General features: G+C 74.2%; 102 protein-coding genes and 1 tRNA gene (2 of these 103 running past the window's edge). 50 read left to right on the top strand and 53 right to left on the bottom strand.

Translation table 11 applies throughout. From position 1 onward, the window contains the following. On the bottom strand, positions 1–799 hold the 5' portion of the coding sequence (locus WCD41_RS19800; protein WP_337715532.1) for a class I SAM-dependent methyltransferase. The gene continues 284 nt to the left of window position 1, outside the view; the window shows 799 of its 1,083 coding nt (coding positions 1–799); it begins with the start codon at positions 797–799; the stop codon falls past the left edge of the window. 126 nt (positions 800–925) lie between these two features. After that, positions 926–3,523: an ATP-dependent chaperone ClpB gene (clpB, locus tag WCD41_RS19805; protein WP_337715534.1), complete on the bottom strand. Its 2,598-nt coding sequence runs from the start codon at positions 3,521–3,523 to the stop codon at positions 926–928. A 336-nt stretch (positions 3,524–3,859) separates the two neighbouring features. Between clpB and WCD41_RS19810 the strand changes: the two genes are divergently transcribed. Further along, positions 3,860–5,338: an FAD-binding oxidoreductase gene (locus tag WCD41_RS19810; protein WP_337715536.1), complete on the top strand. Its 1,479-nt coding sequence runs from the start codon at positions 3,860–3,862 to the stop codon at positions 5,336–5,338. A gap of 4 nt (positions 5,339–5,342) precedes the next feature. Here WCD41_RS19810 and WCD41_RS19815 read toward each other — a convergent pair whose 3' ends face one another. From WCD41_RS19815 to WCD41_RS19865, 11 genes are all read right to left on the bottom strand, one after another. Next, entirely contained in the window at positions 5,343–5,822 is a 480-nt protein-coding gene (locus WCD41_RS19815; RefSeq protein ID WP_373695159.1) for a heat shock protein transcriptional repressor HspR, read from the bottom strand. Further along, complete coding sequence (locus WCD41_RS19820) at positions 5,819–7,075, bottom strand: DnaJ C-terminal domain-containing protein (protein ID WP_337715538.1); 1,257 nt, start codon at positions 7,073–7,075, stop codon at positions 5,819–5,821. Before WCD41_RS19820 ends, WCD41_RS19815 begins: the two co-directional genes overlap by 4 nt. Positions 7,076–7,126: 51 nt before the next feature. Then, positions 7,127–7,876: a nucleotide exchange factor GrpE gene (gene grpE, locus WCD41_RS19825; RefSeq protein ID WP_337715541.1), complete on the bottom strand. Its 750-nt coding sequence runs from the start codon at positions 7,874–7,876 to the stop codon at positions 7,127–7,129. 140 nt (positions 7,877–8,016) lie between these two features. After that, positions 8,017–9,876 carry a molecular chaperone DnaK gene (dnaK, locus tag WCD41_RS19830; protein ID WP_337715543.1) on the bottom strand — a complete coding sequence of 620 codons (1,860 nt, stop codon included), beginning with the start codon at positions 9,874–9,876 and terminating at the stop codon, positions 8,017–8,019. Positions 9,877–10,041: 165 nt separating this feature from the next. Beyond that, positions 10,042–10,962 (bottom strand): TIGR01777 family oxidoreductase, encoded by a 921-nt coding sequence (locus tag WCD41_RS19835; RefSeq protein ID WP_337715544.1) that lies wholly within the window; start codon positions 10,960–10,962, stop codon positions 10,042–10,044. Between the two features lie 33 nt (positions 10,963–10,995). Continuing rightward, entirely contained in the window at positions 10,996–12,027 is a 1,032-nt protein-coding gene (locus tag WCD41_RS19840; RefSeq protein WP_444876307.1) for a C40 family peptidase, read from the bottom strand. Positions 12,028–12,058: 31 nt separating this feature from the next. Continuing rightward, the gene (locus WCD41_RS19845; protein ID WP_337715548.1) at positions 12,059–12,652 is read right to left on the bottom strand and encodes a hypothetical protein; all 594 of its coding nucleotides are present in this window, start codon (positions 12,650–12,652) and stop codon (positions 12,059–12,061) included. Continuing rightward, positions 12,636–14,531 (bottom strand): hypothetical protein, encoded by a 1,896-nt coding sequence (locus tag WCD41_RS19850; RefSeq protein WP_337715550.1) that lies wholly within the window; start codon positions 14,529–14,531, stop codon positions 12,636–12,638. Before WCD41_RS19850 ends, WCD41_RS19845 begins: the two co-directional genes overlap by 17 nt. Before the next feature lie 173 nt (positions 14,532–14,704). Next, entirely contained in the window at positions 14,705–18,004 is a 3,300-nt protein-coding gene (locus tag WCD41_RS19855) for an ATP-binding protein (protein WP_337716086.1), read from the bottom strand. 73 nt (positions 18,005–18,077) lie between these two features. Further along, positions 18,078–19,238 (bottom strand): hypothetical protein, encoded by a 1,161-nt coding sequence (locus tag WCD41_RS19860; RefSeq protein ID WP_337715552.1) that lies wholly within the window; start codon positions 19,236–19,238, stop codon positions 18,078–18,080. A 5-nt stretch (positions 19,239–19,243) separates the two neighbouring features. Next, positions 19,244–19,510 carry a hypothetical protein gene (locus WCD41_RS19865; protein WP_337704079.1) on the bottom strand — a complete coding sequence of 89 codons (267 nt, stop codon included), beginning with the start codon at positions 19,508–19,510 and terminating at the stop codon, positions 19,244–19,246. 487 nt (positions 19,511–19,997) lie between these two features. Between WCD41_RS19865 and WCD41_RS19870 the strand changes: the two genes are divergently transcribed. The 3 genes from WCD41_RS19870 to WCD41_RS19880 all read left to right on the top strand — a co-directional run bounded on the left by WCD41_RS19870 (position 19,998) and on the right by WCD41_RS19880 (position 24,248). Continuing rightward, complete coding sequence (locus WCD41_RS19870; RefSeq protein ID WP_337715554.1) at positions 19,998–22,517, top strand: heterodisulfide reductase-related iron-sulfur binding cluster; 2,520 nt, start codon at positions 19,998–20,000, stop codon at positions 22,515–22,517. A gap of 182 nt (positions 22,518–22,699) precedes the next feature. Beyond that, positions 22,700–23,287, top strand: a complete 588-nt coding sequence (dcd, locus tag WCD41_RS19875) for a dCTP deaminase (RefSeq protein WP_337715556.1) — start codon at positions 22,700–22,702, stop codon at positions 23,285–23,287. 4 nt (positions 23,288–23,291) lie between these two features. Continuing rightward, positions 23,292–24,248, top strand: coding sequence for a PGN_0703 family putative restriction endonuclease (locus tag WCD41_RS19880; RefSeq protein ID WP_337715558.1), 957 nt, complete (start codon positions 23,292–23,294; stop codon positions 24,246–24,248). Here the strand turns inward: WCD41_RS19880 and WCD41_RS19885 are convergent. Both WCD41_RS19885 and WCD41_RS19890 read right to left on the bottom strand, forming a co-directional pair. Beyond that, positions 24,245–26,005 (bottom strand): diguanylate cyclase domain-containing protein, encoded by a 1,761-nt coding sequence (locus tag WCD41_RS19885; protein ID WP_337715560.1) that lies wholly within the window; start codon positions 26,003–26,005, stop codon positions 24,245–24,247. The two genes, WCD41_RS19880 and WCD41_RS19885, sit on opposite strands and share 4 nt — an antisense overlap. 156 nt (positions 26,006–26,161) lie before the next feature. Beyond that, positions 26,162–26,734 (bottom strand): hypothetical protein, encoded by a 573-nt coding sequence (locus WCD41_RS19890; RefSeq protein ID WP_337715562.1) that lies wholly within the window; start codon positions 26,732–26,734, stop codon positions 26,162–26,164. Between the two features lie 271 nt (positions 26,735–27,005). Here WCD41_RS19890 and WCD41_RS19895 point away from each other — a divergent pair. The 3 genes from WCD41_RS19895 (at position 27,006) to WCD41_RS19905 (ending at position 29,427) form a co-directional block, all read left to right on the top strand. Continuing rightward, positions 27,006–27,079 (top strand) — tRNA-Gly (locus WCD41_RS19895). A 303-nt stretch (positions 27,080–27,382) separates the two neighbouring features. Continuing rightward, positions 27,383–28,810, top strand: coding sequence for an HNH endonuclease signature motif containing protein (locus WCD41_RS19900; protein WP_337715563.1), 1,428 nt, complete (start codon positions 27,383–27,385; stop codon positions 28,808–28,810). A 110-nt stretch (positions 28,811–28,920) separates the two neighbouring features. Beyond that, complete coding sequence (locus WCD41_RS19905) at positions 28,921–29,427, top strand: GNAT family N-acetyltransferase (RefSeq protein WP_337715565.1); 507 nt, start codon at positions 28,921–28,923, stop codon at positions 29,425–29,427. A 22-nt stretch (positions 29,428–29,449) separates the two neighbouring features. Here WCD41_RS19905 and WCD41_RS19910 read toward each other — a convergent pair whose 3' ends face one another. The 3 genes from WCD41_RS19910 to WCD41_RS19920 are packed head-to-tail and all read right to left on the bottom strand — an operon-like array spanning position 29,450 to position 30,724. Beyond that, positions 29,450–29,845: a DUF6841 family protein gene (locus WCD41_RS19910; RefSeq protein ID WP_337715566.1), complete on the bottom strand. Its 396-nt coding sequence runs from the start codon at positions 29,843–29,845 to the stop codon at positions 29,450–29,452. A 25-nt stretch (positions 29,846–29,870) separates the two neighbouring features. Then, a complete protein-coding gene (locus WCD41_RS19915) occupies positions 29,871–30,350 on the bottom strand; it encodes an SRPBCC family protein (protein ID WP_337715568.1) in 480 nt (159 codons plus the stop codon). After that, positions 30,350–30,724: an ArsR/SmtB family transcription factor gene (locus WCD41_RS19920; RefSeq protein ID WP_337716088.1), complete on the bottom strand. Its 375-nt coding sequence runs from the start codon at positions 30,722–30,724 to the stop codon at positions 30,350–30,352. Before WCD41_RS19920 ends, WCD41_RS19915 begins: the two co-directional genes overlap by 1 nt. Positions 30,725–30,842: 118 nt before the next feature. Here WCD41_RS19920 and WCD41_RS19925 point away from each other — a divergent pair, with 118 nt between their 5' ends. The 3 genes from WCD41_RS19925 (at position 30,843) to WCD41_RS19935 (ending at position 33,871) form a co-directional block, all read left to right on the top strand. Then, positions 30,843–31,781 (top strand): alpha/beta hydrolase, encoded by a 939-nt coding sequence (locus tag WCD41_RS19925; protein ID WP_337715570.1) that lies wholly within the window; start codon positions 30,843–30,845, stop codon positions 31,779–31,781. 356 nt (positions 31,782–32,137) lie between these two features. After that, entirely contained in the window at positions 32,138–32,992 is an 855-nt protein-coding gene (locus WCD41_RS19930) for a transglycosylase SLT domain-containing protein (RefSeq protein WP_337715572.1), read from the top strand. 33 nt (positions 32,993–33,025) lie between these two features. Beyond that, positions 33,026–33,871 carry an oxidoreductase gene (locus WCD41_RS19935; RefSeq protein WP_337715573.1) on the top strand — a complete coding sequence of 282 codons (846 nt, stop codon included), beginning with the start codon at positions 33,026–33,028 and terminating at the stop codon, positions 33,869–33,871. Between the two features lie 85 nt (positions 33,872–33,956). Here the strand turns inward: WCD41_RS19935 and WCD41_RS19940 are convergent, their stop codons facing one another. Then, a complete protein-coding gene (locus WCD41_RS19940; protein ID WP_337715575.1) occupies positions 33,957–34,331 on the bottom strand; it encodes a helix-turn-helix transcriptional regulator in 375 nt (124 codons plus the stop codon). 62 nt (positions 34,332–34,393) lie between these two features. Between WCD41_RS19940 and WCD41_RS19945 the strand changes: the two genes are divergently transcribed. Beyond that, entirely contained in the window at positions 34,394–34,747 is a 354-nt protein-coding gene (locus tag WCD41_RS19945; protein WP_337715578.1) for a DUF6841 family protein, read from the top strand. On the opposite strand, the gene WCD41_RS19950 is transcribed toward WCD41_RS19945, so the two are convergent. Then, entirely contained in the window at positions 34,744–36,633 is a 1,890-nt protein-coding gene (locus tag WCD41_RS19950) for a propionyl-CoA synthetase (RefSeq protein WP_337715580.1), read from the bottom strand. The two genes, WCD41_RS19945 and WCD41_RS19950, sit on opposite strands and share 4 nt — an antisense overlap. A 92-nt stretch (positions 36,634–36,725) precedes the next feature. On the opposite strand from WCD41_RS19950, the gene WCD41_RS19955 reads away from it, so the two are divergent. Together WCD41_RS19955 and WCD41_RS19960 are read left to right on the top strand one after the other, a co-directional pair. After that, positions 36,726–37,187: a MarR family winged helix-turn-helix transcriptional regulator gene (locus WCD41_RS19955; RefSeq protein WP_337715582.1), complete on the top strand. Its 462-nt coding sequence runs from the start codon at positions 36,726–36,728 to the stop codon at positions 37,185–37,187. A gap of 51 nt (positions 37,188–37,238) precedes the next feature. After that, a complete protein-coding gene (locus tag WCD41_RS19960; protein WP_337715584.1) occupies positions 37,239–38,567 on the top strand; it encodes an MFS transporter in 1,329 nt (442 codons plus the stop codon). Positions 38,568–38,626: 59 nt separating this feature from the next. Here WCD41_RS19960 and WCD41_RS19965 read toward each other — a convergent pair whose 3' ends face one another. The 6 genes from WCD41_RS19965 to WCD41_RS19990 all read right to left on the bottom strand — a co-directional run bounded on the left by WCD41_RS19965 (position 38,627) and on the right by WCD41_RS19990 (position 42,858). After that, complete coding sequence (locus WCD41_RS19965) at positions 38,627–39,892, bottom strand: amidohydrolase family protein (protein ID WP_337716091.1); 1,266 nt, start codon at positions 39,890–39,892, stop codon at positions 38,627–38,629. Positions 39,893–39,951: 59 nt separating this feature from the next. Then, a complete protein-coding gene (locus WCD41_RS19970; protein WP_337715586.1) occupies positions 39,952–40,401 on the bottom strand; it encodes a hypothetical protein in 450 nt (149 codons plus the stop codon). 60 nt (positions 40,402–40,461) lie between these two features. Continuing rightward, positions 40,462–41,160, bottom strand: a complete 699-nt coding sequence (locus WCD41_RS19975) for an NYN domain-containing protein (RefSeq protein WP_337715587.1) — start codon at positions 41,158–41,160, stop codon at positions 40,462–40,464. A gap of 41 nt (positions 41,161–41,201) precedes the next feature. Beyond that, on the bottom strand, positions 41,202–41,966 hold the full coding sequence (trmB, locus tag WCD41_RS19980) for a tRNA (guanosine(46)-N7)-methyltransferase TrmB (RefSeq protein ID WP_337715590.1): 765 nt from the start codon (positions 41,964–41,966) through the stop codon (positions 41,202–41,204). Between the two features lie 44 nt (positions 41,967–42,010). Beyond that, positions 42,011–42,295, bottom strand: a complete 285-nt coding sequence (locus tag WCD41_RS19985; protein ID WP_337715591.1) for a hypothetical protein — start codon at positions 42,293–42,295, stop codon at positions 42,011–42,013. A 116-nt stretch (positions 42,296–42,411) separates the two neighbouring features. Then, a complete protein-coding gene (locus WCD41_RS19990; protein ID WP_337715593.1) occupies positions 42,412–42,858 on the bottom strand; it encodes a hypothetical protein in 447 nt (148 codons plus the stop codon). A 179-nt stretch (positions 42,859–43,037) separates the two neighbouring features. Between WCD41_RS19990 and WCD41_RS19995 the strand changes: the two genes are divergently transcribed. The 10 genes from WCD41_RS19995 (at position 43,038) to WCD41_RS20040 (ending at position 55,774) form a co-directional block, all read left to right on the top strand. Then, positions 43,038–44,423: a dynamin family protein gene (locus WCD41_RS19995; protein WP_337715595.1), complete on the top strand. Its 1,386-nt coding sequence runs from the start codon at positions 43,038–43,040 to the stop codon at positions 44,421–44,423. Between the two features lie 13 nt (positions 44,424–44,436). Next, positions 44,437–46,113, top strand: coding sequence for a hypothetical protein (locus tag WCD41_RS20000; protein ID WP_337715598.1), 1,677 nt, complete (start codon positions 44,437–44,439; stop codon positions 46,111–46,113). A gap of 10 nt (positions 46,114–46,123) precedes the next feature. Next, positions 46,124–46,465, top strand: coding sequence for a DUF6802 family protein (locus WCD41_RS20005; RefSeq protein WP_337715600.1), 342 nt, complete (start codon positions 46,124–46,126; stop codon positions 46,463–46,465). 50 nt (positions 46,466–46,515) lie between these two features. Continuing rightward, a complete protein-coding gene (locus WCD41_RS20010) occupies positions 46,516–48,033 on the top strand; it encodes a TldD/PmbA family protein (RefSeq protein WP_337715602.1) in 1,518 nt (505 codons plus the stop codon). Continuing rightward, a complete protein-coding gene (locus tag WCD41_RS20015; protein ID WP_337715605.1) occupies positions 48,030–49,448 on the top strand; it encodes a metallopeptidase TldD-related protein in 1,419 nt (472 codons plus the stop codon). Before WCD41_RS20010 ends, WCD41_RS20015 begins: the two co-directional genes overlap by 4 nt. An 82-nt stretch (positions 49,449–49,530) precedes the next feature. Beyond that, on the top strand, positions 49,531–50,415 hold the full coding sequence (locus tag WCD41_RS20020; RefSeq protein ID WP_337716093.1) for an NAD-dependent protein deacetylase: 885 nt from the start codon (positions 49,531–49,533) through the stop codon (positions 50,413–50,415). Positions 50,416–50,620: 205 nt separating this feature from the next. Further along, positions 50,621–52,450, top strand: a complete 1,830-nt coding sequence (locus WCD41_RS20025; RefSeq protein ID WP_337715607.1) for a phosphoenolpyruvate carboxykinase (GTP) — start codon at positions 50,621–50,623, stop codon at positions 52,448–52,450. 203 nt (positions 52,451–52,653) lie between these two features. Continuing rightward, the gene (locus WCD41_RS20030; RefSeq protein ID WP_337715608.1) at positions 52,654–52,935 is read left to right on the top strand and encodes a DUF3311 domain-containing protein; all 282 of its coding nucleotides are present in this window, start codon (positions 52,654–52,656) and stop codon (positions 52,933–52,935) included. Further along, complete coding sequence (gene mctP, locus WCD41_RS20035; RefSeq protein ID WP_373695160.1) at positions 52,932–54,593, top strand: monocarboxylate uptake permease MctP; 1,662 nt, start codon at positions 52,932–52,934, stop codon at positions 54,591–54,593. Before WCD41_RS20030 ends, mctP begins: the two co-directional genes overlap by 4 nt. An 11-nt stretch (positions 54,594–54,604) precedes the next feature. Beyond that, positions 54,605–55,774 (top strand): alkaline phosphatase family protein, encoded by a 1,170-nt coding sequence (locus WCD41_RS20040; protein ID WP_337715610.1) that lies wholly within the window; start codon positions 54,605–54,607, stop codon positions 55,772–55,774. A 32-nt stretch (positions 55,775–55,806) separates the two neighbouring features. On the opposite strand, the gene WCD41_RS20045 is transcribed toward WCD41_RS20040, so the two are convergent. Beyond that, positions 55,807–57,675, bottom strand: a complete 1,869-nt coding sequence (locus WCD41_RS20045) for a sensor histidine kinase (protein WP_337715612.1) — start codon at positions 57,673–57,675, stop codon at positions 55,807–55,809. Next, a complete protein-coding gene (locus tag WCD41_RS20050; protein WP_337715614.1) occupies positions 57,672–58,307 on the bottom strand; it encodes a response regulator in 636 nt (211 codons plus the stop codon). The genes WCD41_RS20045 and WCD41_RS20050 overlap by 4 nt, the downstream gene beginning before the upstream one ends. 167 nt (positions 58,308–58,474) lie before the next feature. Between WCD41_RS20050 and WCD41_RS20055 the strand changes: the two genes are divergently transcribed. Together WCD41_RS20055 and WCD41_RS20060 are read left to right on the top strand one after the other, a co-directional pair. Then, a complete protein-coding gene (locus tag WCD41_RS20055; RefSeq protein ID WP_337715616.1) occupies positions 58,475–58,852 on the top strand; it encodes a hypothetical protein in 378 nt (125 codons plus the stop codon). A gap of 83 nt (positions 58,853–58,935) precedes the next feature. After that, positions 58,936–59,328 carry an ankyrin repeat domain-containing protein gene (locus tag WCD41_RS20060; RefSeq protein WP_337715617.1) on the top strand — a complete coding sequence of 131 codons (393 nt, stop codon included), beginning with the start codon at positions 58,936–58,938 and terminating at the stop codon, positions 59,326–59,328. Here the strand turns inward: WCD41_RS20060 and pntB are convergent. Both pntB and WCD41_RS20070 read right to left on the bottom strand, forming a co-directional pair. Further along, complete coding sequence (gene pntB / locus WCD41_RS20065) at positions 59,315–60,736, bottom strand: Re/Si-specific NAD(P)(+) transhydrogenase subunit beta (protein ID WP_337715619.1); 1,422 nt, start codon at positions 60,734–60,736, stop codon at positions 59,315–59,317. The two genes, WCD41_RS20060 and pntB, sit on opposite strands and share 14 nt — an antisense overlap. Then, the gene (locus WCD41_RS20070; protein ID WP_337715621.1) at positions 60,733–62,268 is read right to left on the bottom strand and encodes a Re/Si-specific NAD(P)(+) transhydrogenase subunit alpha; all 1,536 of its coding nucleotides are present in this window, start codon (positions 62,266–62,268) and stop codon (positions 60,733–60,735) included. Before WCD41_RS20070 ends, pntB begins: the two co-directional genes overlap by 4 nt. Before the next feature lie 216 nt (positions 62,269–62,484). Between WCD41_RS20070 and WCD41_RS20075 the strand changes: the two genes are divergently transcribed. The 6 genes from WCD41_RS20075 (at position 62,485) to WCD41_RS20100 (ending at position 69,772) form a co-directional block, all read left to right on the top strand. Then, positions 62,485–63,534 carry an LLM class flavin-dependent oxidoreductase gene (locus WCD41_RS20075; protein WP_337715623.1) on the top strand — a complete coding sequence of 350 codons (1,050 nt, stop codon included), beginning with the start codon at positions 62,485–62,487 and terminating at the stop codon, positions 63,532–63,534. Positions 63,535–63,649: 115 nt separating this feature from the next. Beyond that, a complete protein-coding gene (locus tag WCD41_RS20080; protein WP_337715625.1) occupies positions 63,650–65,791 on the top strand; it encodes a molybdopterin oxidoreductase family protein in 2,142 nt (713 codons plus the stop codon). Continuing rightward, the gene (locus WCD41_RS20085) at positions 65,791–66,135 is read left to right on the top strand and encodes a molybdopterin oxidoreductase (RefSeq protein ID WP_337715627.1); all 345 of its coding nucleotides are present in this window, start codon (positions 65,791–65,793) and stop codon (positions 66,133–66,135) included. Before WCD41_RS20080 ends, WCD41_RS20085 begins: the two co-directional genes overlap by 1 nt. After that, positions 66,136–68,685 (top strand): nitrite reductase large subunit NirB, encoded by a 2,550-nt coding sequence (gene nirB, locus WCD41_RS20090; protein WP_337715629.1) that lies wholly within the window; start codon positions 66,136–66,138, stop codon positions 68,683–68,685. It abuts the gene before it with no gap. Next, positions 68,682–68,993 (top strand): Rieske (2Fe-2S) protein, encoded by a 312-nt coding sequence (locus WCD41_RS20095; RefSeq protein ID WP_337715632.1) that lies wholly within the window; start codon positions 68,682–68,684, stop codon positions 68,991–68,993. The genes nirB and WCD41_RS20095 overlap by 4 nt, the downstream gene beginning before the upstream one ends. Before the next feature lie 14 nt (positions 68,994–69,007). Beyond that, the gene (locus WCD41_RS20100) at positions 69,008–69,772 is read left to right on the top strand and encodes a maleylpyruvate isomerase family mycothiol-dependent enzyme (protein WP_337715634.1); all 765 of its coding nucleotides are present in this window, start codon (positions 69,008–69,010) and stop codon (positions 69,770–69,772) included. Here the strand turns inward: WCD41_RS20100 and WCD41_RS20105 are convergent, their stop codons facing one another. Both WCD41_RS20105 and WCD41_RS20110 read right to left on the bottom strand, forming a co-directional pair. Further along, on the bottom strand, positions 69,773–70,669 hold the full coding sequence (locus tag WCD41_RS20105; RefSeq protein ID WP_337715635.1) for a hypothetical protein: 897 nt from the start codon (positions 70,667–70,669) through the stop codon (positions 69,773–69,775). It abuts the gene before it with no gap. A gap of 199 nt (positions 70,670–70,868) precedes the next feature. Next, entirely contained in the window at positions 70,869–71,828 is a 960-nt protein-coding gene (locus WCD41_RS20110) for an NADP-dependent oxidoreductase (RefSeq protein WP_337715637.1), read from the bottom strand. Positions 71,829–71,910: 82 nt separating this feature from the next. On the opposite strand from WCD41_RS20110, the gene valS reads away from it, so the two are divergent. Then, positions 71,911–74,478, top strand: coding sequence for a valine--tRNA ligase (gene valS / locus WCD41_RS20115; protein ID WP_337715639.1), 2,568 nt, complete (start codon positions 71,911–71,913; stop codon positions 74,476–74,478). Positions 74,479–74,488: 10 nt separating this feature from the next. After that, positions 74,489–75,472: a DUF6925 family protein gene (locus WCD41_RS20120; protein ID WP_337715641.1), complete on the top strand. Its 984-nt coding sequence runs from the start codon at positions 74,489–74,491 to the stop codon at positions 75,470–75,472. 22 nt (positions 75,473–75,494) lie between these two features. Here WCD41_RS20120 and WCD41_RS20125 read toward each other — a convergent pair whose 3' ends face one another. Next, positions 75,495–75,812: an adhesin gene (locus WCD41_RS20125; protein ID WP_133827011.1), complete on the bottom strand. Its 318-nt coding sequence runs from the start codon at positions 75,810–75,812 to the stop codon at positions 75,495–75,497. A 234-nt stretch (positions 75,813–76,046) separates the two neighbouring features. Here WCD41_RS20125 and WCD41_RS20130 point away from each other — a divergent pair, with 234 nt between their 5' ends. Then, complete coding sequence (locus WCD41_RS20130; RefSeq protein WP_337715644.1) at positions 76,047–77,069, top strand: hypothetical protein; 1,023 nt, start codon at positions 76,047–76,049, stop codon at positions 77,067–77,069. A 73-nt stretch (positions 77,070–77,142) separates the two neighbouring features. Further along, entirely contained in the window at positions 77,143–77,652 is a 510-nt protein-coding gene (locus WCD41_RS20135) for a hemerythrin domain-containing protein (RefSeq protein WP_337715646.1), read from the top strand. A 20-nt stretch (positions 77,653–77,672) separates the two neighbouring features. On the opposite strand, the gene WCD41_RS20140 is transcribed toward WCD41_RS20135, so the two are convergent. Further along, positions 77,673–78,785, bottom strand: a complete 1,113-nt coding sequence (locus WCD41_RS20140; RefSeq protein WP_337715649.1) for a hypothetical protein — start codon at positions 78,783–78,785, stop codon at positions 77,673–77,675. Positions 78,786–79,051: 266 nt separating this feature from the next. On the opposite strand from WCD41_RS20140, the gene macS reads away from it, so the two are divergent. The 3 genes from macS to WCD41_RS20155 are packed head-to-tail and all read left to right on the top strand — an operon-like array spanning position 79,052 to position 81,608. Next, positions 79,052–80,233 (top strand): MacS family sensor histidine kinase, encoded by a 1,182-nt coding sequence (gene macS / locus WCD41_RS20145; RefSeq protein WP_337715651.1) that lies wholly within the window; start codon positions 79,052–79,054, stop codon positions 80,231–80,233. Beyond that, positions 80,233–80,859: a response regulator gene (locus WCD41_RS20150; RefSeq protein WP_337716097.1), complete on the top strand. Its 627-nt coding sequence runs from the start codon at positions 80,233–80,235 to the stop codon at positions 80,857–80,859. Before macS ends, WCD41_RS20150 begins: the two co-directional genes overlap by 1 nt. Positions 80,860–80,906: 47 nt before the next feature. Next, positions 80,907–81,608 (top strand): VC0807 family protein, encoded by a 702-nt coding sequence (locus tag WCD41_RS20155; protein WP_337715653.1) that lies wholly within the window; start codon positions 80,907–80,909, stop codon positions 81,606–81,608. Here the strand turns inward: WCD41_RS20155 and WCD41_RS20160 are convergent. Then, positions 81,605–82,150 (bottom strand): PadR family transcriptional regulator, encoded by a 546-nt coding sequence (locus WCD41_RS20160; protein ID WP_337715654.1) that lies wholly within the window; start codon positions 82,148–82,150, stop codon positions 81,605–81,607. The genes WCD41_RS20155 and WCD41_RS20160 overlap by 4 nt on opposite strands. Before the next feature lie 73 nt (positions 82,151–82,223). Between WCD41_RS20160 and WCD41_RS20165 the strand changes: the two genes are divergently transcribed. Further along, positions 82,224–83,597, top strand: coding sequence for a carotenoid oxygenase family protein (locus tag WCD41_RS20165; RefSeq protein ID WP_337715656.1), 1,374 nt, complete (start codon positions 82,224–82,226; stop codon positions 83,595–83,597). A gap of 40 nt (positions 83,598–83,637) precedes the next feature. Here the strand turns inward: WCD41_RS20165 and WCD41_RS20170 are convergent, their stop codons facing one another. From WCD41_RS20170 to WCD41_RS20185, 4 genes are all read right to left on the bottom strand, one after another. Next, on the bottom strand, positions 83,638–84,441 hold the full coding sequence (locus WCD41_RS20170) for a transglutaminase family protein (RefSeq protein ID WP_337715658.1): 804 nt from the start codon (positions 84,439–84,441) through the stop codon (positions 83,638–83,640). Between the two features lie 41 nt (positions 84,442–84,482). Next, positions 84,483–86,009, bottom strand: a complete 1,527-nt coding sequence (locus WCD41_RS20175) for an N-acetylmuramoyl-L-alanine amidase (RefSeq protein WP_337715659.1) — start codon at positions 86,007–86,009, stop codon at positions 84,483–84,485. A 235-nt stretch (positions 86,010–86,244) separates the two neighbouring features. After that, complete coding sequence (locus tag WCD41_RS20180; protein WP_337715661.1) at positions 86,245–86,847, bottom strand: hypothetical protein; 603 nt, start codon at positions 86,845–86,847, stop codon at positions 86,245–86,247. A gap of 33 nt (positions 86,848–86,880) precedes the next feature. Then, on the bottom strand, positions 86,881–87,528 hold the full coding sequence (locus WCD41_RS20185; RefSeq protein ID WP_337715663.1) for a hypothetical protein: 648 nt from the start codon (positions 87,526–87,528) through the stop codon (positions 86,881–86,883). 229 nt (positions 87,529–87,757) lie between these two features. On the opposite strand from WCD41_RS20185, the gene WCD41_RS20190 reads away from it, so the two are divergent. From WCD41_RS20190 to WCD41_RS20200, 3 genes are all read left to right on the top strand, one after another. Further along, on the top strand, positions 87,758–89,269 hold the full coding sequence (locus WCD41_RS20190; RefSeq protein ID WP_337715665.1) for a carboxylesterase/lipase family protein: 1,512 nt from the start codon (positions 87,758–87,760) through the stop codon (positions 89,267–89,269). Positions 89,270–89,397: 128 nt separating this feature from the next. Continuing rightward, entirely contained in the window at positions 89,398–91,062 is a 1,665-nt protein-coding gene (locus tag WCD41_RS20195) for a WXG100 family type VII secretion target (RefSeq protein ID WP_337715667.1), read from the top strand. After that, the gene (locus tag WCD41_RS20200) at positions 91,059–91,700 is read left to right on the top strand and encodes a hypothetical protein (RefSeq protein ID WP_337715670.1); all 642 of its coding nucleotides are present in this window, start codon (positions 91,059–91,061) and stop codon (positions 91,698–91,700) included. The genes WCD41_RS20195 and WCD41_RS20200 overlap by 4 nt, the downstream gene beginning before the upstream one ends. Positions 91,701–91,748: 48 nt before the next feature. Here the strand turns inward: WCD41_RS20200 and WCD41_RS20205 are convergent, their stop codons facing one another. The 11 genes from WCD41_RS20205 to WCD41_RS20255 all read right to left on the bottom strand — a co-directional run bounded on the left by WCD41_RS20205 (position 91,749) and on the right by WCD41_RS20255 (position 105,936). Then, entirely contained in the window at positions 91,749–92,012 is a 264-nt protein-coding gene (locus tag WCD41_RS20205) for a hypothetical protein (protein ID WP_337715672.1), read from the bottom strand. 38 nt (positions 92,013–92,050) lie between these two features. Next, entirely contained in the window at positions 92,051–93,322 is a 1,272-nt protein-coding gene (locus WCD41_RS20210; RefSeq protein ID WP_337715674.1) for an SLC13 family permease, read from the bottom strand. An 88-nt stretch (positions 93,323–93,410) separates the two neighbouring features. Continuing rightward, positions 93,411–95,252, bottom strand: a complete 1,842-nt coding sequence (gene recD, locus WCD41_RS20215) for an exodeoxyribonuclease V subunit alpha (protein ID WP_337715675.1) — start codon at positions 95,250–95,252, stop codon at positions 93,411–93,413. Then, positions 95,249–98,638 (bottom strand): UvrD-helicase domain-containing protein, encoded by a 3,390-nt coding sequence (locus WCD41_RS20220; protein WP_337715677.1) that lies wholly within the window; start codon positions 98,636–98,638, stop codon positions 95,249–95,251. Before WCD41_RS20220 ends, recD begins: the two co-directional genes overlap by 4 nt. Beyond that, positions 98,635–101,859 carry an exodeoxyribonuclease V subunit gamma gene (recC, locus tag WCD41_RS20225; RefSeq protein WP_337715679.1) on the bottom strand — a complete coding sequence of 1,075 codons (3,225 nt, stop codon included), beginning with the start codon at positions 101,857–101,859 and terminating at the stop codon, positions 98,635–98,637. Before recC ends, WCD41_RS20220 begins: the two co-directional genes overlap by 4 nt. Positions 101,860–102,050: 191 nt before the next feature. Beyond that, positions 102,051–102,617, bottom strand: a complete 567-nt coding sequence (locus WCD41_RS20230; protein WP_337715681.1) for a DUF3558 family protein — start codon at positions 102,615–102,617, stop codon at positions 102,051–102,053. Further along, positions 102,614–102,955, bottom strand: coding sequence for a hypothetical protein (locus WCD41_RS20235; protein ID WP_337715683.1), 342 nt, complete (start codon positions 102,953–102,955; stop codon positions 102,614–102,616). The genes WCD41_RS20230 and WCD41_RS20235 overlap by 4 nt, the downstream gene beginning before the upstream one ends. Before the next feature lie 208 nt (positions 102,956–103,163). Then, entirely contained in the window at positions 103,164–103,718 is a 555-nt protein-coding gene (locus WCD41_RS20240) for a DUF3558 domain-containing protein (RefSeq protein ID WP_337715685.1), read from the bottom strand. After that, positions 103,715–104,056 (bottom strand): hypothetical protein, encoded by a 342-nt coding sequence (locus tag WCD41_RS20245; RefSeq protein ID WP_337715687.1) that lies wholly within the window; start codon positions 104,054–104,056, stop codon positions 103,715–103,717. The genes WCD41_RS20240 and WCD41_RS20245 overlap by 4 nt, the downstream gene beginning before the upstream one ends. Positions 104,057–104,146: 90 nt before the next feature. Continuing rightward, positions 104,147–104,797: a response regulator gene (locus WCD41_RS20250; RefSeq protein ID WP_373695161.1), complete on the bottom strand. Its 651-nt coding sequence runs from the start codon at positions 104,795–104,797 to the stop codon at positions 104,147–104,149. Continuing rightward, complete coding sequence (locus WCD41_RS20255) at positions 104,794–105,936, bottom strand: sensor histidine kinase (RefSeq protein ID WP_337715691.1); 1,143 nt, start codon at positions 105,934–105,936, stop codon at positions 104,794–104,796. Before WCD41_RS20255 ends, WCD41_RS20250 begins: the two co-directional genes overlap by 4 nt. 131 nt (positions 105,937–106,067) lie before the next feature. Between WCD41_RS20255 and WCD41_RS20260 the strand changes: the two genes are divergently transcribed. Next, a complete protein-coding gene (locus tag WCD41_RS20260; RefSeq protein ID WP_337715693.1) occupies positions 106,068–106,745 on the top strand; it encodes a VC0807 family protein in 678 nt (225 codons plus the stop codon). Here the strand turns inward: WCD41_RS20260 and WCD41_RS20265 are convergent. Genes WCD41_RS20265 through WCD41_RS20275 form a run of 3 tightly spaced genes read right to left on the bottom strand, consistent with a single transcriptional unit; the run spans position 106,657 to position 109,220 of the window. Next, on the bottom strand, positions 106,657–107,442 hold the full coding sequence (locus WCD41_RS20265) for a MerR family transcriptional regulator (protein ID WP_337715695.1): 786 nt from the start codon (positions 107,440–107,442) through the stop codon (positions 106,657–106,659). The genes WCD41_RS20260 and WCD41_RS20265 overlap by 89 nt on opposite strands. A gap of 51 nt (positions 107,443–107,493) precedes the next feature. After that, positions 107,494–108,525: an S-adenosylmethionine:tRNA ribosyltransferase-isomerase gene (locus WCD41_RS20270; RefSeq protein WP_337715697.1), complete on the bottom strand. Its 1,032-nt coding sequence runs from the start codon at positions 108,523–108,525 to the stop codon at positions 107,494–107,496. Next, on the bottom strand, positions 108,522–109,220 hold the full coding sequence (locus tag WCD41_RS20275; RefSeq protein WP_337715699.1) for an SDR family NAD(P)-dependent oxidoreductase: 699 nt from the start codon (positions 109,218–109,220) through the stop codon (positions 108,522–108,524). The genes WCD41_RS20270 and WCD41_RS20275 overlap by 4 nt, the downstream gene beginning before the upstream one ends. 93 nt (positions 109,221–109,313) lie before the next feature. Here WCD41_RS20275 and WCD41_RS20280 point away from each other — a divergent pair, with 93 nt between their 5' ends. The 7 genes from WCD41_RS20280 to WCD41_RS20310 all read left to right on the top strand — a co-directional run. After that, positions 109,314–109,811, top strand: a complete 498-nt coding sequence (locus tag WCD41_RS20280) for a hypothetical protein (RefSeq protein ID WP_337715701.1) — start codon at positions 109,314–109,316, stop codon at positions 109,809–109,811. A 53-nt stretch (positions 109,812–109,864) separates the two neighbouring features. Continuing rightward, positions 109,865–110,755 carry a LysR family transcriptional regulator gene (locus WCD41_RS20285; RefSeq protein ID WP_337715702.1) on the top strand — a complete coding sequence of 297 codons (891 nt, stop codon included), beginning with the start codon at positions 109,865–109,867 and terminating at the stop codon, positions 110,753–110,755. A gap of 60 nt (positions 110,756–110,815) precedes the next feature. Then, a complete protein-coding gene (locus tag WCD41_RS20290) occupies positions 110,816–111,907 on the top strand; it encodes a hypothetical protein (protein ID WP_337715705.1) in 1,092 nt (363 codons plus the stop codon). Positions 111,908–111,918: 11 nt separating this feature from the next. Next, on the top strand, positions 111,919–112,815 hold the full coding sequence (locus WCD41_RS20295; protein WP_337715707.1) for a fumarylacetoacetate hydrolase family protein: 897 nt from the start codon (positions 111,919–111,921) through the stop codon (positions 112,813–112,815). Then, positions 112,815–113,756 carry an MBL fold metallo-hydrolase gene (locus WCD41_RS20300; protein WP_337715709.1) on the top strand — a complete coding sequence of 314 codons (942 nt, stop codon included), beginning with the start codon at positions 112,815–112,817 and terminating at the stop codon, positions 113,754–113,756. The genes WCD41_RS20295 and WCD41_RS20300 overlap by 1 nt, the downstream gene beginning before the upstream one ends. A gap of 90 nt (positions 113,757–113,846) precedes the next feature. Beyond that, entirely contained in the window at positions 113,847–114,914 is a 1,068-nt protein-coding gene (locus WCD41_RS20305; RefSeq protein WP_337715711.1) for a glycosyltransferase, read from the top strand. A gap of 10 nt (positions 114,915–114,924) precedes the next feature. Continuing rightward, positions 114,925–115,343, top strand: partial view of a Uma2 family endonuclease gene (locus WCD41_RS20310; RefSeq protein ID WP_337715714.1) — the 5' portion only. 133 nt of this gene lie beyond the right edge of the window; 419 of the gene's 552 nt are visible here — the first part of the coding sequence; the start codon lies at positions 114,925–114,927; its stop codon lies beyond the right edge, outside the window.

A 115,343-nucleotide genomic window follows, 5' to 3' on the forward strand; every position in this document is an offset into this window, starting at 1 on the left:
CCAGCACCGCCACCGGGTCGGGCATGTCGTGCACGCACTCGAAGGCGCAGACGAGGTCGTAGGCGCCGGCCGCGGCCGTCTCGATCCCGGCGTGGTGGACGGTCACGCGGTCCGCGACGCCGTCTTCCGCCGCGTGCCGGCGCGCGGCGTCCACCGAGGCGGCGTCGACGTCGAACCCGTCGACGGTCGCCGCCAGGTAGGCCCGCGCGATGCCGATCGCGGACCAGCCCTCCCCGAGACCGACGTCGGCGACCCGGCCGCCGGCCCGGAGGGCGGCGTCGACGTCGCCGAGCAGCGGCAGCTGGTCGCGGCACAGCGCGTCGCGCAGCAGCGGACGGTTCTGCGCCGCCTGGCCCTCCCGCGCGTCGTCGCCGAACGTCTCCCAGCTGACCCCGCCGCCGGTGCGGTAGGCCTCGAGGAGGTCGTCGACGCGGCGCAGGGTCGCGACGAGGATGCGCGCGAACGGCGTCAGGACGGCCTCGCTGTCGAGGTCCGCGAGCACCGGGACGTGCTCGGCGGGCATCGCGAAGCGGCGGGCGTCGGGCGCGGCGGCCGGGTCGTCGACGGTGAGCATGCCGCTCACGGCCTGGTGCTCCAGCCACTCCCGCGCGTACCGGGCCGCGGTCCCGGTGCGCGCGGCGAGCTCCGGCGCCGTCGCCGACCCCTCCTCGGCGAGCGACCGGTACCAGCCGAGCCGGTCGCCGAGGTAGAGCGCGGCGGTCTGTTCCATCCCGAGGATCCAGCCGAAGACGGTCTCGGCGCAGGCGTCGGTGGTCCGAGGGTTCTCGATCGTCGTCATGCCGGGAACCGTCGCGCCGGAGCCTGTCGGCCCGCTGCCGTCCCGCTGTCACCGCGACCGAGCGAAGGGCCCCCTCGGTCGATCTATCCGATCGAAGGGGCCCTTCGCTCAGTACCGGGTGTGACGTCAGGCCGCGCGCGACACCACCAGCGCGCCGGTGCCCGCGTCGCCCTGCTCGTCGAGGTCGACCGCGACCGTGTCGCCCTCGCGGACGTCGCCGGCGAGCAGGGCCTTGGCGAGCTGGTCGCCGATCGCCGACTGCACGAGCCGGCGCAGGGGCCGGGCACCGAAGATCGGGTCGAAGCCCTGCAGCGCCAGCCACTCGCGGGCGGCGTCACTGACCGCCAGCGTCAGGCGCCGGGCCGCCAGGCGGGCACCGAGGCGCTCGAGCTGGATGTCGACGATCGAGGTCAGCTCCTCGGTCGACAGCGCGTGGAACACCACGACGTCGTCGAGCCGGTTGAGGAACTCCGGCTTGAACGAGCGCCGCACGACCTCCATGACCTTGTCCCGGCGGCCGTCGTCGTCGAGCGAGGTGTCGACGAGCGCGGCGGAGCCGAGGTTCGAGGTCAGCACGAGGATCGTGTTGCGGAAGTCGACCGTGCGGCCCTGGCCGTCGGTGAGGCGCCCGTCGTCGAGGACCTGCAGGAGCACGTCGAAGACGTCCGGGTGGGCCTTCTCGACCTCGTCGAGCAGCACCACCGAGTACGGGCGGCGCCGGACGGCCTCGGTGAGCTGGCCGCCCTGGTCGTAGCCGACGTAGCCGGGCGGGGCGCCGACGAGGCGGGCGACGGAGTGCTTCTCGCCGTACTCGCTCATGTCGATGCGGATCATCGCCCGCTCGTCGTCGAACAGGAACGCGGCCAGCGCCTTGGCCAGCTCCGTCTTGCCGACGCCCGTCGGGCCGAGGAACAGGAACGACCCGGTCGGCCGGTCCTCCTCCGCGATCCCGGCGCGGGCACGGCGCACGGCGTCCGACACGGCCCGGACGGCCTCGGCCTGGCCGACGACCCGGCGGCCGAGCTCGTCCTCCATGCGCAGGAGCTTCGCGGTCTCGCCCTCGAGCAGGCGCCCGGCGGGGATGCCGGTCCAGGCCGACACGACGTCGGCGACGTCGTCGGGGCCGACCTCCTCCTTGAGCATGACCGCGCCGGCCTCCGCGGTGGCCGCCTCGGCCGCGGCGAGCTCCTTCTCGAGCGCGGGGATGCGGCCGTACCGCAGCTCCGCGGCCCGGCCGAGGTCGCCGTCGCGCTCGGCGCGCTCGGACTCGCCGCGCAGGGTCTCGAGCTGCTCCTTGAGCGCCCGCGACGAGTCGATCGAGTCCTTCTCGCCCTGCCACCGCGCGGTGAGGGCGGCGAGCTCCTCGCGGCGCTCGGCGAGCTCGGCGCGCAGCGCGGACAGGCGCTCGCGGGAGGCCGGGTCGGACTCCTTGTCCAGCGCCATCTCCTCGATCTCGAGGCGGCGCACGGCGCGCTCCACCTCGTCGATCTCCACCGGCCGCGAGTCGATCTCCATGCGCAGCCGCGAGCTGGCCTCGTCGACGAGGTCGATCGCCTTGTCGGGCAGGAACCGCGCGGTGATGTAGCGGTCGGAGAGCGTGGCCGCGGCGACGAGCGCGGCGTCGGTGATCCGCACGCCGTGGTGGACCTCGTAGCGCTCCTTGAGCCCGCGCAGGATGCCGACCGTGTCGTCGACGGTCGGCTCGCCGACCAGCACCTGCTGGAAGCGGCGCTCCAGCGCCGGGTCGGACTCGATGTGCTTGCGGTACTCGTCGAGCGTCGTCGCGCCGACCATGCGCAGCTCGCCGCGGGCGAGCATCGGCTTGATCATGTTGCCGGCGTCCATCGCCGACTCGCCGGTGGCACCGGCCCCGACGATCGTGTGCAGCTCGTCGATGAACGTGATGACCTGGCCCGCGGAGTCGGTGATCTCCTGCAGGACGGCCTTGAGCCGCTCCTCGAACTCGCCGCGGTACTTGGCACCCGCGACCATCGAACCGAGGTCCAGGGCGACGACGCGCTTGCCGCGCAGCGACTCCGGGACGTCACCCGCGACGATGCGCTGGGCGAGCCCCTCGACGATCGCGGTCTTGCCGACGCCGGGCTCGCCGATGAGCACGGGGTTGTTCTTGGTGCGCCGGGAGAGGACCTGGACGACGCGGCGGATCTCGGCGTCGCGGCCGACCACCGGGTCGAGGTCGCCCGAGCGCGCGCGCTCGGTGAGGTCCTGGCCGTACTTCTCCAGGGCCTGGAAGGTGCCCTCCGGGTCGGCGGACGTGACGCGCCCCGAGCCGCGGACCTTGGTGAAGGCCTCCTTGAGGGCCTCGGGCGTGGCGCCGTGCCGGGTCAGCACGTCGCCCGTGCGCCCGCCGGCCGCGGCGAGCCCGACCAGCAGGTGCTCGGTGGAGACGTACTCGTCGCCCATGTCGGCGGCGAGCTGCTGGGCGTGCTGGAGCACCCGCGCCATCTCGCGGTCGAACTGCGGCGCCGCGACGCTCGAGCCGCTCGCGCTCGGCAGGCCCGCGAGGACCTTCCCGACGTCCTGGCGGACGGCCGACGGATCCGCCCCGACCGCGCGCAGCAGCGGCTCGGTGAGCCCGTCGGTCTGGTCGAGCAGCGCCGAGGCGAGGTGGGCCGGCGAGACCTGCGGGTGCCCGTCGACGGTGGCCGCGCGCACGGCGTTCGACACCGCCTGCTGGGTGCGGGTGGTGGGGGTGAAGTCCATCGGGTGTGTCCTCCTGCATCGACGAGGTGGTGACGGGCGGCCCACCAAGCCGCTCGCCGTAACTTGAGTCTGCCTAGCTCAACTCTGTCGCAGCGTCATTTCTTCCCCTCACCTCGTCCCGGTGACCGGTCACCCAGTGCAACGACGGGGAAGCGCGGCAAATCGGACCGTCGTCGCTGCTCAGCGTGTGTCCAACCACCGTCCGGCGCACGTGCCGGGCCGAACGACGAGGCCCCGTTGGGGACCCTGCGTGACGACTCGCTGCGGGCTGTCATGATGACCGTGACGCGCGGGTACCTGGTTCCCGCGCCGGGGGGTCGAGGAGGAACGCCGTCCATGTCCGCGGAGCCGCTGTCCGGAGACGGTCCGGCCGACCCGGACCCGGTCTCCACGGGCCGGGTGGCTCCGGCGCGGCGCGGTGCGAGCGGACCGAGACGCCTCGCCCCGGTCCGCACCGTCCCGCCGCCGCCCACGACGCCGATCGTCCGGCCGGGACGGCACGTGGCCCGGGACGGCACCCCGAACGGGTCGGCCCCCGAGCCGCAGCGCGAGCCACAGCCGGAACCGCAGCCCGAGCCACAGCCGGAAGCCCCGGCGCCGGGTTCCCTGTTCGAGCCGCACGTCCCCGCGACGCCGCCCGCCCCCGCCGAGAGCCCGGCCCCCGCGGCACCCGTGGCACCCGCTCTACCCGAGACCCCGGAGCAGCACGCCGCCCGCCGGGTCCGGCAGACGTGGACCGAGGTCGAGCCACGGGCCGACGAGCTGGCCGACTGGTTCGCGGCGCTGCTGTTCAGCCTCGCGCCGGAGGTCCGCGCGCTGTTCCCTGCGCGCGTCACCGACCCCGCCCGCCGCCTGCTGCGCTCGCTCGTGCTGCCGATGAGCACCGTCGACCGTCCCGGTGAGCTCGACGCGATGCTCGCGTCGCTGGTGCGGGAACACCGCGCACTGGGCCTGCGGGCCGAGCAGTACGAGGCGCTGGGTGTCGCGCTGATCGGGGCGATGCGCCGGTTCGGCCGCTCCTGGGACGAGGCCACCGAGCACGCGTGGGTCCACGCGTTCTCGCTGGCGGCGGGGCCGATGGAGCAGGCGGTCCGGGCCGCGAACGCCCACGAGACGCCGGCCGTCACCGGGGGCACGGTGGTGGGCCACCGGCGGCTGGGCCGGGACCTGGCGGTCGTGCACGTCGCGCCCGACAGCCCCGTGCCGCACCGCGCGGGCCAGTACCTCACCGTCGAGATCCCGCAGCGACCGCGGATGTGGCGCCCGCTGAGCCCGGCGACCGCGCCGCGTCCCGACGGGCTGCTCGAGTTCCACGTCCGCGCGGTCGAGGGCGGCTGGGTCAGCCGGGCGATGGTGGCGCACGCGGGCGAGGGCGACCGGTGGCGGCTCGGTCCCCCCGCCGGGCGGCTGGGCCTCGACCCGCGCAGCACCCGCGAGGTGCTCATGGTCGCCGGCGGCACGGGCGGCGCGCCCGTGCTCGCGCTGTGCGAGGACATGGCCCGGTGGGCCCGGCCGCGCCCGTGCACGGTGTTCCTCGGGGGGCGGGTGCCGCAGGACCTCACGGTGCTCGACCGGCTGACCGAGCTGGCCGACCGGCACCCGTGGCTCGCGGTGGCCGCCGTGTGCGAGGACGACCCGCTCGACGAGCGGACGCTGCCGGGCGTGCTGCCCGAGGCGGTCGTGCGCAGCGGGGACTGGTCGGAGCACGACGTGCTGCTCTCCGGTTCGCCGCGGATGATCCGCGCGACGGCTGCGGCGCTGCTCGTCGACGGCGTCGGGCTCGACCGCATCACGTACGACCCGTTCACCGAGTAGCGGGTCAGTCGCGCCGGCGCGGGCCGGGCTGCCAGACGACCACCGACTGGGTGCGACGCGCGGGCAGGCGGTCGCTGCCGCCGTCGGCGCTGTTGCGGGCGGCCTGCTCGGCGGCGGCGCGCCAGCGGGAGAGCTCCTCGGTGACCTCGGCGAGCCGGTCGGTGAGGGCACCGACCTCACGCTCGAGCTCGATGATGCGCTTGATGCCCGCGAGGTTGACCCCGTCCTCCTGCGAGAGCCGCTGGACCTCGCGGAGCACGGCGATGTCGCGCACCGAGTAGCGCCGGCCGCCGCCGCTCGCGCGGCCCGGGGTCACGAGCCCGATGCGGTCGTAGGACCGCAGCGTCTGGGCGTGCATCCCGGCGATCTGGGCGGCCACGGAGATCACGAAGACCGGGGTGTCCTCGTCGGCCCACGCCGGCAGGGGCGGCAGGGCGGCAGCGCCGAGCGGGGCCGGCCACGGCCCGCGCTCGTTCCCGCTCACGACGCCGTCTCCCTCCGTGCGGCGGCCTCGGCGCGCCGGGTGAGCTCGGCGCGGGGGTCGTGGTCGGCGGTGGCCCGGACGTAGGCGTCGAGCGCCTCGCGCGCCTCGCCGCTCAGCCGCTGCGGGACCGAGAGCTCGACGGTGACCAGCAGGTCGCCGGTGCGGCCGTCCTTGCGGCGCACGCCGCGCCCGCGGACCCGCAGGGTGCGTCCGCTCTGGCTGCCCGCGGGCACCTTGAGCGAGACCTTGCCGTCCATCGTCGGCACGGTGATCGTCGTGCCGTCGACCAGCTCGGGGAACGTCACGGGGACGGTGAGCGTGAGGTCGTCGGCGTTGCGCTCGGAGCGGCCGAAGAGGTCGTCGGGGTTGACGTGGACGACCACGAACAGGTCGCCGGCCGGTCCGCCGCGGCTGCCGGGCTGGCCCTGGCCGGCGAGGCGGATGCGCTGCCCGTCGTCGACACCGGCGGGGATGCGCACGGTGAGGGTGCGCGACCGGGTGCTGACGCCGTCGCCGCCGCACTCGGGGCACGGGTCGTCGACGATCGCGCCGGTGCCCGAGCAGTCGCGGCACGGCTCGCTGAACGCGAACGCCCCCTGGCTGCGCGACACCACGCCGGCGCCGCCGCAGGTCAGGCAGGTACGGGGGCTGGTGCCCGGCTTGGCGCCGTTGCCGCCGCAGTTGGTGCAGCGCGTCGGCGACGCCAGGCGCAGCGGCAGCGTCGTGCCGCCGACGGCCTCGGAGAAGTCGATGCGCACGTCGGTCTCGACGTCCGCGCCGCGCTGCTCGCGGGGGCGGGTGCCGCCCATCCCCGGCGTCGGGCCGCCGGGCGGGGCGCCCGCCCCGCCGCCGAACAGCCCGCCGAGCAGGTCACCGAGGCCCCCGGCCCCGGGCTGGCCCCCGCGCCCGGCCCCGCCGCCGAAGAGGTCGCCGACGTCGAAGCCGCCGGAGAACCCGGTGCCGCCGGCGCCCGCCCCGGCGCCCCGGCCCCCACCGAAGCCACCGAAGCGGCCGCCGGAGAACAGGGTCCGGGCCTCGTCGTACTGCTGGCGCTTCTCGGTGTCGGAGAGCACCCCGTACGCCTCGCCGGCGGACTTGAACCGGGCCTCGGCCTTGGCGTCGCCGGGCTTGGCGTCGGGGTGGTTCTCCCGGGCGATCTTGCGATACGCCTTCTTGATGTCGTCCGCGGAGGCGTCCTTGGCCACGCCCAGCTCGCGGTAGTAGTCCTTCTCGACCCAGTCACGGGCGCTCATGGCCGGACTGCTCCTTCCGCGGTGTGGGGGGTGTGGTGGTCAGGATCGCCCTCAGGAGGTGCCGGCGTCAGCCGGTTGGGACGAGGTGTCCGCCGGGGCGGAACCGTCGGAGTCGGTGACCCCGACCATGGCGGCGCGCAGCACCCGGTCGCCGAAGCGGTAGCCGCGCCGCATCACCGTGGTGACGGTCGGCCCCGAGACCTCCGACGACGTCTCGTGCGCGACGGCCTCGTGGACCGACGGGTCGAACGCGTCGCCCTCGGTCCCGAACGGCTCGAGCCCGGCACGCTGCAGGGTCTCGGTGAGCCGGTCGGCGACGACCTTGAACGGGCCGGTCAGGTCGCCGTGGTTCTGCGCGCGCTCGACGTCGTCGAGGACGGTGAGCAGCTCGTTCGCCACGGAGGCCTTGGCGCCCGCCACGGTGGACTCGCGCTCGCGCTCGGTGCGGCGGCGGTAGTTGGTGAACTCGGCCGAGACCCGCTGGAGGTCCGCGGTGCGCTCGGCGAGCTCGCCGCGGACCCGCTCCAGCTCGGGGTCGCCCGCACCGTCACCCGCACCGCCGTCGGCGGCCGCGGCCGACGCTGCCGCCGCGGACTCCGCCGCGCGGGCCTCGCCGGCGATGGTCGCCGCGCCCTCGGGCGCCGCGGTGTCACCGCCGTCGGTGGCGCCGTCCGGCTGGGCGGTGCCGCCCGCGTCCCGACCGGAGGTGGGGACCCCGCCGACGCTGGAGTCGGTGGCGACGTCGGCCGGGGGGACATCGGTGGCGTCGGCGCCGTTCTGGCCGACGACCGGATCCTGCACTGTGACCTCCTCGAGAGGCTCCGCCCCGGCGTCGCGGGGTCGGTGACGGTGATCAGGGCTGTGTGGTCGTTCTCCGACGAGCGGACGGACCCGCACCGGCGGGGCCGCGGCGGCCCGCGCCGCGACCCCGCCGGACGGTGTCAGTCCTTCTTGTCCTTCTCGTCGTCGACGATCTCGGCGTCGACGACGTCGTCGGCCTGGGCCGAGCCCGTCGCGCCCTCGGCGCCGGCCGCACCGGCGGCGTCGCCGCCCTCGGACTGCTGCTGGGCGTAGAGGGCCTGGCCGAGCTGCTGGGACTCGGTGGCGACCTTCTCCGAGGCGGCCTTGATCGCCTCGGTGTCCTCGCCCTCGAGCGCGGTCTTCAGCTCCGCGACCGAGGCCTGGACCTTCTCCTTGACGTCCGACGGGAGCTTCTCGTCGTTGTCGGTGATGAACTTCTCGGTCTGGTAGACCAGCGTCTCGGCCTGGTTGCGGACCTCGGCGGCCTCGCGGCGCTTGCGGTCCTCGTCGGCGTGGGCCTCGGCGTCGGCAACCATCCGGTCGATCTCGTCCTTCGAGAGGGCGGAGCCGCCGGTGATGGTCATCTGCTGGGACTTGCCGGTGCCCTTGTCGACCGCCGAGACGTTGACGATGCCGTTGGCGTCGATGTCGAAGCTGACCTCGATCTGCGGCACGCCCTGCGGGGCGGGCGGCAGGTCGGTGAGCTCGAACATGCCGAGCTTCTTGTTGTAGGCCGCGATCTCGCGCTCGCCCTGGAAGACCTGGATCTGGACCGACGGCTGGTTGTTCTCCGCCGTCGTGAAGACCTCGGACTTCTTGGTCGGGATCGTCGTGTTCTTCTCGATGAGCTTGGTCATCACGCCGCCCTTGGTCTCGATGCCGAGGGACAGCGGGGTGACGTCGAGCAGCAGGACGTCCTTGACGTCACCGCGCAGCACGCCGGCCTGCAGCGTGGCGCCGACGGCGACGACCTCGTCGGGGTTGACGCCCTTGTTCGGCTCCTTGCCGCCGGTCAGCTCCTTGACCAGGTCGTGCACCGCGGGCATGCGGGTGGAGCCGCCGACGAGCACCACGTGGTTGATCTGGCCGACCGAGATGCCGGCGTCCTTGATCACCTGGTTGAACGGCTTGCGGCACCGGTCGAGCAGGTCGGAGGTGATCCGCTGGAACTCGGCGCGCGAGAGCGTCTCGTCGAGGAACAGCGGGTTCTTCTCGGCGTCGACGGTGATGTAGGGCAGGTTGATGCCCGCGGACGAGGAGCTGGAGAGCTCGATCTTGGCCTTCTCCGCCGCCTCGCGCAGACGCTGCATCGCCATCTTGTCCTTGGACAGGTCGATGCCCTGCGAGTTCTTGAACTTGTCGACGAGCCAGCTGATGATCCGCTCGTCCCAGTCGTCACCACCGAGGTGGTTCTCGCCGTTGGTGGCCTTCACCTCGACCACGCCGTCGCCGATCTCGAGCAGCGAGACGTCGAAGGTGCCGCCACCGAGGTCGAAGACCAGGATGGTCTGCTCGGTCTCGCCCTTCTCCAGGCCGTACGCCAGCGCCGCCGCGGTGGGCTCGTTGACGATGCGCAGCACGTTGAGGCCCGCGATCTGGCCGGCCTCCTTGGTGGCCTGGCGCTGCGCGTCCTCGAAGTAGGCCGGGACGGTGATCACCGCGTCGGTGACCTCCTCGCCCAGGTAGGCCTCCGCGTCGCGCTTGAGCTTCTGCAGCGTGCGGGCGCTGATCTCCTGCGGGCTGTACTTCTTGTCGTCGATCTCGACCGACCAGTCGGTGCCCATGTGCCGCTTGACCGACCGGATGGTGCGGTCGATGTTGGTGACGGCCTGGTTCTTGGCCGACTGGCCCACCAGGACGTCACCGTTGCGGGCGAAGGCCACCACCGACGGGGTGGTGCGGCTGCCCTCCGAGTTCGCGATGACCGTCGGCTCGCCGCCCTCCAGGACGGCGACCACGGAGTTGGTCGTGCCGAGGTCGATGCCGACCGCTCGCGCCATGCTCGTGTCTCCTCTCGAGACCCGTGGATTCCGGGGTGTCGTTGAGTGCTGCTCGCTCAAGTGTCTGCCCTGCGAGGCCATCCTCGCAAACCTGACCTGAGTCTCTCGCGCTCAAGTGTGTCATCCCGACCAACGGAGCATCTCACCGACTTGTTCCCGGTGGGCTCAACTTCCTCGGATCGGCGGCGCGAGTTCGGCCACGGCGGCGCCCAGATCGGGTGCGTGGAAGCGGTAGCCCAGCTCCAGGGCCCGGCGCGGCACCATGCGCTGACTCGTCACGATCATCTCCGCCGCCGGGCCCAGGCGGTCGCGGACCGCGTCGGCGGCCTCGGGGACGCCGCACACGGCGCCGGTGGACACGGCCAGCTCGGCCGCCAGCTCGTTGTGCCGGACGGGCGTCGGGGCGACGACGTTGAGGACCCCGGCGCAGCGGTCGTCCCCGAGGGCCGCGACCAGCAGCCCCACGACGTCGTCCACGTGCACCCACGGGACCCACTGCGTCCCGGCGCCCAGGACGCAGCCGCGCCCTTCGGCGAACGGGCGGCGGAAGAACTCGAAGGCGCCGTGCGCGGGACCGAGCACGACCCCGATGCGGGCGACGACCACGCGGACGGTCGGCGGGGCTCCGCGCGCCGCCTCCTCCCAGTCCGCGTACACGTCGCCCAGGACGAGATCGCGTGACGCCGGGACGTCGTCCGGCAGCTCGGTGTCCCCCGCGTCCCCGCAGACGGTGAAGCCGCTGCCGCTGACGAGCACGCCCGGCCCGTCGCGGCGGGCCAGCGCCCGCACGACGCGTCGCGTGACGTCGACCCGGCTGCGCCGCATCACCTCGACGTACTCCGGTGTCCAGCGCTGCTCGAACACGTTCCGGCCGGCGAGGTTCACCACCGCCCCCGCGGCCGTCACGGCCTCGTCGAGATCGTCGCCCGTGCCGACCCACGACCAGCCCGGGTGGGCGTCGGCGGCCACGGCGGGCTCACGGGACACGCCGGTCACCGTGTGCCCGGCCGCGTGCAGGGCGGCGGCCACCCGGGCGCCGATCCAGCCGTTCGCGCCCGTGACGACCACCGGGGTCGGGTCGGTCACGCAGTCAGCGTAGGAGCGGGAGCGGCGTGCGGGTCAGGCCCGATCAGACCCTGTTCCGGGGCGGGTGGCCAGCGGCAGCAGCTCCCCCTCGTCGAACTCCACCGCCCGGGTGCCCAGCGGGACACCCGTCTGCTGGGCCTCCATCATCTGTCCGTTCCCGAGGTACATGGCGACGTGGTGGATGGTGTCCGGGTCGGACTCGTCGTACGCCCAGAACAGCAGGTCCCCCGGCTGCGCCTGCTCCACCGGCACGTGCGCGCCCGCGTGGTACTGGTCCCGCGAGACGCGCGGCAGGACGATGCCGGCCCGCTGGTAGGCGCGCAGCATCAGCCCGGAGCAGTCGTAGCTGCTCGGGCCGGTGGCGCCCCAGACGTAGGGCTTGCCGGTCTCGGCCGTCGCGAACTCGATGGCCGTGCGGGCGACGCCCGGCGGCAGGGCGGCCGCCGGTCCGGGGCCGGCCTCCGCGGCGGGCACGCACTCCTGGATCGCGCCGGCCACGCCCGCGAGGTCGGTGACCAGGCTGTTCGCCAGCGACTCCCACTTCGCGTAGGCGTTGGGGAACGCCGAGCGCTGCACGATCTGGGCGGCCTGTGTGACGGGCATCGTGTCCCAGCCGGGGACCGTGAGCAGGCGCTCGAGGAAGGTCCGGGTCGCGTAGACCGGATCGCGGACCTGCGCGGGCGTGCCCCAGCCCTGGCTCGGGCGCTGCTGGAAGACCCCGAGCGAGTCGTGGTCCACCGCGACGTCCATGCCGACGGTGCCCATCTGCGACTCCTGCATGGCCGTCGCCAGCGCCACCACCCACCCGCGCGGCGGCACGGCCATGCCCTTGGCGACGCCGATGATCGTCGCCGCCGTCTGGCGCTGCACCTCGTCGAGCTCGGCCGAGGTCTGCGGGGCGTCACTCGACGGCCCCGTGCCCGTGCCGGCCTCGCAGGTGGTGCTGTCGGCGTCCTCCCCGCCGCCCGGCACGAACTGGCCGACGACGAGCAGCCCGGCCGCGAGCACGACGACGAGGAACGCCGCGAGGGCGGCGACCGGTAGCAGCAGGCGCAGGATGCGCAGGCGGGGAGGCAACCGCGGCGGCGTGATCACGTCAGGACGCCCGGTCGTAGCCGGAGACCCGCCAGTCGCCCGGGCCCACCTGCACCAGCAGGAGCTCGAGGCGCACCGCGTCGGTGGGGACCTGCACGCGGACGGCCTCCGGGCGCACGTCGACGGCCTGCGGCGGCCCCGTGACGGCGCTCCCGGGCACGTTCGCCGGGTCGACCGAGGACAGCACCGCGAGGTACTCGTCGGTGGTGTACGGGGCGAGCCCGGCGCTCCACTGCTGCGGGGTGGTGCCCGGCGGATGCGTGGCCCACGCCCGCGTCCACCGGTCGGCGACGGCGAGCGCCACCGGCGGCGCCGCGGTCAGCGGCAGGCTCTGCGGGCGCAGCTCGGTCACCGGCGCCGGCCCCGGCGCGGCGGTGGCGGTCGCGGACGACGGGCTCGTCGCGGACGGGGCCGGGCCGAGCGCCCGCCCCGAGCCGGCTCCGGAGCCCCCGAGCGAGCCGCCGAGGTAGGAGAGCCCGACGGCGAGGGCGATGAGCACGACCACGACGAGGAACAGGCGCGCCGGGGAGTGCAGCGGCCACTCCCACAGCGCGCGGTAGGCCGCCGCGCGCCCGCGCCTAGTCCGGATCGGCACCTGCGCCTCCCTCGCCGGAGGTCCGCGAGGGGGTCGAGCGCCCCGACCGGCCCGAGGAGCCCGACCCGATGGGACGGCTCGGCCGGTAGATCCGGTAGACCGGCGCGCCGTCGACGAGCTCGGCCTGCACCGGGCGCCGTGGACCGCCGGCTCCCCCGGCGTCGCCGGTCCGCGTGGCGACGCTGCGGTAGAGGCTGCGGTCCGCGTCGCTGATCTGGGCGCGGGCCGGGGTGGCGTCACGGTCGCCGCGCGGCGGGCCGCCGGGGACGACCCCGGCCCCGCGGGGCAGGGCGCGCTGGGCCGCGGTCCGGGAGGCGAGCGCCGCGGCGGGGTCGGCGTCGTGGCCCGTCCCGCCCCCGCGCGCCGCGACCCGCTCGCTGTCGACCCGCACCGGGCCGGGCGCGGTCGTCGCGGCCGCCGTGGACGCCGTGGCCGCAGCAGCCGTCACGTCGGGACGGGAGGGGGCGCTGCTCTCCGGGCGCCAGCCGTCGCCGTCCCCGCCGCCCGTGCCGCGCCGCTCGGTCCACCAGTCGTCCTGGCGCGACGGCGAGCGCGGCATGAAGCGCGACAGCATCCCGCCGCTGCCGCCCGCGGGCGGGAGGAACCCGCTCATCTGGTCGCGGGTCAGCGACACCATCGCCGCGAGCCGCCGGAACGGGCGCGCCAGCGCCCAGAGCACGATCGTCACGACCCCGGTGACCAGCAGCGCGAGCCAGGTGTCCACCCCGGCCCCGGGCCGGAACAGCGCGATGACCATGAGCGAGTGCAGGCCCGCCATCGCGCCCACCAGCAGCGTGTTGACCAGGGCCGCGCCGCCGACGCGCAGGGTCGCCGGGAGCACCTCGGGCTTGAGCAGCGCCAGGACCGCGAGCGCCGGGGCGATCATCACGAGCAGCCGGATGATCAGCATCGACACGAGCACGAGCAGCTTGCTCATCAGCTGGAAGAGCCCGATGCACACGGCCTGGATCAGCGCGAGCATCCCCGCGCCGGTCCGCGAGCCCTGCCGGCCCTGGAAGTAGCTGTACCGGTCGCCCGCCCGGTCGGCGACGCTCGTGTATGCCTGCTTCTTCGCCTCCGCCGTGGCCTCGGTGTCCTGGCCGTCGGCGATCTCCTGCTTGGTGAACGCCTGCGCCCGCAGCAGCTCGCGGCCCATGTCGCGGGCCTGCGGCACGTCGGCGGAGCCGAACTCCCCGCGCAGCCAGTTGTTGTAGACGATCTGGTCGGTCAGCACCGTCGGCAACGTGTTCGCGTCCCCGACCCCGACCTGCGAGAGGAACCCGCGCTGCATCGCGGTGACGCCGTCGAGCAGGACCCCGTCCAGCATGCTCGACCAGCGCACCGGCGCCGCGTACGCACCGGCGGCGACCGCGAGGGCGATCACCGCGATCCCGGCCCGCTGGGCCTGGCGCGAGAGGTCGCCGCGCATGGCGAGCACCAGCAGGATCGCCGCGAGCACGATCAGCGCGAGCCCGACCCACGTCGTGAACACCGCGTTGTACATCGCCTGCGTGCCGGCCTGCACGATGCCGTCGAGCGGCTGGAGCAGCCCCGAGCCGCGCTCGATGAGGTAGTGCGACCAGTTCACGCCGCCGACCACGAGCTTGGCGAGGTTGAAGAACTGGTTGCCCAGCCACGTGTCGGTCGCCGCCGCCGGGTCGCGGGCGCCGCCCGGCCCGCAGCCGAGGTCGTAGGTCCACCAGATCTGCCCGGCGTAGCCGACCTCGTGGTAGACGCTCCCCGGCGCGCCGACCCCGAGCGGGGCCGGGTCGAGCGAGCCCACGAGCCCCGTGCCGGGCCGGTCGGGGTCGGGCGGGGCCTTGCAGTCCAGCGGCGCCGCCGACGCCGGCAGCGCGACGAGCACCATCCCGGTGAGCATCGTGACGACGACGGTGACGGCGCGCCGCCGCCCGCGCCGCGCGGCGCGAGGGACTCCTCGAGTGCGTGGGACGCAGCGAAGGGCTCCCTCGTTCCTGGGCCCGGCGCCGCGCGCGCGACGAGAACGCCGCCACCCCACGACGAGGGCGGCGGCGAGGATCGCGACGACGAGCGTCACCCGGGCGTCCCGGGAGCGCGCCGGCCGGCGCCCACCCACCGACCGGGGTCGTGCACCTCGCTGCCCTCGCGCCAGCCCGGGTTGCGGTCGGCGGGGGTGGTGACGGTGGCCCGGTCGGCGTCGTCGGCCAGCTCGCCGACCGCGTCGCCCGTCGCGCCGTGTTCACCCATGGCCTCGTCCATCACCCAGGCCTCGGCCCAGTCGTCGTCGCCGCCGGACGCGGGCGCCGGCAGGGCGCCCAGGTCGTCGTCGAGGTCGGGCGCGAGGTCGTCGAGGCGCTCGTCGAAGCGCTCGCGGTCCGGCCGCGACGCGATCGCCGCCGCGTCGGGCCGCTCGTCGAGCACCGTGCCCTCGACGACCGTGCGCTCGGCGAGCGGGTCGCGCGACGGCGTCACCGGCGAGACGCGCGCCGTGCCCGGCGGCGGGGGCGGGGCACTGCGGGCGGGGGTCGAGCGCGGCGCGGCCGAGTGGGGAGCGGCCGAGTGGGGAGGGGCCGACCGCGCCGGGCCCGGCGGCACGTCGGGGGCGGTGGGCAGGGGCCCGCTCGGCGGGCCCGCCGCCGCGCCGACCGGCGGCACGATCGGCACCGGCCCGGTGCGCTCGGCGTCCGTCTCCGGCGGGACCGCACGGGGCGCGGACGCCGCCGGCAGCGGGCGCACCCGGCGCGCGTCGGGGTTGGTGTCGAGCGTGTCGCGCAGGTGCTCGAGGTGCGGCCCCTCGAGGTCGATCCGGATCTTCTCGACGCCCCCGTGCCCGTCGGCGAACACGAACTGACGGGGGGTGTCGTCGGGGCGGTCGTCGTGGCGCGGGCGCGGCGAGAGGGTGCCGAGCATCTCCTCGTAGCCGACGTCGGTGGGCACCCGCAGCAGGCGCAGCGCCTCGGCCTGCGCCTCCTCGTCGTCGGTGCGGCCGACGAACACCGCGTTGACCAGCGACGCGAACCCGGGCACGCGCAGCAGGTCGCCCGCGAGCTGGGAGGCGAACAGCGCGCGGACGTTGAACTTGCGCGAGTCGCGGGCGAGCCGGTCGATGAGCACCTTGCCGGTGGGGATCTGCGACAGGAAGTGGGTCTCGTCGAGCGCGACGCCCTTCCGCAGGTTCCGGTCGGCGGTGTAGATCGTGCGCTGGGTCAGCCAGGACGCCAGGTTGAGCAGCTCGACCGCGAGGGACTCGCCGTCGGTCCACTCCTCGCGCGGGCTGCCCGGGCGCGGCAGGGACATCCCCTGCATCGTCAGCACCGTGAGGCGGTAGTCCTCCTCGCCCTGCCACGGGTCGTGGCGGGGGTCGGTGTTCGCGTCGGGGAACAGCAGCGCGGCCTGGGGCAGCTCGCGGCGCTCCTCGAGGAAGTCCGCGACGACGTCGGCGTGCTCCTCGCCCTCGCGTGCGTGGCGGCGCAGCACCGCGATGACCTGCCCGGGATCGCGGTCCGGCGCGCCCCCGACCTCGCGGACCGCGCGCAGCAGCACGATCCGGGTGTGGGGCATGCGCGCCACGTCGAAGGGCAGCAGGCCGGTGAGGACGTCGAGCACGAGACGGCGCCGGGTCGCGGCGGCGAGCGAACGCTCCCGGCGCCACGCCTTGTCCGGGTCGTCCTCGTCGAGGAAGTGGTCGCGCCGCGGCTCGGCCACCACCCGGTACGGGTTGAGGATTCCGGGGTCGGCGCCGAGCAGGTGGATGTGCCGGGAGAACGGGGCGAGCTCGGGGAGCTTCGTCAGCTCCGCGAGGGGCCCCGACGGGTCGAGCACCGTCCACCGGGCGCCGGCCCGCAGCGTCTTGTAGACGAGCAGCCCGGTGAGGAACGACTTGCCGGAGCCGAGACCACCCACGATCGCGGTGAGGCCCGAGGCCCGCCGGACCTCCTGCGCCATCCACGGGTCCCAGGCGACGGGACGGCGGGTGGCCGTGCAGGTCTCGCCGAGCATGATGCCGCGCCGGTCGCCCACCGACGCCGACGCCGCCGGCACCCCCGCCGCCATCCAGGTCACCGAGCCGCGACGGCGGTAGGCCGTGGACGCCAGCGGCTCGCCCGGGATGAACTCGCGCGCGTAGGCGTACTGCGCCTCGGGGTGCTCCATCGCGACGCGCGGGCGGTAGAGGTCGAGCACCTGCTGCGCGCGGGTCAGCGCCTCACCCTCGTCGCGCCCCGAGACGGCGACGCGCCACCACCCGTAGACCCGGGTGTTGAGCTGCGTGAGCCCACCGGAGAGCTCGTCCTCGATCTGCAGCACCCGGTCGGCCTGGCGCGCGAGCGACATCGGCGGGTCGAGGTCGTGGTCGTGGGTGTAGTGCCGGATCTGGCTGCGCACCTTGCCCATCTGGCGCTGCAGCTCGCCCGCCACCTCCTCGGGCTTGCGGACGTAGATGCGCGCCGACCACTCGACGGGGAACGGCAGCCGGTCGCTGCGCTGCATCCACGGGTCGTCGGCCTCCGGGATGCGCAGCCCGTCCATGAGCCCCACCGACAGCACCGCGACGTGCCGCTGCACCGGCTGGGTCCCGAACCGCCCGAGCACCTGCACGGTCGGCGCGTACGGCTCCTGGTGCAGCGCGACGCCGTCGGTGAACGCCGCGAGGTCCTCGGTCTCCCAGTGCTCGCCCGAGGCCGGGGTGACCGTGCGCGGGGCCGGCAGCCCCAGCGAGCACGAGCGGTGCATCAGCCAGGCCATGTCCTCGGCCGTCGCGGGCACCGCGTCGAGCCCTGCGCGCGAGACCAGCGCCTCGACGTGCGCGATCTCGGACTCCAGCGCGGCGAGCTCCGCGGTCGCCGCCGACGGCACCAGACGCCCGAGGATCGGCGCGGCGCCCTCCAGCCAGCGGTCGACCACCGAGCGGCCCGACACCTCGACCCCGAGGAAGACCTCCTTGTCGGACATCGACAGGCCCATGAGGTGGCGCTGCTCGCCCTCGAGGAAGCTCTCCCAGCTCAGCGCGCCGGACACGTCCGGGAGGCGACCGGGGGCGTTGTGGTCGAAGGTCTCCGCCCACAGCGCCACGGGATAGGGCCGGGACGTGACGCGGACGTGCAGCCAGCGGCCCTGGAGCTCGCCGAGCTGCGTCGCGATCTGGCGGATGAGGGTCTCGCGCTGGGAGTCGCTGCGGAAGCTCCACGGCTGCGGGGCGAGGCGGTACCAGGCGGTGACCGACGACGCTGTGCGCGCGAGGTTGCCGTCGATGGCCCGCAGCGCGATCGACGACCGATAGCCCGCCGCGGGCGACTCCCCGACGAGCGAGCGGCCGCGTCGCCCACCGCGCTGCTGGCCGGCGCCGTGCTGGCCCGTGGTGCGGGCCGGGCGCAGGCCGCCCCCGCGGTCACCGGCCTCGATCGCCTCGAGCGGGGCGTCCGCGCCACCGCGGTCGGGGGCGCGCCGCCTACCGCGGCGCAGCACCGGGATCACCTCGCCGGGACCGCTGCTCGCTGCCGGGCTCGCCGTCCCGGGGCCGCGTGCCGGGACCGAACGGCGCGACGGGTGCCGCCGGGGGCTCGTTCGACGCGGGCTCGTTCGACCCGGGTTCGTTCGACATGGGCCAGCCGGGACGCCGCCGCGGGCGGGCCGGGCGGCGCTGGGTGCTGTCGGGGTCGGCCGCGGCACGACGGGCGGGGACGGCCTCGCGGGGCGCGCTCGCCCGCGGACGGGTCCACGCCGCCATCACCGCGTCGGCGGACCGGGTGTCCGCGGCGGGCGGCAGCTCGGGCGTCCCGTCCACCGGCGGCGCGCCGATGTCGGCGCTCGACGGCGGCCCGAAGTCGCCCTCGACGGCGCGCGGGCGGGTCCGGCCGGAGGCCTTCTTCCGGGCGGCCGCCGCCGACGTGCGGCGACGGTCGTCGGTGCGGGCCGGACGCGACCGCGGGGCGTCGGCGTCGGCGGCGTCGGCGCCGTCGCCCGTGCCGCGGCGGGTCGCCCGCGCGTGCGACGGCCCGGCGTCGGCCAGGCTCGGGGTGAGGTGGTCGCCCGCGGGCTCGGCGCGCGGCGCGGGGACGGCCGGCGCGTCGCCGGCGTCGCTGCCGTCCGCCCGCGGGGGTGGGCCCCAGGTGGCGTCGTCGGTGGCGTCGTCAGCGGGGACGTCGGTGGCAACATCGGCGGGGTCGGCCCGGACGCGCGCCGGGAGCGCGGTCTCCGCGCGATCGCTCCCCCGGGGGAGCGCCACGGCCGTCGGGGCGCCGGCGAGGCGGGGCCGGTCGCGGCGCACCGTGACGTGTCCGGTGGTCAGCGCCCCGCCGGTGACGCGCTGGTGAGCGCGGGGGCCGCGCAGCTCGTGGACGAAGAGCGTCAGCCACTCCAGCAGCGGCCGCTCGTCGTTGATGCGCCGGGACACGAACCGGGTGATCGCGACGGTGATGAGCAGGGCCCAGGCCACCGAGAAGAAGCCGAGGTCGATGCCGAGGCGACGCTGCAGGAACATCACCAGGAGCATCACGAGGAGCCCGACCCCGTAGGCCGAGTAGCGCGCACGCCACGGGAACGTCGCCCGCGGCGGGCCGAGCCAGACGGCGTCGACGCGGTACACCTCGTCGTCGGTGCGGATGTGCACCCGCGTCACCCGGTGATGAGCTGGGCGAAGAACGCGCCGACGCGCGCGCCCGCGCCGGGCGTGAGCGCGATGCCGAGGGCCACGAGACCGATGATCAGCCCGATGCTGCGGCGGGCCACGCCGGCGTTGTCGCCGCGACCGCCGATCCACAGCATGATGATCGCGATGCCCAGGAGGATCAGCGGGACGATGTTGTCCTGGATCCAGCCCTGCAGACCACCGGTCCCCGGGGCCTGCGCGACCAGGTCGGCGCCGAGGAACGTGACGGTCATGGCGGTCCTCCTGCGGACGTGCTGGTCGTGGTAGCGGGACCCGTTCTCGACCGGTCGAGTAAACACGGCGTCTGCAGGGAATCCAACACCTTCCGCGACCGGCCCGTCACACCCGTGGGAGCCCTGTGGGCACACGGGTCGCACGCCCTCCCCCACAGGCGTGCCCACATCGTCGACCCTCCGCAACGGGCGGGTGGCACCCACCCGCTCTCCTGGTCCGGACGAGCCTATCGTGATCTCCACGGCACGGGCGGTCATCACGCTCCGGCGTGGCGCGCCCGGGTTTCCTTTCGCAAAGCATCGCTCGACCGTGTCGGCGAACGGAGCACCCGTCGTCGGGAACCGGACGAACGACGCGGTTACCGGTGAGTAGGCTCCGTCACCTCTCGCAGCGCCGAGGTCCGTACCGGCCGTTACAGTGCCGCCGACGCAGTCGTTGTCTCACCGGGTCCTCCACCACGGACCCGGCCCACGGGGAGGTCCCGTCGTGATCGTCCGTTTGGTCCTGGGGCTCGCCCTGACCCTGGTCGTGGCGGTCGTGGCCGCGCGCCGGGCATGGTGGCTCTACACCCTGATCGCCTCCGGTCAGCCCGACGCTAAGCGTGCCGACGGCCTCGGCGCGCGCGTGCGCGCCCAGTTCGTGGAGGTGTTCGGGCAGCGCAAACTGCTGCGCTGGTCGATCCCGGGGCTCGCCCACCTCTTCACGATGTGGGGCTTCATCATCCTGCTGACGGTCTACATCGAGGCCTACGGCGCCCTGTTCGTCGAGGACTTCCACATCCCGCTGATCGGGCGCTGGTCGGTCCTCGGCTTCCTGCAGGACTTCATCGCGATCATGGTGCTGATCTCGATCATCGCCTTCGCGATCATGCGCGTGCAGCAGGCCCCGGAGCGCCGTGCCCGCACCTCGCGCTTCTACGGCAGCCACACCGGTGGCGCCTGGCTGATCCTCTTCCTGATCTTCAACGTCGTGTGGACGCTGTTCGCCTTCCGCGGCGCGTCGTCGGCGCTGGGCTACTTCCCCTACGACTCGGGCGCCTGGGCCTCGATCGGGGTCGGCGCGCTGTTCTCCGGCATCCCGGTCGGTGTGCTCGAGGTCCTCGAGTCGGTCTTCCTGCTGCTGCACATCGCGGTCGCGCTGATCTTCCTCGTGGTCGTGCTCTACTCGAAGCACCTCCACATCTTCATCGCGCCGATCAACGTCTCGGCGAAGCGCCTGCCCAAGGCGCTGGGCCCGGTGCCGCCGATCGAGCACGACGGCAAGCCGATCGACTTCGAGGATCCGCCGGAGGAGGCCTCGTTCGGTCGCGGCAAGATCGAGGACTTCACGTGGAAGGGCATGCTCGACTTCGCGACCTGCACCGAGTGCGGTCGCTGCCAGAGCCAGTGCCCGGCGTGGAACACCGGCAAGCCGCTGTCGCCGAAGCTGCTGATCATGGACCTGCGCGACCACATGTTCGCGAAGGCGCCGTACATGATCGGCGGCAAGGACATGCCGGAGGAGGGCGCCGCCACCCAGGCCGGCGCGAACAACCCCGGCGAGCCCGTGCACGACGGGCACGGCGTGCCCGAGTCCGGCTACGAGCGCTACCGCAAGAGCGACGACATCCAGGCCTCGCGGCCGCTCGTCGGCACCGCCGAGGCGCTCGGCGTCATCGACCCCGAGGTCCTGTGGTCGTGCACCACCTGCGGCGCCTGCGTCGAGCAGTGCCCGGTGGACATCGAGCACGTCGACCACATCATCGACATGCGCCGCAACCAGGTCATGATCGAGTCGGAGTTCCCGGCCGAGCTCGGGGTGCTGTTCCGCAACCTCGAGAACAAGGGCAACCCCTGGGGCCAGAACAACTCGTCGCGCATGGACTGGGCGAAGGACCTGCCCTTCGACGTGCCCGAGTTCGACGGCGAGCTCGCCCCGGAGACCGAGTACCTCTTCTTCATCGGCTGCGCCGGCGCGTTCGACGACAACGCGAAGAAGACGGTGCGCGCGGTCGCCGAGCTCCTGCACATCGCGGACGTGGACTACGTCGTGCTGGGCAAGGAGGAGAGCTGCACCGGTGACCCGGCGCGGCGCTCGGGCAACGAGTTCCTCTTCCAGATGATGGCCATGCAGACCAAGGAGATGCTCGACGCCGTCTTCGAGGGCCGCGAGCCGGGGACGCGCAAGATCGTCACCACCTGCCCGCACTGCATGAACACCCTCGGGCGCGAGTACCCGCAGCTCGACGGCCACTACGAGGTCGTCCACCACACCCAGCTGCTCAACCAGCTCGTCCGCGAGAAGAAGCTGGTGCCGGTGGCGCCGGAGTCCTCGCCGGTGCCCACCGCGAAGATCGACATCAACCCGGCGACCGGCCTGCAGTACCACGGCCCCCACTCCGACGGCACCGAGCGCGGCCTCATCGCCGCCAACGGCCACGGCACGCCGGGCCACGACGGCGACCAGGCCGCCCCGGCCGCCGTCGCCCTCGCGGAGAAGGAGTCGACCAACGGGCACGCGGGGTCGAACGGGAACGGGCACGGTGGGTCGAACGGTGGGGCGCGCAAGACCGTGACCTACCACGACCCGTGCTACCTGGGCCGGCACAACGAGGTCTACAGCCCGCCGCGCGAGCTGGTCGAGGCCGCGGGCGCCGAGCTCAAGGAGATGCCCCGGCACGCCGACCGCGCGCTGTGCTGCGGCGCCGGGGGTGCGCGGATGTGGATGGAGGAGCACATCGGCAAGCGCATCAACATGGAGCGCGTCGACGAGGCCATCCAGACCGAGACCGACACGATCGCCACCGGCTGCCCGTTCTGCCGCGTGATGCTCACCGACGGGCTCACCGAACGGCAGAGCGAGTCGAAGGCCGTCGGCACCGAGGTCATGGACGTCTCGCAGATGCTGCTCGCGGCCGTCAAGCGCGGTCAGCCCGAGGCGACCACGGAGACCGACCACGAGGGCGACTCCGACCCCGACACCGCGGCCACCTCGGCCAACGTGCAGCACCCGTCCGGCGAGAGCTGACCCCCGCCAGACGAACGAACGGCGCCTTCGCTGCTATCGAGGCAGCGAAGGCGCCGTTCGTGTCTCCGGGGCCGGCCTGTTCGGCGCCGGCCTGTTCGGCGCCGGCCTGTTCGCAGCGAACGGGTATCTCGCTGCTTCTATGCGCACGAAGTCCCCGTTCGCACGCTCGATAGGGTCCGTTCGTGCTGCTCTCCGACGGCGACATCCGCGCCGAGATCGCGGCCGGGCGCGTCGGGCTCGACCCGTTCGACGCGACGCTGCTGCAGCCCTCCAGCGTCGACCTGCGCCTCGACCGGCACTTCCGCACGTTCAACAACCACGCCTACACGCACATCGACCCCGCTCTGCAGCAGGACGACCTGACGCGGATGGTCGAGCCGGCGCGCGACGAGGCGTTCGTGCTGCACCCCGGCGAGTTCGTGCTCGGCTCGACCTACGAGGTCATCACGCTGCCGGATGACGTCGCGGGCCGGCTCGAGGGGAAGAGCAGTCTGGGCCGTCTGGGCCTGTTGACCCACTCCACCGCCGGGTTCATCGACCCCGGCTTCTCGGGCCACGTGACGCTCGAGCTCTCGAACGTCGCGAACCTGCCGATCCGGCTCTGGCCCGGCATGAAGGTCGGGCAGCTGTGCCTGTTCCGGCTCTCGTCGCCCGCCGAGCACCCGTACGGCTCGCCGGTCTACGGCTCCCGCTACCAGGACCAGCGGGGTCCGACGCCGTCGCGCTCGTACGTCAACTTCCGTCGCGGGCTGCCGACGGACGAGGGCTGAGCCCGTGGTCACGAAGCGCCACTACGAGCAGCTGCAGTCCCGGTGGCGGCAGGAGGTCCTCCGTCTGCCGGCCGGGCCGCCCACCCACCCCACGAGCCGCCTGCCGACCGTCGAGTACTGCCTTCCACGGGAGTTCCACGGATCGACGCCCGTCGAGGGAGGCTGGAACTTCGTCTCGGGCGCGGCACACGACTACGCGCTGGGCCGCAGCGCCGGATTCAACGTGTTCGACGACCGGCTCTGGCGCAACATGCTCTCGAGCCAACCGCTGGCCTTCAACATCGCGGGCGGGCTCCGGGAGCACCTCGCGTCCGCCGCCGACGCCTTCGCCGAGCTCACGGAGTGGCCGGTGATCGGGTTCGACCGGCTCGGGGAGTCGGTCACGGACCGCCACGCCCTCGACGGCCTGCACGCCGAGTGGGCACCACCCCGCTCCCGACACACCGGGGACGGGTCCAGCTTCGACATCGCCGCACCCCTGCGCCTCGGCGGCCACCGGCGGGTGTTCCTCAGCATCGAGGTCAAGTACACGGACGACTTCTCGTCCGGTGTCGCCGCGCGCGACCTCGCCACCAAGCTCGAGCAGTACCGACCGCATCTCGACGCACTCGGGATCGGGGACGCGCGCCGCGAGCCGCTCCTGCGCGGGCGCACCTTCCAGTTCCTGCGATCGGTCATGCTCACCGACTCGGTGGTGCGGCGAGGTCTGCGCGGCGACGATCGTCTCGACGGCGGCCTGGCCACCGTCGTCGCCCCGGCCGCTGACGCCGTCGCGAGGGAAGCGGTCGCCACCGTGTCGGCCGCGCTCGGGACGACGCGGACACAGGTGGCCTTCTGGTCGCTGGACGACCTGCTCGACGGGTGTGCGGACCAGGCCCCGTTGCAGGTCTGGGCCGACACCATGCGACGGCGCTACCTCACCGGACCGGTGGTCGTCGAGAACAGCCGATCGGGCGCCTAGTCCACCAGCCCACCGGCACGGTGGACGCGGTTGCGGCCGGCGTTCTTCGCCGAGTACAGCGCCCGGTCCGCCTCGCTGAGCAGGGCCTCGCCGTCGCCCGCGTGCTCGGGCAGCCCGGCGACGCCGAACGACGCCGTGACCAGCTGCTTGTCGCCGCGCCGGAAGTCCTCCTCGACGCGCGTGCGCAGGCGCTCGGCGAGCTTCGCGGCGTCGTCGGGCCCGCCGCGGGTGACGAGGACGGCGAACTCCTCCCCGCCGTACCGGTAGGCCGTCTCCCCGTCGCGCATCGCGGTCCGCAACGTCGAGGCGACCTCCTGGAGCACGACGTCGCCCTGCTGGTGGCCGTAGCGGTCGTTGAGCTCCTTGAAGTGGTCGAGGTCGAGCATGATCACCGACATCGGCGAGGAGTGCCGCTTCGCGTTGGCCACCGCGGAGTCGAGGTCCGCCCCGAGCCGGCGGCGGTTGGCGAGCTGGGTGAGCGGGTCGAACTGCGAGAGGCGCTCGGTGGCGGCGTGCAGGCGGCTGGCCTCGATCGCCGACCCGGACAGCGTCGCCAGCATCTCGACCGCCGAGAGGCGCTGGCCGTCGACCTCCCCGTCGGGCGAGTCGTAGCACTCGAGGATGCCGATCACCCGTGCACCGACGACGAGCGGGACGGCCACGGCGGCGTCCTCGCCGGTGTCGGGGTCGCCCCGCGAGATCTGGCCGTAGCGCGCCGACCGGCCGACGACGCCGACCCCGAGGTTGCAGTGGGTCTCCATCGGGGCCACGGCGCCGCGGTCGGAGTCGTAGGCGAGCTCGAGGCCGTTGCCGTCCTCCTCGAGCAGCCAGAGCAGCACGCGCCCGTCGGTCACGGCGACGGCGGCCTGGACCGTCGAGTCGATGACGTAGCGGGTGTTCAGACTGCCCGCGATCTCGCGGGTCATGATCAGGATGGTGCGCAGGCGATCGGTCTGGGCCTGCAGCCGCTCGGCCTGGGCCGCCGCCTCCTCTCGCTGCCGGCGCAGCGCGACGGTCATGTCGGCCAGGCCGTCCCGCAGGGCGACGAGCTCCGCCGACCCCGTCACCGGCTCCGGCGGCGTCAGCCGGCCCTCGCCGATGCCGCGCACGGAGGCGAGCAGGCCGTCGACGGGGGTGACGACGTGGCGCTGCAGCCGCTGCCGCCCGCGGAGGGCGACGACGAGCGTGCCGGCGCCGACCAGCGCGATGAGGACGCCGACGACCCACTGGGTGGCGATGGCCGCGGCGTCGCCGGTCTCGATCGCGTCGAGGACGTCGACCCGGGTGGCGTCCTTGCGGGCCCGGTAGTCGTCGAACAGCGCCGTGCCCTGCTTGAGGAAGGTCTCCGCGCCCCCGGGCGGCGGCAGCTGGCGGGCCTGGTCGGCCCACTCGGTGCGCCAGCGCTGCTGGGCGAGCAGGAGGGCCAGCACGTCCTGACGGAGCTGCGGCTCCTCGAGGAGGTTGACCATCTGGCTGTCGGCGGCCGCGAGACGCGGCGAGGCCTGGGTGGCGCTGTCGGCGAAGAACTGGTCACCGGTCGCCAGGTAGCCCCGCAGCGAAGCGTCCATGTCGAGCATCGCCTGGTGCGAGTCCTCGAGCGCGAGGAGCCCGTCCTGCAGTCGCTGGTCCGCCGGCGCCGTCACGGCGACCGACCAGACGAGCCGGAACACGACGAGCACCACGATGAGGAGGGCAGCAATCGACACCGCGAGGCCCAGGCGCTGGACCTCGTGGATCAGCCTCGGTGCTCGCCTCACCGACCCCCGCCCTCCTGATGCGCCGCCTGTCCACCAGGTCCATCAGGCTTGCGGGGCATGACGTTAGCCGGGACTGGGTAATTGCCTCTACTTTTCGTGGCCCCCTCATCACTGAGTGATGATGACGGCCCTGCTCGTCGCTGACGGTGACCTTCGTCAGGCGGACAGGCCGCGATGCGCGGAGAGACGCACCACCCGGGAGCCGGACCCGGGCTCCGGGCGCTCGCGCACCAGGCGGTGGGCAGCGGCAGCGGCGCGTACGAGCTCGGGCTCGACCTCCCGCGCCTCCTGCGACGCCACGAGCCCGGCGATGGCGGCCTGGTTGGCCGTGTCGACCGCGACAGTCCCCGTGACGGGCACGGCCACGACCGGCACGCCGCGCCACACGGCGGCCTGGGTCGCCGCGAGCGCCGTGGCCGAGCCGCCGCGGACGAGCACGACGGCCGGCACGTCGTCGGCGACGAGGGCGTCGAGCCGCGGCAGGAGCGCCACGAGCTCGGTGACTGGCCCCTCCTCCGGGGTCTCCACGAGCAGGACCCGCCCGGCGAGGGCACCGAGGTCGTCGAGCACCTCGTCGACGGCCATCGGGTCGGGCCCCGTGGCGACGAGGACGGGGCTCACCTCGTGGTCGCGCCCGGCGAGGGGAGCGAGGGCGTGGGCGTCCTCCGCGGACGCGACGATGACGAACAGCTCCGGGAGGGAACGCTCCTGCTGCTCACGCGCAGTCATGGCGGCTTCCTCCCCACAGGTCTCCGGTCCCATCTCGCTGACCAGCCAACACGACGGAGAGCCCCAGCAGGAGTGCCTCCTGCCGGATCTACCCCGTCGACCTAACGGGTGGTGACGCTGCGTGCGACCAAACCGCGCCCGGGTCGTGATCCGCCCGTGATCGAGCGGTGAACCACACGCCTGTGATTGCGCTGGGCGGCGGATCATGGGACTCCGGACCAGGCCCTGGGCCGCGCGGGTGAGGCTCCGTGTAGGCTTCCGGGAGCACCGCGCGAGTGTAGTTCAATGGTAGAACATCAGCTTCCCAAGCTGAATACGCGGGTTCGATTCCCGTCACTCGCTCCACATAGGTTCTTGCAGGTCACAGGCCCGCTCACCGATCACTCGGGAGCGGGCCTTCGCCGTTGCGGGACGCCGTGGCACCCGCCGGAGCATCCGCGACCCGTCGTGGCGGCAACCCCGGCGAACCCTCGACCACACCGCCGGCGATCACTCGCCCGATCCGTACCCGGTCCGAGCTCGAGCGCCCGGCGTGCCGTTCGTGACCCGAGGGCCGCTCCCGAGCAGAACACTCCATGGCAGTCCAGGGGGCGACGTGGTTGTCGTTGCTTGTCGCGGATGTCGCCGATGTGGAGTAGACTCGAACACATGAGCGAACCGGTCGGCGCGGTCGAGCGGGCACTGCTCGCCCGCACCCGCGCCCGGTTCGCGGCCCGGGGGGTGGAGCACTATCGGCTGCTCGAGGATGTGGCCGAGCTCGACCGGGCCGGGGTGGCCGAGCGGACCGGGGACCGGCTGGTCGAGCGGCTGGTGGAGAACCTCGCCCGCTGCGACCGCCGGGAGGCGATCCGGCTGGTGGAGGAGGCCCGCGACCTGATCCCGCGGGTCGCGGTCAGCGGGGAGGCGCTGCCGCCGCGGCTGCCGCACACCGCGGCCGCCCTGGCCGACGGCGCGGTCGGCGAGGCCCACATCGCCATCATCCGCCGGACCATGACCCGCATCGCCGCCCTCGAACACCTGACCCCGAAGGTGGTCGCCGAGGCCGAGCAGACCCTCGCGGAGAAGGCGCGGGCGCTGTCCCCGGCCGGGCTGACCCGGGCCGCGCAGCGGCTGCTGGCCCACCTCGACCCCGACGGCGCCGCCCCCACCCCGGGCGAGGACGGCCCGGACACCGTGCAGCTGCTGCGCCACCACAACGGCACCCTGGACCTGCGCGCCCGCCTCAGCGACGTCATCGCCGCCACGATGATCGACCACGGGTTCGACGTCCTCTCCGGGCCCGCCGGCCCCGACGACCACCGCGACGTGGCCGTGCGCCGCGCCGAAGCGCTCAAAGAGCTCTTCGCCCACGCCTTCGGCCCCGGCGGGCTGATCACCGACACCCGCCACGAACCCAGACCCGACCAGCCCGCCACCGACCAGTCAGCCGCCGAGCCGACCGAGCCGACCGAGCCCACCGACGAGCCGGCCGAGCCGACCGAGCCGACCGAGCCGACCGACGGTCAGGACGCGCTGATCCCGGAACCCCGGCGCCCCGAACCCGAGAAGACATCAACCGCGGCCGCCACTGCGCCCGCAGGTAGCGCGGGGCGGGCGCTGATCACGGTCACCATCGACCACGACTGGCTGCGCCGCGCCGTCGGGCACGGCGTGCTCGACAACCAGCACCTCGTCGACGCCGCCACTCTGCGGCGGCTGGCCTGCGACGCCGACATCATCCCCGTCGTGCTCGGCACCCGCTCCGAACCCCTCGACATCGGCCGACGCTCCCGCACCGTCCCCGACGCCCTGCGCCGCGCCCTCACCGTCCGCGACCAAGGCTGCGCGTTCCCCGGCTGCACCCGCCGACCGCGGCGCTGCCACGCCCACCACATCAGATTCTGGAGCCACGGCGGCCCGACCGAGATCGACAACCTGGTGCTGCTCTGCACCCACCACCACCAGCAGATCCACCACGCCGGCTGGCACGTCGAGATGATCGACCACCGGCCCTGGTTCACCCCACCACCCTGGATCGACCCCACCCGCCAACCACGCCCCGGCGGCCCCGCACCACCCCTGCCGACCGCGGCGTAGGCCGTTCCCTCGTGTCCTGAGACGCGAGGCCTCCTTCCTGGTCTCCCGGGCGCGAACGTGGGTTGACGAGTTCCGTTGCGGCGTGTCGCACCCGCGACCAGGCTGCCCGCGTGATCGTGCGACGCGAGCGTCCCGAGGACGTCCCGGCAATCCGCGCCGTGGTGGCGGCCGCCTTCGACGCCGGGGACGGCACCGAGCCGGTCGAGGTCGGCCTGCTCGACCGCCTGAGAGACGACTCGGGCTGGATCCCGCGGTTCTCGCTCGTGGCCGAGGACGGGAACGCTGTCGTGGGGCACGTCGTCGCGACCCGCGGCGACACCGGTGGACGGCCCGCGCTCGGGATCGGGCCGGTCGCCGTGGAGCCCGCCCACCAGGGCGGCGGCGTCGGCACGGCCCTCGTGCACACCCTGCTCGGGGCCGCCGAGGCGTGCGACGAGGAGCTCGTCGTCCTGCTCGGCAAGCCCGCGTACTACGGGCGCTTCGGGTTCGTGCCCGCCGCGGAGCTCGGAGTGGACGCCCCCGACCCGGCGTGGGACAGGCACTTCCAGGCGCGGGCGTTCACCCCGTCCGCCCCGCGCGGCCCGTTCCGCTACGCCGCGCCGTTCGCGCAGCTGTGAGCGAGCGGCGCGGAGCCGGACCTCAGCCCCCGACCACCAGCGCGGCGATCCGGGGTCCGTCGGGGCCGTCGGCGATGAGGTAGCTCCCCCGGAAGTCCGCGATCACCGTGGCGTCCGCGGTGAGGCGGATGAAGCGGCCCTCGTGGCGCGCGCAGCTGTCGTTGAGCAGCACGGTGGAGGCGTCCTCGACGACGGTGCGGTCGAACGCCGCGTAGCGCAGGCCCTCGACCTGCCCGCGGATCACGCCGATCACCTGGTCGGTCTCGTGCAGCCAGCCGCTCGCCCCCGGGGCGCTGAGCAGCATCGGCACGCCGTAGAAGTCGAGGATCGCCTCGACGTCGTCGCGGTCGCCGCGGCCGAGGGCGACGAAGAGGTCGAGGTAGGCGTCGAACCACGTGGTGACGTCACTGGTGTCCACGCGTCCGCATCCTGCCGGGCGCGGTTCACTCCGCCAGCAGCTCGTCCAGCTTCTCGTAGCCCTCGTTGACGCCGATCTCCATCCCGCTCGCGATCATGCCGTCGCGGGCCTCGATCGACTCGAACAGCGACGTGCCCTCGAGGCGGGTCCGCCCGTCGCCGAGGTCGATGAAGGTCATCGTCTCGAGGGTCACCGAGTCGGCGAAGCCCTCGTAGGTGAACGTCTGCACGATCCGTTCCGCGGGCCTGACCTCGTGGAACGAGCCGAAGAACGTGTAGTCGCCGTCCTTGTCGCGGTGGGTGTAGCGGTACGAGCCGCCGGTCCGGGCGTCGTAGGTGTCGATCTCCATCGTCAGGTCGCGCGGCCCCAGCCAGCGCTTCACGAGCTCCGGCTCGACGTGGGCGCGGAAGACGTTCTCGCGGGGGGCGTCGAACTCGCGGGTGATCAGGACCGTGGGCGCGTCGGGGGCGGCGGTGATGGTCGTCTCGCGGGTCGTGGTGCTCATCAGGATGCTCCTCGTTCTCGGGGTCGACGGGGTTCGGTGGGGGCGGCCGAGTCGGTGTCCATCTCGGCGAGGACGTCGTCGAGACGGCGGTAGCGCTCCTCCGCCTGGCGCCGGTAGCGCTCGATCCACTTGGTCATCAGGTCGAAGACCTCCGCCTCCAGGTGGACCGGCCGGCGTTGCGCTTCCCGCGTGCGGGTGACGAGCCCGGCGTCCTCCAGCACCTTGAGGTGCTTGGACACCGCCTGGACGCTGACGTCGTACGGCTCGGCGAGCTCGTTGACGCCCGCGTCGGCGACGGCCAGGCGGGCCACCATGTCGCGTCGGGTGGGATCGGCGAGGGCCGAGAACACCCGGGAGAGCTGGTCGTCCACGATCGTCTCCTTGCTCAACCTTGCGGTTGAACAAACGATAGCGCCGACGCGCTCCATGCTCAACCCTTCAGTTGAATGAGCGGAGCTGCGAGCGCGGGCCCGACGGCCCAGGATGCCGACCATGACCGCAGGCCGGATCGACCCCGAGCTCGCCACCGCGATCGCCCGGCTCGAGGGCGACGGGTGGCTGCCGTTGTGGCGCGACGACGTCGCCGACGCGCGCCGGAACTACCGCGAGCTGGCGCTGATCCGTCGCGGCGAGGCCGCCGAGGTCGGCACGGTGCACGACGACGTGGTGAGCGGCCCGGACGCCGACGTGGCCGTCCGCGTCTACGAGCCCGCCGGTGAGCGGCGTGGCGTCACCGTGGTGTGGCTGCACGGCGGCGGCTGGGTGCTCGGCGACCTGGACACCGCCGACGGCGCCGCCCGGCGCGTGTGCACGCACCTCGAGGCCACGGTGGTCTCGGTCGACTACCGGCTCGCGCCCGAGCACCCCCATCCCGCGCCCGTCACCGACGCCCACACCGCGCTGCGCTGGGCGGCGACCCTGCGCCCGTCGGACCGCCTCGTCGTCGGCGGCGACAGCGCGGGCGGCGGGCTCGCGGCCGGGGCCGCCCTGCTGGCCCGTGACTGGGGGCCGCGCGTCGACGCGCAGCTGCTGCTCTACCCCGGGCTCGACCCCGCGCGCGGCTTCCCGTCGATCGTCGAGAACGCCGCGGGACCGTTCCTGACCCGCGCGGACGTCGACTGGTTCTGGGACCGCTACGTGCCCGAGCCCGCGCTGCGCGACGACCCGGCGGTCGCCCCGCTCCGCGCGGCCGGCGAGCCCGGCGGCCTCGCCGACGTCGCGCCGGCGGTCGTCGCCACCGCCGAGCTCGACCCCTTCCGCGACGAGACCCGGGCCTACGCGGAGGCGCTCGACGCCGCCGGCGTCCCGGTCCGGCTGCTGACGGGCCCGACCCTCGTCCACGGGTACTTCGGGCTCGCGGCGGCCTCCGCGGCGGCGCGGGCCGAGGGCGATCGCGCCCTCGACGCGCTGGCCGAGCTGCTCGCGACCTGAGGAGCCGACACGCGCGGACCGACGGGCGACGCTCCCGTGCGGTGAAGGGTCCGGTACTCCGAACGGCCGCCGGGGCGGGTCGACGAGGTGACCGTCCGTCGTCCGGGAGACCGTTCACCGTGCCCGGGTGCCCGCCCGCGGGCATGCACGGGAACGCATCGGCAACCTCCGGCCGCCCGCCGGACCTCTCGCCGCCACGAACACGCGAATCGCCCCGATCGAGGGGCTCCAGGACGGGGAGGGGCGTGCCGCGAGATCCGGGGACCTCGCTATGTTTCGACCCGTCCGATCACGGATTGGTCACGGCGACGGCTCCCCCTCGTTCCGCCGGACCTTTTCCCGACGACGAGGAGGTGATGGTGAGCCGTCACGGAGTAGGTGACCCCGACACCGTCCCGTTCTCCCTCAGCGGTACCCCGACCGGCCGGCGTGCAACCCGGCTGTCCTCCCGGTCCTCGACGACGGGATCGATCCTCGTCGCCGCGGTCGCGGCCGGTGCGGTCCTCCCGGCCATCCAGACGCTCGACACGCACGTCGCCGACGCCGAGGCCCCTGCGGCACCCGACGCCGCGACGGCGTCGCTCGCGCTCGCGTCCCAGCACCGCCAGACCCAGCCCGCCGTGCACCACGCCGCGGGTGGTGTCGCGACGGTCAGCCCGATCGCGATGCCCGCCTCGACGGTCTCGACCGCGGCCTCCTCGTCGTCCGACGACGAACCCAGCGCGGGCGACGAGAACGACGTCACCTCGCTGATCAAGTCCATGAGCGTCACGCGGGAGAACGGTCCGCTGGAGTTCGGCACGCCGTACTCGGCCGGCAACGAGCGCACGCTCGACGGCCAGATCGCCAAGGCGCTCGGGCTCATGGGCCTGCCGCAGCGCCTGGCCCCCGGCGTCAAGAAGATCATCATGCGGGAGTCCACGGGCAACGCGGACGCCGTCAACGACTGGGACTCGAACGCCTCGGCCGGCACGCCGTCGAAGGGGCTCATGCAGCTCATCGACACGACGTTCCGCAACGCCGTGCTCCCCGAGCTCGCGGACCGCGGCATCTTCGACCCGGTCGCCAACATCACGGCCGGCGTCCGCACGATGATCGCGAACCACAGCATCGACGACGTCGAGGCCGGTGGCCTGCGGAACTCGGCGGGCAACTACATCGGCTACGGCGGCGCGGCGATCCCCGACGACGGCCTCGGCCGGGCCGACTGAGCACGCCCGCTCCGGCGCGGGTAAGCCGGTGACATGAGCGAACGAACCTGGCTGGTCACCGGCGCGTCCCGGGGACTCGGTCGCGCCCTCGTCGAGGCCGTGCTCGCCGCGGGCGACCGCGTCGTCGCCACCGCGCGCGACGCCGGCACCCTCGAGGACCTGGCCGCGCAGCACGGCGACCGGCTGCTGACCCGCGACCTCGACGTCACCGATCGGGACGCCGTGTTCGCGGTGACCAACCAGGTCGCCGCCGAGACGGGCCGCATCGACGTGCTCGTGGCCAACGCGGGCTACGGCCTCGCGGGCGGGGTCGAGGAGGTCTCCGAGGACGAGGCCCGCCGGCAGGTCGAGGTGAACCTGTTCGGCGCGCTGTGGTCGATGCAGGCCGTGCTCCCCACGATGCGCGCCCAGCGCCGCGGCCACATCCTGCCGATCTCGAGCATCGGCGGGGTCGGCGCCTTCCCGAACACCGGGTTGTACCACGCGACGAAGTGGGGCCTCGAGGGCATGGCCGAGTCGCTGGCGCAGGAGGTGGCGCCGTTCGACGTCAAGGTCACCATCGTCGAGCCGGGCCCGTTCCGCACCGACTGGAACGGCGGCAGCATGGTCCGCGCGACGCCCATGCACGCCTACGACGACGTCCTCGGCCCGCGGCGGCAGGCGATGGACGGCTCGCAGGCGTTCACCCAGCCCGGCGACCCGTACCGCGCCGGCGAGGCGATGGTCCGCGTCGTCGACGCCGACGACCCGCCCCGGCGGCTGCTGCTGGGCGAGATGGCCGCCGACCTCGCGCCGAAGCTGTGGCAGGGCCGCATCGACGAGGCCGCGCGGTGGCGCGAGGTCTCCGCCGGCGCGGACTTCCCGACCGGCGAGCGCTGAGCCGCGCCCCTGGTGCGCAGCGAACGTCCTATCGGCGTGCTCAATGGGACGTTCGCTGCTTCTACGCGCGCGAACGACGCGGTGATCACCCGGCGAGGGCGTCGGCGACCTTCCGCATCGCCGCCGACGCGCTCGGGGTGACGGTCGGGCCGAGGACCGCGAGGCTCGACAGGATCGCCGCGGCCTCGGGCAGGTCGAGGTGCACCGGGGCGGGGGCGGCCACGCGGACGAGGCGCACGCCGCCCCCGCGCCCCGGGTGCGAGGTGATCGGGACCCCGCTGTCGCGGAGACGCTCGACGTCGCGGGCCAGGGTGCGGGACGAGACGCCGAGGTCGCGGGCGAGGTCGGCGATCCGCAGCCGGGCCCCGTGGGCGGCGTAGAGCCGCTCGATCACCGCCTGTTGACGCTCGACCCGGCGCAGCGCGAGGTGGCCGTCACGCGACGCGGCGGCGAGGTCCACGTCCGGAGACTACGACGAAACACGTCACCGGCGTGTCCTGTTCTCTCCCCACGATGGTCACCATGACCGTCGAGGCCTTCTTCGCCCGCTACGCCGCCGCCCTGCTCGCCCGCGACGAGCACGCCGTCGCCGACCTGTACGCCGTCCCCGCGCTCGTCCTCTTCCCCGGCACGTCGATCGCCGTCAGCGACGCCGCCCAGACCGCGGCGTTCTTCGCCGCGTCGTGGTCGCAGTACGAGGGGATCGACGTCGCCGCCCCCTCGATCACGATCATGGGCGAGGGGCCGGTCGGCGTCTGGGCGGACGTCACCTGGGACCACGGCCACGGGCCGGCGGAGCGGTTCTGCTACCAGCTCGTGGCGGGTGAGGACGGCTACCGGATCGCCGTCCTCACCCTCCTCGACCGGCCCGTCTAGACGTCCGGGCCCCTCTGCAGCACCGGGCGCAGGGTGTCGAGCACGCTCGCGTCGTCGATCGTCGACGGCACGGCCTCGTCCTTGCCGTCGGCGATGCCGCGCATGGTCTTGCGCAGCACCTTGCCCGAGCGGGTCTTGGGCAGGGCGGGGACGACGGCGACGTTCTTGAACGACGCCACGGCGCCGACCTCGTCGCGCACCATCTTGACGAGCTCGGCGGAGAGCTCGGCCTCGTCGCGCTCGACCCCGGCCTTGAGCACGACGAACCCGCGCGGGACCTGCCCCTTCATCGCGTCGTGCACACCGATGACGGCGCACTCGGCGACGTCCTTGTGGCCGGAGAGCACCTCCTCCATCGACCCGGTCGACAGGCGGTGGCCGGCGACGTTGATGACGTCGTCGGTGCGGCCCATGACGTAGAGGTAGCCGTCCTCGTCGAGGTAGCCGCCGTCGCCGGTGAGGTAGTAGCCCTCGTAGCGCGACATGTACGACTCGCGGAAGCGCTCGTCGTCCTGCCACAGCGTCTGCAGGCAGCCGGGGGGCAGCGGGAGCTTGATCGTGATCGCCCCCTCCTCGCCGTGCGGGAGCACGCTGCCGTCGACGTCGAGGATCTCCACCTGGTACCCAGGCACGACCACCGACGGCGAGCCGGCCTTGAGCTCCATCGGCTCGAGCCCGCGCAGGTTGGCGGCGATCGGCCAGCCCGTCTCGGTCTGCCACCAGTGGTCGACCACCGGCACGCCGAGCTTCTCCGACGCCCACGTCCACGTCTCGGGGTCGAGGCGCTCGCCGGCGAGGAAGAGGGTCTCGAGCGAGGAGATGTCGTAGTCGCGCAGCAGGACCGCCTCCGGGTCCTCCTTCTTGATGCCGCGGAACGCCGTCGGGGCGGTGAAGATCGCCTTGACGCCGTGCTCCTGGATCACGCGCCAGAACTGACCCGCGTCGGGCGTGCCGATCGGCTTGCCCTCGTAGAGCACGGTCGTCGCCCCGGTGAGCAGGGGCGCGTAGACGATGTAGGAGTGCCCGACGACCCAGCCGACGTCAGAGGCGGTGAACATGACCTCGCCGGGCCCGACGTCGTAGATGTTCTCCATCGACCAGCGCAGGGCGACGGCGTGACCGCCGTTGTCGCGCTGGACGCCCTTGGGCTTGCCGGTGGTGCCCGAGGTGTACAGGACGTAGAGCGGGTCGGTGGCCGCGACGGACACGCACCCGGCGGGCTCGGCGTCCTTCACGGCCTCCGCCCAGTCGACGTCGCGCGCCCCCATCTCGGCGGCGTACTGCGGACGCTGGAAGACGATCGACGGACCTGGGTCGTGCGAGGCCAGCTCGATCGCCTTGTCGAGCAGCGGCTTGTACTCGATGACCCGCTTGCCCTCGATGCCACAGGACGCGCTGACGATCGCCGAGGGCTTGGCGTCGTCGATGCGCACGGCGAGCTCGCGCGCGGCGAACCCGCCGAAGACCACGGAGTGGATGGCGCCGAGCCGCGCGCAGGCCAGCATCGCAACGGCTGCCTCGGGGATCATCGGCATGTAGATGATCACCCGGTCGCCCTTGCCGACGCCCTGGGCCCGCAGCAGCCCCGCGAACGCGGCGACGCGGTCGCGCAGCTCGCGGTAGGTGAAGCGCTGGCGGTCGTCGGTGACCGGCGAGTCGTGGATCAGCGCGACCTGGTCGCCGCGGCCGGCGTCGACGTGGCGGTCGAGGGCGTTGTGGCAGGTGTTGAGCTCGCCGCCGACGAACCACTGCGAGAACGGCAGCTGCGACGCGTCGACGATCGTCTCGGGCTCGCGGTACCAGTCGATCAGGCCGGCGGCCTCGCGCCAGAAGCCGTCGGGGTCGTTCATGCTGCGGTCGTACGCCTGCCGGTACTCGCCACTCATGGCCCGGACACTAACCACGCCCCCGGACCCCGCGCACTGCCCGATCGGCCACGCTGATCGTCCCGTTGTGGAAAGTTCCGTAGGCTGACGACATGGCGCGCGTGACCCCGGACCTGAGCTTCCTCCTCGACAAGACGAGCGAGTCCCTCGCCGCCCGGATGACCACCGCGCTCGCCGACCTCGGCCTCACCGCGCGGCAGTACTGCGTGCTCGACAAGGCGTCGGCCGGCGACCGCACCCAGGGCCAGATCGCCGAGGCGGCCCTGCTCGACAAGACCACGATGGTCACGACGCTCGACGGGCTCGAGCGCGCGGGCCTCGCGCGGCGCGTCCCGTCCCCGACCGACCGGCGCGCCCGGCTCATCGAGACCACCGCCGAGGGCGAGGCGCTGGTCGAGAAGGCGGCGACCGTGATCCAGGCGCTCTACGACGAGGTGCTCGGCGTGCTCGGCGCCGACCGCGCGGCCGTGGTGGACGGGCTGACCCGGCTGGTCGAGGGCCCGCTGGCTGGCGACGTCCACGACGCCCGCCCACGCCGGTCGTCCCGGACGTGATGAGTCGTATCGGGATAGTTCTGAAATAGACGTTCTGATACGGTCGGAGCCATGCTGCTCGCCGACCGCACCCGCGCCGCGAACCCCTGGGTCGCGCTCGCGCTGCTCAGCACGTCCATGCTCATGATCATCTTGGACGGGACGATCGTCAGCGTCGCCCTGCCCGCGCTCCGCGACGACCTGGGCTTCACGGCCACCGGACTGTCCTGGACCGTCAACGCCTACCTCGTCCCGCTGGGCGGGCTCCTCCTGCTCGCCGGGCGCCTCGGCGACCTCGTCGGACGCCGCCGGATGCTCGTCGCGGGGCTCGTCCTGTTCACGCTCGCGTCGCTGGCGTGCGGCCTCGCGACCGGTCCGGCGATGCTCGTCGCCGCCCGCGCCGTGCAGGGCGTCGCCGCGGCACTCGCGTCATCGGTGGTGCTCGGGATGGTGGTGTCGCTGTTCTCCGAGGACACCGACCGGGCACGGGCGCTCGGGGCCTACGCCTTCGTGGGCGCCGCGGGCGCGTCGCTCGGCCTGCTGCTGGGCGGGGTGCTCACCGAGGCCGTCGGCTGGCGCGCGATCTTCCTCGTCAACGTGCCGATCGGCGTCGTGGCCGTCGTCCTCGCCCTGCGGGTGCTGGCCCCCGACCCGACCCGTGTCCCCGGGACACGGCCCGACCTGCTCGGTGCGGTGCTGGTGACGCTCGGGCTCGCGTCGCTGGTGTTCGCGATCGTGGAGGTGCACCCGATCGCGGGGCTCCTCGCCGTCCTGCTGCTCGGCGGGTTCGCGCTGCGCCAGGTCCGGGCCGCGGCACCGCTGGTCCCGCCCGCCGTCCTGCGGTCGCGGTCGGTGTCGTTCGGCAACCTCGCGCAGGTGCTGACCGTGGCCGCGATGATGGGCTTCCAGTTCGCCACCGCACTCTTCCTCCAGCAGGTGCTCGGCTACTCGCCCGGCGAGACGGGGCTGGCGATGCTGCCGGTGGCCGCGGTGATCGGGGTCGTCGCGCTGCGGTGCGCGGGGCCGGTGATCGCCCGGTTCTCCGCGCGCCGGGTCCTGCTCGCCGGGCTGGGGCTGCTGCTGGCGGGCTTCGCGGTGCTGGTCGGCGCGCCGGGCGACGACTACGTCACCCAGCTCCTGCCGGCGCTGCTGCTCCTGGGCCTCGGCGCCGGGCTGGTCATGCCCTCGGTGACGTCGGTGGTCATGAGCGACGCCGACGCCGACACGGCAGGCCTGACCTCGGGGCTCGCGAATACCGGCCAGCAGGTCGGCGGGGCGATCGGCATCGCGGTGCTGGCCGCGGTCGCCGCCGCCGAGGGGTTCCGCGCCGCCTACGGGGTGGCCGGCGCCCTCGTCCTCGCCTCCGCCCTCGTCGTCACCCTCGCCCTCCCACGTGAGTGAACTTGGGGCCTATAGCCCCGAAGTTCGCTCACATACTCCGTACGGCGCACGTGCGTGGGTCAGGCCCGCACCTTGGCGGCCACGCGCCGGGCCCCGGCGAGCACCTCGCCGGGGTCGACGCGCGCGAGCGTGCCGTCGTTGAGCACCGGCTCGCCGGCCACCCACACGTCGCGCACCCCCCGGGACCCGCTGGCCCACACGAGGTTCGAGATCAGCTGGTCGTCGTCGTCCGGGTCGACGAACGCGGGGTCGTCGACCCGGACGTGCACCATGTCGGCCCACGCCTCCGGCGCGAGGACCCCGAGGTCGTCGCGGCCCAGCGCCCGCGCGCCCTCGCGGGTCGCCATGGCCAGCGCGCCGGCGGCGGTCAGGGCCGTGGCGTCGGCGCCGCGCTGGCGGGCGAACAGCGAGGCGAGTCGCTGTTCCTCCCACAGGTCGAGGTCGTCGTTGGACGCCGGGGAGTCGGTGCCCAGGCCCGTCCGGATCCCGGCCGCGCGCAGGTCGGCGAGCCGGGCCACGCCCGCCGCGAGCTTCGCGTTCGACCCCGGGCAGTGGGCCACGGCGACGTCGTGGCGGGCGAGGATCGCGACGTCGTCGTCGGAGAGCTGGATGGCGTGCGCGGCGAGCACCCGCCCGCCCAGCGAGCCCGTCGCCTCCAGCATCGCGGGCACCGAGCCGAACTCGGCGCGCACCGCGTCGTCCTCGCCCGCGGCCTCGGCCACGTGCAGGTGCATCAGCGCCCCGCGCTCCTTCGCCAGCGCGGCCGTGCTCACGATCGCCTCGGTGGGCAGCGTGTACGCCGAGTGCGGGCCGTAGCCCAGCTCGACGCGCTCGCCCGGCCCGAACCGCAGCCCGTCGGCGTCGATCCAGCGCGTGATCGCGTCGCGCATCTGCTGCCAGGTGCCGAGGCGCTCCATCCCGGGCGCGGTGATGATCCCCGGCGTCAGGACCACCCGGGACCCGATCGCCAGCACGGCCTCGACGACGTTCTCGCTCTGGAAGTACATCTCCGCCGACGTCGTGACCCCGCCGCGCAGCATCTCCGCGGTGCCCGCGAGCATCCCGTCGCGCACGTCGGCGGGCCCGAGCTTCGCCTCGGCGGGCCAGACGATCTCGGTGAGCCAGCGCATCAGCGGCAGGTCGCCGCCCTTGCCGCGCAGCACCGTCAGCGGCGTGTGGGCGTGGGTGTTGACCAGGCCCGGCATGAGCAGGCCGGTGACCCGGACGACCGGCGCGTCCGTCGGGGGAGCCGACGCCGCCGGCCCCACGAAGGCGATCCGCCCGTCGTCGTCGACGTCCACCACCGCGTCGCGCAGGACGGTCATCGGCGCGTCGCAGGGCAGGACGATCGGGGCGTGGAACCGGTGCACGCGCCCAGCCTGCCCTACCGCGCCGCGAGGGCCGCGAGGGTCCTGAGCTGGCGGCGCATCATCACGAGGTCGCCCCACGCGAGCAGGCGGCGCAGGAGCCCGCCGCGACGGGAGCCGTCGACGGTCACCGTCGCGACGAGCCGGGACCCGCGCGGGTCGGGCGTGACCGCGTAGGTGATCGCGAACTCCTCGACCGGTCCGCGGCCCCGGCGGGCGCGGCGCAGCGTGAGGTGCTCGCCGGGGACGACCGTGTCGACGACGAAGAGCACCAGCAGGCGCTGACCCACCCGGACGTCGTCCGCGCCCGGCGTGAGAGTGCGAGGGCTGCGCCGGCCGAGGTTGTCGACCAGGTCGTAGCTGTACGGCGCGACGGTCAGCTGGCAGACCCAGCGCCACAGCACGTCCGGCGACGCCGACGACGTGACCGCGCGCGTCCAGCGTGCCCGCGGCGCGGGGACGAGCACGTCGGCCGGGGTGTGCCGCGCCCGTTCCCCGGGCGTCGTCCCCCAGTGCTCGGCGCGGACTCAGCGCTCCAGCAGCGAGCGCAGCGACCGCAGGGGCGGCAGCCAGGCGCCGGCGTCGGGCAGCGTGTCGAGGCTGACGCGCGGTAGCGGCTCGCGGAACACGCCCTCGATGTCCTCGAGGTCGAGGAAGTCGACGATCTCGGAGGCCACGGCGAACGCCGCGTACTCGCGGAAGCCGATCACCGTCACGGTGATGCCCTGCGCGACGAGGTCCTCGAGCGGCTCGCGGAACGCCCGCCCGTCGCCGGAGGCCACGACGACGTGGGCGAGGCCGCCCTCGACGCGGCGCGCCTCGATGTGGGCGAGCATGTCGTCGTCCACGTCGGAGTCGTCGGCGACCTTGGGCTTGGCGAACACCGCGAAGCCGACGTTGCGCAGCGCCTCGACCCACGGGCGCACGATCTCGGTGGAGCCGGGGACCACGTTGGTGAACACCGTCGCCTCGGCGAGCCCGTCCTGGCCGGCCTCGGAGAGCAGCCACCGGCCGACGGCGTCGAAGCGGGGCCGGAACGCCGAGGTCGGGCGGGTGCCGAGCAGCGAGCCGAGGCTCATGTCGATGTTCGGGGCGTCCCAGACGAGCAGCGTGCGGCTCGGCGGGGCGTCGGCCGTCTCCTGCCCGGCGCCGGTCTCCTCGACCGCACCGCCGGTCAGCGCGGCGGGCGGGGTGGCCAGGTCGGCGGGTGAGGGGGACGGCGACACGGGCCCGACTCTAACCGCCCGCCGGCGGATGCGACGGGTGCTCAGGGTCGGCTCCCCTCCGCGGTGGCACGCACCAGCAGGAGATCGCGGCTGGGGCGTCCCTCCTGCTCGGCGCGTGCCTCGAACTTGGTGCGCGGCCGCCAGTCGGGCCGGGGCGCGAAGCCGCCGTGGGGGTTGTCCAGCAGCGGCTCGGCGTCGGTCACCTCGAGCATCCACTCGGCGTAGTCGGCGACGTCGGTGGCGAGGTGCAGCGTCGCCCCGGGCGCGAGGCGCGACGCCATGAGGGCGACGGTGGCGGGCTGGATCAGCCGGCGCTTGTGGTGGCGGCGCTTGGGCCACGGGTCCGGGTAGTAGACGCGCAGGCCGGCCAGCGAGTCGGGCGCGACGAGCTCGGCGAGGACGACGACGGCGTCGCCGCGCAGGAGCCGGAGGTTCCCGAGGCCGCGCTCCTCGATGCGCAGGAGCAGCTGGCCCAGGCCCGGCGGGTAGACCTCGACCGCGACATGGTCGGTGCCGGGCTCGGCGGCGGCGAGCGCCGCGGTGGTCTCCCCCATCCCGGAGCCGATCTCGAGGCGCAGCGGGGCCTCGCGCCCGAACCACGCCGGCGCGTCGAGCCGGCCGTCGGTCACGGGCGGACCCTCGCCGTCGAAGCCGGGAGCCATCGCACCGTACCGCGACCAGAGGCGGTCCCAGGCGCGCTGCTGGCCGGCGGTCGTGCGGCCGCCGCGGTCGGTGAAGCTGACCACCGAGCGCCGCGGGACGTCACCTCCGGACGTCGGCAGCGTGTCGTGCTCGGGCCCCGGCATCCCCCGATCTTCACACGGGATCCGGGTGGGGACCGGCGGTGGGCTCAGGAGCGGCGCACCGAGGTCAGGGTGGCGCGGTCGGGGGTGATCCGGATACGGACGGCGGCGCTGGGGATGCCGAGGGCGGCGCCGACGAGCCGGCGGGCCGCGGCGTGGGCGTCGGCGAGACGGTCGACTACCACGTGCTGCCCGGAGGGGCCGAAGCGCAGCGTCCACCCGGTGGAGCCGAACGTCGCCGTCACCGCGTGCACGACGTCGGCGAGGCGCGGCATCGGCGTGGTCAGCGGCTCGGCCGCCCGGGACGCGACGGGCACCGCACGGCGAGTCAAGGGGACGAGGGTCACACTCGCTCATCGCTGCGGTCGCGGACCGGGTTAGCGCGGCGGCGGAGGATGACCCGGTCGGGGGATCGGACGTGCTCGGACGGCCCTGCTCGGCCGACGGGTCAGTGCGACGCTCCGCCGGACGGGGGGCCGCCCTCGATCACCTGCTGACGCGGGCTCTGCCGGGCGCGCCGCGACTGCTCGTACTGCGCGGTCATCTCCGACTCGAGCGTCTCGCTGCGCCGGCGGCTGCGGACGCGGGCGAGCAGCAGCAGCGTCAGGCCGTGGAGCACGCCCAGCACGAGCATGACGCCGCCGAGCTGGGTCACGACGATCTGCACCGTGCCCTGCACGTCGAACGGGCGGTAGGTGGAGATGAGGGCGAGGAACCCCAGCGCGACGAGGTGGAACAGCACCCCGAGGAGCCGGTTCGTCGAGACCGCGACCTCCTCGGAGTCGAAGACGTCACGGAGGAACCCGATCCCCGAGCGCATGAGGATCTGGCCCACCACGAGGGTCAGGATCGCGCCGACGACCACGATGAAGATGTACGTGCCGGTGTCGAGCACGGGGCGGTTCCCTCCCGGGTGACGGTTCGTGAGCAGTCTCCCCCGACGGGCGATCACGCGAAACCCTCCGCGACGTGTGCGAACGTGCCCTGTGTGACGGGTGGGGCGCCTACTCTGCGACGACTGTGGGCCCCCTGCGCAGCGCCGTCGTCGCGACATGCCGTGCGCTGGCGCCCCGGGTGTCGCTGCCCACGGCCGATGCGATCGAGGCGATCGCCGACCGGATGCTCGCCACGCCGTCCCTCGTCGTCGCCGGTCCGGTCTCGTCGGGCAAGTCGACGCTGGTCAACGCCCTGGTCGGGCGGCGGGTCGCGCCGACCGGCGCCGGTGAGTGCACCGCGATGACCGCCCACTACGTCCGCGGGGCCGCCGACCGGCTCGACGTCGTCCTCACCGACGGCACGCGCCGGCCGCTGCCGCTGGCCGCGGGCGGGCGCGTGCCGGCGGCGGTGGGCGACCGGCTCGGGGTGCGCCCCGAGGACGTCGACCACCTCGTGGTCACCCTCACGAGCGCGGCCCTCGACGGCCTGACGGTCATCGACACCCCCGGCACCGGCTCGGCGCGGCGGCCGGCGGGACACACCGGCGGCGCCCACGCCGACGCGGCGCTGGTCGTGCTGCCCGCGACGGCCCACGCCGGCGACCTCGACGTGCTGCCCGGCCCGGCCACCCACGGCCCGGCCGGGGTCGTGGCCGTCCTGGGCCGCGCGGACACGGTCGGCCCCGACGACGGGCGCGAGCTCGCGGTCGACCTCGGGCGCCGCCTCGGCGACCGGGTGGGTCCCGTGACACCGGTGATCGGGCTGCTCGCGGAGACCGCCGTGACCGGGGCGCTGCGCAGCGAGGACATCGGCGCCCTGCGGCTGCTCGCCGGCGCCGACCCCGCCGTGCTCGAGGTCGCGCTGCTCGACGCGGAGCTGTTCACCGCCGCCGAGCTGCCGCTGCCGACCGAGGCGCGGGTGCGGCTGCTCGAGCTGCTCGACCTGCGCGGGCTGGCGCTCGGCCTGGCGCTGTTGCGCGCCGACGCGTCCGCGGGGGTCGGCGAGCTCTGCGAGGCCCTGCTCGGCGCGTCCGGGCTCGCGACGCTCGTCGGCAGGCTGCACGACGAGGTGCGCGTCCGCACCGACCTGCTCGGCGCGTCCGCCGGGGTGCGCGACCTCGCCGCGCTCGGGCAGCGCCGGTCCCGGTCGGAGGCCGCCGACACGGCCTCGCCCGGGGAGGCCACCCGCATCGCCGACGCCGCCGGCTCGCTGGGCCGCCGCGCGGCGTTCGCCGACCGGGCCCTGCTCGAGGTGCGCGCCCGGCTGCGGGCCGGCGCGCTCGGCCTGCCCGCGGAGCTCCTCGACGAGGTCGACCGGCTCGCCGCCCCCGGTCCACCCGACGTGCGACTGGGACGCGCCGGCGTGCACCCCGTCGAGCTGGCGGGCCACGCCGCCCGCCGCGCCGCCTGGTGGCAGGCGTACGGGTCGTGGGGCTCGCCCCGGCGCATCGCCGACCTCGCCCACGTCGTGCACCGCACCTACGTGCGGGTGTGGCGCGAGCTCACCGCGGGCCCCGCCCGATGAAGGAGAGAAGGGCGTGAAGGAGATCCCGGCCGAGGTCGCGCGGACCCGCGAGGCGCTGGACGCCCTGCTCGCCCGCCTCGACCCGGACGCCGCCGCCCGCGCCGCCGCGCCACCGCCCCCGCGACGACCGACGGTGGCGCTCGTCGGCGCTCCCGGCCGCGGCCGCGCGGAGCTGCTGGCCGCACTGCTCGGGCTCGACGCCGCGCCCGACCGGGACGCGGACGGCGCCCGGCGCGCCACCCGCGAGTCGGTGGGTCCGGTGCCCCTGCTCGACGAGCTCGACCTGGTCGTGCCCCCACGCGCCGCCGACCCGGGCACCTGGCCGGTCGACGGGGCCACCGCCGCGCTGGTGCTCGCCGACGCCGCCGCCCCGCTGGGCACCGAGGAGCTCGACGCCCTCGCCCGCGCGGCCGCCCGCGTCGACACGGTCGTCCTCGCCCTGACCCGGACCGAGGCCCACCGCGGCTGGCGCACCGTCCTCGAGGCCGACCGCGCGCTCGTCGCGGGCCACGTGCCGCGGCTGGCCGACGCCCCGTGGTTCCCCGTCTCCGCGGCGCTGGCCCGCCGGGCGGCCGAGGCGTCCCCGGAGGCGGCGGCCGCCCTGCGCCGGCGCTCCGGCCTCGCCGCCCTGCAGCGCGAGCTGCACCGCCTGGTCGCCCGGCGGCGGCGGATGCTCGCGGAGGCGAACGCGCTGCGCCTGCTCGCCGGGGAACTGGACGGGGTGGCCGCGCGCGCCGAGGCGACCCGGACGGCGCTGCGCGCACCGGCCGGCGAGGACCTGTCCCGGCGGCGCGACGAGCTGCTCGCGGCGCGGTCCGCGTTGCGCCGCGACCACCACACGCGCTGGCGTGCCGATCTCGCGACGGCCCGGGTCGCGGCCGCCGACGACCTCGCCGCCCGGGTGCGGGCGCTCGGCGTCGCCGTGCGCGCGCGGATCGAGGACGCCGACCGCGCGGGGCTCGCCGCGGTCCCGCGCGAGCTCGCCGGTGAGGTCGAGGCGCTCGCCGCCGACGTCGTCGGCGGGCTCGGGGCGCGGCTGCGGGCGCTGGTCGCGACGACGCTCGCCGAGCTCGTGCCGGCCGGCGAGCTGCCGGCGCTGCGTGTCCCGGACCTGGGCGAACCTGCCCTCGTGCCGGCCCCGCGGACCCGGCCGGCGGAGGACCGGCTGCTCGTCGTCGCGGGCGCGTCGGGCGGGCTCGGCCTGTCCCGGCTCGCGCTGCTGCCGCTGCTCGCCGTGCCGATCGCGCCGGCCGCGCTCGGGGCGGCGCTCGTCCCGGTGTCGGTCGGGCTCGGGCTGGGCGCGGCCGGGTGGGTGGCGCGGGCCCGGCGCCTGGCCGCCGACCGGGCGCACCTGCGGCAGTGGTCGGTCGAGGCGCTCGCGGAGGTGCGCGGCGACCTCGAGCGGGTGCTCGCCGACGCGCTGATCACCACGGAGCGGGAGGTCACGCTCGCGCTCGACGCCGCCCTCGAGGACCGGGCGCGCGACCTGGACGACGCACTGGCCGCCGTGCGGCACGCCGGCGCCGACCGCGCCGAGGCGGACCGCACCGCGGCGCGCACGGCCGCCGAGGCGCGCGAGGGCCGCGACCGGGCGGAGGCGCTGCTGCGGCGGCTCGCGGCGTGGCGGGACCGGGTGGACGTTCCCGTCGATATGGCCGAACCGCACCCGCGCGGAGCGGCGGCCACCTAGCCTCCGGGACATGGTCGATGTCCCCGAGGTCCACCCCGAGGTGTCCGTCGATCCCGCCACGCCCGCGGAACTGTTCCTCGACGGCGTCCACGTCCTGGGCGCCGCGACGGTCGACAGCGACGCCGACGGCCGCCCCGACACCGCCGTGGTGGGCGAGCCCGACGCGCTGGTGCTGGGCACCGACCTCGACGGCGACGCCCGGGTCGACGTGATCACCCGCCTGCACGACGACGGGAGCGCCACGACGGAGGAGACGCCCGAGCAGGTGCCGGACGCCCCGTGGGACGAGGGCCCCGTGCCGCCGGCGCCCGTCATCGACCCGGTCACCGGCCGGTGGGTGCGCGGCGGCTGACGCACGTCGTTGCGCCGTCCGGACCGGCGCGTCCCGTAGGTTCGGTGCCCGTGAACAGCACCGTGACGCACGCGGTGGACGCGGACTTCCTCGCCCTGCCCCACGCGGCGCTCGCCGACGCCGCCCTCGACGCCGCCCGGCGCGGCGGGGCGCAGCACGCCGACCTGCGCGTCCACCGCCTGCGCAGCCAGCACCTCGAGCTGCGCGACGGGCGCGTCGTCGTGGCCGCCGACCAGGAGACCGTCGGCCTGGCGGTGCGGGTGCTGCGCGACGGGGTGTGGGGGTTCGCCGCGCACGTCGACCTCACCCCCGAGACGGCCGCGGCGACCGCGCGCCGCGCCCTCGAGGTGTCCGGCACGCTCGCCGCGCTCGCGACCGAGCGCGTGACGCTGGCCGCCGAGCCCGTGCACGCCGGCGTCACCTGGGTCTCGCCCTACGACGTCGACCCGTGGGCCGTCGACGTCGCCGACAAGATCGGCCTGCTGACGGAGCGGTCGACCGGCCTGCTCGCCGCGCCCGGCGTCGACCACGTCGCCGCGAGCTGCATGCAGGTCAAGGAGCAGACCTTCTACGCTGACACCGCGGGCACCACGACGACGCAGCAGCGCGTGCGCGTCGACCCGGACGTCACCATCACCACCGTCGACCGGGCCGGCGGCGGCTTCGAGACGCTGCGCACCCTCGCCCCGCCGACCGGGCGCGGCTGGGAGTACCTCACCGGCACGGGGTGGGACTGGGACGGCGAGCTCGCGGCGCTGCCCGAGCTGCTCGCGGAGAAGGTGGCAGCCCCGAGCGTCGAGGCCGGGCCGACCGACCTCGTCATCGACCCGACCAACCTGTGGCTCGTCATCCACGAGTCGATCGGGCACGCCACCGAGTACGACCGGGCGATCGGCTATGAGGCCGCCTACGCGGGCACGAGCTTCGCCACCCCGGACAAGCTCGGCACCCTGCGCTACGGCAGCGACGTCCTCACCGTCACCGGCGACCGCACCGTCCCGCACGGTCTCGCGAGCGTCGGGTACGACGACGACGGCGTCGCGGCCCAGGACTTCGACCTCGTCCGCGACGGGGTGCTCGTCGGCTACCAGGTCGACCGGTCGTTCGCGCCGCGTCTGGGACTCGAGCGCTCCAACGGCTGCGCGTACGCCGACTCCGCTGAGCACGTGCCGCTGCAGCGGATGGCGAACGTGTCGCTGCGCGCCGACCCGGACACCGACCGGTCCACCGCGGCGCTCATCGACGGCGTCGAGGACGGCCTCTACATCGTCGGCGACCGCTCCTGGTCGATCGACATGCAGCGCTACAACTTCCAGTTCACCGGCCAGCAGTTCCACCGCATCCGCGGCGGCAAGCTGGTCGGCCAGGTGCGCGACGTCGCCTACCAGGCGACGACCACGGACTTCTGGGGCTCGCTGGAGGCCGTCGGGGGGCGCTCGACGTGGCGGCTCGGCGGGGCGTTCAACTGCGGCAAGGCCCAGCCCGGACAGGTCGCGCCGGTCAGCCACGGGTGCCCCTCGGCGCTCCTGCGGCAGGTCACCGTCCTCAACACCGGGAGCGGGTCGTGAGCGCGCCCGGGTCCGCGCTCGTGGAGCGCACGCTCGCGATCGCCGCGACGCAGGTGCCCGACGCGGGGGCCGTCGCGATGGTCCGCGAGGTGTCCGAGGCCGTCGTGCGCTGGGCGAACTCGACGCTGACCACCAACGGTCAGACCGTCGAGCGGCGGCTCTCGGTGATCATGCTCGTGCCGCTGGAGGGCGGGACGGGCGCCGGCGTCGCGACCGTCCCGGCGCCCACCGCGCTCGCGGCGGGCCCGGAGGGCGACGCCGTGATCGCCGAGGCCGTGGGCGGCGCCGTGCAGGCCGCCCGCCGGGCCGGTCCCGCCCGCGACGCCGCTCCGCTCCCGTCGTCCACGGACGGCGGTCCGGGCGACTGGGACGAGGAGGCCGGCGCCACCTCGATGGCCGTGTTCGGGCGCCTGGCCGAGGAGCTCGGCGCCTCGTTCCGCCCCGACGAGGCGTCCTACGGGTTCGCCGACCACCGCGTCACGACGACCTGGCTCGCCACGTCCGCCGGGGTACGCCGCCGTTGGGTCGAGCCCGGCGGGTCGGTGGAGCTCAACCTCAAGGACCCCGCCACCGGCACGTCGGTGTGGGGCGGCGAGGGCGCCACCGACGTCGGGACCGTGGACGTCACCGCGCTGGTCGGGCGCCTGCGCGACCGGCTGCCGTGGGGCCGGCGGTGGATCGACCTGCCCGCGGGACGCTACGAGACGATCCTGCCGCCGTCGGCGGTGTCCGACCTGATGATCTACCTGGCCTGGTCGATGGGTGGGCGGCCGGCGCAGGAGGGCCGTTCGGCGTTCTCGCGGGCCGGCGGCACGCGCGTCGGCGAACGTCTCGGTCCGCTGCCGCTGACGCTCGCCGGCGACCCGTCCGCGCCCGGCTACCCGGACCTCGCCTACACCCCGGTGCTCGCGACGACGTACTCCGGGGACGAGGTGTCGGTGTTCGACAACGGGGCGACCACCGGGCGGGTCGAGTGGGTGCGTGACGGCGAGGTGGCGACGCTCGCCTACTCGCGGGCCGCCGCCACCGAGTACGACGCCCCGTTCGCCGCACCCACCGACAACCTCGTGCTCACCGGCGGGGAGGAGGCGACGCTCGAGGAGATGGTGGCCACCACCGAGCGCGGCCTGCTGCTGACCTGCCTCTGGTACATCCGCGAGGTCGACCCGTCGACGCTGCTGCTCACGGGCCTGACGCGCGACGGCGTCTACCTCGTCGAGCGGGGCGAGATCGTCGGCGAGGTCAACAACTTCCGCTTCAACGAGTCGCCGCTCGACCTCCTGCGCCGGGCCACCGAGGCCGGCACCACCGAGCGGACCCTGCCGCGGGAGTGGAAGGACTGGTTCACCCGCGCCGCCATGCCCCCGCTGCGCGTCCCCGACTTCCACATGACCTCGGTGTCGCCGGGCCGCTGAGGTATGTGAGCGGACTTCGGGGCTATAGCACCGAAGTTCACTCACATAGGAGCGCACACTGGAGGGCGTGGTCAGGTCGTTGATGCGGTACTCCGCGCCGCAGGAGGCGTGGGAGGCCGACGTCCCCGTCCGCGGCGACGTCCCCGCGCTCGCGACGCTGATCGCCGAGGGCGGGGCGCTCGTGCTGTCCGGCGCGGGCATCTCCACCGACTCCGGCATCCCCGACTACCGCGGCCCGACGAGCGCCGCGCGGCGCCACGCCCCCATGACCTACGAGGCCTTCGTCGGCGACCCCGTCGCCCGGCACCGGTACTGGGCGCGCAGCCACGTCGGCTGGGCGCAGATGGCCGGCGCACGCCCCAACGACGGTCACCGCGCCGTCGCGGCGCTCCAGCGCGCGGGCCTGGTCAGCGGCGTGATCACCCAGAACGTGGACGGGCTGCACCAGGCCGCGGGCGCCCGCGACGTCGTCGAGCTGCACGGGGCGCTCGACCGCGTCGTGTGCCTCGGGTGCCGCGCGACGCCGGCGCGCACGGAGATCCAGCGGCGCCTCGAGGCGCTGAACCCCGGCTTCGACGCGCGGGCCGTCGCGATCAACCCCGACGGCGACGCCGAGCTCCCCGACGCCGAGCTCGACCGCTTCACGATGACGGCCTGCCCGGCGTGCGGTGACGGTCCGTTGAAGCCGGACGTGGTCTTCTTCGGTGAGTCGGTGCCCCGCCCGCGTGTCGACCACTGCTTCTCACTCGTGGACCGGGCACGATCACTGGTGGTCCTCGGCTCGTCGCTGACGGTGATGTCCGGGCTCCGCTTCGTCCACGCGGCGTCGCGGCGCGGGCTGCCCGTGGCCGTCGTGACCAGCGGTCCGAGCCGTGCGGACGGTGTGGCGGACATCCGGCTGACCGAGGCGCTCGGGGACGTCCTGCCAGGGGTGCTGGACACCCTGCGTTTGCTCGATCGGGCCTGAATCGTTCAGCTTGATCGTGGAAGTGAGGCCCCCGACAGCGCTCGGCGGTGTCGTTCTCACGAAGTCTCGTTAACGTCGAGTACCACCGACGGAGTATTCGACCGGGCACGGCGCCGTGCCCGGCGATGACTCCTTTCCCGAGGCGACCGGGGCCGCTTCGCGGTCCGCGGCGTTCCGGCGAGCGAGCCAGCGACCGAGGAGACGCATGACTGCTGTTCCGACCATCCGAGGACTCGAGAACCCGCCGATCCGCCGCCGCGAGGTGATCGACTGGGTGGCCGAGGTCGCCGAGCTCACCACGCCGGACCAGGTCGTGTGGTGCGACGGGTCCCAGGACGAGTGGGACCGGCTGACCAAGGAGCTCGTCGCCGCCGGCACGTACACGCAGCTCGACCCGGAGAAGAAGCCGAACTCGTTCTACGCCGCCTCCGACCCCGACGACGTCGCGCGGGTCGAGGAGCGCACCTTCATCTGCTCGGTCGACGAGGCCGACGCGGGGGTCACCAACAACTGGATGGACCCGGCCGAGATGAAGGCCGTCATGACCGAGCTGTACCGCGGGTGCATGGCCGGTCGCACGATGTACGTGATCCCGTTCTGCATGGGCCCGGTGAACGCCGAGCACCCCAAGCTGGGCGTCGAGATCTCCGACTCGGCCTACGTCGTCACCTCGATGCACATCATGACCCGCATGGGCCCCGAGGTGACGAAGCGCCTCGACGAGGGCGACACCGAGTGGGTCCCGGCGCTGCACTCGGTCGGCGCGCCTCTCGAGCCCGGCCAGCAGGACGTGAAGTGGCCGTGCAACGAGACGAAGTACATCAGCCACTTCCCCGACACCCGTGAGATCTGGAGCTTCGGGTCCGGGTACGGCGGCAACGCGCTGCTGGGCAAGAAGTGCTACTCGCTGCGCATCGCCTCGGCGATGGCCCGCGACGAGGGCTGGCTCGCCGAGCACATGCTCATCCTCAAGCTGATCAGCCCGGAGGAGAAGGCGTACTACATCGCGGCCGCCTTCCCGTCGGCCTGCGGCAAGACCAACCTCGCGATGCTCCAGCCCACGATCCCGGGCTGGCGCGCCGAGACCGTCGGTGACGACATCGCCTGGATGCGCTTCGGCGCCGACGGCCGGCTCTACGCGGTCAACCCCGAGTTCGGGTTCTTCGGCGTGGCGCCCGGGACGAACTGGAAGACCAACCCGAACGCGATGCGCACCATCGAGCAGGGCAACGCCCTGTTCACCAACGTCGCGCTCACCGACGACGGCGATGTCTGGTGGGAGGGGCTGGAGGGCGACCCCGAGCACCTCACCGCCTGGACGGGCGACGACTGGACGCCCGGGTCGGCGAAGCCGGCCGCGCACCCGAACTCGCGCTACACCGTGCCGATCTCGCAGTGCCCCGTCGTCGCGCCCGAGTGGGACGACCCGCAGGGCGTGCCGATCTCGGCGATCCTGTTCGGCGGCCGCCGCAAGACGACGATCCCGCTGGTCACCGAGTCGTTCGACTGGCAGCACGGCACCTTCATGGGCGCCACGATGTCGAGCGAGATGACGGCCGCGGCCAAGGGCGGCAAGGGCCAGGTCCGCCGCGACCCGATGGCGATGCTGCCCTTCCTCGGCTACACCGTCGCCGACTACTTCCAGCACTGGGTGGACACCGGCAAGAACGCCGACGCCACGAAGCTGCCGCGGATCTTCTACGTCAACTGGTTCCGCCGCGGCGAGGACAACCGCTTCCTGTGGCCCGGGTTCGGCGAGAACAGCCGCGTCCTCAAGTGGATCATCGAGCGGATCGAGGGCAAGGCCGCCGCCACCGAGACGCCGATCGGCCACGTGCCGGGCGCCGACCAGATCGACGTCGACGGCCTGTCCGAGCCGATCGAGGACATCGAAGCGTCGCTGCGCTTCGACGCCGACGAGTGGCGCGAGGAGCTGCCGCTCATCGAGGAGTGGTTCGCCAAGATCGGCGAGAAGCTGCCGACCTCGATGCGCGACGAGCTCGAGGCGCTCAAGCAGCGCCTCGACGCCGGCTGACCGACCCCACGACGAACGAACGGCGCCGTCGCTGCTCCCGAAGCAGCGAAGGCGCCGTTCGTGTTTCCGGGGTCGGCGCACCGAGGCGCGCCCGGGAGGGCCAACTCACTCGCCTGTCCGTCGCAAGCGCTTCACCGGGACGTCACGCCGGGCTTACCATCGCTCGGCTCTGCGTGAGGAGCTGTCGACGAGGAGGTCAGACGATGACGACGTCCGCCCCACCCCCGGGGGAGCCCGCGAACGCGCCGGACGAGACGTCGCCACCGCCGACCGGCTGGACCGACGTCCGGTTCCGGTGGATCAACCTGCTGCTGCTGATCCCGCTCGTCTCGATCCTGCCGTTCCTGTTCAACACCGAGGAGCCGACGCTCGGCGGGCTGCCGTTCTTCTACTGGTTCCAGCTGCTCGTCATCCCGATCGGCATCCTCTGCACGCTCGCGGTCCACCGCCTGACCCGCCACGTCGACGAGGAGGGCGACCGGTGAACGGCACGCAGACGACCGAGCTGGTCATCTTCACGCTGCTCTTCCTCGCCGTGGCGGTCATGGGCTTCATGGCGAGCCGGTGGCGCCGGGCGGCCGACCTCGAGCACCTCGACGAGTGGGGCCTCGGCGGGCGCAAGTTCGGCTCCTGGGTGACGTGGTTCCTGCTGGGCGGGGACCTCTACACCGCGTACACGTTCGTCGCGATCCCCGCGCTGCTGTTCTCCTCGGGCGCGCTGGGCTTCTACGCGGTGCCCTACACCATCATCGCGTTCCCGCTGGTCATGCTGCCGCTGCTGCGCCTGTGGTCGGTCTCGCGGGTGCACGGCTACGTGACGCCCGCCGACTTCGTGCGCGGCCGGTACGACTCGCCGATCCTCGCGCTGCTCATCGCCCTGACCGGGATCGTCGCGACGATGCCCTACATCGCGCTGCAGCTCGCGGGCCTCGAGGCCGTGCTGCGCACCATCGGGCTCAACGGCTCCGGGTTCTGGGGGCACGCCCCGCTGTTCGTCGCGTTCGTCGTCCTCGCCGCCTACACCTACCAGTCGGGGCTGCGGGCGCCGGCGCTGATCGCGGTGGTCAAGGACCTGCTGATCTACATCGTCATCCTCGTCGCGATCATCTACCTGCCGCTCAAGCTCGGCGGCTGGTCGGCGATCTTCGACGCGGGCCAGGCGAAGCTCTCGCAGCCGTCGCCCAGCACCGGGCAGCCGGCGGGCTCGACGCTGCTGACCGCGAACAACCAGCTCCAGTACGCCACGCTCGCCCTGGGCAGCGCGCTGGCGCTGTTCCTCTATCCGCACTCGGTGACCGGCGTGCTCTCCAGCCAGAGCCGCGGCACCATCCGACGGAACATGGCGGCACTGCCGGCGTACTCGTTCCTGCTCGCCCTGCTGGCGCTGCTCGGCTACGTGGCGATCGCGGCCGGCGTGAAGCCGATCGTCAACGGCTCCACCGGGCGGGCGGACTCGAACACGATCGTCCCGGTGCTGTTCGACAACCAGTTCCCGGCGTGGTTCGCGGGCATCGCCTTCGCCGCGATCGGCATCGGCGCGCTCGTCCCAGCGGCGATCATGTCGATCGCCGCGGCGAACCTGTGGACCCGCAACATCTACAAGGAGTTCCTGCGCCGCGACGCCACGCCGCGCGAGGAGGCCCGTCAGGCGAAGCTCGCGTCGCTGGTGGTCAAGGTCGGCGCCGTGCTGTTCATCGTGCTGATCGACCCGCAGTTCTCGGTCGACCTCCAGCTGATCGGCGGCGTGATCATCCTGATGACCCTGCCCGCCGTCGCCATCGCGCTCTACACCCGCTGGTTCCACCGCTGGGCGCTGGTCGCCGGCTGGGTGGCCGGCATGGCCTGGGGGATGTACCTGCTCTACCAGATCCCCAACCCTTCCAACGGCAAGCAGCACTTCGGCGGCTCCGCGCTCGCCCTGGACAAGCTGTCGTTCTTCGGCTGGGCGCCCTGGGACGGCTCGCGGGTGCAGATCTACGTCGGGTTCGTCGCGCTGATCCTCAACCTCGTCGTCGCGGTCGTCGCCACGCTGGTGCTGCGGGCGACGGGCGTGGCCGAGGGCCGCGACCACACCCGCGTCTCGGACTACCACGCGACACGCGTCTCCGAGGAGACGAAGCCGGAGGCCGTGGCGAGCACGTAATACTCCTGCGCATGACCCCCGCGGGCACCCTCGCCGACGTCTCGCCCTCGCTGGCCGCCGCCCTGCGTGTCGGCGGGTTCGACGACACCCTGGGCGTCGGCGAGGCCCGCGGGGTGGCGCTGCTGCTGGTCGACGGGCTCGGCGCCGAGCTGCTCGACGCCCACGCCGACCGGGCGCCGGCGCTGGCCGAGCTCGCGGCGCGGGGACGCACGCTGACCGCCGGCTTCCCGGCGACGACGGCGGTCAGCATCGCGAGCCTCGGCACCGGCCTGCCCTCGGGCGAGCACGGGATCGTCGGCTACAGCATGGGCGTGCCGCCGCTCGACGACCCCGACGCGCCCGCCGACCTCGTCCTCAACACGCTGCGCTGGTGCGCGCACGGCGCCACCGACCCCGTCGACCTGCGCCGCGAGCTCCCGCCCGAGCAGGTCCAGGCCGCGCCGACGGTGCTGGAGCGCGTGGCGCGGGCCGGCGTCGCGGTCACGACCGTCGCGCCGGAGATCCAGCGCCGCTCGGGGCTGACCCGGGCGGCGCTGCGCGGCGGGCGGTTCCACGGGGTGTCGGCGCTGGGCGACCTCGGCGCGGAGGTCCTCGACGCCCTGACCACGGACTCCGCCGAGGAACGCACCTTCTGCTACGCCTACCACGGCGACCTCGACATGATCGGGCACCAGCACGGCCCGGGGAGCCGGCCCTGGCGCCTCCAGCTCGCCGTGGTCGACCGGCTCGTCGCCGCGATCGCCGAGGACCTGCCGTCCGACACCGTCCTCGCCGTCGTCGCCGACCACGGCATGATCGGCACCGACGCCGGCTGGCGCATCGACATCGACACCACCCCGGCCCTGCTCGGCGGCGTGCGCCGACTGGCCGGCGAGGCCCGCGTGCGGCACGTGTTCGTCGCCGACGGCGCCCTCGACGACGTCGCCGCGGCGTGGCGCGAGGAGCTGGGCGACGCCGCCTGGGTACGCACCCGCGACGAGGCGATCGCGCAGGGATGGTTCGGGAGCGGGGTCACCGACGCCGCGCGCGGGCGGATCGGCGACGTCGTCGCGGCCGCGACGGGCAGCTGGACGCTGGTGCGCTCGCGAATCGAGCCGATGGAGACCGGGCTCGTCGGGCACCACGGCTCGCTCACCGACGCCGAGCAGCACGTGCCCTTCGCGCTCGCCCGCGGTACGTGAGCACTTTCCGGGCCCATGGGCCCGGAAAGTGCTCACATGGGGGTCGCCAGCGGCAGGTGCGCGAGCACGCGGCCGCCGTCGGGCGTCGCACCGGCCTCGAGCGTGCCGCCGAGCTGGGCGAGCCGCTCGCGCATCGAGGTCAGGCCGACGCCGGGGGTCCACGCCGCGCCGGAGCACCCGTCGTCGGTGACGAGGAGCTCGAGGGTCCCGTCCTCGCGGCGGACCGCCACCCGCGCCCGGCTCGCCCCGGCGTGGCGCACGACGTTGAGCACGGCCTCGGACACCACCCGGTAGGCCGCGACCTCCACGGCGGCGGGCAGCGCGCCGACCGCGTCCGCCTCGACCGTCACCGTCGGTCCGGCCGCGTCCTGGGTGACCCGGTCGGCCTGCTGCCGTACGGCGGCGACGAGCCCGAGCTGGTCGAGCACCGGGGGCCGCAGGTCGTGCACCAGGCGGCGCACCTCGGCGATCGCGCCGCCGACGTCCTCGCGCAGCGCGACCAGCAGCTCGGCGGTCCGCTCCGGGCGGGCGTCGAGCACGTTGCGCGCCGCGTCCGCGGTGTAGCCGACGCCCGCGAGCACCGGACCCAGGCCGTCGTGCAGGTCGCGGCGCAGGCGGCGGCGTTCCTCCTCCGCGGCGAGGACGACGAGGCGGCGCGACTCCTGCAGCTCGTCGGCGAGCCGGGCGCTCTGCAGCGCGCGGGCCAGCGGTCCGGCCACGAGGCGCAGCACCTCGCCGGTGGCGCGCGGCAGCTCGCGGTGGTGCTCGGGCAGCCCGACGAGAAGGTCACCGATGTGCTCGTCGCCCGCGTGCAGCGCGATCGTCGTGGTCGGGCCGCCCGGGTGTCCCGAGGTCACGACGACCTCGTCCTCGTGACGCACGGCCACCCAGGGCAGATCGACCGAGGCACGCAGGGCGTCCAGCCACTGCTGGGGCCCGCCGCCGCGGCGGAACTCGTCGCCCAGCGACGACACCACGCCGACCGGGTCGGGGCGGCCGCCGAACAGGACCTGGTCGAGGGTCTCGCGCACGCGCACCAGCGCGGGGTGGAAGACCGCCGCGACGACGACACACACGACCGACGCCACGCTGCGCGAGGGCGGGCGCCCGGTGAGCGCCTCCAGGGTCGCCAGCGTGCCGGCGAAGACCCCCAGCGCGAGGTCGACCATCACGATGACGACCGCGACGCCGGAGATCGCGCGCCGGACGTCGGTGACCCGGGGCGCCACCAGCGCGACCACCAGGCCCACCGGTACGCCGAGCCCGCACAGCAGGACGCCCGTGAGCAGCGCAGTCTCGACGGGCGATCCGACGAACTGCTCGGCGGCGAAGATCAGGTGGCCGCCGACGACCACGGCACTCCCGGCGCCCAGGAGCACCCAGAGGATCCGCTCGCGGTCGAGGTCGCGGGACCGCTCGAAGCGCGCCCACACCGCGCCGGCGGCGACGGTGCACAGCAGCACCCCGGCCGGGAGGGCGACGGACTGGACGGGGGCGACCACGATCGCGAGCCCACCCGCCCCGATCACCGCGGCCGCGACGTGGTCGGTGAGGTGCTCGAGCCGCCCGGTCGGAAAGGTGATCACCAGCCCGGGCACGAGCAGCGGGAGCACGGCGGCGAGCACCCGCAGCTCGACGCCGACCAGCCCGGGGTCGCGGTCGACGGCGGCCTCCGCCAGCGCCAGGACGAGCAGCGCCGCGCCGGTCACGGTCATCCAGGCCGCCGGGCCCCGGGCCCCGCCGCGCCGGCGCACCACCGCGGCGCCCGCCAGCCCGGCCGCACCGAGCACCAGCGCGCCGACCGTCCAGGCCGCGCCCGTGCCCGTCACCGGCGGGCGGACCACCGCCGCCGCGGCGGTCCCCAGCACCGCCGCGCCGGCGGCGAGCTCGCCGGCCCTCATCCCAGCCCGCCCCGGCGGGCGGCGGCCACCGCCTCGGCGCGGGTCCCGACGCCGAGCTTCACGAGGATCGCCGACACGTGGTTGCCGACGGTCTTGGCGGCGAGCCCGAGCTCGGCGGCGATCGCCCCGTTGCGCCGGCCCTGCGCCATCGCCGCGAGGACGTCGCGCTCGCGGGGGGTGAGGTCGGGGAACGGCACCGAGGGCGTCGTGAGCCGCGCGAGCACGTGCCGGGCCGCCCCCGGTGCCACGATCATCTCGCCCGCGACGACGGCGTGGACCGCCCGCCGGATCTCCTCCTGGTCGGCCCCTTTGAGAAGGTAGCCGCGCGCCCCCGCCTGCAGGGCGGCGACCACCGTCTCGTCGTCGTCGTGCATGGTCAGGACGAGCACCGCGACGCCCGGGGTCGCCGCCGCGATCCGCCTGCTCGCCTCGACCCCGTCGAGGTCGGGCATCCGGATGTCCATCAGCACGACGTCCGGGGCGAGCAGCTGGGCCTCCCGGACCGCCTCACGCCCCGTTGCGGCCTGCCCGACGACCTCGACGCCGTCGACCGACTCGAGCAGCGCTGCGAGCCCCCGCCGCACGACGGGGTGGTCGTCGGCGAGCACCACGCGGATCGACGGGCTGGTCACGCGCCTGATCGTGACACTTCGTGGTCACGGTGTCCCCGTTCTCCGGCGCCCGGTTCACCCGGGAAGACGCCCGGTCGCGCCGGGACAGCGACCGTTGTGACCGGGCGTGCCGGCGCGCACGCTCGTCACGTCACGCCGTCGGGCACCTCGGATCACGGAGCACCGCCATGAGCACCCTCACCACCCGCGCCAAGGTCGGATTCTGGCTGGCGGTCGTCCTCGCCGTCCTCGACGTCATCGCGCTGCTCACGCCGTCACCGCCCGACGGCCAGGGCCCGCCCCTCGAGGTGCTGGTCTTCAGCACGGTGATGGGAGTGGCGACGCTGGCCGGCGCCGGATGGTTCGCGCGCACGGGCCGGCGTGCCGCCCTCCGGATCATGGCCGCGTCGCGGATCCTCTCGGGCCTCACGGCTCTCCCGGCGTTCTTCGTGCCCGACGTCCCGCCGCTGTTCGTGGCCTGGGGAGCGGCCACCGTGGTGCTGACGATCGTTGCCGTCGTGCTGCTGATGAGCCGCGCGCGCTCCCAGGTGCCCGCGGACGCCTGACCCCGCACGGATCGAGGGACGCCCTCGCTGCCTCCGACGCAGCGAAGGCGTCCCTCGCTGCGCGTCCCTAGACTCCGCGGTCGATGAGCGACCAGCCCGACGACGCCGTGCGCGACCTCGCGAGCAGGGTGTTCGACCTCGCCCGCGACGGCGACGCGGCATCGCTGGCCGAGTACGTCGACGCCGGCGTCCCGGTGAACCTGACCAACGAGAAGGGCGACACCCTCCTCATGCTCGCCGCCTACCACGGGCACGTCGACGCGGTGACCGCGCTGATCGCCCGCGGCGCCGACGTCGACCGGCTCAACGACCGCGGTCAGGCACCCGTCGCCGGGGCGGTGTTCAAGGGCGAGGACGCCGTGGTGCGCGCCCTGGTCGCGGCCGGCGCCGACCCGCACGCCGGGCATCCGACCGCCGTCGACACGGCGCGGATGTTCGAGCGCGAGGATCTCCTGGCGATCCTCACAGCGCCTTGATGATGTCCTCCACGCGCACCCGTGCGTCGCCGAAGATCATCGAGGTGTTCTCGCGGAAGAACAGCGGGTTCTGCACGCCCGCGTAGCCCACGGCCATCGAGCGCTTGAACACCACGACGTCCTTGGACTCCCACACCCGCAGCACCGGCATGCCGGCGATCGGGCTGGCCGGGTCCTCCATCGCCGCCGGGTTGACGGTGTCGTTGGCGCCGATGACGAGCACGACGCTGGTCGAGGCCAGGTCGTCGTTGATCTCGTCCATCTCGAGCACGATGTCGTAGGGCACCTTGGCCTCGGCGAGCAGCACGTTCATGTGCCCGGGCAGGCGCCCCGCCACCGGGTGGATGCCGAAGCGGACCTCGACCCCGCGCTCCTGGAGGCGCCGGGTGAGGTCGGCGACCGGGTACTGCGCCTGCGCGACCGCCATGCCGTAGCCGGGCACGATCACGACCGAGGAGGCGTCGCCGAGCATCGCGGCGACCTCGTCGGCGGTGACCTCGCGGTGCTCGCCCTCCACCGCCGCCGCCGTCCCCGACTCGACGCCGAACCCGCCCGCGATGACCGAGAGGAACGAGCGGTTCATCGCCTGGCACATGACGTAGGACAGGTACGCACCGGACGAGCCGACCAGCGCGCCCGTGACGATCAGCAGGGTGTTGTCGAGCAGGAAGCCCGACGCCGCGGCCGCCCAGCCCGAGTAGCTGTTGAGCATCGACACGACGACGGGCATGTCGCCGCCGCCGATCGAGGCGACCAGGTGCCAGCCCAGCGCCAGCGCGACCGCGGTGATCGCGATCATGAGGCCGAGCGAGGGCGCGACGGTGAACCCGACGGTCAGCGCCGCGAAGGCGACCAGCGCGCCGAGGTTGAGGGCGTTCTTGCCCGGCAGGGTCAACGGGCGGGACTTCATCCGCCCCGAGAGCTTCCCGTAGGCGACGATCGAGCCGGTGAAGGTCACGGCGCCGATGAACACGCCGATGCCGACCTCGACGGAGTGGATGCCGAGCAGTTCGGGGGCCACCGTCGTCTGGGTCGGGCCAGCCTGGAACTCCCCTTGGCCGGCCTCGACCTCGAGGTAGCCGTTCCACCCGACCAGCACCGCGGCGAGGCCGACGAAGCTGTGCAGCAGCGCGATGAGCTCGGGCATGCCGGTCATCTCGACGACCCGGGCGCGCCACAGGCCGATGCCGCCGCCGACGACCATGGCGACGGCGAGCAGCGCGACCGCGCCGGCGCTGACGGAGTCGGCCACCATCACCACGGTCGCGACCAGCGCGACGGCCATGCCGGCGATGCCGTAGGCGACGCCGGAGCGCGCGGTCTCGTGACGCGAGAGCCCGGCGAGGCTCATGACGGTGAGCAGGGCGGCGACGATGTACGCGGCGGTGGCCGCGGCCTGGACGCTCACTGCGCGGGCCCCTTCGTGAACATGGCCAGCATGCGGCGCGTCACCGCGAAGCCGCCGACGATGTTGATGCTGGCCAGCAGCACCGCGACGAACGCGAGCACCGAGACCACGACGCCGTGCTGCCCGAACTGCAGCAGCGCCCCGACGACCACGACGCCGGAGATCGCGTTGGTGACCGACATCAGCGGCGTGTGCAGGGCGTGGTGGACCTTGCCGATCACGTAGTAGCCGATGACGACGGCGAGCACGAACACCGTGAGGTTGGTGGCGAGCTCCGCGGGCGCGAAGGCCGTCGCGACGAACAGCAGCGCGAACGCGGCCGCGACGAGCCCGTAGCGCCGGGCCGGCGACACCGGTCGCTTCGGCTCGACGACGGGCGTCGACGCGACCGGCTCCACGGGCACGGCCGGCGCCGCCGACACCGGGATCGGCGGGGGCGGCCAGAGCACGTCGCCGTGGTGGGTCACCGTCATCGACCGGATGACGACGTCCTCGAGGTCGAGGACCAGCTCGCCGTCCTTGCCGGGCACCAGCAGCTTCATGAGGTTGAGCAGGTTGGTGCCGTAGAGCTGGGAGGCCTGGGCGGGCAGGCGGGCGGCGAGGTCGGTGTCGCCGACGATGGTCACGCCGTTCTCGGTGACGACGACCTCGTCGGCGACCGAGCCCTCGACGTTGCCGCCCTGCCCGGCGGCCATGTCCACGATCACGCTGCCGGGCTTCATGCTCGCGACGTCGGTGGCCGAGAGCAGGCGCGGCGCCGGCCGGCCCGGGATGAGGGCGGTGGTGACGACGACGTCGACGTCGACGGCCTGCTCGGTGTAGATCTCCGCCGCGCGGGCGTCGTAGGCCTCGGAGGTGGCGCGGGCGTAGCCGTCGGTGCTCGCCTCCTGCTCGACCTCGACCGCGAGGAACTCCCCGCCCAGCGAGCGGACCTGCTCGGCGACTTCGGGGCGGGGATCGGTGGCCCGCACGACCGCGCCGAGGCTCGACGCGGCGCCGATCGCGGCGAGGCCGGCGACGCCCGCCCCGGCGACGAGCACCGTCGCCGGCGGGACCTTGCCCGCGGCCGTGACCTGGCCGGTGAAGAAGCGCCCGAAGCGGTGGGCGGCCTCGAGGACCGCACGGTAGCCCGCGATGTTCGCCATCGAGCTGAGCACGTCGAGCGACTGGGCACGGGAGATGCGCGGCACGGCGTCGGTGGCGAGCACCGTCAGCCCGCGCGCGGCGAGGTCCTCGAGCACCGCGGGGTTGCGGGCCGGCCCGACCATCGCGACGAGCGTCGTCCCCGCCGCCATGCGGTCGAGGCGTCCGGCGTCGGGGGTCCGGAGCGCGAACACCACGTCGGCCGACCACGGGTCGCCGAGCTCGGCACCCGCCGCGACATAGTCCGCGTCGGGGAAGCTCGCGTGCTCCCCCGCTCCCGGCTCGACGACGACCGTCGCCCCCAGGTTGATCAGACCCACCACGGTGGCCGGGGTCGCGGCCACCCGGGTCTCGTGCTCCCCGGCCTCCCGGGGCACACCGATGCGCACGGTCGTGCTCCCTACTTCCCCGCCACCGGCGCCGTCGCCGGATGTTCACCGGATCATCGCGTCCGCGACCCCCCGGCAGTGGTGACCTTAGTCTCCTCTGAGGAAACAGCCGGGTCCGGGCTCTCACATCGAGACGCTCGGGTTCCATCGCCGACGTCCGTCACTCCGCGGACATCCCCCGGAACACGCGCGCGCCGCGACGACGTTGCACCGGACATGCGCGATCTCGAGCTCTCGGTCCTGGACCTCTCGCCGGTCCCCTCCGGCTCGCCCACGTCGGCGGCCCTGCACGAGACCGTCGAGCTCGCCCGCACCGTCGAGCGCGCCGGCTACCGCCGCATGTGGCTGGCCGAGCACCACGGCATCCCCAGCGTCGCGAGCTCCAGCCCGGAGATCCTGATCCAGGCGGTCGCCGACGCCACGAGCACGCTCCGCGTCGGCTCCGGCGGGATCATGCTGCCCAACCACTCGCCGCTGAAGGTCGCCGAGACGTTCCGGGCGCTGGCGGGCTTCCACCCCGGCCGCATCGACCTCGGCCTCGGGCGCGCCCCGGGCACCGACCCGCGGACGGCGATCGCGCTGCGCCGCAGCCGCGAGGCCCTCACGGCCGACGACTTCCCCGAGCAGTTCGCCGAGCTGCGCGGCTACGTCGACGGGCTGCCCGCCGACCACCCGTTCTCCGGCATCGTCGCCATGCCCGACGACGTCCCGCTGCCGCCCGTCTGGATCCTCGCCTCGAGCTACTACGGCGGTCAGGCCGCGGCGGCGTTCGGCACCGGCTTCGCCTACGCCGGGCACTTCGGCGGCGCCGACCCGGGCGAGGCGACGCGCATCTACCGCCAGCAGTTCCGCCCCAGCGAGGCCGCCGGCGCCCAGGACCCGCACGTCGTCCTCGCCGCCGCGGTGATGTGCAGCGAGGACCCCGAGCGCGCCCGGGCGATGGGCCGCGCGCACGCCCTGTCGATGGCGCGCCTGCGCACCGGCAACCCGGGGCCGCTGCCGAGCCCCGAGGAGGCCGTCGCCCACGACTGGAGCCCCGTCGAGCTGCAGGTCGAGCAGGGCATGGCGTCGAAGATGACCGCCGGCACGCCCGACGAGGTCCGCGCCGACCTCGAGCGCCGCGCCGAGGAGGCGGACGCCGACGAGATCATGATCGTGAGCCCGATCCACGACGTCGCCGAGCGCCGCCGGTCCTACGAGCTGATCGCCGAGGTCTTCGGGGTGGCGGGCCGGGACGTCGCGGCGCCCTCCCTGGCGCAGGTGTAGCCCGGACGACACCGCCGATCGGCGGGGTGGCGACGTGACGTCCCCGACGCCCTGCCCCGGGCCGATGTAGCGCCGGTGTAACCGCGAGGAAACGCCCCGCACGCAGCGTGGGGCCATGGCCGGGCCCCACCTGCCGATCACCGCATCGGCGCCCGGGCAGGGCGTCACGACGCACTGCCCCTACTGCTCGCTGCAGTGCGCGATGACGCTGACGCCCCGCGAGCACGGCGCGGGACCGGAGCTCGAGGTGGCGGGCGCCGCGTTCCCCACCAACCGCGGCGGCCTGTGCGAGAAGGGCCTGTCGTCGGCGGAGCTGCTCGCCCACCCCGACCGCCTGACCACCCCACTGGTGCGGGACGCGCGGAACGCACCGTTCCGGGCGGCGAGCTGGGACGAGGCGCTGCAGCGGATCGCGGACGGTCTGACCGTCGCCCAGGAGCGCTACGGCCGGGACGCCGCCGGCCTGTTCGGCGGCGGCGGGGTGACCAACGAGAAGGCCTACCAGGCCGGCAAGTTCGTGCGGGTCGCCCTGCGCAGCTCCTCGATCGACTACAACGGCCGCTTCTGCATGTCGTCGGCCGCCGCGGCCGCGACCAGGGCCTTCGGGATCGACCGCGGGATGCCGTTCCCGCTCGCCGACATCGCCCGCGCCGACACCGTCCTGCTCGTCGGCTCCAACCCCGCCGACGTCATGCCCCCGGCCATGCGGTGGTTCGCCGCCGGCCGCGAGCGCGGCGCGCAGCACCTCGTCGTCGACCCCCGCTACACGGCCACCGCCGCCGCGTCCGACGTGCACCTGCAGCCCGTGCCCGGCACCGACCTCGCGCTGGCCAACGGCCTGCTGCACCTCGCCGTCAAGCACCGGCTCGTCGACACCGCCTACATCGCCGAGCGCACCACCGGCTGGCCCGCGCTCAAGCGCGCCCTCCGGCAGTACTGGCCCGACCGCGTCGAGCGCATCACGGGCGTCCCGGTGCGCGTGATGGAGCGCGCGGTCCGTGTCCTCGCGGAGTCCCGCGCGACGATCATCCTGTCCGGCCGCGGTGCCGAGCAGCACGCCAAGGGCTCGGACACCGCGCTGGCGTGGATCAACCTCGCGCTCGCCCTCGGCCTGCCGGGCCGCCCGTACAGCGGCTGGGCCACCATGACCGGGCAGGGCAACGGGCAGGGCGGCCGCGAGCACGGGCAGAAGGCCGACCAGCTGCCCGGCTACCGGATGCTCGCCGACCCCGCGGCCCGCGCCCACGTCGCCGGCGTCTGGGGCGTCGATCCCGACGAGCTCCCGCAGCCCGGTGTCTCGGCCTACGAGATGCTCGACCGTCTCGGCGCCGACGGCGGCGTGCGTGCGCTGATGGTCATGGCGTCGAACGTCGCGGTGTCCGCCCCGCGCGCCGCCCACGTCCGCGAGCGGCTGCGGAGCCTCGACTTCCTCGCGGTCTCCGACATCTTCCTGTCCGAGACCGCCGCGCTGGCCGACGTCGTCCTGCCCACCACCCAGTGGGCCGAGGAGGACGGGACGATGACCAACGTCGAGGGCCGCGTGCTGCGCCGCCGGCGCGCCGTCGACGCACCGGACGGTGTCCGCAGCGACCTCGCGGTCCTCGCCGATCTCGCCGCCCGGCTCGGGCGGGGCGAGCTCTTCGACGACGACCCGCGCACCGTCTTCGACGAGCTCCGCCGCGCCAGCGCCGGCGGGAAGGCCGACTACGCCGGCATCACCTGGGAGCGGATCGAGGCCGAGCGCGGGGTGTTCTGGCCGTGTCCGTCGGGGGACCACGCGGGCACGCCGCGCCTGTTCCGGCAGGGCTTCCCCACCCCCGACGGACGGGCGCGCTTCCACGTCGTCCACCACCGCGACGCCGCCGAGGTGCCCGACGACGAGTACCCCTACCGCCTCACCACCGGGCGCAGCCGCGCGCACTACCAGTCCGGCACCCAGACCCGGCGCACGAAGGCCCTGCTCGACGCCGAGCCCGAGCCGGCCGTCGAGGTCCACCCCGACCTCGCCGCACGCCTCGGCGTGGCCGACGGCGGCGACCTCCTGCTGCGCACCCGCCGCGGCAGCGCCCGGATGCGCGTGCGCCTGACCAGCACGATCCGGCCCGACACCGTGTTCGCCCCGTTCCACTGGGCCGGCGAACAGACGATCAACGACCTCACCAACCCGGCGCTCGACCCCGCGTCACGGATGCCGGAGTTCAAGGTCTGTGCGGTCGAGCTCACGGCCGTCCCCACCACCACCCGGGAGGACGCATGATGACCACGCCACGGTTCCTGCAGGGCGCGTTCGCGTTCGAGGGGCAGGGCCTGGACAAGCCGGCCCCCCTGCACCCGACGCTGACCTACACCGTCCCCGAGGGCGTCACCGGTCAGGTGCTCTACGTCCGCGCCGGCAACTCCTCCGACGAGCTCGCCTCGGTGGTGCTGGTGTTCGACGGCGCCCCCGCGCGGTGGCTCCCGGTGGGCGCGAAGGCGGACATGCACGTCTCGCTGCGCGTCGTCGAGGACCTCCTCGCCGGCACCACCGTCGAGGTGCACTACGCGGCACCGGCCGGGACCGCCGGCACCCTCGTCGTCGACTGCGGTCTGGTGGAGGTCTGAATGACGCAGACCGCGGAACGCCCCGGGGCGACCGACACCGTGCCCACGAAGGCCCGCCTCGTCGTCGTCGGCAACGGCATGTCCGGCGCCCGCGCCCTCGAGGAGATCCTCGCCCGGGGCGGCGGTGACCAGTTCGCGATCACCGTCTTCGGCGACGAGCCCTACGGCAACTACAACCGCATCCTGCTCTCCGAGGTGCTGGCCAACGCCGCGGGAGAGGTCGTCGACAACGAGGACGCCGACGACGACCTCTACCTCAACCCGCTGGACTGGTACGCCGAGAACGACATCACCCTGCACGCCGGGGTGCGGATCGTGCGCATCGACCGGCACGCCAAGGTCGTCCTCGGCGACGACGGGTCGGTGACGCCGTACGACACGCTCGTGCTGGCCACCGGCAGCCGCTCGTTCTTCCCGCCGATGGAGGGCATGTGGGCGTCGCGGACGGCGCTCACGCGGGGTGTCTTCGGCTTCCGGTCGCTGGACGACGCGACGGGGATGCTCGCTCACGTCCGCGAGCACCGGACGGCCGTCGTGATCGGCGGTGGCCTGCTCGGGCTCGAGGCCGCCGCGGGCCTGCAGGCGCACGGCGTCGCGGTGCACGTCGTGCACCCCACCGAGGTGCTGATGAACCAGCAGCTCGAGGCCGAGGCGTCGAAGGTGCTGCGCTCGAAGCTCCAGGACATGGGCATGCACATGCACCTCGGGGTGAAGACCTCGGAGATCCTGGTGACCGACGGGTCGGTCTCCGGGGTGCGGTTCACCGACGACTCGACGCTGGACTGCGACATGGTCGTCGTGACCGCCGGCATCCGGCCCAACATCGGGCTCGCGATGGTGTCCGGGCTCGAGACGCAGCGCGCCATCGTCGTCGACGACAAGATGCGCTCGGTCGACGACGACGACATCTACGTGGTCGGCGAGTGCGCGCAGCACCGCGGCGAGGTCTACGGGGTCGTCGGCCCGCTGTGGGAGCAGGCCGCCGTGCTCGCCGACGTGGTCACGGGCGCGGACCCGGACGCCGAGTACCACGGCTCGCGGCTCGCCACCAAGCTCAAGGTCGCGGGCGTCGACGTCGCGCAGATGGGCGTCAAGACCCCCGAGCGGTCGTCGGACGAGTTCGTGCAGTTCTCCGAGACCGGCCGCGGCGTCTACCAGACCGTCGTCATCCGCGACGGCACGCTGATCGGCGCGACGCTCGTCGGCGACGTCAGCAAGGTCGCGGCGCTGACCCAGGCGTTCGACAGCCGCTCGGCGCTGCCCGAGGAGCGGATCAAGCTGCTCTTCGACCTCGGGAGCGCCGACGACACGTCCGCCGCCGTCGACCTGCCCGACGACACGCAGGTCTGCAACTGCAACGGCGTCTCCAAGGGCGACCTCGTCGCGTGTGTCGAGCACGGGGCCGAGTCGGTGTCGGCGTGCATGGCGCAGACCCGCGCCGGCAAGGGCTGCGGGTCGTGCAAGGGGCTCGTGAAGGAGGTCGTCGAGGCGGCGCTGGGCGGCGCCGGCGCCGAGGACCCCGCGGACTCGTACTACGTGCCGGGCATCCCGCTCGACAAGCCGACACTGATGCGGGAGATCCGGTCGCGGGGGCTCACGAGCGTGTCGGCCGTGTTCGACGCGCTGGCTCCCGAGGGGCGCGACCACGTGGGCTCGAAGATGGGGCTGACCGCGCTGCTGCGGATGATGTGGCCGGACGACGTCGTCGACGAGCGCGACGGCCGGTTCATCAACGACCGGGTGCACGCGAACATCCAGCGCGACGGGACGTTCTCCGTCGTCCCGCGGATGTCCGGCGGCGTGACGTCGCCGGAGCAGCTGCGCCGGATCGCCGACGTCGCCGAGAAGCACGCGATCCCGATGGTGAAGCTGACCGGCGGGCAGCGCATCGACCTGCTCGGCGTCCCGAAGGAGAAGCTGCAGGAGGTGTGGGCCGACCTCGACATGCCGTCGGGCTGGGCCTACGGCAAGAGCTTCCGCACCGTGAAGACCTGCGTCGGCACCGACTTCTGCCGCTTCGGGCTGGGCGACTCCACGCAGCTCGGGATCGACCTCGAGGAGCGCTACAAGGGCATCGAGGGGCCCGCGAAGATGAAGCTCGCGGTCTCCGGTTGCCCTCGCAACTGCGCGGAGTCGATGGTCAAGGACGTGGGGCTGGTCGCCGTCGAGGGCGGTCAGTGGCAGATCTACGTCGGCGGCGCGGCCGGGGCGACGATCCGCAAGGGCGACATCCTGGCCACCGTCGACACCCACGACGAGGCGATCCGGATCACCGGGCGGTTCCTCCAGTACTACCGCGAGAACGCCAACTGGCTGGAGCGCACGTACGACTTCGTGCCGCGGATGGGCCTCGACTTCCTCATCGGCGTGATCGTCGACGACACCGAGGGCATCGCCGCCGAGCTCGACGCCCGCATGCAGGAGTCGGTGGACCGCTACGAGGACCCGTGGGCGACCGACCAGCAGGAACGCACGCCCGGCCAGTTCCACGACGCGTTGCCGCTGGTGCCGCTGCCCCAGGTGCCCGTCCGAGAGGGCTCGAGCCGATGAGCGGGGTCGAGGTGCGTCTGGGCCCGGTCGAGCAGATCCCCTTGGGCGAGGGGCGCGCGTTCCTCGTCGGCGACGAGCCGGTGGCCGTGTTCCGGCCCCGCGCCGGAGGGCTCCACGCGCTGCGTGCCATCTGCCCGCACCGCGGCGGCCCGCTCGCCGACGGGCTGACCGACGCCGGGACGGTGATGTGCCCGCTGCACAACCACCAGTTCGCGCTCGCCGACGGGACCTGCCGCACGGGCGCCGACGACGTCGCGGCCTACGCCGCGAGCGAGGAGGACGGCGAGCTGGTGGTGCGGCTCGGGTGAGCGAAGATGCTCCTGTGCCCACCACGGAGCGCTTCCTCGACGAGATCGTCCTGCACACCACCGCCTTCGCGAACGCCGTGCACGCGGCCGGCCAGGACGCCCCGGTGCCGTCGTGCCCGGACTGGACCGTGCGCGACCTCGCCGACCACCTCGGCGGCGTGCACCGCTGGTGCGCCGGCACGGTGTCGCGGCCCGGCGAGAAGCTCGTGCGCCGCGGGCCGACCGACCCGCCGATGCCGGAGTCCGACGACGACGTCTCGACCTGGCTCCTCGAAGGTGCTGCGACGGTGACGCAGGCGATCCGCGGCGTGGGTGACGACACGCTGGTCGGCGGCTTCGGGGCGATGGTGCCGGTGTCGTTCTGGGCGCGGCGGCAGTGCCACGAGACGCTCGTGCACCGCGCCGACGCCGAGCTCGCCGCCGGCCGGCCGCTGCTCGCCGACCTCGATCCCGTGATCGCGGCGGACGCCGTCGACGAGCACCTCGCGATGGTCGCGCTCAGCGCGAAGCGGCGGACGGGCCTGGGCGCCGACGGCGCCACGCTGCACCTGCACGCCACCGACGAGGGGCTGGGGGACGCCGGCGAGTGGGTCGTCACCCTCGGCGCCGAGGGCCCGACGATCGAGCACGCGCACCGCAAGAGCGACACCGCCGTGCGCGGACCCGCCCGGGGCCTGCTCGCCGTGCTCACCAGCCGCGAGAGCCCCGAGGCCGCCGGTGTCGACGTCCTCGGGGCTCCGGACCTGCTCACGCGCTGGCGCGAGCACGGCGGGGTGTGACTACAGGTCGCCGGTGAAGACCGCGGCCTCGTGGTCGAACGACGGGGTGACGTCGACCTGGGCCTCGCCGCTGTTCGTGGTGGTGGAGAACGCGACCTCGTAGGTCATGCTCCGGCCGGGCTGCAGCTGGTTCTGCGGCGGCGTGCCCGTCTCGGCGTCGAAGATCTGGGAGGCCGGCGCCCCACCCGTCGACATCGCGGTCTGCAGCAGCACCGGGTCGAACGCGGTGCCGGTGTTGTTGGTGACGCGGACGGTGACGCTGTAGGCGTAGGGGTTGGTGTTCCCGGCGGCGTAGCTCGAGGGCTCGTAGGACGTCGGCTCGCTGACGGTGACGGCGAGACCGTCGGCGTAGGTGAACGTCTGGCCGAACGCGACCGCCGTCGTGGCCGGCGCCGGCGCGGCGACCGGAGGCGTGCCGGCGCCCACCGCGGAGAGGTCCTCGTTCAGCTGCGTGAACGCGTTCGCGACGATGACCATGCCGGTGATGCCCAGGGCGACCGCGAGGACGCAGGCGACGACGCCCGTGACGGCCGTCTTGGTGTTGGTGGCGGCGCCGCGGCGGGCGCGGGTGACGCCGACCAGGCCCAGCACCAGCCCGACGATCCCGAGCAGGAGCGCGCCCATCCCGAACAGCGGGATCAGGCCGACCACCAGGCCGGACAGGCCGAGCACCAGCCCGGCGATGCCGAGGCCGTTGCGCGGGGCGGACATCGGAGCCATCGGGGCCATCGGTGCCGCCGGAGCCATCCCGGCCGGCGGCGCCATCGGCGTCATCGGCACCGGCGCCTGCTGCGGCCGCATGTGGGCGGCGTCGAGCGCGGCGCGCGGGATCGGCATCGTCGGCGGCTCGAGCGAGGCGTCGGCGGCGCGGTGACGAGGCGGCTGGACAACGGTCATGGCTGGCGATCCCCCGACGAGATGCATGGTGTCCGCCGGTCGGCGGACTTGCTGCACATGTCGTCGGCCGACGCCGATCGTTAGCGGTCGTCACCGCAACGGGTGACTGCGCCGACGCGGCTCACCCGAGGGTTACTGGCTGGTATCTCTCGCCAGGCGAGAGATACCAGCCAGTGACCGCTCCCATCGGGACCGCGCCTCAGACCGTGAGCACCAGCTTGCCGAACGTCGAGCCCTTCTCCAGCTCGCGGTGGGCGGACGCCGCGTCCTCGAGGGGGAAGGTGCCGGCGATCCGGACGGTCAGCGCGCCCTCGGCGATCAGGCGCGCGATGCCGGTGAGGGCGACCCCGTCGGGCTCGACGAGGAAGTCGGTGACCCGCTTGCCCTCGGCGTGTGCCTGCTCGGTGAGACCTTCGGGCACGCCGGACGGCACGCAGACCAGCAGGCCGCCGGGACGCATCACGGCGAGCGACGACGGCCCGTTGACCTCGGTGAGGTCGACCGCGACGTCGATGTCCCCGGTCGCCCGCGCGACGTCCTGGGTGTGGTGGTCGACCGCCTCGTCGAGCCCGAGCGCGGCGAGGTCGGCGTGCTTGGCCGCCGAGGCCGTCCCGACGACGTACGCCCCGCGCGTCTTCGCGATCTGCACGGCGAGGTGGCCGACGCCGCCGCCCGCGGCGTGCACGAGGACGCGCTGGTCCCGCTGCACGTCGGCGGCGTCGACGACGATCTGCCAGGCGGTCAGGGCCGCGAGCGGGGTGGCGGCGGCGGTGACGTCGTCGACGCCGTCGGGGATGTGCGCGAAGTGGCGCGACGGCGCGGTGACGTACTCGCCGTAGCCGCCGGCCTCGCGCGGGAACCACGGCATCCCGAAGACACGGTCGCCCACGGCGAAGCGCGTCACGCCCATCCCGACGGCGTCGACGACCCCGGCGACGTCCCAGCCGACCGTGAACGGGGGCGCGGTCATGTCCCCGCCGGCCGCGGCGAGCCCGGCACCGCCCGCGCGGACCTTGGTGTCCACGGGATTGACGCCCGCGGCGGTCACCCGCACCCGGATCTCGGTCGGGATCGGCTCGGGGACCGGGGCGTCGACGACGTGCAGGACCTCGGGTCCGCCGGGGCTGTCCTGGGTGATCCTGCGCATGCTGGTGGGCATGGGCAGGGCGTGCCCCGGGACCGCCGCACGCACACCCTGAGCAGGGCGGAAGTGGCCCGGACCCCACCAGTAAACTGGAGCAATGGTGCAGTCCGACCCCGGCACACGCGTGCCCGAGAAGCCGACCCTCGATGGCCTCGAGGACCGGTGGGCGGACGTATGGGAGAACGAGGGCACCTACGCGTTCGACCGCTCCGCGACGCGCGAGCAGGTGTTCTCCGTCGACACCCCGCCGCCGACGGTGTCCGGGTCGCTGCACGTCGGGCACGTGTTCAGCTACACGCACACCGACATCGTCGCCCGCTTCCAGCGCATGCGCGGCAAGCACGTCTTCTACCCCATGGGCTGGGACGACAACGGGCTGCCGACCGAGCGCCGCGTGCAGAACTTCTACGGCGTGCGCTGCGAGCCGAGCCTGCCCTACGACCCGGACTTCACCCCGCCGGAGAAGCCCGGCAAGCAGCAGATCCCGATCTCGCGCAGGAACTTCGTCGAGCTCTGCGAGACGCTGACCGCTGACGACGAGAAGGCCTTCGAGGCGCTGTGGCGCCGCAACGGGCTGTCGGTCGACTGGTCGCACGGCTACCAGACCATCGACGCCCGGGCCCGCGCGATCAGCCAGCGCGCCTTCCTGCGCAACGTCGAGCGCGGCCAGGCCTACGTGTCGATGGCCCCGACGCTGTGGGACGTCACCTTCCGCACGGCGGTCGCCCAGGCCGAGCTGGAGGACCGGGAGCACACCGGCGCGTGGCACCGGATCGCCTATCACGGCGCCGACGAGGACATCGCGATCGAGACCACGCGACCCGAGCTCATCCCGGCCTGCGTCGCCCTGGTCGCGCACCCCGACGACGAGCGCTACCAGGCGCTCTTCGGCACGACGGTGCGCTCGCCGCTGTTCGACGTCGAGGTCCCGGTGCTCGCGCACCCCGCCGCCGAGATGGAGCGCGGCGCGGGCATCGCGATGTGCTGCACGTTCGGCGACCTCACCGACGTGCAGTGGTGGCGCGAGCTCGACCTGCCGAACCGCACGGTGATCAACCGCGACGGGCGCCTGCTGCGCGACACCCCGGACTGGATCACCTCGGAGCAGGGTCGCGAGCGCTGGGCCGAGATCGCCGGCGCGACGGTGTTCACCGCCAAGGAGCGGATCGTCGCGATGCTGCAGGAGACCGGCGAGCTGGAGGGCGACATCCGCCCCGTGACCCGCCCGGTGAAGTTCTACGAGAAGGGCGACAAGCCGCTCGAGATCGTCTCCAGCCGCCAGTGGTACATCCGCAACGGCGGGCGCGAGGCCGACGTCCGCGAGGAGATGCTCGCGCGCGGTCGCGAGCTGGCGTGGCACCCGGAGTACATGCGGCACCGCTACGAGGACTGGGTGCGCGGCCTCAACGGCGACTGGCTGGTCAGCCGCCAGCGCTTCTTCGGCGTGCCGGTGCCCGTCTGGTACCCGCTCGACGGCGAGGGCGAGGTCGTCCCCGACAAGCCGCTTGTGCCGGCCGACGAGGCCCTGCCGATCGACCCGACCACCGACGTCCCGCCCGGCTACACCGCCGACCAGCGCGACGTCCCGGGCGGCTTCACCGGCGACCCGGACGTCCTGGACACCTGGGCGACCTCGTCGCTGACGCCGCAGATCGCGGGCCTGTGGAGCGTCGACGACGACCTGTTCTCGCGGGTCTTCCCGATGGATCTGCGCCCGCAGGGCCACGACATCATCCGCACCTGGCTGTTCTCGACGGTCCTGCGCAGCCACCTCGAGCACGACAGCCTGCCCTGGGCGCACGCCGCGCTGTCGGGCTGGATCCTCGACCCGGACCGCAAGAAGATGTCGAAGTCCAAGGGCAACGTCGTGACGCCCATGGACCTGCTCGTCGAGTTCGGCTCCGACGCGGTGCGCTACTGGGCCGCGGGCGGGCGCCCGGGCGTCGACACGGCGTTCGACCGCGGGCAGATGAAGGTCGGCCGGCGGCTCGCGATGAAGCTGCTCAACGCGTCGAAGTTCATCCTCGGCGTCGGGGTGCCGCCCGGCGAGCCCGACGTGTCGGCGGTGTCGACGCCGCTCGACCGCGCCCTGCTCGCCCGTCTCACCGAGGTCGTGCAGAAGGCCACGGCGGCGCTCGAGAACTACGACTACGCGGTCGCCCTCGAGGTCACCGAGCAGTTCTTCTGGTTCTTCTGCGACGACTACCTCGAGCTGGTCAAGTCCCGGGCCTACGGCGAGTTCGACGAGGCCGGACGCGACTCGGCGCGGGCCACCCTCGCGGCCGCGCTGCGGGTGCTGCAGCGCCTGTTCGCGCCGGTGCTGCCGTTCGTGGCCGAGGAGGTCTGGTCGTGGTGGCAGGAGGGCTCGGTCCACCGCGCCGCCTGGCCCGACATCCACGAGCTCGCGACGTCCGCCGAGGTCGACCCGCAGGTCCTGACCATCGCCTCGGACGTCATCGGCGGCATCCGCCGGGCCAAGTCCGAGCAGAAGCTCTCGATCCGCACCGAGGTCGAGAGCCTCTCGGTCCAGGCCGCGCCGGCCGCGCTCGAGGCGCTGCGGGAGGCGCTGTCGGACGTCCGCGCGGCAGGTCGGGTGCGTGACGTCGAGCTGGTCGTCTCCCCGGACGGCGAGCTCGTCACCACCGTCGGCGGCCCGACCGGCTGAGTCCGTCGGGATGGACGACCTCCTCGCCTGGATCGACGACCCGGACGCGGGCTGGAGCGTCGGGACCTTCGGCGCGCTGGCCGAGTTCCTGCGCGCACCCGACGAGCCCGCGGACGTCTCCCGCGGCGCGGGCCGGGCCACCGTCGTCACCGCGCGGGGCGGCATGGACGTCCGCGTCGACGGCGACGTCGTGCCGCGGGCCTGGGAGCGGCGCGCCGGGGACAGCTGGAGCCAGGCCGTCGCCCTGTGCGTGCCCGCCGACGGCGGCGGTCGGTCGGTGGTCACCGAGCTCGGACCCGACGCCGACGCCCTGCGGGCGCAGGACCGCGACGACGTGCTCGTCGACCTCGGCGTCAGCGCCGGGCACCTCGCGGCGTGCGTGCGGACCGGCGACCCCGCGCTGCTGGCGGCGCTGCGGGAGGTGGAGGGGCGGCCGCTCGCCGAGGCCGGCGCGGTGGCGGGGCTGCTCGTCGAGGCGGGCCCGCACCGGGTGTTCCGAACGGCGGTCGCGCGCCTGGAGGTGTTCACGCCGATCCCGCCGCCCGACGGGACGAGCCCGGACGGGCCGCACACCCACCTGCTGCCGCGCCTGCTCGCCCGCGGGCGGACACACGCGGCCACGGACCCGATCCCGGAGGGACGGGCGCCCGGAGCCACGCTGCACCTGCCGCACCCGACGCGGACCGTCGAGGGCCGGCCGACGACACCGCGGCCGGAACGTCACCGGCAGGCGCAGGACGTCCTCGCCCGCTTCGGCGAGCCCGGGGCGACCGCGGTCAGGACGGCGGTGACCGAGGCGCTGGCGACGTCGGCCGAGCCGCCGTCGTGGGCGCTCGCCGGCGAGTACCGGGCGGCGGTGGAGCTGGCGCTACGGCAGGGCGAGGAGCTGGAGCCCGACCATCCCCACCTCGGGGGGTGGCGGCACCGGTTCCCGCGCGAGCGGGCGGAGAGCGGCGCGGACGCGCCGCTGACCCACGACCCGGCGCAGGGATGACGCGCCGGGCGGGGGCGTCGTGTCAGTCCTGGAGCTCGGACTGCGGCGTGATCGCGAAGCGGAACTCGTCGCCCTCGCCACGCTCGGCGTCCGGCACCCGCTCGACGTCGAGGACCTTGTCGTCGAGGGCCGACGCGGCCTGCGGCTCGAGGAAGATGACGGCGCCGCCGCCCTCGAGCACGGTGTCGTCCGCGGCGGGCGTGGGGGCCACCGAGAGCTCGAGGCCCTCCTCCGCCATGTTCGGGGTGGCCGCGATGCGCAGACCCGACCCCTCGGGCATCTCGTTGGACTCGAGGATGGACGAGATGGCCTCGGCCGCCGTCTCCGTCAGTGCCAGCATGCCTCGTTACCATACGGGTCACGGATTGGTCACGCACGCGGATGCGCGAGCCGTCACGCGACGGAAATCCCCAGCTCAGGCCGAAACCACCGCCCGAACACGGAGGGGAACGACAGGATGGCCCTCCCGGTGAGTCATGACCCCACCGATCGGCGTGCCGCCGTGCTCCGAATGCTCGAGGCGTCACCGGACGGGTTGAGCGACGGCGTCCTCGCGCGGCAACTCGGTGATGATGTGCGCCCCCAGACCGTCAACCAGCTCTGCCGGCGCCTCGTCGCCGAGGGCGCGGTCGAGCGGGTCGGCACCCGCCCCATCCTCAACCGGCTCCCCGCCCCCACGCCGCGTCGCGGACGGAAGACGGCGGCCGGGAAGAAGGCGCGGGTCGAGGCCGCTCCCGAGGCGTCTCTCGAAGCGCCTCCCGAAGCGACTCCCGAAGTCACCGAGCCGGTCCTCGTCGAGCAGGACGCTCCGGACACCGGAGCCCCACCGACACCCGCGCCGAAGCCCCGCCGCACGCGGAAGAAGGCCGAGGCGGCCGTCGCCGTCGAGGAGCCGGCGCCCGAAGTGCGCTCCGAGCCCGCCCCCGCTGAGCAGGACGCTCCGGAAGTCGAAGCATCGCCGACGCCCGACCCGCCGGCGGCGACGAAACCCCGCCGCACGCGCAAGAAGGCGGGGGCGGCCGTCGCGGTCGAGGAACCCCCCGCGCCGGAGGCCGACCGGGACGGGACCGCGGAGACGAACGGTGCCGGCCCGACGGTCGACCGGGACGCGGCGGACGTCCCGGCCGCAGCGGTCGAGGAGGAACCGGCCGCCGAGGTCGAGGAGGCGCCGGCCACCTACGACCCGCCCCCCTACGACGCCCTGCAGGCCTGGTCGCGGGTGGTCAACGTGCAGTCGCTGGTGGCGGGCTGGCTCGTGCGCCGCGGTGCGACGCTGCGGTGGGCGTCGGCCGACGTCACCGGCCCCGCCCTCGACCTCGTCGCCTCCCTGGATGGCGACGACGTCCACGTCGAGGTCACCGGCTGGCCGTCCGACGGCGCCCGGACGCACCCGACCACCATCGCCGGTGACTGGTTCAGCGCGGCCGAGCACGCGGCGACCGAGCGGCGCCGTGCCCACCCGCGGGCGCGGATCGTCATCGCCCTGCCCGACACCCGGCGCTATCGCAGCCTCACCGAGGCGCGGGCGGCGTCGCTGGACGGTGCCCGGGCCGAGGTGTGGTTCGTCGACGCGGCGGGGGCCGTCCACGCGAGGTGAGGCTGGCCTTCCGGTTCTCGTCCGCGCACTCGGGGTAGCTCCGGGACGCCACCACGCGAAACGGAAGGTCTCCATGTCCGCCGACATCACCGAGATGATCCTCGACGACCACGACTGGTTCCGCCGCCAGTTCCTGCACCTCGCCGACCTGCGGGAGCAGCCGGACGAGGCCGAGAAGGTGTGGAACTCGCTGGCGATCCAGCTCGAGATCCACGCGTCCGCCGAGGAGCAGCACTTCTACCCGTCGATGGCCCGGCGCATCGACGACGAGGACGCGTCGGCGACCGAGGACGCCGTCGGCGACCACGACGAGATCCGCGAGGGCACCGAGAAGGCGCGTCAGGCGACCGTCGGCAGCCAGGAGTGGTGGGACGCGATCGACGAGACCGATCAGGCGAACAACCACCACATGGCCGAGGAGGAGCGCGACGACCTCGCGCCCTTCCGCAAGGGCACCTCGCTCGCGTTCCGCCAGGAGCTGGGCGCGAAGTTCGAGCAGTTCAAGGTCGAGCACGCCGAGGGCCGTGGGCTGTCGTTCGAGGAGAAGGACCCCGAGAAGTACGTCGAGGCCGTCACCTCCTGACCGTCTCCCCCCGAGGCGTGTCAGCGGCCGGGGTCCCCGAGGCGGTCGAAGCCGACGGGGACCACCGGTGAGGTGGCGCCCGTCCCGGCGGCCGGGTCGGGCGAGGTGGCCAGCACCGTCGCCGCCCCGGCGAGGCTCAGCACGAGCAGGCCCGCCAGGGCGGGAACCGCCCAGATCGGGGGACGACCGCGGGCCACGGTCTCCCGGGGCAGCGGGACGATCGCGGTGGCCCGGAGACGGCCGGGCAGCGGGATGCCATCCGTGGGCGTCGGGTCCTCGACGGCGTGCGGCCGGGGGAGGACCAGCGCGGCGGCGCCGTCGGGTGCCGATTCCGGACGCGCCACGAGCAGCGACGCGCCCGCGGCCGCGGCCAGGTGCTCGGCGATCGGCGTGCGCTCGTGGGCCACGACGATCGTGTGGGTCGCGGGGCCGGCGGCGGTCGCGGTGGTGTCGTGACGGGCGTGGTCGACGAGGTCGGTGAACTCCTCGCGGGTCACGTAGACCTCGGCGTCGCCTGCGGTGACGACGAGCTCGTCGCCGTCGGTCGCGGACAGGAGCCGCCGTGCCTCGCGCAGCTCGTTGCTCAGGTGGGCGGCGTCGCGGCGACCGACGGGGTCGGTGCGCCGGCGCAGCGCTTCGGCGATCCCGGGCGCGACGACGGCGAGCTTGGCGTGCACGACCCCGGTGAGCAGCGCGTCCAGCCGCGCACCGAGGTCACGGGCACCGCCCTCGCCGACCTCCACCCCGTCGTCGGCGGTCCGGACCGGCCACACGACGAGGTCGTCGCCGCGGGCGTCGATGACCGTCACGGGAAGACCCGAGCTCCAGCCCGCGAGGCGTGTCCCGGCGCACGCCACGGCGTCGGGCAGCCACGACGGCTCGGGGAGCCCGGCGAACCGGACCGCCGCGCCGAGGTCGGCGAAACGCTGCCCGTCGATGTCACCGGGGACGACGAGCACGACGTACGCGGGCCGGCTCCCCGCGGCGTGGAGCACGGCGGCGAGGGAGTCGTTCAGGACCGTGATGTCGCCGTCGGCGAGGTCCACGTCGATCGTGCGGTGCGCGTCCTCGTCGACGCGCACGGCGCGCAGCGACCCCGGCACCGCTTCCAGCACCAACGTCCACCGGTCCACGCTGTCCACCTCCAGCACCAGGAGTACTCCGAGCGGGCGTACTCACACTGAGCTGTTCGGCGCAGCGTTGCCCCATGTTAGCCCGGTCCGGGATCTTGAGCCACGATCGATACCTCGCGGTAGACCATTCGCCGATCGGTGGTGACGGGCAAGGACGTCGGCCGTGGGTGCCGTTCCGAGTAGTTGCCCCCATCCGTCCCGGTCCGGCTCGCGCCAGGGTGTCGGTCGTGCCCGCTACGCTCGCGCCGCCCTGGCAGGGAGGTGCCGTGACGACCGCCGACGTCTCCCCGCGCGCCCGGGCGCACCCCCATCTGGTCCCGCTCTGGCGCGGGCTCGTGGTCTACCGCGTCGTGGCCCTCGTCGCGGCCGTGGTGAACCTCGTCCGCTTCGGCGGCGGGTGGGAGCGGCCCCTGCTCGGGCTCGTCGTGGTCGCCGCGATGGCGGTGTGGACCCTCGTCTCGTCCCTGCGCTACCTGCGCTTCGGTGATCCGGCGACGGCGTGCGCCGATCTCGTGGTGACGGCACTGGCCACGGCGTCGACGCTGCTGGTCGACAGCCCGGAGCACATCGCACAGGGCGGGCCGGTGATCACCACCGTGTGGTCGGCGGGTCCGGTGCTGGCGCTCGCGGTGGCCCTCGGGTGGCGGGGCGGGCTCGTGGGGTCGGTCGTCACCGTCGCGGTGCTGTTCGGCGTGCGCCGGATCGTCGACGGCGACCTCCTCTTCGACGCCCAGCTCCTGGTCGTCGCCGGTCTCGCGGTGGGGTTGGCGGCGGACACGATGCGCCGCTCGGTCGAGCAGCTGCGCGCCGCCGCCGCCCTCGAGGCGGCCACCGCGGAGCGCGAGCGCCTCGCCCGCGACATCCACGACGGCGTGCTGCAGGTGCTGGCCCTGGTGCGCCGGCGCGGCGACGAGCTGGCGCGCACCGACGGGACGGCCCCCGCCGTCGAGCTCGCCCGCCTCGCCGGCGAGCAGGAGGTCGCGCTGCGGCGCCTGATCACCTCGGCCCCGGTGCCGGGCCCCGACGGCACGGTCGACCTGTCGTCGCGGCTCGCCGGGGTCGTGCCCGCCCACGCCTCCCTCGCCGTGCCCGCCGAGCCGGTGCTGCTGCCCGCCGCGGTCGTCGACGAGCTCGCCGCCGTCGTGCGCGAAGGTGCCGGCAACGCCGCCGCCCACGCCGGGCCGGGCGCCGGGTTGTGGGTGCTCGTCGAGGACGACCCGCAGGGCGTCACCGTCAGCCTGCGCGACGACGGCGTCGGCATCCCGGACGGACGGCTGGAGCAGGCGGCGTCGGAGGGACACCTGGGGGTGGCCGGGTCGATGCGCGGCCGCGTGGACGCCCTCGGCGGCACGATCACGTTGCACACCGCGCCCGGGGAGGGCACCGAGTGGGAGATCGTCGTTCCCCGGGCGGGCACGAGGAGCAGGAGGCGCACGTGGTCCGCGTGATGGTCGTCGACGACCACCCCATCTGGCGCGAGGGCGTCGCCCGTGACCTCGCCGAGCGCGGTGTCGACGTCGTCGCGACCGCCCCCGACGGCGCGGCGGCCGTGCGGATCGCCCGGGCCGTGCGCCCGGACGTCGTCCTCATGGACCTGCAGCTCCCCGAGCTCTCCGGTGCGGAGGCGACGGCGCAGGTCCGCGCGGCGCTGCCCGACACCCAGGTGCTGGTGCTCTCGGCGAGCACCGAGCACGGTGACGTCCTCGGCGCCGTGCGGGCGGGGGCGACGGGCTACCTCACCAAGTCCGCCGCGATGGGCGAGCTGGTCGACGCCGTCATGCGCACGGCCGAGGGGCAGGCCGTGTTCTCCCCCGGCCTGGCCGGCCTGGTGCTCGGGGAGTACCGGCGGCGTGAGACCGAGGCCCCCGACGAGCCACAGCTGACGCCGCGCGAGACCGAGGTCCTGCGTCTCGTGGCCAAGGGGCTCACGGCCCGGGCGATCGCGGCCCGGCTGACGCTCTCGCACCGCACCGTCGAGAACCACGTGCAGAACTCCCTGCGCAAGCTCCAGCTGACCAACCGCGTGGAGCTGACGCGGTACGCCATCGAGCGCGGGTTGGACGCCGACGAGTGACATGTCTGAGTTGACATGTCGTTGCGGACAGGTGGAAGCTGGCCCGCATGGAGCGCGACGCACCCGACACCACCCGGCCGGACGACGAGTCGCCCGCGTACGGCCTCCGGCAGTTCTCGGGCCTGTTCTTCGACGTCGGCGCCCCGCTCGTCGCCTACTACGCGCTGCGCCTGCTCGGCGCGACCGAGTGGGTGGCACTGCTCGTGGCCACGGTCGTCGCCGGCGTGCGGATCACGTGGGTGGCGGTGCGCACGCGGCAGGTGACGTGGTTCGCCGGGGTGATGCTGGCGGTGTTCGGCGTCGGTCTCGCGCTCTCCTTCGTCGACGGTGACCCGCGGTTCCTCCTGGTGACGGACTCCTTCACCACGGCGATGGTCGGCCTGGTGTTCCTGGCGAGCCTGCTGACCGGCAAGCCGCTGACGCTCTCGGCGTTCCAGACCTCGCAGCCGCAGAAGGCCCGCGAGATGGAGGAGTTCTACCGGACGATCCCGCCGGTCCGGCGGACCTTCCGGGTGTCCGCGGTGGTGTGGGGCGTCGGCCTGCTGCTCCTGGCGATCGTGCGCATCCCGCTGATCTACCTGCTCCCGCTCGACGTCATGGTCGGGCTCTCGACCGGCCTGCTCGTCGCCGTCATCGTCGGCCTGTCGATCTGGAACGGCTGGTACGGCGCGCGCACCGGGCCCAGGGCCCAGGCCTGGGCCGAGGCGAACCTCGGCGAGAGCACGGAGGGACGTCCCGCCGTCGCCTAGGGGCGACCGGCGGGCTCCGCGGCACCGAGACGCTCGAGGCTCCACAGCGCCCATCCGTGCACGGCCTCGTACTGCCGCAGCCCGTACTCGCCGGCGAGGCGGCCGAACGGCAGGGGGTCGCCCGGGCGGTGCTCCGCGTCCTCGGACTCCATCACCGGCCGGAGCTTCTCGATCTCGCCGGCACAGTGGGCGGCGATGCCCTCGAGCAGCTTGCGCGCGTCGTCGGGCTCGAGCGTCTGCACGAGGAACATCCGCAGGACGGTCTCGTCGCGCACCGTCGACTGCTCCGGCCAGTGCAGCATCCAGCGCCGCAGCTCGGTGCGGCCGTCGTCGGTGAGCGCGTAGCTCTTGCGCCCCCGCGGGCCGGTCTCGTCGACCACCACCTGCCCGGCCTCGGTCATCTTGGCCAGCTCGGGGTAGATGCGGCTGTGGCCCGCCTGCCAGGCGTAGCGGCCGATGCTGCCGTCGAACGCGCGGGTGAGGTCGTACCCGCTGGCCGGACCGTGGGCGAGGAGCCCCAGGAGGGCGTGGCGCAGCGACATGCCGCGGACGCTACCAGTCCGTTCAGACATGTCCGTGTTGACAGGTCGCGGGGCGGGCAGCGACGCTCTGGGGGTGACCACCACCCCCACGCCGCTCGGGCGTCGCCAGGAGCTCCAGGGACGGTTCACGCCGGTGCCCGACGAGATCGACGCCGTCGACCTGCCCGTCGAGGGCGCCCTGCCCCCCGAGCTCACGGGCCGCTACCTGCGCAACGGCCCGAACCCGCTGCCCGGCGAGGAGGCCGCGCACCTGTTCACCGGGCACGGGATGCTCCACGGTGTGCGCCTGCGCGAGGGGCGCGCGGAGTGGTACCGCAACCGCTGGGTGCGCACCGGGGCGCTCGAGGGCCGGCCGTTCATCTCGGAGTCCGGGGTGGACCTCACGGCGGTCCCCGCGAACACCCACGTGATCGAGCACGGTGGCCGGCTGTTCGCGCTGGTCGAGAACGGCCTGCCCTACGAGGTCGACGGCGACCTGGGCACCATCGGGCCCTGCGACTTCGGCGGGCGCCTGACCACGGCGATGACCGCGCACCCCAAGACCGATCCGGTGACGGGCGACCTGCACTTCTTCGGCTACTCGCCGTTCCCGCCGTTCGTGACCTACCACCGGCTCTCCGCCGACGGCCACGACCTCGTCAGCCGCGAGGTCGCCGTCGCCGAGCCGACGATGATGCACGACTTCGCGATCACTGCCGAGCACGTCGTGTGGCTCGACCTGCCTCTGACGTTCCAGTGGGAGCGGCTGGAGTCGGGTGTGCCGTTCGGGTGGGACGACGCGTACGGCGCGCGGCTCGGCGTGATGCGCCAGGACGACCCGACGTGCGCGGTGACGTGGTTCGACGTCGACCCCTGCTACGTCTTCCACGTCGGGGGCGCCTGCACCGACGAGCAGGGCCGCGTGGTCGTCGACGGGGCGCGCTACGCCCCGGCGGACGTGGCGCTCATGTGGGACACGCCGGTGCCCACCGACCCGGCGGCGGCCGCCGCGGCGACGGGCCGGGCCCGGATGCACCGCTGGGTGCTCGACCCACGGGACGGCTCGGTCGCGGAGACGTCGCTGGAGGACCGGGGCGTCGAGTTCCCGACCATCGACGAGTCGCTGGTGGGCCGTCCCTCGCGCTGGCGCTACGCCGTCGCCGACCGGGGCGTGGGCGGCGAGAAGGCGGGGGCGATCGTCAAGGTCGACGCCGACGGCACCCTCACGCCGCACGAGCTCGGGCCGGACGTCGCGGCGGGCGAGGCGGTGTTCGTGCCGTCGGAGGCCCCCGACCGTGCCGAGGACGACGGCTGGCTGATCACGATCACCACGCGGCGCGACGGCACCGCGTCACAGCTGCTGGTGCTCGACGCGACCGACGTCGCCGGGGCACCCGTCGCCGCCGTCACCCTCCCCCGCGGCGTCCCCTCGGGCTTCCACGGTTCCTGGATCCCCGACGGTATGTGAGCGAACTTCGGGGCTATAGCACCGAAGTTCGCTCACATGGCTAGTTGAGGTGCGCCCGCCAGCTACGGGCGTGGCGGCGGAGGGCGTCGGCGTCGTCGGGGAGATGCTCGGCCCACTCCTCGAGCAGGTCGGCGGCCTCGCGGAACGCCGCGCGCCGGCCGCGCACCTCGGCGAGCTCGGCGACCTCGACCGCCGAGACCCCGGGCAGGCCGAGCCGCATCCGCAGCACCCACCCCAGCTCGGCGAGGTCGCCGCGGGAGCGGTGGATGCCGCGCAGGTTGTTCAGCATGCGCACGAGCACGGCGTCGGTGCCGATCGGCGCGAGCAGGGCGTCGTCGAACGGGACGTCGGCCCCGAGCCCCGTGGCCTCGCGGAACCGGCGGATGCACTGCTCGCGGTCGAGCATCTCGCCGGTGAACGGGTCGAGGTGCTGCAGCGCGCCCGGCGGGTGGACGAGGAAGTGGCCCGGCATGCCGACCGGCTCGAGGCCCAGCCCGGCCCGCCGTCCGACCTCGATGCACACCACGGCGAGGGTGATCGGGATGCCGGCGCGTCGTCCGAGGACCTCGGTGAGCGAGGAGTTGCGCGGGTCGTAGTAGTCCTCGCGGTCCCCGTGGAAGCCCTCCTCGACGTAGAGGCGCCGCACGAGGTCGTCGAGGTCGACGAGCCCGGAGGCGAGCCGGTCCAGCTCGGCGCGGGCGGCGTCGACGTCGGCGTCCGGGTCGGCCGCGCGGGCGATCTCGAGGGCACCCTCGAGCAGGTCCGGCCGGCCGTCCCGCACGAGGGCCAGGAACCGGCCCACGGCGTCGTCGACGGCCGCGCGCCGTGCCGCGTCGTCGTCCACGCCGCGCATCCTGCCGTGCGTGGCCGCACGGCGCCGGGTGGTCAGACCGGCCCGCGCACCGCTCCGGTCGCGCTGTCCCAGGTCAGGGCCCCGTGCTGGAAGGCCTGCTGCCGCCCGCCGGGCACGTCGCGCTCGGCGCCCGTCGGGTAGCCCAGCGCCGAGCCCTCCGCCCCGGCCCGCTGCCAGTGGTCGGCGATCGCCCCAGTCACCGTCCACGCGCCGGTACCCGGCGACCAGATCACCGTGCCGTGCTCGAAGACGGTGTAGCGCCCGGTCCCGTCGACCGTCGGGGACTCGACGCGAGTGGGCTCGCCGAGCGAGCCGCGCTGCGCCGACCACGCCGTGCGGACGTCGCCGGCGGATCCCTCGATGAGCGCCTTCACCTTCGCGCGCAGCGGCCCCATCTGGGCGTAGCCGACGTCCCCGGGGCACGAGGTGTTGCCGACGTCGCGGTGGGCGAACAGCGCCGGCACCGACGTCGACTGTCCCTTCGGGAACCGCGACGTGCCGCCGCCCGCCGAGGTGAGCCGCACCTGCTCGTCCGGGTCGCGGTAGAGCCCGCCGAGCTTCCACGCCGCGAGCGCCGCCACCGAGTTCAGCGTGGCCGCGCTGGGAGGCAGCGTCGAGTAGTTGCCCATCATCGCGATGCCCCACGTCTCGCGGTTGAACCCGCCCGCGTGGGCCGCCACGACGGCCTTGTCCATGCCCCCGGCACGGCCCTCGAAGATCGTTCCGTACTTGTCGACGAGGGCGTTGTAGCCGATGTCGCCCCAGCCCTGCTTCTGCGTGTGGTACGCGAAGATCGCGCGGACGATCCCCGCCGACTCGGCCGGCGTGTAGTCGTTGGACTCGCTGGTGTGGTGGATCGTCACCGCGCGCACGGTCGGCGTGGTCTCCGGTCCCCAGGTCGCCTTCGACTCGTCGGCGCCCCACTGCGACCGGGTGACGTACTTCGGTGCGGCCGGACCCCGGGCGGAGCCCAACGCCCCGATCGCCTCGTCGTTGCTCCCGACGCCGGGGTCGATGCGCACGACCTGCACGTCGTCGGTCACCGGCCGGCCGGCCCGCACCGCGCGGACCTGCACGGCGGTGCGGTCGCCCACCCAGATCGGGTCGGTGCCGCCGGCCGCGGGTGCCGCGCCGGGGGCGGCGTCGGGCGCCGCGTCCCGCTCGCTGCCGGCCGGGTCGAGGTCGGTCCAGGTGCCCCACTGCCCGGCGGCGTCGGTGGAGCGCACGGCCACCGAGTCCGGCGCCGGGCCGGTCCAGGTCACGGCGACGAGGCGCAGCGGCTGGTCCGCCCGGACCTCGCGCGCGCCCGTCGCGTCCCGGGCTCCCGGGGTGTAGGTCATCGACGCGACGCCCGACGTCACGGGCGACGCGGGCGGCAGCGACGCCGGGGGCATCACGGCGTGCGCCGGGTCGAGCTGGCGCACCCCGGCGGGTGCCGCCGCGTCGAGCGCCGGCGCGTCGAGCGCGGTCGGGGTCGCCGGCACGGCGGGCACCGCCGGGTCCCCCGGCCCGCTCGGGCCCGCCGGCTGCGCCACCGCGGGGGTCGGCAGCAGGAGCACCGCGGCCGTGGTCAGCGCGACCGTGCCCCACCGCGCCCGTGCCCCACGACGCCCACGCCCCCTCGGAGCCCCGGACCCGGCCATCACGCACGCACCTCCCGCTGGATCAGCGGCATCTCATGATCCGCCGGGGCCCACCATGACCCCCACACGAGCACCATCCACCACACCACGCCTCAAAGACGCCCGGTCAGGTGACTTTGAGTGACAATCTGAGCGCGCTGCGTCAGACAGGTCACAGGTGTGCCTGGGCGAAGGTCGCGATCGTCCGCATGGCCATCGCGTCCGCGCCCGCGCCGATCGGGCCGGCGACGACGGGGATGAGCTTGGTGACGTTGAGGGCGCCGCGGCGGGTGAAGCGGGAGGTGAGCCGGAAGCCGATCCGCGTGTCGAGCTGCGCGCGCACCTCGGGCGGCAGGCGACGCAGCCCGTGCAGGAGCGAGGCGTTCACGAGGTCCAGCCCGGTGCGCTCGGCGAGCTCGACGCCGTCGCCACCGAGGACGCAGACGAGCGCGGCGGTGCGGACCACGGGATCGGCGAGGTCGCGCCCGCGCAGGTGCGCCACGCCGGCCGAGAGCCGGGTGCCGAGCAGGTAGAGCCCCGTGGTGCCCGCCGGTGCGGTGACCAGCAGGGTGGCGGCGCCCCCGAGGCTCGTCAGCAGCCCCGAGCTCGCGGCCAGCCGCACGTGGGTGCCGACGACCCGGCGGACCGCGGCCTCGACGTCGTCCTCGGTGGCGACCAGGGCGTCGTCGGCCACGCCCGCCGCGCCCGCGAACGGGCCGATCCCGCCGACCGCACGGCGCCACAGCTCGTCGACCAGGGTGTCGGGGAGAGGCACGCCCCCAGTGTCACGCGCCGGCGGTCGCCCGGTTCACCCGGCGAGGTCGCACGCCGCGGTGAGCGTGCCGACCCACGGCCGGCCGCGGTCGCGGTCGCGCGCCCGCTCGAGCCGAGCGCGCCGGTCGTCCGCCCGTGCCCAGGCGAGCACCTCCGGCGCGACGCGGGCGCCGTAGAACGCGTCCACGACGAGCTCGGCGAGGTGGTGGTCCGCGCTCGCGATCTCCTTGTAGTCCCAGATCGCGAGGAGCCGGTCCGGCGGATCCCCCAGCGCACCGATGCTGTCGAGCATCGCCACCGCCGTCGCGCCCTCCGGGTCGTCGGGGTGGGTGTCGAGCAGCGCCGACCACACGGCGTCGACGACGTCGCGCACCGCGTTGCGCTCGAGCTCGGACCAGCCCTCCCAGTTCTCGGCGACGCGGGTGAGCACGGTGCGCAGGTCGACGCGGTCGTCCGTCAGCGCCCGGCGCAGCAGCCACGGCGTGAGCGCGCGCAGGTCCTCGGGCGTCCCGAGCGTGTTGCCCAGGGCGAGCGCGAGCGTCAGGGGGTCGGCGTTCGCGACCCACACCTCGCCGTGACAGTGGGGGCACCCGGCCAGCAGCTCCGGGGCCGGGTGCGCCACGAAGGCGGCCTCCAGGCCCCACAGCGCGGCGTCGACCCCCGCATCCGTCTTCACGTCCATCGGGAGCAATCCTCGGCACTCGCAATGCGACACGCTGGGCCGATAGGGCGAATATCAATCTGTTGTGTGACCGTGCGTGGCATCTCGTACCGCCGAGCGTGGCTGCACGTCCACTCGTCCTGTCGTCGAGGGGGCGGGTGAGCAGCGGCGACACGCCCGGGACGGGTGATGACCGGCTCCTCGATCACATCGGCGGGCGCTCGCGGCGGACGTCCCACAAACTCGGGGTATGCGTTCGCGGCACCAGCACGTCGTCCCGGGCCCGGAGGTCAAGACCACCGGCGGCATCGTCCGCGGCATCACGACCCACGGCGTCCACACCTGGCGTGGTGTCCCCTACGCGGCACCGCCCGTCGACGAGCTCCGGTTCCGCGCCCCGCAGCCCGTGGAGCCGCGGGAGGGCGTCCGCGACGGGTCGCGGTTCGGTCCCGTGCCCATCCAGGAGCGCATCGGCGAGTTCATCGGCGCCGGCAAGGACACCCCGATGGGCGAGGACTGCCTGACGCTCAACGTCACCGCACCCACCACGGCGTCCGACGAGCCCCGCCCGGTCATGGTCTGGTTCTACGGCGGCGCGTTCGTGGTCGGCGCGTCCTCGGCCCCGACCTACCGCGGCTACGACTTCGCGCGCCGCGGCGACGTCGTCTACGTCAGCGTCAACTACCGCCTCGGCGCGCTGGGCTACCTCGACTTCTCCGCGTACGGCACGCCCGAGCGGCCGATCGAGTCGAACCTGGGGCTGCGCGACCAGATCGCCGCGCTCGAGTGGGTGCGCGACAACATCGCGGCGTTCGGCGGCGACCCCGACCAGGTCACGATCTTCGGCGAGTCGGCCGGGGCGATCTCGGTGACGACGCTGATGGCGACGCCGGCCGCGCGCGGCCTGTTCCACCGCGCGATCGCCGAGAGCTCGGCGCCCGGGATGGTGTTCGGGCAGCAGCGGGCGCGCGCCTGGGCCGCGGGCTTCGTCACCGCGCTAGGTGCCGACGACGACCCCCTCACCGGGCTCACGAGCGCGACGTCCCGCCAGCTGCTGGGCGCCGCCCAGGTGCTGCGCGACCACCTCGGCGACCAGCCCGGCACCATCCCGACCGCGCCCGTCGTCGACGGCGACCTCCTGCCCGAGTCCCCGCTCGACGCCTTCGAGGCCGGCCGCGCCGCCGACGTGCCGCTGATCATCGGCACGAACGACACCGAGGGACGGCTCTTCGAGCTGCCCCGGATGCGCCTCGACGTGCTCGTCAGCGAAGAACGCGCGCACAGGATGTTCGCGCTGACCCAGCCCGAGCTGCGCGACCAGGTGCTCGCCGCCTACGAGGACCAGCCGTTCCGCAAGGACCTCGGCGGCGACTACATGTTCTGGTACCCCTCGGTGCGGATCATGCAGGCGCACCGCGGACCGGTGTGGGCCTACCGCTACGACCTCACCACGCCGGTGCTGAACCTCATGGGCGTGCGCGCCACACACGGCATGGAGCTCTACCCGGTCTTCGGGCTCGCGGACTCGAACGCCGGTAGGTGGCTCACCGCCCTCGGCGGCCGTCGATCCCTGCGCGCGATGCAGGAGCGGGTCCAGGCCGACTGGATCCGGTTCGCCCGCGAGGGCGCACCGGCGTCGTACTGGCCGGAGTACGAGACCGGGTCCCGCCTCACGAAGATCCTCGACCGGGTCGACCGCATCGAGTCCGACCCCCGCCGCGAGCGCCGTCTCGCGTGGGAGGGGTTCCGCGGCTACGACTAGGCAGGCGCGCCGGGAGGTCGAGACTCCGGGGCCGATCCGTGTCCCGGGGACACGGGTCGGGGGTCCTCGGCCGGGCGGACCTGCCGGAACGGCACCCGCGTCGCGACGGCTCCTGGCACGCTCGAGGCATGGCCGAGCTCGTGGTGACGGCGGGCGCGCTCCCGTCGACCGCCGCGGCTCTGCGCCGTCAGGTCGACGATCTCGGGCGGGCCGTCGACGACGCCGACCGGTACGTCAGCGCGGTGCGCACCGCGTGGGACGGCGCGGCGTCCGACACCTTCGCCGGGGCGTGGACCGACTGGCGCGACGCGTCCGTGGCCGTCCGCGCCGGGCTGGAGCAGCTGCGCACGCTGCTCGAGACCACGGACACGAACCACCGGATCGCGCAGGACGCGTCGGTCCGCGCATGGTCCCCGACGGCCGGGGGTGCCGGTCCGCCGGCCGTCCTCGCCATGTCCGCCGGCCCGGGCCTCGCGCCGGAGGCGCCGCCGTGGGTCACGCTCTCGACGCCCGAGATCGTGCGCGCGGCGCTGGTGACCGCCGAGGTCCAGTACGCGGTCGGGGGAGCCGCCGGACGCGGTGTGCTCGAGGCGTCCGCGGGATTCGCCGGCGACGACGCGGCCCTCGGGGCGTGGCGCGGGCGGTACGACGCGCTCGCCCGGCGCACCTGGTCCGCCCTCGGCGCCGGTGTGGCGATCTTCGGCGGCATGGCGGTCGGTCTCACCGACACGGCGAACGCGTGGGTCGAGGCCGACGAGACGGCCGTGCCGGGCGGCCGGCCCGGCGAGCGGCTCCCGGCGCCGGCCGTCCTGCCCGGGCTCGCCGGTGCGGGGCCGGCACCCTCGACCGGGCCGGGCCCGGTCGGTCCGGTGCCTGACGTGGTGGCCGCGTACGTGCCGGACGTGGACGCGGCGCGCGTGGAGGAGGTGGGCGAGGCCTGGCGCGCGATCGGCGACGCCGTGGCGCGCGGGGTCGTCGAGGTGGATGGCGCGCTGCGGGCGGTCCACGCTGCCAACGCCGGTCCGGTGTTCGACGCGATCGACCGCTACTGGCGAGGAGTGCAGGGGGCCGGCTCGGAGACGGTGCTCGAGCTCGCCACCCGCGTGCCCGGCGTCCTCGCGACCAGTGTCGCCGGTCTCGCCGACATCGTGCGGGAGACCCAGCGCGAGATCCTCGACGCGATCCACCACCACCCCATCGGCGACGACGAGCAGGAGACCTACTACCTGCTCCAGGGCGCGAAGATCGGGGCGAGCTTCCTGCTCGGCGGGGTCGGGCGGGTCGGCACCCGGTTGATCGACGCGGCCGAGACCGGCCTGCGGATCCATCTCGCCCGCGGGCGGTACGAGGACCGTGTGGCGGAGCTGGCGCGCCAGCTCGACCAGCAGCTCATCTCCCGGCTCGTCGACGCGACCCGCGAGCCGCGCACCGTCGAGTCGGTGGCACCGCAGTTCGCGCCGCCGCCGACCATCGTCGGCGATATCCCGCTCCCTCCGCTCCGCTTCGACCGCGTTCAGTTGGAGGAGAAGTTCCGGGAGCACTATCGGGACTTCGGCCTCTCGGACACGAGTACGCGCAATCGGCAGCTCTACCAGGACGCAGCTGCGCAGATCGCGACCGATGCCGGGAACGTGCACATCCACGGAACCTACCGCGGCACGATCGAGGTGATCTTCCACGTCGATCCGCGCACCGGACTGATGGTGATGCAGCGCGAGAACGGTTCGTTCCTCAGCGCCTACGGCCTGCAGCCCGACCAACTGAGGAACGTCTTGGAGCGGCAGCGGCTGTGAACGAGAACATCTCGGAGCGGAGCACGCCAAGAGCCGCTGACCTGCTGTCCGTGCTCGACATTGTACGGAACGGGGCTCTCCCCGACAGTGACGTCGCGGCACTCAAGGATCGGTACGCCCAACTCAGACTCGCCACCGACGGCGACTGGCCGCCCCGCTTGTCGTACTTCCTCAACGAGCTCTTCTACGTCATGGAAGAGCATTCGCGAGACCCTCGTCTGCGGGCCAATGACGGTGGCCTCGACGACGACGGTCTCCGCGAGGCGATGAGGTCCCTCGCCCCGGTCCTCGGCGAGGAGTACGAGCGCATGCGAGCTGCAGAAGACGGCCGTGCTGCACCGCCCGTCGTCACGACGTCGTCAGCGCACGACGCGTCGTCGGGTCTCCTCGACAGCGTTCGCGCCTTCCTTGCGGGCGATGCGGACGCCAGCGCGTTCACGAGAGCGGTACAGCGACGAACAGGAGTCGAGAGTCTTCCTGCTGCCGTCCAGGCGCACGCCGGGATCATCCACCGCGCGCTCGCGGCATGGGTGCCCGAAGGTCGGCGGCGCCTCTACGAACTCGACGAGGACGGACTCCGAGTGCGCATCGCGGACGTCGAGCCGCGCCTCGCCGAGGCGGTCGCCGAACTCTCGTGAGAACGCTTCGAATTTCGAAGCGTTCTCCTCAGAGAGTCCGGCCTCCCGTCAGGTCGCGCGGGCCTTCCGCTTGCGCTGTGCCGCGTACAGCGTGATCGCGCCCGCGACGACGGCGACGACCACGAAGACGATCCCGAGCACGACGCTGTGCTCCACCAGGAAGAAGATCAGGGCCACGCCGATCGAGAGGATCGTGCCGATCGTCCCGATCCCGACGTTGAGCTTGAGCTCGCTCTGCTTCTCCGGGGCGTGGTCCGGGTCGGCGGCGGGGTTGCGGGCCCGGCGGGCCGCGGAGTCGCTGTCCTGGCTCATGGAGCAGGGCTACCCGACCGGGCCGGGCGAACGAACCCCTACAGCCAACCGGGCAGGACCAGCAGCGCCCAGGCGAGCAGCGGGCCCGCGACCACCACGATCCCGCTGTAGACGAGCATCCGCCGGTAGAAGGCCTCGCGGTCGACGTCCTCGGGGGTCGAGGCGAGGACGAGCGCGCCGTTGGTCGAGAACGGGCTGACGTCGACGATCGTGCTCGCCACCGCGAGTGCCGCGACCATCCCGATCGCGCTCACCGCGCCCTGCTGGAGGAACGGCAGGGCCAGCGGGATCGCGACGCCGAGGATGCCCGCCGACGACGCGAACGCCGACAGCACCCCGCCGAGGTAGCAGAGCAGCAGCGCCGCGATCAACGGGACGCCGAGGGCGACGATCCCGTTCCCGACGACGTCGACCGTGCCGGCCTCCTGCAGCACACCGACGTAGGTGATCACGCCGCAGACGAGCAGGACCGTGGACCACGCGATCCCCTTCGCCGCCTCACGGTGCCCCGCCGGGCAGAGGATCCCGAGGAGCACGGCGATCGCGAGCGACAGCACCCCGACGTCGAGGCCGAACGCCACCGTGCCCACCGCGAGCACGAGGATGCCGATCAGCGTCAGCACCTGCTCGCGGCCCACCACCACCGGCTCGTCGTCGCGCGCGTCCTCCTCCGCGGCGATGTCCGAGGAGGCCCCCGGCGTCACCCGCACCCCGGCCAGCGACCGGCCGCCGAGCACCACGAACACCACCCCGGCGACCACGACGTTGATCACGAGCGGGGCGAGGAAGAGCGTCGTCGAGCTGAACGGGATGCCGGTCGGGCCGACGACGCCGGCCACGAACGTCCCGTAGACGCTGATCGGGGAGAACGCCCCGGCCAGCGAGCCGTGGACGACCATCATGCCCATGAGCAGCAGGTCCACCCCGTAGCGGCGGGCGAACGGCATCGCCAGCGGCGCCACGATCGCCACGGCGAACAGCGCCCCGATCGCCGAGAACACGGCGGACAGGGTGAAGAAGATCCAGGGCGCCGCGACGAGGTGACCGCGCACGAGGCGCATCGACCACTGCACCAGCAGGTCGACCGTGCCGTTGTGGTGCGCGACCGCGAAGAGGTAGGTCAGGCCGACCAGGATGAGGAACAGGTCGCCCGGGAACTCGGCGAGGACGTCGTCGAGGCTCATCCCCGCCAGCAGCACGCCGACGCCGGCGGCCGCGACGAAGCCGAGCGCGCCGAGGTTCACCGGCAGCAGGGTCGCGATGACGAACATCGCCACCAGCACCACGATCGAGACGATCACGGCCGTCATGCGCGGTCCTCCCGCCGGGCGGGCCACGCCGCCCGCGAGGAGGATGATTCGCCCATACGGGTGGCGCCGCGTCAAACCGACACGGAGGTCAGAGGCGTCGGCGCAGCCCCGACGCGCGGCCGATGGGACGGGCGATCGCGGCCCGCACGGCCTCCTCGCTGCCGACGAGCCGCACCCGCACCCGGGCGCGCGTCACCGCGGTGTAGAGCAGCTCGCGGGTCAAGAGCGGCGACTCCGCCGGCGGCAGGATCACCGACACCCGCGCGAACTGGCTGCCCTGGGCGCGGTGCACCGTCATCGCGTACACCGTGGCGATGCCGTCGAGCAGGCTCGGCGCGATCTCCACCGGGGCGCCGCCGCGCGCGAACGCCGCCCGCGGCCCACGCGGCGTCCCGATGACCACGCCGGTGTCGCCGTTGTAGATCCCGCGGTCGTGGTCGTTGGCCGTCACGAGCAGGGGACGGCCGGGGTACCACTCCTCGTCGCGGTCCGCGACCGGCCCGGACTCGACGAGCCAGCGCTCGACGTCGGCGGCCCAGCGGGTCACGCCGAACGGCCCGCGGCGGTGGGCGCAGAGCAGGCGGTGCTCGTCGAGGCGGGCGAGCGCCAGGGGCGCGTCGCCGTCGAGCGCCGCGAGCTCGGTCTCGGCGGCGCTGCCGACCACCTCCTCGCGCAGCTCCGCCAGGCCGCCGGGATCGCGGGTGGTCAGGTCGCTGTCCTCGACGAACACGACGTCGTGCTCGCCCGCGCGCAGGGCCGCGACGGCGTCGTCGGCGTCGCCGGACCGGATCGCGGCGGCGAGCCGGGCGATCGTGCCGTGGAACCGCCAGGTGCGGTCGAGCACGGTGACCCCGCCCCGCACCGGCGGCCCGGGCGCCCCGACGCGGTCGAGGGCGCCGTCGAGCTCGGGCTCGGGGTCGGCGGGCGTCCCGACGAGGTCGCCGAGCACCGCGCCGGCCTCGACAGAGGCGAGCTGGTCCGGGTCGCCGACGAGGACCAGACGCGCGTCGGGCCGCACCGCCTCGAGCAGGCGCGCCATCAGCGTCAGCGACACCATCGACGTCTCGTCGACGACCACCACGTCGAAAGGCAGGTGCCGGTGGCGGTCGTGGCGGAAGCGAGACGAGCCGCGGATGGGGCCGAGCAGCCGGTGGATCGTCGACGCCGAGAGCCCGGCGATGCGCGCCCCGTCGGCCTCGGGCAGCTCGACCTCGCCGAGTGCCTCCTGCATCCGCGCCGCTGCCTTCCCGGTGGGCGCGGCGAGGGCGATGCGCAGCGTCGGGTCCTGGTCGCGCAGGACCGCGAGCAGCGTGGCGACCGTGGTGGTCTTGCCGGTGCCCGGGCCGCCGGCCAGCACGCTGGTCCAGCGCAGGGTGCAGACCGCGACCGCGCGGCGCTGGGCGTCCTCGGGCCCCGCAGTCGGGTAGAGCCGGTCGAGCGCACTGCGCAGGCGGTCGGTGTCGACGGCCGGCGCGGCGGCGGCGGCGCGCCGGGCGAGCGTCTCGCGGACCTGCTGTTCCTGGCGCCAGTAGCGGTCGAGGTAGAGCAGGCCGTCGACCAGGCGCAGCGGGCGTCCGGTCGCCGACCCGTCGTCGGTGCCGACCAGCGGCGACGCCGCGCAGGCCGCCGTCCAGGGCTCCGGGTCGGGCCAGGGCAGGTCGGAGGTGTCGACGACCTCGTCGCCCTCGGCGAGCACGGTGCGGTCGACGGCGGCGAGGTCGAGGCAGACCGACCCGGCGCGCAGGGCGCGCACCACGAGCGCGGCGGCGAGCAGGACCTGCTCGTCGTCCTCGGCCCCGAGCCGGCCGAGGCGGCGGGCCACGTGGACGTCGCCGGCGGCGAGGACGCCGCGGGCGTTGAACGCGGCGAGCAGCCCGGTGGCGCGCGTCGCGAAGCGGATCCCGTCCTCGGCGAGCAGATCGGCCGTCACCGGGTCCCTCCGTCGAGCAGCGCGGACAGCTCCACGACGAGCGCCGGCGGCGGGTTCCACGCGAACACCCCGCAGGTCGTGCCGTCGACGACCGGGGTGTCGGCGCCGCACATGCCGCGCAGGAACAGGTAGAGCACGCCGCCGAGGTGGCGGGCGGGGTCGTAGCCGCGCAGGCGCCAGCGCAGGAAGCGGTGCAGGGCGACGGCGTAGAGGATCGCCTGCAGGGGGTAGTGCGCGGCGGTCATCGCGGTGGCCATCGCCGTCGGGCCGTAGTGGGCCGCCGTGAGCGGGGCGCGTCCCGTCGGCCCGATGGGCCCGAGCCAGTTGGTCTTGTAGTCGACGACGACGAAGCGCCCGTCGGGGCCGCGCAGGACCCCGTCGATGCTGCCGGTGAGGTAGCCGCGCAGCACCTGCTCGCCCAGCGCGTGGGCGCCGGGGTGGTCGAGGGCGTCGGGATAGCCGGCGAGGGGGTCGCCGGCGGGCAGGTGGCGGCGCAGCAGGGCCGACACCGCGGCCAGCGTGACCGGCGCCGACCCCGGGCGCGTGCGGTCGCCGCCGGCGAGGGGCAGCTCGAAGTCGAGCTCGGCGAGCCGGTCGCGCGGGGCGACGTCGGCGAGCCGGGTGCCGTCCGGCAGCGGCGTGAGCATCACCGGCAGCAGGGCGTCGGCCAGCGTCGCGGCGTCGACCTCGGCGTGCGGGTGGTGCAGCAGCTCGGCATCGGCGGCCTCGACGAGCGCGGCGTGGAGGTCGGGGGCTCCGGTGTCGACGGTCTCGAGCACCGAGTGCACGAGCGTCCCGAACGCCGCGCCGACGGGCAGGTCGGCCATCGGCGAGGGCACGGGATCGACCTCGTCGGCGACCTCGGGCACACCGCCGTCGTCGTCCGGGTCGGCCTCGTCGGCGAGGGTGCGCTCCTCGGGCTCGCTGCCCACCGGGCCCGGGCCGTGGGCGCCGGCCGTCAGCGAGGAGTAGGACGACCGGCGCCACGCCAGGTCGAGGTCACGGTCGAACGGGGCCGCGGCCAGCGGGTGCGCCTTGCGGGCGTCCGGAACGTAGGGCACGGCGCGGCGTGGCTCGACGCGTTCGACGGCGATGTCCCCGTCGGCCAGCGCCTCGAGGTGGGCGAAGGTGCGCTCGTCCTGCCACAGCGGGTACGAGCCGTCGGGCGTGGTGCCGGGCGCGGGGCGGCCGACGAACAGGCGGTGCACCGCGGACGACGACGTCGTGGTGGCGGGCGCCCACCAGCACACGACCTGCCCCTGCGCGCGGGTCAGCGCGACGTAGAGCAGCCGCAGGTCCTCGCCGTCCTCCTCCTGGCGCGCGGCGGCGACGTGGTCGCGCCACCGCGGGTCGGTCTCGCCGCCGACCGCGCGGACCCGCCGTCCCGCGTCGTCGTGGTGGGTGACGACGGTCGGGTCGTCGGCGACCCAGCGGTCCCAGCCGAACGGCACGTAGACCACCGGGTACTCGAGGCCCTTGCACTTGTGGACGGTGAGCACCTGGACCGCGCTGGCGTCGGACTCGAGGCGTCGGCTGCGCTCGGGACGCAGCTCGCCGGACCCCGCCGCGGCCTCGGCCATGCGCGCCCGCAGCCACTCGACGAGCGCGACCACGCCGAGGCGCGACTCGACGGCCGCCGCGTGCAGGACCTGGCCGATGTGGCGGATGTCGGTGATGCGCCGCTCGCCGTCGACGCGGCCCAGCACACGAGCGGCGAGCCCGGTCTCGGCGGACACCGCCTCGAGGAACGCCGCGACGCCCCGGTCGTGCAGCACCGCACCCCAGCGCCGCAGCGAGGCGCCCACCTCGGGGAGCACGGCGTCGGCGTGCGCGTCGAGATCCGCCGCGGTGTGCCCGAGGAACACCGTGAGCGCCGCCGCCCGCACCCGCGGCGGGCGGCCGGGCTGCTCGACGGCCTCGAGCAGGGTGCGCCACTCCTCGGCGCTCTCGGTGGCGAAGACGCTGGTGGCGCCGGCGAGCACCGACGGCACCCCGGCGAGAGTGAGCGCGTCGCGGACCAGCGTGGCCTGGGCGTTGGTGCGCACGAGCACGGCGAGGTCGCCCGGCCCGAGCGTCGGGTCCTTCCGGCCGTCCTCCCAGCGCGCGTCGGACGCGACGAGCTCGGCGATGTCGGCGGCGAGGTCGGCGGCGACCTTGTCGCGCACCGGACCCACGAGTGGCAGCCCGCTGCGGTACTCGGCGCGCAGGCCCGCGCGGGGCAGCAGGCGCAGCCGGAACGGCGCCGGCCGCGGCGCCCCGACCAGCCGTCGGCCCGCGTGGGCGGCGTCGACGTGCGGGACGACGATCTCGGTGTCGCCGAGCGCCGACCGGTTGAAGATCGTGTCGAGCCCGCGCACCAGCGGCTCGTCGCTGCGCCAGTTGGTGGTGAGCCCGGACTTGGTGTCCGCCGACCCGACGGCCTCGAGGTAGCTGACGACGTCGGCGCCGCGGAAGGCGTAGATGGCCTGCTTGGGGTCGCCGATGAAGGTCAGCGCGCTGTGCCCGTGGAACGCGACGCGCAGGATCTCCCACTGGACGGGGTCGGTGTCCTGGAACTCGTCGACCAGCACCACCGAGAATCGCGCCCGCAGCCGCGCGCAGGCGGCGTCGCCGAGCCGCGCGTCGACCAGCGCGTTGCGCAGGCGCGTGAGCATGTCGTCGAACGTGAACAGGCGCCGCCGACGCTTGCGCGCCTCGACCTCGTCGCGCACGGCGTGGGCGAACGACGAGCGTGCTCCGTGGACGTCGTCGGCGTCGACGCCGCGCGCGGGCTCGATGCCGGCCGAGGGGTCGGCGACGACGGCCCGCCCGATGGCGAGGGCGGTGGCGCGGTCGAAGTCGGGGGCGCCGGCGGTCGGCACGGCGTACTTGCGCAGGTAGAAGTCGTCGACGACCTCGGCGACCACGTCGTCGATGCGCTCGACGAACGTGCCGTCCGGGTCGGTGTCGCCGACGATCCCGAGCCCGGTGAGCATGTCCTGGCAGAACTGGTGGGTGGTCGCGATCGTCGCGGCGTCGAAGCCCGCCAGCGCCGCGGTGAGACGGGCCCGGCGCCGCGCGACCTCGGCGTCGTCGGCCCGGGCCAGCAGCTTCGTCACGGGGTCGGTGCCGCGCCGGGCGGCGTCCGGGTCGGCGAGACCGCGTTCGGTGCGCACGAAGCGCTCGCGGACGCGTTCCCGCAGCTCGCGCGTGGCCTCGCGCCCGAACGTCACGAGCATGACCTGGGGCAGCGTCGCGTGCCCCTCCGCGACGTAGCGGGCGGCGAGCGCGGCGATGGTGAACGTCTTGCCGGTGCCGGCGCTGGCCTCGAGCACGGTGGTGCCGGACGGCAGGGGTCCGCAGACGTCGAAGGCGGGCGCGGTCTGGTCCTCGAGGGTCGCCGTCACCGGCCGCTCACCTCCTCGGCCTCGCGCACCGGGGTCCACAGCCGCGTGGCGAGACCGGCGAAGCGGCTCGGGGCGTCACCGTCGGCGGGACCCACCAGGTCCTCGAGGAGCCGCCGGCGTCCCCACACCAGCACGTGCGCGGCGTCGTCCTGCTCGCCGCCGAACCGGCGCGCCCACTGGTCGCGGGCCCGGTTCATCGCCGCGACCTCGCCCTTGGTGGCGCGGGCCTGCGCGTAGGCCTCCGACGTGCGGCACATCAGGGGCAGCGGCTCGAGCATGCCGTCGGCGTGCAGGGCGAGGAGGTCGGCGAGCGCCTTCTGCGCGACCTCCGGCTCGAGCGGGCCGAGGGTCGAGGTGAGCGTCGGGCTGCCGAAGTTGCCCTTCCCGACGGTGACCGCCCGCCACGGCCGGTCCGGGTGCGCGGCGGTGAGCGCGAGCAGGCTCACCCAGGCCCGCAGCCGCTGCTTGGCGGCGAGCCGCGAGAACGTCACCGTCACCAGCGTCGTGTCGTGGACCCCGCCGACCGACCCCACGAGGGCGTCGGCGGTGATGTCGACGTCGACCGCCGCGGACCCGCGGAGCCCGGCGACGGCCGTGACGAGCGGCTCGACCTGCCGGCCGACGCCCTGGATCAGCGAGGCGCCCAGCGGCCCCGGGGGCAGCTCGCCGCGGCGACGCTCGGCCGCGATGCAGGCAGCGACGTCGCGGCCGGCGAGGCGGTCGCGCAGGAGGCGCTCGCCGATCGCCCAGCGCGCGAGCCCGACGGGCTCGACCGGGATGGCCTCGACCGTCTCCTCCTCCTCGCCGCGCGCGTGCACGCCGAGGCGCTGGCGCAGGAACGCCCTGACCGGGTGCTCGACGAACTTCGCGAGGTCCTCGAGGTCGAGGGGGCCGCGGGGCCGGGTCGGCAGGGGACCGGGCAGGAACGGGACGAGCGCCGTGCGCTCGCCGCGCAGCGCCCGGGTGCCGGCGAGCGCCGCGCCGTCGAAGGAGAACGGCGCGGCGGCGTCGAAGTCGTCCTCGTCGAACGGCTGGAGCGGGTTGCGTCGGGTGAGGTGGAAGCGGGCGCGCTCGCCGTCGTCGAAGGTGAACGTGGCGTCGAGGGTGTCGAGCAGCTCCCCGATCGGGACCGCGGGCGGCCGGTCGGCGCCGGTGCGCTCGTCGGCGCCGGAGTGGACCACCACGAGGTGGTCGGTGGCCGCGACGATCGCGTCGAGCAGCAGCTGGCGGTCCTCGGCGGCCGGGTCCCGCTCGCCGACGCGCGGGTCGCGGGCGAGGACGTCGTCGCCGTCGGCGCGCGTCTCGCGGGGGAAGACCTGGTCGTCCATGCCGAGCAGGCAGACCACGCGGTGGGGCACCGAGCGCATCGGCATCAGCGTCGCCACGGTCAGCGTGCCGGTGCGGAAGTTCGCGCGCGTGGGGCGCCCGGCGAGACGGTCGGCGAGCACGGCGCGGACGTCGTGCAGGGTCATCACCGGGTCGTGCGGGGCGCTCTCGAGCACGGCGGTGAGCTCGGCGCGCGCCTGCGCGAGCTGCCAGGCGTCGGCGGGGACCGTGGCGGTGAGCCCGTCGAGCCCCTGGCGCAGGGCATCGATCCAGGCGGTCAGCGGCTTCTCGCCGCGCAGGCCCTCGACCACCGCGCCCACCCGGTCGACCAGCTCGCCGAGGCGCCCGACGCGCTCGACGTCGCCCGAGTCGACCTCGTCCAGCGGCAGAGCGTCGCCCAGCCAGTCGCCCCCGTCGGCAGACATGGCGACGCCGACCAGCAGCCGGTCGAGGCCCTGTGACCAGGTGTTCTCGCCGAAGCGGTCGAGCGAGAAGGCCTTGCGGTGCGGGGCGTCCAGGCCCCAGCGGACCCCGGCGCGCTCGGCGAGCTCGCGCAGGCGCGGGAGGTCCTCGTCGTCGAAGCGGAAGCGTCGCCGCACCGGGTCGGACTCGGCGAGGTCGAGCAGCTGGGACGCCGTGACGCGCGCGTCGGCGAGCTCGAGCAGCGTCGCGAGCGTGCCGAACAGCGGGTTGACCTCGCGCAGCGAGCGGTCGGCGAGGCGGACCCGCAGCCGGTGCCCCGGGTGCGCGGACTCGTCGCCGTCGCCGGGACCGAAGCTCGCCGTGATCAGCGGCGCGAACGTCTCGATGTCCGGGCACAGGACGATGACGTCGCGCGGCTCGAGCGTCGGGTCGGCGCGCAGCAGGCCGAGGATGGTCTCGCGCAGCACCTCGACCTGGCGGTCCGGGCCGTGGCAGCGGTGGATCCGGATGCTGCCGTCGTCGGTGGCCGGTCGGGCCGAGGGTGCGCGGTCGTGGCGCAGCTCGTCCTGGAGGCGGGCGAGCAGGGTGGTGCCCGGGGCGTCGACGGCGTGGTGGTGGTCGGTGCTCTGCAGTCGGGAGAGGCGGAGCTGCAGCTCGCGGACGTCGCGGCCGAGGCTCGCGAGCAGGGGATGGGCGACGCTCTCCGCGCTCGTGTCGTCGGCGCGGCGGTCGGCCGTCCGCCCGTCGAGGCGCGTCCAGAGCGCCGGCGAGGGATGCGGCAGCCAGAGGTGGACCTCGTGGTCGGCGGCCAGGGCGTCGAGGACGGTCAGCTCGGTGTCGGAGAGCCGGGTGGCGCCGAAGAGGGACAGGCGCGGGGGAAAGCCTCTCGGAGGCGCGATGTCGGCGACCGTCTCGGCCGGGCTCGCCGCCGCCAGCCGCACGCGCAGCCGGCGCCACAGCTCGGGCTGCCAGCGGAGATCCAGCGGCGTCCCCGCGTCGTCACCCGTGGCCCACGCCCGGACGAGGGCGGGCCGGTGGTCGGCGTAGCGGGTGAACAGCCGCGCGAGGTGGCGGGCCGCGGCGAACCGCCGGCCCCGGCGTGTGCCCTTCGTGTCGCCGACGCCGAGGAAGGTGCCGAGGGGTGCGCACCAGGGCTCCTCGGCGCACTCGTCGATGGTCTCGAGCAGCGGCCACACCAGGCGTTCCGGGCGCCAGGGGTCGTCGTCGGGGACGGCGAGCACGCGGGCGACGACCTCGGCCGGCGAGGGGAACACGACGTTCGCGCACACCCCGTCGTCGCCGCCGGTCACCCCGAGGCGGTGCGACAGCCGCTGGGCCAGCCAGCGTTCGATCCCGCGGGTCGGTACGGCCACCAGCTCGGCCTTGAACGGGTCGTCGAGCGGCTCGGCGAGGACGTCGGCCAGGGCCTCGACGAGGCGGTCGGACCGCTCGGCACGGTGCACGTGGAGCACGCCCGCACCTCCCCCTGCCGACACGATCTCCCGGTGTCTGGCGACGCTAGACGAGGAGTCCGACGACGCTGCTCCCCGGGCCTCCGTGTCGCCGCACTCGCCGGTCGTCGGCGGATTCCGCGTGCCGAGAGGGGCCTACTCGCCGGCTGAGAGGTCGCCGACCCGTGTCCGGGGGACACGGGTCGACGGAACTACTTGCCGGGGAGGGGTGGGAGGGCGGCGACGATCCGCATAGCGACCCGTTGCGCGCGGCCGCACGGGTCGTTCGGCCGACCGTCTGGACCGAGCTCGTACTCGGAGTAGTTGAGGACGAAGCCTTGGTCCTCGGCGGTGCCGACGGACACGGTGCACGACACGCTCTGCTCCGAATTCTGTTCAACGACCGCCGGCAGACCGCCCACGTCCACCGAGCGGAAGATCGGAAACAGCCGGGTGCGGTACGTCTCGACGAGCACATCGCGGGAGCCGGCGACGATCAGTGCTGCGTACCTCTGGCGTCCCGGACCCTCACGAGCGCAGGAATTCTCACCGACTGCCAGGGTCCGCCTCTGCGCTGATCCGGCGAACCCGAGTTCGTCCCATTCGCCCGAGCTGAGCGGACCAGCGCATGGGTCGCCCGCGAAGGGACGAACATCTCTGGGCGCTGAGATGTTCGGGGCCCCGAACCGCTCGTCCGGCATCGGCGTGGGCGGAGCAGGGCTCCTGCTGCACCCCGACATCACGATCAGAAGCAGCAGAACGACCGCAGTCCTTTTCATGGCGCCCGACGGAGAGCTGCGCCGATGTCGTCATCACCTCGTTCGTACTCGGCGAAGCCGGCACGAAGCGCATCGATGAGCCGGTTGATCTCGTCGATTCCTGAGGCCACAGCATCTATCATCGAGTTCGGGCCACCGACGGCCCGAGCGCTCAGCACCTGCGCCGCGTCGATGGTGACCTGGTCGCGCGTGGGCGGAACGATCCGACCCAACCCGGCCACTTCGTCTCTGATCGCCTCGAGCTCACTGCGCGCCGACTCCAACTCCCGGATGGCCTCCGGCGCCCGGGACATGTCGACCTCGAACCTCCCGCCGCCGACGGGCACCGGCTGGGTCACGACGACACCCCCTCCGCGCTCGGCCGACGCCCCGTCACGCTAGCGACAGGCGACGCCGCGCGGGTCCGGATCGGCGAAGATCGAGGATCTGGTGACGATCGCTGTCAGATGTGACTGCGATCGTCACCCGAATCGGATTCTTCTGGTCGCGTCGGCCCGGTGGGTGCCCGTCGAGAACCCGTGTCCTGGGGACACGGGTCGGGTGGGGCTACTTGCCGGGGAGGGGTGGGAGGGCGGCGACGATCCGCTCGGCGACCTCTTGCGCGCGGGCGCAGGGTTGCGATGACAGGCCACCCGAAGCCGCGGCCTGGTCATCCAGCGTCACGATGAAACCCTGATCCTCCTGAATGCCCACCGTGATCGTGCACGACGCTGATTCCGCGGACGCTTGTTCACGTACCGCCGGGAAGCCAGCGACAGCGGACGGTTCGAAGATCGCGAACCTCCGGAGGCGGTAGGCGTCGGCGAGCACGTCGCGGCCCGAGAAGATGATCGCGCTCGCGAACTGGCTGTCGTCAGGAGCGGTCCATCTACAGGATCGATCGCCAGACGCCACCGTGCGCTGCTCTCCTGGTGAGCTGAAGCCGGACTCGCTGACGGCGTCGTCGAGCGCTCGGCAAGGATCAGAAGCCACCACGGTGACGTCACGCCCGCCCGGTGGCACCGGGGCTCCGGCCCGAGGGTCGGGTGCCGCTGGCGGTGATGGCTGAGAGCAGGCGGCAACAACAGCAAGAAGCAGCACAGCGACCAAGAGCCTGCTCACGACTCGCGGGCCAGGCTCGCCCGCACCTGCTCGTCCGACTCTCGGTACCTCGCGAATCCCGCCCGGAGCGCCTCGATCATTCTCGTCACTTCGGCGATGCCGCTGTCCAGAGCTTCCATGAAGGAGCCGGGTTCGCCGCTCGCCTTCCGTGAGAGGACGCGCGCGGCATCCTGGGTCACGCGATCGAGCGTCGGTGCCACAACGTTCGAGAGGCTCAACGCGTCGTCTCGAATACTGCGGAGCTCGCTACGAGCCTGCTCGAGTTCCCGGATCGCCTCCGGCGCCCGGGACATGTCGACCTCGAACCTCCCGCCACCGACGGGCACCGGCTGGGTCACGACGACACCCCCTCCGCCCTCGGCCGACGCCCCGCCACGCTAGCGACCGGCGCCCTCCCGCGGGTCCGGATCGGCGAAGATCGCGGACCTTCACCGCTCCGCGTCGTGGACCAGCAGCGCGATCTGGGTGCGGTTCTCGAGGTCGAGCTTCGCGAGCACGTGCGACACGTGCGCCTTCACCGTCGACAGGCTCATGTACGCCTCGGACGCGATCTCGGCGTTCGAGCGGCCCCGCGCGATGGCGACCGCGACGTCGTACTCCCGCTCGCTCAGCTCGCGCAGGGCCTCGCGAGCACGCTCCCGATCGCTCGAGTCGGCGCCGGCCTGCTCCATGAGCCGCCGGGTGACCGCCGGCGAGAGCATCGGGTCGCCTGCGGCCACGCGCTGGACGGCCTCGACGATCTGGGCGGGCGGGGTGTCCTTGAGCAGGAAGCCGCTCGCGCCGGCGCGCAGGGCGTGCAGGACGTTCTCGTCGCTGTCGAAGGTCGTCAGCACCACCACCTCGGGCGGGTCGGGGCGCTCGCGCAGCCGCTTCGTCGCGGCGAGGCCCCCGACGCGGGGCATCCGCAGGTCCATGAGCACCACGTGCGGAGCGTGGGCGTCGACGAGGGCCGGCACCTCGTCGCCGTCGGTGGCCTCGCCGGCCACGCGGATGCCGTCCGCCCCGTCGAGCATCATCGTCAGGGCGCCGCGCACGAGCGCGTCGTCGTCCACAACGAGGACGCGGATCTCCGAGCTCACGCCGGCCACGGTAGTTCCGCGCGCAGGCGGAAGTCGCCGTCCGGCGTCTCCCCGTGATCGAGCCGACCGCCCACGGACGCGGCTCGCTCGCCGAGGCCGACGAGCCCGGTGCCGCGGCCGTCGGAGGTCGACGGCCCCATCGGCAGCCGGTTGCGGACCTCGACCCGCAACGCCTCCCCCGGCGTCCCCTCGACGCTCACCCGCACCGGAACGCCCGCCGCGTGCTTGCGCGCGTTGGTGAGCCCCTCCTGGACGATCCGGTAGGCGGTCCGGCCGAGGGTCTCGGGGACTCCGTCCGGCGCCGACCCCGACAGCGAAACGGACAGCCCCGCCTCCCGCGACTCCGCGACCAGCGCAGGCAGGTCCGCGAGCGTCGGCTGCGGCGGCGCCTCCCCGTCGACGCCCTGCAGCTCGTCCGCGCGCAGCACGCCGATCACCTCGCGGAGCTCCTCCAACGCCTGGTGCGCGCCGGCCCGGACGACGCCGGCCGCCCGGGCGATCTGCTCGGCCGGGGCGTCGGGCCGGTACTCCAGCGCGCCCGCCGACGCGGCGACGAGGGAGAGACGGTGCCCGAGGACGTCGTGCATCTCCCGAGCGATCATCACGCGCTCCTGCCGGCGGGCGGTGGCGATCCGCTCGGCCTGTTCCTCCGCCGCGCGCTGCTGTTCCTCGACGCGCGCCGCCGCGCGCAGCCGCGCCAACGCACCCCAGGCGACGAGCGCGGCGTGCGTGACGACGTCGATCACCAGCAACCAGCCGTAGGGCAGACCGGGGATCGGCCGGACGAGGCCCTGGGCGGCGTGCGCAACCGCGCTGACCGCCCCGACCGCCATCGCGGTGGCCAACGGCCGGACCGTCGCCACCCGCAGCACGCCGATCGTCGCGGCCGGGGTCGCCGCCGGCGAGAACGCCGCCAGCACGGCCATCGCGAGCGCACCGGCCACGGGTCGGCGCAGGAGCAGCGGCACCAGCGCCACGGCGACGAGCGTGGCCGCGGCGTCCACGGCCGTGGCCACGGTCGAGGCGCGGGTGTCCGTCCTGCTCACCAGGGTGAGGCCACCGAGGACGATTACCGCGGCCCCCGTCGTCCCGGCGGCCCACCGCTCGGCACGCCGGTCGGGCGGGCTGCTCGGATGCACGGAGCAGGACACTAGGTCGGCGCTGCGGCGGGCACATCCGACCGACGACCAGGCCCACCGGTACCGACGGCCAGCCGCCCCGGCCCCGCGCCCGACGCGGCGTGGCGGCGCTCCGGGCGACGCTCACCGACATGAGGCCCGCCGTCGCCACCGTCCTGCTCGACATCGTCGGCCCGCTGGTCGTCTACTACGCCCTCCACGCCCTCGGTGTGGACGACGTCGTCGCCCTCGCGGCGAGCGCCCTGCCGCCGCTGGCCCACCTCGTCGTCACCGGGCTGCGCGACCGCCGGCTGCCGCCGATCGCCGTCCTCGCGCTGATCGCGCTGGTCGCGGGCCTCGTCGCCGCACTCGTGGCGGGCAGCCCCCGGGAGCTGCTCGCCCGCGACGCGTTGATCAGCGCACCGCTCGGCCTGTGGATGCTCGCGACGCTCGTGCACGGCCGACCGTTCTGCTTCACCGCCACACAGTCACTGCTCCCCCACCGCGCCGAGCGCATGGAGAGCCTGTGGACGACCGACGCGGCCTTCCGGCGGGTGTGGCGGGCGATCACGGCGGCGTGGGGCGCGGTCGGGCTCGCCGACAGCGCCCTGCGGGTCGTGATGGCGTACACGCTGCCGGTGCCGGTGGTGCCGGCGCTCGGCACGGCGCTCGGCATCGTCAGCGTCGTCCTGCTGCAGGTCCCGACCCACGTCCTGCTCCGGAAGGCCGGCTACTGGTCGGTCATGTTCCCTGCCGCGCCGCATTCGCGTGGACCGCGGAGTGCACGTACTGCGCCAGTCCCGTCGCCTGGTCCTCGTAGGTCTTCGTGAACCGCTCGTCGGTCACGTACATCTCGGAGATGCAGGCGTGGAGCTCGGGCGAGCAGTCGTAGAACCACCGCGTGATGTGCTGACGATGGCTCTCGGCGACGTCCACGGCGACCTCGCCCTCGGCGGGCTCGCCGGCCTGCAGCGCCGCGACGAACCGGGCGTTGATCTCGTCGCCCTCCGCCTTGATCGCCTGCCAATCGGCCTTCGTGTACTGCGACGTCCGCTGCTGCGACTGGCGCCATGCCTCGGTGTCGCCCCAGCGCTCCTGCGCCTCCTGCTGGTACTCCTCCTTGAAGCCGTCACCGAACAGCTCCCGCTGCTCGTCGGGCGTGAGCTGGATTCCGGACACTTCTGCCTCCAGGGCTCGGTCGATGGCCGTGACGAGCTCGGCGAGCTCGTCCAGCCGGGACATGACCTCGACCCGTTGCCGGCGCAGGTGCGCGGCGACGTCGGCGGAGGGGTCGTCGAGGAGGAGCGCGACCTCCTCGAGCGCGAACCCCAACCGCCGGTAGACGACGACGTGCTGCAGGCGCATCAGGTCGTCCTCGGTGTAGAGCCGGTACCCCGCCGCACTGCGACGGCTCGGGCGCAGCAGCCCGATCTCGTCGTAGTGGTGCAGGGTCCGGACCGTCACCCCGGAGCGTTCGGCGACCTGCCCCACCGTGAAGGTGGTCGTCCCCGCTGCCGTCTCGGTCATGGGACCACCGTGAGGCCTCTCGTCGCGTGAGGGTCAAGCCCGATTCCCACGTTAGGGCAGCAGCAACGTCGAGTCCCCGAACTCGTGCCAGAGGTAGCGACCGTCGACCGCCGCCGCGTAGGCCTCCCCGACGAGCGCGGGACCCGCCACCGCCTCCAGCAGCGCGAGGTGGCTCGCCTCGGGCTCGTGGAGCCCGGAGATCAGGCCGGTGACGGTGCGGGCCGGTCGGTGGGCGCCGAGGACGAGGTCGGTCCACCCGTGTCCCGGGGACACGGATCCGCCGGGAGCGGCGACGGTCTCGAGCGCCCGCACGACCGTCGTCCCGACGGCGACGACCCGCGACCCGGCGGTGTGCGCCGAGTTCACCAGCCGCGCCGTCGCCGCCGGCACGACGTAGGGCTCGGGCGTCGGCGGCTCGTGCTTCTCGGGGCTCGACACCCCGGCGTGCAGCACCAGCGGCGCGACCGTGACCCCCCGCGCCATCAGCCGCACGAGGAGACGCTCCGAGAGCGGACGACCGGCGCTCGGCATCTCCGCGCTGCCCGGTTCGGTGGCGTAGACGGTCTGGTGGTCCGCGAGCGGGAACCGGCCGGCGAGGTGCCCGTAGGCGATCGGCCGGCCGTGGGTCGCGAGGTAGCCGGCGAGCCCGACGGGCGGCCACGGCCGCGCCCGCCACAGCCGCCGCGGCGCGTGCTCGTCCGGGTAGGGCGCGACGAGGGTGAGGACCAGCCCGGGCGGGCCCAGCCGGTCGCCGGCCGCGACGTCGGTCTCGGGACCGTCCGGCCGCCGCGGCTCGACCACCCAGTCGCCGTCGTCGAGGGCGTGCGCGACGTGCAGCGTCATCGTCCGGCCGTCGTGGTGCCGGACGTCGAGCGCGGCCGGGAGGGTCGCGGAGGTGTTGACGACGAGCATGTCGCCGGGGTCGAGGACGTCGTCGAGCTGGTCGAACCGCCGGTGCTCGATCGCTCCCGGATGTGCGACGAGCAGGCGGACGCCGTCGCGCGCGAGACCACGGTGCTCCGGGGGATCGTGGGCTTCGGCGCCGGGCGGGAGGACGAAGCGGATGGACGACGCGACGATCACGAGGTCACCGCCGGGATCAGGTCGGCGGCGCGGTAGCGGCCGCTCGGGTGGTCGCCGTCGACGAGGGCCCGCAGGGCGGGGACGACGGTCTCGGGCTCGGGGCGGTCGCTGATGTCCTCGCCCGGGAAGGCCTCCTGGTGCATGACGGTGCGCATGTCGCCGGGGTCGACGACGTGCACCCGCCACTGCGGGTTCTCGATGGCCAGCACCGCACCGAGGTGCTCGAGTGCGGCCTTCGAGCTGCCGTACCCGCCCCAGCCGGCCATGGCCTCGGCGCCCGCGTCGGAGGTGATCGCGACGATCCGGACGCCCGGCCGCAGGAGCGGACGCAGGGTCTGGACGAGCCCGAGGGGCGCCAGGACGTTGACGCGGTAGACCTGCTCGAGCACGTCGAGGGGGTAGTCGGCGAGCTCCGGCTGCGGGCTCGGGCCGAGCAGGCTCGCGTTGAGGACGAGGAGGTCGAGGCCGCCGAGGTCGTCGACGGCCTCCGCCAGCTCGGTGCGGTGGGACGGGTCGGCGACGTCGCCGGGCACGGCGACCACGCCGGGGAGGCCGGCGACCGCGTCGGCGAGCTGATCGCCGTGGCGGGCGTCGACGACGACCCGCCAGCCGTCGGCGGCGAGGTCGGCGGTCAGGGCGCGCCCGAGTCCGCGCGAGGCGCCGGTGACGAGGGCGGTGGGCTGCTGTTCGGTCATGCACTCGACGGTGCGACCTGGAGAAAGGTCGAGGTCAAGCCAATCCTCCGGAACCGCCACTGCGCCGCGCTGCTGCGTGCCAGCCTCGCGAGCGTGGCGGACGGGTACGCGGTGGATCTCGACGCGCTGCACCGTGCGGCGCAGGGTGTGCGGTGGCCACCCCGTGGTCCTGCGGACCGCGGCGCCACCTACCGGCCTGCCGAACGGAGACCAGTGGAAGATTCACCGCCCCCGGAACTGACCGACGACGACGGTGCCGCCGAGATCCTCCTACGCGGTCTCGACGACTGGGTGAGTCTGGCCGAAGCACGATCCCTCGTGAGCCTGGCCGAGCCCGGCAGTCCGGCCGAGGTCCGCGAGGCGACGTTGCGCGCGATGACGTTGCTCGTCGAACACGACCTCGCCCGGCTCGGCGAGCTCGATCCACGCTTCGTCCCGTGGCCGCTGTCGAAGGAAGACGGTCTGCAACGCGTCCGGCGAGAGTGGTGGGACCCCGAGCGAGACCTCGTGCCCGGCAACGTCGTCTGGATCGACAACACACCGGTCGGCGACGAGGTGGCACGGTCGATCGAGGCTGCCCGCCGGTCCTGACCCGTTCCTCCCGCCCGCCTCGCGCAGTAGCGTCGCTGGTCACGGAGGCGGGCATGGACATACGAGAACTCCGCTATGTGGTCACCCTCGCGGAGGAGCGGCACTTCCGGAAGGCGGCGGAGCGCCACTACATCGCTCCGCAGGCCTTCGGCCGGCATGTCCGCGCCCTGGAGAAGGAGGTCGGCGCGCGGTTGTTCGACCGCACGAGCCGGCGAGTGCACCTCACGCCCGCGGGGGCGCGGCTGGTCGAACGGGCCCGGGAGGTGCTCGCCCGCGTCGACGACCTCGCCGCCGCGGTCCGCGACGCCCCACCCGCACCCGACGACGCCGTGGTGCGCGTCGGCATCCTCGGCTTCGGGGCGGCCGACCGCTGGCCGGACCTCCGCGAGCTCGTCCGCGCCCAGCTGCCGGGGCGCACGCTCGTGCACATCGAGCTGGACTGGGACACGCAGTACGAGGCCGTGCGCGACGGCGAGGTCGACGTCGCCGTGATCCACGACGTCGGGCCGGTGGAGGGCGTGCGCCTCGACCGCCTGTTCAGCACGCCGCGCGTGGCCGTCGTCCCGAGCGCGTCGCCGCTCGCCGACGCCGACCGTCTCGAGGAGGACGACGTCGACGGCTGGGCCTGGGTGGGCGTGAACGGCCGCCACCCCGGCCTCGGCGCCTGGGCCGGCGTCACGGGACAGGCGTCGCGGCGCAGCCCCGTCGTCCGCACCCCCGCGGCGATCCCGGCCGCCGTCGCGACCTCGGGGATGCTCGGCGTGCACGGCGAGCTCGCCCGGCGCTTCTTCCCCCGCCCCGACGTGTGCTTCGTGCCGCTGGCGGGCGAGGACGCCCAGGTCTCGGTGGCCACGCGGGCCGGCGACGACTCCCGGACCGCGGTCGCGTTCCGCCAGGCGGCGGAGCTCGTGTCAAGCGTCGATCGGAACCGAACCGGCACGTGATCCCCGGCACGGACCGCGCCACGGTGAGCACGACGACCCCGACGACGTGGGAGGCCCGCCATGCCGCGCCGACTCAGCGACCACTTCGGCCACCTGTTCCCGACGACCTCTGTGGGTTCCTACCCCCGCCCGAAGTGGAACACCTTCGACCTCGGTGGCGAGGACATCCGGGTGGCGATGCGCCGCGGTGACTTCGCCGAGGCCTTCAGCGACGGCGTGCGCGCGATGATCGGCGACCAGGTGGACGCCGGCATCGACCTGCCCACCGACGGCCACCTCTGGTACGACCGCCACGAGGGCTTCATCTCCTCGTTCCTGCTCTACCCCAGCTACCACCTCGACGGCATCACCGTGGAGCCCGAGCCCAACCATCTGACCACGCTGCTCGGCCGCGAGGGCACCGCCGCGTTCGCGGGCACGTGGAACGAGGTCGCCGTCGACGGGCCGATCGGCCGCGGCACGATGCACCTCGCCGACCTGTGGAGCGCCGCGCGCAAGGTCAGCCCCCGCACCGTGAAGTTCTGCAGCGGCATGGGCCCGACCAACCTCGGCGGCTGGCTCACCGACCGCCACTACGGCGACAAGAAGGCTCTCTACAACGACCTCGCCGACGCCTACAACGCCGAGTTCAAGGACGCCGTCGCCGCCGGCGTCGAGATCCTCCAGCTCGACGACGTGGGCTTCACCCTCCACCAGCCCGACGACTACCCCCTGATCGTCGAGACGCTGAACCGCGCCCTCGACGGCGTCGACGCCCTCAAGATCTTCCACATCTGCCACCTCGGCAGCGGCGCGCAGATCGGCATCACGCCCTACGCCGGCTTCCACGAGCTGGTGGCGAACGACCTGCAGGTCGACGCCGTCGAGTACGCCTTCGCCGAGACCCTCTTCCCCGACGACGACTTCGCGCTCTGGTCGCGCTTCCCCAGCGACAAGGGCATCGGCGTCGGCTGCATCGACATCAAGCGCCTCGTCGTCGAGACGCCCGACCACATCGTCGCCGGCGTCAGCAAGGCACTCGAGCACGTGCCGGCCGAGCGCGTGCACCTGACGACCGACTGCGGCATGTTCTCCCTGCCGCGCCCGCTCGCCCGCGCCAAGCTCGAGTCGATGAGCCTGGCCGCCGAGCAGCTGCGCGCCGAGTTCGGCTGAGGGGAGCAGCGTTGCGCTGGAGCACGTACCGGACGAGCGACGGTGACGAGCAGGTCGGCCTCTGGCGGGGCGACCGGCTCCACCCCGTGCCAGGGGCGTCGTCGCTGCTGGAGCTGATCGCCCGCGAGCGGCTGGCGACGGCGGCGGAGGAGGTCGGCGAGGCGATCGACCCGGGCACCGTCACCCTCCTCCCGCCGATCCCCCGCCCGCCGTCGATCCGCGACTTCATGGCGTTCGAGGAGCACGTCGTCACCGCGAGCGCCGCGATCGGGCTGACGGTCGACCCGCTGTGGTACGAGCAGCCCTGCTTCTACTTCACGAACCCGTCGTCGCTGCGCGGCCCGCACGACGAGGTCCCGGTGCCGCCCGGGAGCGGGGCGCTGGACTACGAGCTCGAGATCGCCGCGGTGATCGGCCGGGAGGGCCGCGACGTCGCCCCGGCCGACGCGGGCGACCACATCGCGGGCTACGTGCTGTTCTGTGACTGGAGCGCCCGCGACCTGCAGGGCACCGAGATGAAGCTCAACCTCGGCCCGGCCAAGGGCAAGGACTTCGCCTCGAGCTGCGGGCCGTGGATGGTGACCCCCGACGAGCTGGTGCCGACGGCGGCGATGGCGGCGTCGGTGAACGACCGTCCCTGCAGCGCGGGGCGTCTCGACGCCCTGTACTGGAGCTTCGCCCAGATGATCGCCTACGCCTCGCGCGGCACCCGGGTGGTGCCGGGTGACCTCATCGGCTCCGGCACGGTCGGCACCGGCTGCCTGCTCGAGCTGTCCCGGGTGCACGGCAGCGACGCCTACCCGTGGCTGCAGCCCGGCGACCACGTCCACCTCGAGGCCGAGGGGCTCGGCGCCATCGACGCCGGCATCGTCCCGGGTCCCGATCCGATTCCGCTGAAGGAGGCGTGATGAGCTCCCGCCACGACGACATCACCGTGCCCGGGCCCCCGCGGTGCGAGGAGGTCTCCGACGGCATCCACGCCTACATCCAGCCCGACGGCACGTGGTGGATCAACAACACCGGGTTCGTCGTCGGCCCGCAGGGCGTGATCGCGGTCGACGCGTGCTCCACCGAACGTCGCACCCGGGCGTTCCTCGACACGATCGCCTCGGTGACCGACCGTCCGGTGCGCACGCTGGTGAACACCCACCACCACGGCGACCACACCTTCGGCAACGCGCTGTTCGGCGGCGCCGCGATCGTGGCCCACGAGAAGACCCGCAGCGAGGCGATCACGTTCGGGCCCGCCCGCGAGCTGCCGTACTGGGAGAACCCCGAATGGGGCGACGTCCCCCTCGACCCGCCGTTCGTCACGTTCACCGACCGCGTCGCCGTGCACGCCGGCGACCTGCGCGGCGACGTCCTCCACGTCGGCACCCCGGCGCACACGACGAACGACTCGATCGTCTGGTTCCCGGAGCGCTCGACGCTCTTCTGCGGCGACCTGATCTTCAACGCCGGCACACCGTTCCTGCTCATGGGCTCGGTGCACGGCGCGATCGACGTGCTCGAGAACGTCATCGCCCCGCTCGGCGCGCAGACCACCGTCCCCGGCCACGGCCCGGTGTTCCACGACCGCGCGCCGCTGGACGCGACCCTGGACTACCTGCGCTTCGTCCTCGACGTCGCCGAGCGGGGCCGCGCCGCCGGGGTGCCGCCGCTGCAGGCCGCGCGCGACACCGACCTCGGCCGCTTCGCCGACTGGCCGGACGCCGAGCGCATCGTCGGCAACCTGCACCGCGCCTACGCCGAGCTGGACGGGCTGGAGCGCGGCGGGCCGATCGACGTCTTCGCGGCGCTCGACGAGATGGTGACCTACCACGGCGGCCCCCTGACCTGCTTCGCCTGACTCCTATGTGAGCGAACTTTGGGCCTATAGCCCAGAACTTCGCTCACATGGGGCGGGGTTGAGCGGGCCGCCGGTCGGGGAGCCGCAGCGGTGCACACGCTGCGGATCCTCCCCGACCTGCGGAGCTCGGTCGTGGAGTCGATGCCCGCGGGCCAGGAGCTGCTGTTCACCTCCCGACGCACCGACGCCGACGCCGCCCTGCTGGCCCGACCCGACGTTCGCCCGTTCACCTGGCGCGCGCTGCGGCACGCACTGCGGGACCCGGACCTGGAGGTCCTCGAGGTCGCCGAGCCGCTGTGGCTGGGCGAGTGGCGGCGAGCGGTGCGGTGTATCGCGGCGGCGAAGGCGGTGCGCGTGCTGCGCCGACGGCCGGTGGCCGTCGCGACCTACGCCATCGAGAACGCCGACGCCCGGGAACGCCTGCCCACCAGGGCCGGCCGGCTGCGGCTCGGCCTCTCGCTGCTCCTGCTCGACGCCATCGTCTTCGGGACCACCGGCGCGTCCGAGAACTACCTCCGGACGTTCGGGTGGGCCCTGCGCCGGGTCCGCCACACGGTCCTGACGCCGCAGCTCGACGCCTGCAGCGTGTGCCCGCCGACCACGGCGCCGCGCGAGCCGGTCGTGCTGTTCCTCGGCACCCCGAGCGAGCGCAAGGGGTTCCCGACGCTCATGCGCGCCTGGGAGCTCACCGGCGCCGCGGACCGGGGCTGGCGGCTCGTGGTGGCCGACCCGAGCGGGGCGGCGTCGGGGGACCTGCCCGCCGCGGTGTCGGTCACCGTCGACCCGCCCCGGCCCGCCGTGCACGAGCTGCTGCGCACGAGCGCGGTCGTGGCGATGCCGTCGGTGCGCCGGCCGGGGTGGCGCGAGCAGATCGGGCTGCCGCTGGTGGAGGGCCTGACGCACGGCTGCCGGGTCGTCACGACGCCCGAGACGGGTCTCGCGCCGGACCTGCTCGACCATCCGCTCGTGTTCTTCACCGAGCCGGGCGACGCCGAGAGCCTCGCCGACGGCCTGCGGCGGGCGATGGACGGCCGGTCCGGCGTGACCTCGGGACCTCCCGGGCACACGAAGACCGACGTCGTCGCCTGGTGGCGGGCGTCCGAAAACGCCCTCGCGACGAGGGAACCGTGCCACGCTGAGCTGCGTCGAACCCGGTGAGGAGGGACGCATGACGACGGACCCGTGGCCGACGCGTCTGCTCGACCTGGACGAGTTCCGTGCGCTCCCCGACGACGACCGGCGCAGCGAGCTCGTGGAGGGGGTGCTGAGCGTGACGCCCCCACCGTCCGTTCGGCACCAGCGGATCGCGGATCGTCTCGCGCGGGCGGTCGACGATGCGCTCCCGGTCGAACACTGCGCGGTGACCGCCGTCGGGATCGTCCTCGAGGGCGGCCCGACGCCCACCGTGCGGGTGCCGGACGTGGTCGTCGTGCGGCACGACGCGGTGGACGACCGGCCCGACCTGGACGCGAGCGACGTCCTCGCCGTCGTCGAGGTGCTCTCCCCCGGCTCGCGCCGGCGTGATCGGATGGTCAAGCTCGCCGAGTACGCCGAGGCCGGCATCCCGCGTTACGCGATCGTCGACCC

It is taken from the genome of Actinomycetospora aeridis, from assembly GCF_037400275.1.
GTDB lineage: Bacteria > Actinomycetota > Actinomycetes > Mycobacteriales > Pseudonocardiaceae > Actinomycetospora > Actinomycetospora aeridis.

Bases quoted from the DNA above. Each gene is read 5' to 3' on its own strand.
- WCD41_RS20060 (WP_337715617.1), top strand. From the start codon at position 58,936: ATGAGCGACCAGCCCGACGACGCCGTGCGCGACCTCGCGAGCAGGGTG.
- WCD41_RS20110 (WP_337715637.1), bottom strand. From the start codon at position 71,828: ATGCCCACCAGCATGCGCAGGATCACCCAGGACAGCCCCGGCGGACCC.
- WCD41_RS20160 (WP_337715654.1), bottom strand. From the start codon at position 82,150: ATGTCGCTGCGCCACGCCCTCCTGGGGCTCCTCGCCCACGGTCCGGCC.
- WCD41_RS20105 (WP_337715635.1), bottom strand. From the start codon at position 70,669: ATGACCGTTGTCCAGCCGCCTCGTCACCGCGCCGCCGACGCCTCGCTC.
- dnaK (WP_337715543.1), bottom strand. From the start codon at position 9,876: ATGGCGCGAGCGGTCGGCATCGACCTCGGCACGACCAACTCCGTGGTC.
- WCD41_RS20195 (WP_337715667.1), top strand. From the start codon at position 89,398: ATGGCCGAGCTCGTGGTGACGGCGGGCGCGCTCCCGTCGACCGCCGCG.
- WCD41_RS20120 (WP_337715641.1), top strand. From the start codon at position 74,489: ATGGACGACCTCCTCGCCTGGATCGACGACCCGGACGCGGGCTGGAGC.
- clpB (WP_337715534.1), bottom strand. From the start codon at position 3,523: ATGGACTTCACCCCCACCACCCGCACCCAGCAGGCGGTGTCGAACGCC.
- WCD41_RS20045 (WP_337715612.1), bottom strand. From the start codon at position 57,675: ATGAGGGCCGGCGAGCTCGCCGCCGGCGCGGCGGTGCTGGGGACCGCC.
- WCD41_RS20265 (WP_337715695.1), bottom strand. From the start codon at position 107,442: ATGACCGAGACGGCAGCGGGGACGACCACCTTCACGGTGGGGCAGGTC.
- WCD41_RS20290 (WP_337715705.1), top strand. From the start codon at position 110,816: ATGCCGCGCCGACTCAGCGACCACTTCGGCCACCTGTTCCCGACGACC.
- WCD41_RS19890 (WP_337715562.1), bottom strand. From the start codon at position 26,734: ATGACTGCGCGTGAGCAGCAGGAGCGTTCCCTCCCGGAGCTGTTCGTC.
- nirB (WP_337715629.1), top strand. From the start codon at position 66,136: ATGACGCAGACCGCGGAACGCCCCGGGGCGACCGACACCGTGCCCACG.
- WCD41_RS20020 (WP_337716093.1), top strand. From the start codon at position 49,531: ATGCGGTACTCCGCGCCGCAGGAGGCGTGGGAGGCCGACGTCCCCGTC.
- WCD41_RS20150 (WP_337716097.1), top strand. From the start codon at position 80,233: ATGGTCGTCGACGACCACCCCATCTGGCGCGAGGGCGTCGCCCGTGAC.
- WCD41_RS19820 (WP_337715538.1), bottom strand. From the start codon at position 7,075: ATGAGCGCCCGTGACTGGGTCGAGAAGGACTACTACCGCGAGCTGGGC.
- WCD41_RS19965 (WP_337716091.1), bottom strand. From the start codon at position 39,892: ATGACCGTCCTGCGCGACGCGGTGGTGGACGTCGACGACGACGGGCGG.
- WCD41_RS19925 (WP_337715570.1), top strand. From the start codon at position 30,843: ATGACCGCAGGCCGGATCGACCCCGAGCTCGCCACCGCGATCGCCCGG.
- WCD41_RS19865 (WP_337704079.1), bottom strand. From the start codon at position 19,510: ATGACCGTCACGTTCCTCGGCGCCGACCTGGTCGCGCAGGCCCCGGGG.
- WCD41_RS20135 (WP_337715646.1), top strand. From the start codon at position 77,143: ATGTCCGCCGACATCACCGAGATGATCCTCGACGACCACGACTGGTTC.
- WCD41_RS20080 (WP_337715625.1), top strand. From the start codon at position 63,650: ATGGCCGGGCCCCACCTGCCGATCACCGCATCGGCGCCCGGGCAGGGC.
- WCD41_RS19930 (WP_337715572.1), top strand. From the start codon at position 32,138: ATGGTGAGCCGTCACGGAGTAGGTGACCCCGACACCGTCCCGTTCTCC.
- WCD41_RS19945 (WP_337715578.1), top strand. From the start codon at position 34,394: ATGACCGTCGAGGCCTTCTTCGCCCGCTACGCCGCCGCCCTGCTCGCC.
- valS (WP_337715639.1), top strand. From the start codon at position 71,911: ATGGTGCAGTCCGACCCCGGCACACGCGTGCCCGAGAAGCCGACCCTC.
- WCD41_RS20095 (WP_337715632.1), top strand. From the start codon at position 68,682: ATGAGCGGGGTCGAGGTGCGTCTGGGCCCGGTCGAGCAGATCCCCTTG.
- WCD41_RS20155 (WP_337715653.1), top strand. From the start codon at position 80,907: ATGGAGCGCGACGCACCCGACACCACCCGGCCGGACGACGAGTCGCCC.
- WCD41_RS20040 (WP_337715610.1), top strand. From the start codon at position 54,605: ATGACCCCCGCGGGCACCCTCGCCGACGTCTCGCCCTCGCTGGCCGCC.
- WCD41_RS20285 (WP_337715702.1), top strand. From the start codon at position 109,865: ATGGACATACGAGAACTCCGCTATGTGGTCACCCTCGCGGAGGAGCGG.
- WCD41_RS20275 (WP_337715699.1), bottom strand. From the start codon at position 109,220: ATGACCGAACAGCAGCCCACCGCCCTCGTCACCGGCGCCTCGCGCGGA.
- WCD41_RS19955 (WP_337715582.1), top strand. From the start codon at position 36,726: ATGGCGCGCGTGACCCCGGACCTGAGCTTCCTCCTCGACAAGACGAGC.
- WCD41_RS20025 (WP_337715607.1), top strand. From the start codon at position 50,621: ATGACTGCTGTTCCGACCATCCGAGGACTCGAGAACCCGCCGATCCGC.
- WCD41_RS19900 (WP_337715563.1), top strand. From the start codon at position 27,383: ATGAGCGAACCGGTCGGCGCGGTCGAGCGGGCACTGCTCGCCCGCACC.
- WCD41_RS20055 (WP_337715616.1), top strand. From the start codon at position 58,475: ATGAGCACCCTCACCACCCGCGCCAAGGTCGGATTCTGGCTGGCGGTC.
- WCD41_RS20205 (WP_337715672.1), bottom strand. From the start codon at position 92,012: ATGAGCCAGGACAGCGACTCCGCGGCCCGCCGGGCCCGCAACCCCGCC.
- WCD41_RS20210 (WP_337715674.1), bottom strand. From the start codon at position 93,322: ATGACGGCCGTGATCGTCTCGATCGTGGTGCTGGTGGCGATGTTCGTC.
- WCD41_RS19810 (WP_337715536.1), top strand. From the start codon at position 3,860: ATGTCCGCGGAGCCGCTGTCCGGAGACGGTCCGGCCGACCCGGACCCG.
- WCD41_RS20085 (WP_337715627.1), top strand. From the start codon at position 65,791: ATGACCACGCCACGGTTCCTGCAGGGCGCGTTCGCGTTCGAGGGGCAG.
- WCD41_RS19850 (WP_337715550.1), bottom strand. From the start codon at position 14,531: ATGCTCACCGGGATGGTGCTCGTCGCGCTGCCGGCGTCGGCGGCGCCG.
- trmB (WP_337715590.1), bottom strand. From the start codon at position 41,966: ATGCCGGGGCCCGAGCACGACACGCTGCCGACGTCCGGAGGTGACGTC.
- WCD41_RS20185 (WP_337715663.1), bottom strand. From the start codon at position 87,528: ATGGACGTGAAGACGGATGCGGGGGTCGACGCCGCGCTGTGGGGCCTG.
- WCD41_RS20030 (WP_337715608.1), top strand. From the start codon at position 52,654: ATGACGACGTCCGCCCCACCCCCGGGGGAGCCCGCGAACGCGCCGGAC.
- WCD41_RS19915 (WP_337715568.1), bottom strand. From the start codon at position 30,350: ATGAGCACCACGACCCGCGAGACGACCATCACCGCCGCCCCCGACGCG.
- WCD41_RS19935 (WP_337715573.1), top strand. From the start codon at position 33,026: ATGAGCGAACGAACCTGGCTGGTCACCGGCGCGTCCCGGGGACTCGGT.
- WCD41_RS19950 (WP_337715580.1), bottom strand. From the start codon at position 36,633: ATGAGTGGCGAGTACCGGCAGGCGTACGACCGCAGCATGAACGACCCC.
- WCD41_RS20005 (WP_337715600.1), top strand. From the start codon at position 46,124: ATGGTCGATGTCCCCGAGGTCCACCCCGAGGTGTCCGTCGATCCCGCC.
- WCD41_RS20260 (WP_337715693.1), top strand. From the start codon at position 106,068: ATGAGGCCCGCCGTCGCCACCGTCCTGCTCGACATCGTCGGCCCGCTG.
- WCD41_RS20230 (WP_337715681.1), bottom strand. From the start codon at position 102,617: ATGAAAAGGACTGCGGTCGTTCTGCTGCTTCTGATCGTGATGTCGGGG.
- WCD41_RS20190 (WP_337715665.1), top strand. From the start codon at position 87,758: ATGCGTTCGCGGCACCAGCACGTCGTCCCGGGCCCGGAGGTCAAGACC.
- WCD41_RS20300 (WP_337715709.1), top strand. From the start codon at position 112,815: ATGAGCTCCCGCCACGACGACATCACCGTGCCCGGGCCCCCGCGGTGC.
- WCD41_RS19960 (WP_337715584.1), top strand. From the start codon at position 37,239: ATGCTGCTCGCCGACCGCACCCGCGCCGCGAACCCCTGGGTCGCGCTC.
- WCD41_RS20125 (WP_133827011.1), bottom strand. From the start codon at position 75,812: ATGCTGGCACTGACGGAGACGGCGGCCGAGGCCATCTCGTCCATCCTC.
- WCD41_RS20075 (WP_337715623.1), top strand. From the start codon at position 62,485: ATGCGCGATCTCGAGCTCTCGGTCCTGGACCTCTCGCCGGTCCCCTCC.